The organism is Arthrobacter sp. alpha11c, assembly GCF_054149985.1.
This window is the reverse complement of record NZ_CP196747.1, coordinates 4,285,483-4,398,076: the sequence shown is the minus strand read 5'-3', so window position 1 is coordinate 4,398,076 and position 112,594 is coordinate 4,285,483. Positions and strand designations below refer to the sequence as shown.

Annotated in this window: 108 protein-coding genes, 3 pseudogenes and 1 riboswitch (2 of these 112 running past the window's edge); of the genes and pseudogenes, 53 read left to right on the top strand and 58 right to left on the bottom strand. The window is 62.0% G+C overall.

Annotation, left to right across the window (positions count from 1 at the left end; genetic code table 11):
- The 4 genes from ACTAQJ_RS20495 to ACTAQJ_RS20480 all read left to right on the top strand — a co-directional run.
- Nucleotides 1-849: the 3' portion of an SLC13 family permease gene (locus ACTAQJ_RS20495; RefSeq protein ID WP_498698955.1), read on the top strand. It extends 531 nt beyond the left edge of the window; 849 of the gene's 1,380 nt are visible here — the last part of the coding sequence; its start codon lies beyond the left edge, outside the window; it ends in the stop codon at nt 847-849.
- Between the two features lie 40 nt (nt 850-889).
- Nucleotides 890-2,131, top strand: a complete 1,242-nt coding sequence (locus ACTAQJ_RS20490; protein ID WP_498698953.1) for a CaiB/BaiF CoA transferase family protein — start codon at nt 890-892, stop codon at nt 2,129-2,131.
- Nucleotides 2,128-3,000 carry an enoyl-CoA hydratase/isomerase family protein gene (locus ACTAQJ_RS20485; protein WP_498698951.1) on the top strand — a complete coding sequence of 291 codons (873 nt, stop codon included), beginning with the start codon at nt 2,128-2,130 and terminating at the stop codon, nt 2,998-3,000. The genes ACTAQJ_RS20490 and ACTAQJ_RS20485 overlap by 4 nt, the downstream gene beginning before the upstream one ends.
- Before the next feature lie 87 nt (nt 3,001-3,087).
- Nucleotides 3,088-3,669: a dTMP kinase gene (locus ACTAQJ_RS20480; protein ID WP_498698948.1), complete on the top strand. Its 582-nt coding sequence runs from the start codon at nt 3,088-3,090 to the stop codon at nt 3,667-3,669.
- Between the two features lie 82 nt (nt 3,670-3,751).
- Here ACTAQJ_RS20480 and ACTAQJ_RS20475 read toward each other — a convergent pair whose 3' ends face one another.
- The gene (locus tag ACTAQJ_RS20475) at nt 3,752-4,486 is read right to left on the bottom strand and encodes an NUDIX hydrolase (protein WP_498698945.1); all 735 of its coding nucleotides are present in this window, start codon (nt 4,484-4,486) and stop codon (nt 3,752-3,754) included.
- 104 nt (nt 4,487-4,590) lie between these two features.
- Here ACTAQJ_RS20475 and ACTAQJ_RS20470 point away from each other — a divergent pair, with 104 nt between their 5' ends.
- The 4 genes from ACTAQJ_RS20470 to ggt all read left to right on the top strand — a co-directional run bounded on the left by ACTAQJ_RS20470 (nt 4,591) and on the right by ggt (nt 9,817).
- Entirely contained in the window at nt 4,591-5,610 is a 1,020-nt protein-coding gene (locus ACTAQJ_RS20470) for an SPFH domain-containing protein (protein WP_498698943.1), read from the top strand.
- 9 nt (nt 5,611-5,619) lie between these two features.
- Nucleotides 5,620-6,522: a diacylglycerol kinase catalytic domain-containing protein gene (locus ACTAQJ_RS20465; RefSeq protein ID WP_498698940.1), complete on the top strand. Its 903-nt coding sequence runs from the start codon at nt 5,620-5,622 to the stop codon at nt 6,520-6,522.
- 137 nt (nt 6,523-6,659) lie between these two features.
- Nucleotides 6,660-7,748: a type I restriction endonuclease gene (locus ACTAQJ_RS20460; protein ID WP_498698938.1), complete on the top strand. Its 1,089-nt coding sequence runs from the start codon at nt 6,660-6,662 to the stop codon at nt 7,746-7,748.
- A gap of 227 nt (nt 7,749-7,975) precedes the next feature.
- Nucleotides 7,976-9,817 carry a gamma-glutamyltransferase gene (ggt, locus tag ACTAQJ_RS20455; protein ID WP_498698936.1) on the top strand — a complete coding sequence of 614 codons (1,842 nt, stop codon included), beginning with the start codon at nt 7,976-7,978 and terminating at the stop codon, nt 9,815-9,817.
- An 8-nt stretch (nt 9,818-9,825) separates the two neighbouring features.
- On the opposite strand, the gene ACTAQJ_RS20450 is transcribed toward ggt, so the two are convergent.
- From ACTAQJ_RS20450 to ACTAQJ_RS20380, 15 genes are all read right to left on the bottom strand, one after another.
- On the bottom strand, nt 9,826-10,425 hold the full coding sequence (locus tag ACTAQJ_RS20450; RefSeq protein ID WP_498698934.1) for an NUDIX hydrolase: 600 nt from the start codon (nt 10,423-10,425) through the stop codon (nt 9,826-9,828).
- Complete coding sequence (locus ACTAQJ_RS20445; protein WP_477513858.1) at nt 10,422-10,607, bottom strand: hypothetical protein; 186 nt, start codon at nt 10,605-10,607, stop codon at nt 10,422-10,424. The genes ACTAQJ_RS20450 and ACTAQJ_RS20445 overlap by 4 nt, the downstream gene beginning before the upstream one ends.
- A gap of 28 nt (nt 10,608-10,635) precedes the next feature.
- Nucleotides 10,636-11,325, bottom strand: a complete 690-nt coding sequence (locus tag ACTAQJ_RS20440) for a hypothetical protein (RefSeq protein ID WP_498698931.1) — start codon at nt 11,323-11,325, stop codon at nt 10,636-10,638.
- The gene (locus ACTAQJ_RS20435; RefSeq protein WP_498698929.1) at nt 11,326-12,075 is read right to left on the bottom strand and encodes a hypothetical protein; all 750 of its coding nucleotides are present in this window, start codon (nt 12,073-12,075) and stop codon (nt 11,326-11,328) included.
- Nucleotides 12,072-12,782, bottom strand: a complete 711-nt coding sequence (locus ACTAQJ_RS20430) for an ABC transporter ATP-binding protein (RefSeq protein ID WP_498698928.1) — start codon at nt 12,780-12,782, stop codon at nt 12,072-12,074. Before ACTAQJ_RS20430 ends, ACTAQJ_RS20435 begins: the two co-directional genes overlap by 4 nt.
- The gene (gene mpaP, locus ACTAQJ_RS20425; RefSeq protein WP_498698926.1) at nt 12,779-14,446 is read right to left on the bottom strand and encodes a daptide biosynthesis intramembrane metalloprotease; all 1,668 of its coding nucleotides are present in this window, start codon (nt 14,444-14,446) and stop codon (nt 12,779-12,781) included. Before mpaP ends, ACTAQJ_RS20430 begins: the two co-directional genes overlap by 4 nt.
- A gap of 11 nt (nt 14,447-14,457) precedes the next feature.
- Nucleotides 14,458-15,690 (bottom strand): YcaO-like family protein, encoded by a 1,233-nt coding sequence (locus ACTAQJ_RS20420; RefSeq protein WP_498698924.1) that lies wholly within the window; start codon nt 15,688-15,690, stop codon nt 14,458-14,460.
- Entirely contained in the window at nt 15,687-16,505 is an 819-nt protein-coding gene (gene mpaM, locus ACTAQJ_RS20415) for a daptide-type RiPP biosynthesis methyltransferase (protein WP_477513864.1), read from the bottom strand. The genes ACTAQJ_RS20420 and mpaM overlap by 4 nt, the downstream gene beginning before the upstream one ends.
- An 82-nt stretch (nt 16,506-16,587) precedes the next feature.
- Nucleotides 16,588-16,725 (bottom strand): daptide-type RiPP, encoded by a 138-nt coding sequence (locus ACTAQJ_RS20410; protein WP_431116703.1) that lies wholly within the window; start codon nt 16,723-16,725, stop codon nt 16,588-16,590.
- A 60-nt stretch (nt 16,726-16,785) separates the two neighbouring features.
- On the bottom strand, nt 16,786-16,911 hold the full coding sequence (locus ACTAQJ_RS20405) for a daptide-type RiPP (protein WP_263422335.1): 126 nt from the start codon (nt 16,909-16,911) through the stop codon (nt 16,786-16,788).
- A gap of 48 nt (nt 16,912-16,959) precedes the next feature.
- Complete coding sequence (locus ACTAQJ_RS20400) at nt 16,960-17,103, bottom strand: daptide-type RiPP (RefSeq protein ID WP_477513865.1); 144 nt, start codon at nt 17,101-17,103, stop codon at nt 16,960-16,962.
- 4 nt (nt 17,104-17,107) lie between these two features.
- On the bottom strand, nt 17,108-18,322 hold the full coding sequence (gene mpaC / locus ACTAQJ_RS20395; RefSeq protein ID WP_498698921.1) for a daptide-type RiPP biosynthesis dehydogenase: 1,215 nt from the start codon (nt 18,320-18,322) through the stop codon (nt 17,108-17,110).
- Nucleotides 18,319-19,599: a daptide-type RiPP biosynthesis aminotransferase gene (gene mpaD, locus ACTAQJ_RS20390; protein ID WP_498698919.1), complete on the bottom strand. Its 1,281-nt coding sequence runs from the start codon at nt 19,597-19,599 to the stop codon at nt 18,319-18,321. Before mpaD ends, mpaC begins: the two co-directional genes overlap by 4 nt.
- Nucleotides 19,596-20,597: a daptide biosynthesis RiPP recognition protein gene (mpaB, locus tag ACTAQJ_RS20385; protein WP_498698918.1), complete on the bottom strand. Its 1,002-nt coding sequence runs from the start codon at nt 20,595-20,597 to the stop codon at nt 19,596-19,598. The genes mpaD and mpaB overlap by 4 nt, the downstream gene beginning before the upstream one ends.
- A 161-nt stretch (nt 20,598-20,758) precedes the next feature.
- Complete coding sequence (locus ACTAQJ_RS20380; protein ID WP_498698915.1) at nt 20,759-21,274, bottom strand: hypothetical protein; 516 nt, start codon at nt 21,272-21,274, stop codon at nt 20,759-20,761.
- A gap of 112 nt (nt 21,275-21,386) precedes the next feature.
- On the opposite strand from ACTAQJ_RS20380, the gene ACTAQJ_RS20375 reads away from it, so the two are divergent.
- Both ACTAQJ_RS20375 and ACTAQJ_RS20370 read left to right on the top strand, forming a co-directional pair.
- Complete coding sequence (locus ACTAQJ_RS20375) at nt 21,387-21,794, top strand: hypothetical protein (protein ID WP_498698913.1); 408 nt, start codon at nt 21,387-21,389, stop codon at nt 21,792-21,794.
- Nucleotides 21,795-21,933: 139 nt separating this feature from the next.
- Nucleotides 21,934-22,119, top strand: coding sequence for a hypothetical protein (locus ACTAQJ_RS20370; protein WP_431116710.1), 186 nt, complete (start codon nt 21,934-21,936; stop codon nt 22,117-22,119).
- Between the two features lie 90 nt (nt 22,120-22,209).
- Here the strand turns inward: ACTAQJ_RS20370 and ACTAQJ_RS20365 are convergent, their stop codons facing one another.
- From ACTAQJ_RS20365 to ACTAQJ_RS20310, 12 genes are all read right to left on the bottom strand, one after another.
- Nucleotides 22,210-23,202 carry an Abi family protein gene (locus ACTAQJ_RS20365; protein ID WP_431116711.1) on the bottom strand — a complete coding sequence of 331 codons (993 nt, stop codon included), beginning with the start codon at nt 23,200-23,202 and terminating at the stop codon, nt 22,210-22,212.
- Between the two features lie 67 nt (nt 23,203-23,269).
- Complete coding sequence (locus ACTAQJ_RS20360; protein ID WP_498698910.1) at nt 23,270-24,496, bottom strand: Gfo/Idh/MocA family protein; 1,227 nt, start codon at nt 24,494-24,496, stop codon at nt 23,270-23,272.
- Nucleotides 24,497-24,544: 48 nt separating this feature from the next.
- Nucleotides 24,545-25,294 (bottom strand): ThuA domain-containing protein, encoded by a 750-nt coding sequence (locus tag ACTAQJ_RS20355; protein ID WP_498698909.1) that lies wholly within the window; start codon nt 25,292-25,294, stop codon nt 24,545-24,547.
- A gap of 1 nt (nt 25,295) precedes the next feature.
- A complete protein-coding gene (locus ACTAQJ_RS20350; RefSeq protein WP_498698907.1) occupies nt 25,296-26,399 on the bottom strand; it encodes a Gfo/Idh/MocA family protein in 1,104 nt (367 codons plus the stop codon).
- Between the two features lie 45 nt (nt 26,400-26,444).
- Nucleotides 26,445-27,347, bottom strand: a complete 903-nt coding sequence (locus tag ACTAQJ_RS20345; RefSeq protein ID WP_498698906.1) for a carbohydrate ABC transporter permease — start codon at nt 27,345-27,347, stop codon at nt 26,445-26,447.
- Nucleotides 27,344-28,273, bottom strand: a complete 930-nt coding sequence (locus ACTAQJ_RS20340; protein ID WP_498698904.1) for a carbohydrate ABC transporter permease — start codon at nt 28,271-28,273, stop codon at nt 27,344-27,346. The genes ACTAQJ_RS20345 and ACTAQJ_RS20340 overlap by 4 nt, the downstream gene beginning before the upstream one ends.
- A 2-nt stretch (nt 28,274-28,275) precedes the next feature.
- Nucleotides 28,276-29,598 (bottom strand): ABC transporter substrate-binding protein, encoded by a 1,323-nt coding sequence (locus ACTAQJ_RS20335; RefSeq protein ID WP_498698901.1) that lies wholly within the window; start codon nt 29,596-29,598, stop codon nt 28,276-28,278.
- A gap of 199 nt (nt 29,599-29,797) precedes the next feature.
- On the bottom strand, nt 29,798-30,793 hold the full coding sequence (locus ACTAQJ_RS20330) for a LacI family DNA-binding transcriptional regulator (RefSeq protein WP_498698899.1): 996 nt from the start codon (nt 30,791-30,793) through the stop codon (nt 29,798-29,800).
- A 173-nt stretch (nt 30,794-30,966) separates the two neighbouring features.
- Complete coding sequence (locus tag ACTAQJ_RS20325) at nt 30,967-32,427, bottom strand: hypothetical protein (RefSeq protein WP_498698896.1); 1,461 nt, start codon at nt 32,425-32,427, stop codon at nt 30,967-30,969.
- The gene (locus ACTAQJ_RS20320; RefSeq protein WP_498698893.1) at nt 32,420-33,391 is read right to left on the bottom strand and encodes a hypothetical protein; all 972 of its coding nucleotides are present in this window, start codon (nt 33,389-33,391) and stop codon (nt 32,420-32,422) included. The genes ACTAQJ_RS20325 and ACTAQJ_RS20320 overlap by 8 nt, the downstream gene beginning before the upstream one ends.
- 401 nt (nt 33,392-33,792) lie before the next feature.
- A complete protein-coding gene (locus tag ACTAQJ_RS20315; RefSeq protein WP_498698892.1) occupies nt 33,793-33,954 on the bottom strand; it encodes a hypothetical protein in 162 nt (53 codons plus the stop codon).
- A 3-nt stretch (nt 33,955-33,957) separates the two neighbouring features.
- Nucleotides 33,958-35,484 carry a deaminase gene (locus ACTAQJ_RS20310; RefSeq protein ID WP_498698888.1) on the bottom strand — a complete coding sequence of 509 codons (1,527 nt, stop codon included), beginning with the start codon at nt 35,482-35,484 and terminating at the stop codon, nt 33,958-33,960.
- A 467-nt stretch (nt 35,485-35,951) separates the two neighbouring features.
- Between ACTAQJ_RS20310 and ACTAQJ_RS20305 the strand changes: the two genes are divergently transcribed.
- Both ACTAQJ_RS20305 and ACTAQJ_RS20300 read left to right on the top strand, forming a co-directional pair.
- Complete coding sequence (locus ACTAQJ_RS20305; protein ID WP_498698886.1) at nt 35,952-36,980, top strand: helix-turn-helix domain-containing protein; 1,029 nt, start codon at nt 35,952-35,954, stop codon at nt 36,978-36,980.
- On the top strand, nt 36,977-38,128 hold the full coding sequence (locus ACTAQJ_RS20300; RefSeq protein WP_498698884.1) for a hypothetical protein: 1,152 nt from the start codon (nt 36,977-36,979) through the stop codon (nt 38,126-38,128). Before ACTAQJ_RS20305 ends, ACTAQJ_RS20300 begins: the two co-directional genes overlap by 4 nt.
- Here ACTAQJ_RS20300 and ACTAQJ_RS20295 read toward each other — a convergent pair.
- Nucleotides 38,125-38,658 (bottom strand): hypothetical protein, encoded by a 534-nt coding sequence (locus ACTAQJ_RS20295; protein WP_498698882.1) that lies wholly within the window; start codon nt 38,656-38,658, stop codon nt 38,125-38,127. The genes ACTAQJ_RS20300 and ACTAQJ_RS20295 overlap by 4 nt on opposite strands.
- Before the next feature lie 645 nt (nt 38,659-39,303).
- Nucleotides 39,304-40,473 carry a hypothetical protein gene (locus ACTAQJ_RS20290; protein ID WP_498698880.1) on the bottom strand — a complete coding sequence of 390 codons (1,170 nt, stop codon included), beginning with the start codon at nt 40,471-40,473 and terminating at the stop codon, nt 39,304-39,306.
- A 329-nt stretch (nt 40,474-40,802) separates the two neighbouring features.
- Between ACTAQJ_RS20290 and ACTAQJ_RS20285 the strand changes: the two genes are divergently transcribed.
- The 11 genes and pseudogenes from ACTAQJ_RS20285 to ACTAQJ_RS20235 all read left to right on the top strand — a co-directional run bounded on the left by ACTAQJ_RS20285 (nt 40,803) and on the right by ACTAQJ_RS20235 (nt 52,370).
- The gene (locus ACTAQJ_RS20285) at nt 40,803-41,606 is read left to right on the top strand and encodes a hydroxypyruvate isomerase family protein (protein WP_498698878.1); all 804 of its coding nucleotides are present in this window, start codon (nt 40,803-40,805) and stop codon (nt 41,604-41,606) included.
- Nucleotides 41,607-41,690: 84 nt separating this feature from the next.
- Nucleotides 41,691-42,569 (top strand): 2-hydroxy-3-oxopropionate reductase, encoded by an 879-nt coding sequence (locus tag ACTAQJ_RS20280; RefSeq protein WP_498698876.1) that lies wholly within the window; start codon nt 41,691-41,693, stop codon nt 42,567-42,569.
- Between the two features lie 134 nt (nt 42,570-42,703).
- Nucleotides 42,704-44,479 (top strand): glyoxylate carboligase, encoded by a 1,776-nt coding sequence (gcl, locus tag ACTAQJ_RS20275; protein ID WP_498698873.1) that lies wholly within the window; start codon nt 42,704-42,706, stop codon nt 44,477-44,479.
- Between the two features lie 19 nt (nt 44,480-44,498).
- Nucleotides 44,499-45,668, top strand: a complete 1,170-nt coding sequence (locus ACTAQJ_RS20270) for a glycerate kinase (RefSeq protein WP_498698871.1) — start codon at nt 44,499-44,501, stop codon at nt 45,666-45,668.
- Nucleotides 45,661-47,011 (top strand): annotated as a pseudogene (allB, locus tag ACTAQJ_RS20265) (allantoinase AllB). Before ACTAQJ_RS20270 ends, allB begins: the two are co-directional and overlap by 8 nt.
- An 11-nt stretch (nt 47,012-47,022) precedes the next feature.
- Entirely contained in the window at nt 47,023-47,757 is a 735-nt protein-coding gene (locus ACTAQJ_RS20260) for a winged helix-turn-helix domain-containing protein (protein ID WP_498698869.1), read from the top strand.
- Between the two features lie 81 nt (nt 47,758-47,838).
- Entirely contained in the window at nt 47,839-48,309 is a 471-nt protein-coding gene (gene bcp, locus ACTAQJ_RS20255) for a thioredoxin-dependent thiol peroxidase (RefSeq protein ID WP_498698867.1), read from the top strand.
- Nucleotides 48,310-48,487: 178 nt separating this feature from the next.
- Nucleotides 48,488-49,656 (top strand): annotated as a pseudogene (locus tag ACTAQJ_RS20250) (PP2C family protein-serine/threonine phosphatase).
- An 18-nt stretch (nt 49,657-49,674) separates the two neighbouring features.
- On the top strand, nt 49,675-51,636 hold the full coding sequence (locus ACTAQJ_RS20245; RefSeq protein ID WP_498698865.1) for a glycosyltransferase family 2 protein: 1,962 nt from the start codon (nt 49,675-49,677) through the stop codon (nt 51,634-51,636).
- Nucleotides 51,626-51,958, top strand: a complete 333-nt coding sequence (locus ACTAQJ_RS20240; protein ID WP_224089065.1) for an STAS domain-containing protein — start codon at nt 51,626-51,628, stop codon at nt 51,956-51,958. The genes ACTAQJ_RS20245 and ACTAQJ_RS20240 overlap by 11 nt, the downstream gene beginning before the upstream one ends.
- Entirely contained in the window at nt 51,951-52,370 is a 420-nt protein-coding gene (locus tag ACTAQJ_RS20235; RefSeq protein ID WP_498698863.1) for an ATP-binding protein, read from the top strand. The genes ACTAQJ_RS20240 and ACTAQJ_RS20235 overlap by 8 nt, the downstream gene beginning before the upstream one ends.
- A gap of 161 nt (nt 52,371-52,531) precedes the next feature.
- On the opposite strand, the gene ACTAQJ_RS20230 is transcribed toward ACTAQJ_RS20235, so the two are convergent.
- Entirely contained in the window at nt 52,532-53,626 is a 1,095-nt protein-coding gene (locus tag ACTAQJ_RS20230; RefSeq protein ID WP_498698861.1) for a pyridoxal-phosphate-dependent aminotransferase family protein, read from the bottom strand.
- A 153-nt stretch (nt 53,627-53,779) separates the two neighbouring features.
- Between ACTAQJ_RS20230 and ACTAQJ_RS20225 the strand changes: the two genes are divergently transcribed.
- The 6 genes from ACTAQJ_RS20225 (at nt 53,780) to purM (ending at nt 58,964) form a co-directional block, all read left to right on the top strand.
- A complete protein-coding gene (locus tag ACTAQJ_RS20225) occupies nt 53,780-54,610 on the top strand; it encodes a phosphatase PAP2 family protein (RefSeq protein ID WP_498698860.1) in 831 nt (276 codons plus the stop codon).
- Nucleotides 54,611-54,766: 156 nt separating this feature from the next.
- A complete protein-coding gene (uraD, locus tag ACTAQJ_RS20220; protein WP_498698858.1) occupies nt 54,767-55,276 on the top strand; it encodes a 2-oxo-4-hydroxy-4-carboxy-5-ureidoimidazoline decarboxylase in 510 nt (169 codons plus the stop codon).
- On the top strand, nt 55,273-55,614 hold the full coding sequence (gene uraH, locus ACTAQJ_RS20215; protein WP_431116739.1) for a hydroxyisourate hydrolase: 342 nt from the start codon (nt 55,273-55,275) through the stop codon (nt 55,612-55,614). Before uraD ends, uraH begins: the two co-directional genes overlap by 4 nt.
- 90 nt (nt 55,615-55,704) lie before the next feature.
- Nucleotides 55,705-56,049 (top strand): hypothetical protein, encoded by a 345-nt coding sequence (locus tag ACTAQJ_RS20210; RefSeq protein ID WP_498698856.1) that lies wholly within the window; start codon nt 55,705-55,707, stop codon nt 56,047-56,049.
- Nucleotides 56,050-56,184: 135 nt separating this feature from the next.
- Nucleotides 56,185-57,810 (top strand): amidophosphoribosyltransferase, encoded by a 1,626-nt coding sequence (purF, locus tag ACTAQJ_RS20205; RefSeq protein ID WP_431116741.1) that lies wholly within the window; start codon nt 56,185-56,187, stop codon nt 57,808-57,810.
- The gene (gene purM, locus ACTAQJ_RS20200) at nt 57,807-58,964 is read left to right on the top strand and encodes a phosphoribosylformylglycinamidine cyclo-ligase (RefSeq protein ID WP_224089090.1); all 1,158 of its coding nucleotides are present in this window, start codon (nt 57,807-57,809) and stop codon (nt 58,962-58,964) included. Before purF ends, purM begins: the two co-directional genes overlap by 4 nt.
- 74 nt (nt 58,965-59,038) lie before the next feature.
- Here purM and ACTAQJ_RS20195 read toward each other — a convergent pair whose 3' ends face one another.
- The 3 genes from ACTAQJ_RS20195 to ACTAQJ_RS20185 form a co-directional block, all read right to left on the bottom strand.
- Complete coding sequence (locus ACTAQJ_RS20195) at nt 59,039-59,809, bottom strand: VOC family protein (RefSeq protein ID WP_498698854.1); 771 nt, start codon at nt 59,807-59,809, stop codon at nt 59,039-59,041.
- Complete coding sequence (locus ACTAQJ_RS20190; protein ID WP_498698852.1) at nt 59,806-60,588, bottom strand: VOC family protein; 783 nt, start codon at nt 60,586-60,588, stop codon at nt 59,806-59,808. Before ACTAQJ_RS20190 ends, ACTAQJ_RS20195 begins: the two co-directional genes overlap by 4 nt.
- A gap of 304 nt (nt 60,589-60,892) precedes the next feature.
- A complete protein-coding gene (locus ACTAQJ_RS20185; RefSeq protein WP_024818182.1) occupies nt 60,893-61,117 on the bottom strand; it encodes a DUF3073 domain-containing protein in 225 nt (74 codons plus the stop codon).
- A gap of 243 nt (nt 61,118-61,360) precedes the next feature.
- Here ACTAQJ_RS20185 and ACTAQJ_RS20180 point away from each other — a divergent pair, with 243 nt between their 5' ends.
- Nucleotides 61,361-62,272, top strand: coding sequence for a septum formation family protein (locus tag ACTAQJ_RS20180; protein WP_498698850.1), 912 nt, complete (start codon nt 61,361-61,363; stop codon nt 62,270-62,272).
- A gap of 9 nt (nt 62,273-62,281) precedes the next feature.
- On the opposite strand, the gene clpB is transcribed toward ACTAQJ_RS20180, so the two are convergent.
- Nucleotides 62,282-64,939 carry an ATP-dependent chaperone ClpB gene (gene clpB, locus ACTAQJ_RS20175; protein WP_431116745.1) on the bottom strand — a complete coding sequence of 886 codons (2,658 nt, stop codon included), beginning with the start codon at nt 64,937-64,939 and terminating at the stop codon, nt 62,282-62,284.
- A 204-nt stretch (nt 64,940-65,143) separates the two neighbouring features.
- Here clpB and ACTAQJ_RS20170 point away from each other — a divergent pair, with 204 nt between their 5' ends.
- A complete protein-coding gene (locus ACTAQJ_RS20170) occupies nt 65,144-65,479 on the top strand; it encodes a YciI family protein (protein ID WP_498698846.1) in 336 nt (111 codons plus the stop codon).
- A gap of 24 nt (nt 65,480-65,503) precedes the next feature.
- On the opposite strand, the gene ACTAQJ_RS20165 is transcribed toward ACTAQJ_RS20170, so the two are convergent.
- The 5 genes from ACTAQJ_RS20165 to ACTAQJ_RS20145 all read right to left on the bottom strand — a co-directional run bounded on the left by ACTAQJ_RS20165 (nt 65,504) and on the right by ACTAQJ_RS20145 (nt 68,809).
- On the bottom strand, nt 65,504-66,583 hold the full coding sequence (locus ACTAQJ_RS20165) for a sulfate/molybdate ABC transporter ATP-binding protein (RefSeq protein WP_498698844.1): 1,080 nt from the start codon (nt 66,581-66,583) through the stop codon (nt 65,504-65,506).
- Nucleotides 66,580-67,389: an ABC transporter permease gene (locus tag ACTAQJ_RS20160; protein ID WP_498698841.1), complete on the bottom strand. Its 810-nt coding sequence runs from the start codon at nt 67,387-67,389 to the stop codon at nt 66,580-66,582. The genes ACTAQJ_RS20165 and ACTAQJ_RS20160 overlap by 4 nt, the downstream gene beginning before the upstream one ends.
- An 8-nt stretch (nt 67,390-67,397) precedes the next feature.
- Complete coding sequence (gene modA / locus ACTAQJ_RS20155; RefSeq protein WP_498698839.1) at nt 67,398-68,186, bottom strand: molybdate ABC transporter substrate-binding protein; 789 nt, start codon at nt 68,184-68,186, stop codon at nt 67,398-67,400.
- Nucleotides 68,183-68,593: a TOBE domain-containing protein gene (locus ACTAQJ_RS20150; protein WP_498698837.1), complete on the bottom strand. Its 411-nt coding sequence runs from the start codon at nt 68,591-68,593 to the stop codon at nt 68,183-68,185. The genes modA and ACTAQJ_RS20150 overlap by 4 nt, the downstream gene beginning before the upstream one ends.
- A gap of 69 nt (nt 68,594-68,662) precedes the next feature.
- A complete protein-coding gene (locus tag ACTAQJ_RS20145; RefSeq protein WP_498698835.1) occupies nt 68,663-68,809 on the bottom strand; it encodes a hypothetical protein in 147 nt (48 codons plus the stop codon).
- Between the two features lie 72 nt (nt 68,810-68,881).
- Here ACTAQJ_RS20145 and ACTAQJ_RS20140 point away from each other — a divergent pair, with 72 nt between their 5' ends.
- From ACTAQJ_RS20140 to ACTAQJ_RS20130, 3 genes are all read left to right on the top strand, one after another.
- Nucleotides 68,882-70,216, top strand: a complete 1,335-nt coding sequence (locus tag ACTAQJ_RS20140; RefSeq protein WP_498698832.1) for an FAD-binding oxidoreductase — start codon at nt 68,882-68,884, stop codon at nt 70,214-70,216.
- 132 nt (nt 70,217-70,348) lie between these two features.
- Entirely contained in the window at nt 70,349-71,218 is an 870-nt protein-coding gene (locus tag ACTAQJ_RS20135) for a DUF4031 domain-containing protein (RefSeq protein WP_498698830.1), read from the top strand.
- The gene (locus ACTAQJ_RS20130) at nt 71,215-71,979 is read left to right on the top strand and encodes a 2-phosphosulfolactate phosphatase (protein WP_431116753.1); all 765 of its coding nucleotides are present in this window, start codon (nt 71,215-71,217) and stop codon (nt 71,977-71,979) included. The genes ACTAQJ_RS20135 and ACTAQJ_RS20130 overlap by 4 nt, the downstream gene beginning before the upstream one ends.
- 71 nt (nt 71,980-72,050) lie before the next feature.
- Here the strand turns inward: ACTAQJ_RS20130 and ACTAQJ_RS20125 are convergent, their stop codons facing one another.
- From ACTAQJ_RS20125 to ACTAQJ_RS20115, 3 genes are all read right to left on the bottom strand, one after another.
- Entirely contained in the window at nt 72,051-72,452 is a 402-nt protein-coding gene (locus ACTAQJ_RS20125; RefSeq protein WP_216926600.1) for a YccF domain-containing protein, read from the bottom strand.
- An 87-nt stretch (nt 72,453-72,539) separates the two neighbouring features.
- Nucleotides 72,540-72,989, bottom strand: a complete 450-nt coding sequence (locus ACTAQJ_RS20120; RefSeq protein ID WP_216926601.1) for an SRPBCC family protein — start codon at nt 72,987-72,989, stop codon at nt 72,540-72,542.
- 291 nt (nt 72,990-73,280) lie between these two features.
- On the bottom strand, nt 73,281-73,877 hold the full coding sequence (locus ACTAQJ_RS20115; RefSeq protein WP_431120318.1) for a phosphoribosylanthranilate isomerase: 597 nt from the start codon (nt 73,875-73,877) through the stop codon (nt 73,281-73,283).
- 97 nt (nt 73,878-73,974) lie between these two features.
- Here ACTAQJ_RS20115 and ACTAQJ_RS20110 point away from each other — a divergent pair, with 97 nt between their 5' ends.
- The 5 genes from ACTAQJ_RS20110 (at nt 73,975) to ACTAQJ_RS20090 (ending at nt 77,213) form a co-directional block, all read left to right on the top strand.
- Nucleotides 73,975-74,622, top strand: coding sequence for a HutD/Ves family protein (locus ACTAQJ_RS20110; protein WP_498698828.1), 648 nt, complete (start codon nt 73,975-73,977; stop codon nt 74,620-74,622).
- Nucleotides 74,623-74,679: 57 nt separating this feature from the next.
- Nucleotides 74,680-74,745: riboswitch (guanidine-III (ykkC-III) riboswitch) on the top strand.
- Between the two features lie 9 nt (nt 74,746-74,754).
- A complete protein-coding gene (locus tag ACTAQJ_RS20105) occupies nt 74,755-75,069 on the top strand; it encodes a DMT family transporter (protein WP_431116755.1) in 315 nt (104 codons plus the stop codon).
- A gap of 2 nt (nt 75,070-75,071) precedes the next feature.
- The gene (locus ACTAQJ_RS20100; RefSeq protein WP_498698826.1) at nt 75,072-75,458 is read left to right on the top strand and encodes a DMT family transporter; all 387 of its coding nucleotides are present in this window, start codon (nt 75,072-75,074) and stop codon (nt 75,456-75,458) included.
- A gap of 87 nt (nt 75,459-75,545) precedes the next feature.
- Nucleotides 75,546-76,553, top strand: a complete 1,008-nt coding sequence (locus ACTAQJ_RS20095) for an aldo/keto reductase (RefSeq protein ID WP_498698824.1) — start codon at nt 75,546-75,548, stop codon at nt 76,551-76,553.
- 9 nt (nt 76,554-76,562) lie between these two features.
- Nucleotides 76,563-77,213: an MBL fold metallo-hydrolase gene (locus ACTAQJ_RS20090; RefSeq protein ID WP_498698821.1), complete on the top strand. Its 651-nt coding sequence runs from the start codon at nt 76,563-76,565 to the stop codon at nt 77,211-77,213.
- 14 nt (nt 77,214-77,227) lie between these two features.
- Here ACTAQJ_RS20090 and ACTAQJ_RS20085 read toward each other — a convergent pair whose 3' ends face one another.
- Nucleotides 77,228-78,979 (bottom strand): DEAD/DEAH box helicase, encoded by a 1,752-nt coding sequence (locus tag ACTAQJ_RS20085; protein WP_498698818.1) that lies wholly within the window; start codon nt 78,977-78,979, stop codon nt 77,228-77,230.
- Nucleotides 78,980-79,268: 289 nt separating this feature from the next.
- On the bottom strand, nt 79,269-80,669 hold the full coding sequence (locus tag ACTAQJ_RS20080; RefSeq protein WP_498698816.1) for an MFS transporter: 1,401 nt from the start codon (nt 80,667-80,669) through the stop codon (nt 79,269-79,271).
- Nucleotides 80,670-80,737: 68 nt separating this feature from the next.
- On the opposite strand from ACTAQJ_RS20080, the gene soxR reads away from it, so the two are divergent.
- Nucleotides 80,738-81,199 carry a redox-sensitive transcriptional activator SoxR gene (gene soxR, locus ACTAQJ_RS20075; protein ID WP_498698814.1) on the top strand — a complete coding sequence of 154 codons (462 nt, stop codon included), beginning with the start codon at nt 80,738-80,740 and terminating at the stop codon, nt 81,197-81,199.
- Between the two features lie 5 nt (nt 81,200-81,204).
- Here soxR and ACTAQJ_RS20070 read toward each other — a convergent pair whose 3' ends face one another.
- Nucleotides 81,205-83,202 (bottom strand): FG-GAP-like repeat-containing protein, encoded by a 1,998-nt coding sequence (locus tag ACTAQJ_RS20070; RefSeq protein WP_498698812.1) that lies wholly within the window; start codon nt 83,200-83,202, stop codon nt 81,205-81,207.
- Between the two features lie 143 nt (nt 83,203-83,345).
- Between ACTAQJ_RS20070 and ACTAQJ_RS20065 the strand changes: the two genes are divergently transcribed.
- Nucleotides 83,346-84,110, top strand: a complete 765-nt coding sequence (locus tag ACTAQJ_RS20065) for an SAM-dependent methyltransferase (protein WP_498698809.1) — start codon at nt 83,346-83,348, stop codon at nt 84,108-84,110.
- Nucleotides 84,111-84,169: 59 nt separating this feature from the next.
- Here ACTAQJ_RS20065 and ACTAQJ_RS20060 read toward each other — a convergent pair whose 3' ends face one another.
- Nucleotides 84,170-85,207 carry an Lrp/AsnC family transcriptional regulator gene (locus tag ACTAQJ_RS20060; RefSeq protein ID WP_498698805.1) on the bottom strand — a complete coding sequence of 346 codons (1,038 nt, stop codon included), beginning with the start codon at nt 85,205-85,207 and terminating at the stop codon, nt 84,170-84,172.
- A 139-nt stretch (nt 85,208-85,346) separates the two neighbouring features.
- On the opposite strand from ACTAQJ_RS20060, the gene ACTAQJ_RS20055 reads away from it, so the two are divergent.
- Nucleotides 85,347-86,564: a M20 metallopeptidase family protein gene (locus tag ACTAQJ_RS20055; RefSeq protein WP_498698803.1), complete on the top strand. Its 1,218-nt coding sequence runs from the start codon at nt 85,347-85,349 to the stop codon at nt 86,562-86,564.
- Nucleotides 86,565-86,595: 31 nt separating this feature from the next.
- Nucleotides 86,596-87,888: an MFS transporter gene (locus tag ACTAQJ_RS20050; protein ID WP_431116766.1), complete on the top strand. Its 1,293-nt coding sequence runs from the start codon at nt 86,596-86,598 to the stop codon at nt 87,886-87,888.
- A 122-nt stretch (nt 87,889-88,010) separates the two neighbouring features.
- Here ACTAQJ_RS20050 and ACTAQJ_RS20045 read toward each other — a convergent pair whose 3' ends face one another.
- A complete protein-coding gene (locus tag ACTAQJ_RS20045; RefSeq protein ID WP_498698801.1) occupies nt 88,011-89,318 on the bottom strand; it encodes an MFS transporter in 1,308 nt (435 codons plus the stop codon).
- Between the two features lie 136 nt (nt 89,319-89,454).
- On the opposite strand from ACTAQJ_RS20045, the gene ACTAQJ_RS20040 reads away from it, so the two are divergent.
- From ACTAQJ_RS20040 to ACTAQJ_RS20025, 4 genes are all read left to right on the top strand, one after another.
- The gene (locus tag ACTAQJ_RS20040; protein ID WP_498698799.1) at nt 89,455-89,901 is read left to right on the top strand and encodes a hypothetical protein; all 447 of its coding nucleotides are present in this window, start codon (nt 89,455-89,457) and stop codon (nt 89,899-89,901) included.
- Between the two features lie 70 nt (nt 89,902-89,971).
- Nucleotides 89,972-90,877 carry a tRNA (guanosine(46)-N7)-methyltransferase TrmB gene (gene trmB, locus ACTAQJ_RS20035; RefSeq protein WP_498698796.1) on the top strand — a complete coding sequence of 302 codons (906 nt, stop codon included), beginning with the start codon at nt 89,972-89,974 and terminating at the stop codon, nt 90,875-90,877.
- 21 nt (nt 90,878-90,898) lie between these two features.
- On the top strand, nt 90,899-91,291 hold the full coding sequence (locus tag ACTAQJ_RS20030; RefSeq protein WP_431116769.1) for a hypothetical protein: 393 nt from the start codon (nt 90,899-90,901) through the stop codon (nt 91,289-91,291).
- On the top strand, nt 91,292-91,774 hold the full coding sequence (locus ACTAQJ_RS20025) for a type II toxin-antitoxin system RatA family toxin (protein WP_498698793.1): 483 nt from the start codon (nt 91,292-91,294) through the stop codon (nt 91,772-91,774).
- 3 nt (nt 91,775-91,777) lie between these two features.
- On the opposite strand, the gene ACTAQJ_RS20020 is transcribed toward ACTAQJ_RS20025, so the two are convergent.
- Both ACTAQJ_RS20020 and ACTAQJ_RS20015 read right to left on the bottom strand, forming a co-directional pair.
- The gene (locus ACTAQJ_RS20020) at nt 91,778-92,452 is read right to left on the bottom strand and encodes an anti-sigma factor family protein (RefSeq protein WP_498698791.1); all 675 of its coding nucleotides are present in this window, start codon (nt 92,450-92,452) and stop codon (nt 91,778-91,780) included.
- Nucleotides 92,449-92,946, bottom strand: a complete 498-nt coding sequence (locus tag ACTAQJ_RS20015) for a sigma-70 family RNA polymerase sigma factor (RefSeq protein ID WP_498698789.1) — start codon at nt 92,944-92,946, stop codon at nt 92,449-92,451. The genes ACTAQJ_RS20020 and ACTAQJ_RS20015 overlap by 4 nt, the downstream gene beginning before the upstream one ends.
- A 151-nt stretch (nt 92,947-93,097) precedes the next feature.
- On the opposite strand from ACTAQJ_RS20015, the gene ACTAQJ_RS20010 reads away from it, so the two are divergent.
- Nucleotides 93,098-93,634, top strand: a complete 537-nt coding sequence (locus ACTAQJ_RS20010; RefSeq protein ID WP_498698786.1) for a COG4315 family predicted lipoprotein — start codon at nt 93,098-93,100, stop codon at nt 93,632-93,634.
- A 92-nt stretch (nt 93,635-93,726) separates the two neighbouring features.
- Here the strand turns inward: ACTAQJ_RS20010 and ACTAQJ_RS20005 are convergent.
- Both ACTAQJ_RS20005 and ACTAQJ_RS20000 read right to left on the bottom strand, forming a co-directional pair.
- Nucleotides 93,727-94,666, bottom strand: a pseudogene (locus ACTAQJ_RS20005) (type IV toxin-antitoxin system AbiEi family antitoxin domain-containing protein).
- A 272-nt stretch (nt 94,667-94,938) separates the two neighbouring features.
- Nucleotides 94,939-95,787 (bottom strand): DMP19 family protein, encoded by an 849-nt coding sequence (locus ACTAQJ_RS20000; RefSeq protein ID WP_498698785.1) that lies wholly within the window; start codon nt 95,785-95,787, stop codon nt 94,939-94,941.
- Nucleotides 95,788-95,952: 165 nt separating this feature from the next.
- On the opposite strand from ACTAQJ_RS20000, the gene ACTAQJ_RS19995 reads away from it, so the two are divergent.
- Nucleotides 95,953-99,393, top strand: a complete 3,441-nt coding sequence (locus tag ACTAQJ_RS19995) for a DEAD/DEAH box helicase (RefSeq protein WP_498698783.1) — start codon at nt 95,953-95,955, stop codon at nt 99,391-99,393.
- 9 nt (nt 99,394-99,402) lie between these two features.
- Here the strand turns inward: ACTAQJ_RS19995 and ACTAQJ_RS19990 are convergent, their stop codons facing one another.
- The gene (locus ACTAQJ_RS19990; protein ID WP_498698780.1) at nt 99,403-100,581 is read right to left on the bottom strand and encodes an MFS transporter; all 1,179 of its coding nucleotides are present in this window, start codon (nt 100,579-100,581) and stop codon (nt 99,403-99,405) included.
- Nucleotides 100,578-101,243, bottom strand: coding sequence for a GntR family transcriptional regulator (locus ACTAQJ_RS19985; RefSeq protein ID WP_498698778.1), 666 nt, complete (start codon nt 101,241-101,243; stop codon nt 100,578-100,580). Before ACTAQJ_RS19985 ends, ACTAQJ_RS19990 begins: the two co-directional genes overlap by 4 nt.
- Before the next feature lie 289 nt (nt 101,244-101,532).
- On the opposite strand from ACTAQJ_RS19985, the gene ACTAQJ_RS19980 reads away from it, so the two are divergent.
- Together ACTAQJ_RS19980 and ACTAQJ_RS19975 are read left to right on the top strand one after the other, a co-directional pair.
- Nucleotides 101,533-102,894, top strand: a complete 1,362-nt coding sequence (locus tag ACTAQJ_RS19980; protein ID WP_498698777.1) for a glycoside hydrolase — start codon at nt 101,533-101,535, stop codon at nt 102,892-102,894.
- Nucleotides 102,895-103,528: 634 nt separating this feature from the next.
- The gene (locus ACTAQJ_RS19975; RefSeq protein WP_498702232.1) at nt 103,529-105,055 is read left to right on the top strand and encodes a discoidin domain-containing protein; all 1,527 of its coding nucleotides are present in this window, start codon (nt 103,529-103,531) and stop codon (nt 105,053-105,055) included.
- 148 nt (nt 105,056-105,203) lie between these two features.
- Here ACTAQJ_RS19975 and ACTAQJ_RS19970 read toward each other — a convergent pair whose 3' ends face one another.
- The 4 genes from ACTAQJ_RS19970 to ACTAQJ_RS19955 form a co-directional block, all read right to left on the bottom strand.
- Nucleotides 105,204-106,004 (bottom strand): GNAT family N-acetyltransferase, encoded by an 801-nt coding sequence (locus ACTAQJ_RS19970; protein ID WP_498698775.1) that lies wholly within the window; start codon nt 106,002-106,004, stop codon nt 105,204-105,206.
- 83 nt (nt 106,005-106,087) lie between these two features.
- Nucleotides 106,088-107,986 (bottom strand): DUF2264 domain-containing protein, encoded by a 1,899-nt coding sequence (locus ACTAQJ_RS19965; RefSeq protein ID WP_498698774.1) that lies wholly within the window; start codon nt 107,984-107,986, stop codon nt 106,088-106,090.
- Nucleotides 107,986-109,137, bottom strand: a complete 1,152-nt coding sequence (locus ACTAQJ_RS19960) for a LacI family DNA-binding transcriptional regulator (protein ID WP_498698770.1) — start codon at nt 109,135-109,137, stop codon at nt 107,986-107,988. Before ACTAQJ_RS19960 ends, ACTAQJ_RS19965 begins: the two co-directional genes overlap by 1 nt.
- Nucleotides 109,130-111,088: a heparinase II/III family protein gene (locus tag ACTAQJ_RS19955; RefSeq protein WP_498698768.1), complete on the bottom strand. Its 1,959-nt coding sequence runs from the start codon at nt 111,086-111,088 to the stop codon at nt 109,130-109,132. The genes ACTAQJ_RS19960 and ACTAQJ_RS19955 overlap by 8 nt, the downstream gene beginning before the upstream one ends.
- Before the next feature lie 163 nt (nt 111,089-111,251).
- Here ACTAQJ_RS19955 and ACTAQJ_RS19950 point away from each other — a divergent pair, with 163 nt between their 5' ends.
- Nucleotides 111,252-112,265, top strand: coding sequence for a hydroxyacid dehydrogenase (locus ACTAQJ_RS19950; protein ID WP_498698764.1), 1,014 nt, complete (start codon nt 111,252-111,254; stop codon nt 112,263-112,265).
- Nucleotides 112,266-112,324: 59 nt separating this feature from the next.
- A protein-coding gene (locus ACTAQJ_RS19945) for an ABC transporter substrate-binding protein (RefSeq protein ID WP_498698762.1) crosses the window boundary here: on the top strand, nt 112,325-112,594 show its 5' portion. Its footprint extends 1,011 nt past the window's final position; 270 of the gene's 1,281 nt are visible here — the first part of the coding sequence; the start codon lies at nt 112,325-112,327; its stop codon lies off the right edge, out of view.

Sequence of the window (112,594 nt, the reverse complement as noted above, 5' to 3'; positions counted from 1 at the left end):
GCCCTGGGAACCAATCTCCTGCTGCTGGCCGCCGCCTATGTCATGTTTGGTGGATTCAAGCTACTCAACACGCGTACCGCTGACGGTTTCGGCACCCAGCTGCCATCCTTCAGCGCAAGCCGCCCGACGCCGTCGCACCCCTTTGAGCGCGAAGGCAACATTGCGCGCGGCAAGCAAGCAGCCGTCCAGGTCCTTGACCCGGCATCGGCGCCGGAGGTACCGGCGTCGGCCTCAAAGCTCAACCGCAACCAAATCATCACGGTGCTGTGCATGGCCGGGCTGGTTCTTACCGTCATCCTCATGTCGGTCCTGGGCTCAAATCCGGACATCGGCATTCTCTGCTTCGCCTTCGCCTCAGTCCTCACCCTCTGCGATCCGCAATCCGGAAAATCGGCTGTCGCGAAGATCGACTGGTCCACCGTGTTGCTGGTGGGCGGGATCATCACGTTCGTCGGAGTGCTTCAGACCATGGGAGCCGTTGCAATGCTCGGCGAAGCAGCGGGCGCCGTCGGGACTCCCCTGCTGGCCGCGCTGGTGATCTGCGGGATCGGCGGACTCATCTCCGCGTTCGCCTCCACCACCGGAATGCTCGCGGCGCTGGTGCCGCTGGCACTGCCACTCGTGGCCTCCGGGGACATTGCCGGGTGGGCTGTCATCGCCGCGTTGGGCGTGTGTTCCTCGATCGTTGACGTCTCACCGTTCTCGACCGTCGGCGCCACCTTCGTAGCCACGGTCGATGCAGACGAGCGGCCCCGCATCACCAGGCTCCTCACCCGCTGGGGCTTGTCCATGGTGGTGGTCGGACCCCTCCTGCTGGTCGGTGCACTGGTGGTTCCGTCCAGCCTCTAGCTTCCTTTGCACACTCTTCTACGCACGAAAGGTGCCCACCATGCTCAAACCACTCCGCGGAATCACCGTGGTCGATCTCAGCCGAGCCCTCGCGGGACCCTACTGCACTGCACTCCTGGCCGATATGGGTGCCCGGATCATCAAGGTAGAAAGCATCAATGGGGGCGATACCGCCCGCCAATGGCCGCCGTTCCAGGATGGCCACAGCCTCTACTTCGATTCTGTGAACCGGAACAAATCCTCTGTATGTGTCGATTTCTACTCGGCCGAGGGACGCGACATCCTCTCCACGCTGATAGCCGAAGCCGACGTCCTGGTGGAGAACTTCAAACCCGGCACCCTGCAGAAGATGGGATTCTCCTCGTCAAGATTGGACGAACTCAATCCCGAACTCGTCGTCGGATCCGTCACCGGGTTCGGCAATACTGGACCCCTTAAGGACCACGCCGGACTGGATCAGGTCATCCAAGGAATGTCCGGGTTGATGTCGGTCACGGGATCAGGCCCCGGCGAGACGTACCGCGTGGGGATACCGATCGTGGATATCACCTCGGGAATGGTGTGCGCGTTTGGGATCCTCGCAGCGCTGCTCGGAGCCCGCAACGGTGAGAACGCCAGCAGGGTGTCCACTTCGCTTTTGGAAACCGCGCTGAACCTGTCTGCTTTTCAGGGACAGAAGGCGCTCAGCCTCGGCGAAGCACCCACACCGCAGGGAAACAACCATCCCGTCATCGCCCCCTACGGCAAGTTCGCCACTGCCACCGAACCCATCAACATCGCAGTGGGCAGCGACAAACAATGGAAGGCATTCTGCGGCCTGTTAGGCATTCCCTTGGCAATAGAGGATCCCCGCTTCATCACCGGGGCGGACCGCTCGGCCAACAGGCAACTGCTTACCGAACTCATCGAAGCTGCCTTGGCAGTCAAACCGGCAGCCGAATGGGTGCCGTTGATCAGCCAGGCTGGGATCCCCTGCGGCCCCATCTACAACTACACACAGGCTCTGGCCTCCGAGCAGGTTGCCGCTCTGGGTCTTGTCCAGCACAGCCAGCGGCGGGATGGCTCTGAACTTCCACTCCTACGCGGGCCTCTGAGCCTGGACGGCGAGGCCAGCGAAATCCTGTCGCCCCCGCCGCTTCTCGGCGAACACACCATCGAAGTACTCATGGAACTGGGAATGACCCACGACGACGTCACCCGGCTTGAGCGCGAGGGGCGCATTCTGTGCGGGCCGGCATCGGTTTCGGTTTCGGTTTCGGCACAGATTGGAGGCCAGCGATGAGCACAGTTTCGCAGGCGTTTCGTGTTTCCCGTGATTCCACAGAGGGCCCTGAGGGCCTCGTGGGCCTCGTGGACCGCATGGCGGTTTCGGTGGCTGATGGCATTGCCACCGTGGAAATCTGCAACCCCGCGCAGCGCAATGCCCTCACCAAGGCCATGTGCCTGGAAATCCAGGAGCTGATGCCCAGGCTCGACGCCGATCCCGATATTGCCGTGGTGGCTCTACGCGGTGCGGGCGACACTTTCTGCGCAGGGGCTTCCATCAGCGAGCTTTCGTCCGTGCTGTTGGATCCCCAGCCGGACGGTTCGGTGGTTGACCACCTCAGCTTGGCCGATCACGCCATTGCATCTCTTTCCAAACCCACAGTGGCCTTGGTTGACGGCGCTTGCATGGGCGGAGGGTGGCAAATCGCCTCTGCCTGCGACTTCATCATCGCCAACGAACGTTCCGTCTTCGGGTTGACCCCGGCCAAGATCGGCATCATCTACCCACGCCCAGGGATTGAACGGCTGGTCCGGCTGGTGGGGCACGCCAACGCCAAATACGTCCTCCTTACCGGGCAAACATTTAGCGCAACGCAAGCCCAAGCGCTGGGTTTGGTGGCCGACGTCGTTCCTTCTGCGTCCTTTGAACAACAGTGCGAGGCGCTTCTTGGTTCCCTGCGGAGCCGCTCGCGTTTCTCGGTGCATTCCATGAAGCGGTTGGTGGACCTGGAAGCTGCGGATGCTTCGGATGCCGGGCAGCCTGACATCGATCAGGAATGGGCTGCGGCCTGGTCCGCGATGCCCAATAGTCCTGACATGGAGATCGGCATCAGCGCGTTCCTGAACCGCGAGCAACCCCGGTTTACGTGGCGGCCTCTGGGGTGAACGGGCCCTGCCCAAGACGTGATCTATGCCTCAACCAGGGACAAGGCCGGCCTTTCCTCCGTTGAACTAGAGACGACGGGAGGCCCCATGCTCATTGTTCTGACAGGAATAGACGGTTCAGGAAAGACGACGGCGGCCCGCGCCTTGGTGGATTCGGCCCGCGCTGAGGGGCGGAACGCGCTGCTCCTCAGCAACCACGCTGCACGGCGACGGATGTCGCTCATTTCCGACCGATTCGGGTGGAAGTTGCCGCCACGCGGTGCCGATTTTGTAGAGACGTGCATCCGCGTGGGCAACGTCCTTGTTTCACATGCGCGAGCCCGGAGTTTCAGCGGCCTGGTGGTCATGGACAGGCATCTGTACTGCCAGCTTGCGCTGCGCCGCGCTGCTGGATTGAGCCGGGGCCGGTTGCTCCCCTGGCTGCTGGAAAAGCTCCCCGATCCGGACCTCATAGTGCACTTGGACGTTGACCCGCGCCGTGCTCATGGACGGGTCATGGCGCGGGGCGCCGACCACGAAGATCTGTCTGAGCTGGAAGCTTTCCGGGCCGCCTACCGCTCCCTCCCCGAGTTCGCCGACTTCCTCGGGGTAGACGCCAACGGAACACCCGACAACGTGTTCGCCGAGTTGAACCAGGTCATCGCCGCGAAGGAGTGCGTCCGGGTTTGAACCCAACTGGCTGGCAGTAGAGGTTGTTCTGAACGCTGGGAACAACCACTACTGCCAGTTACTTTGAATCTCGGGCTGGCGGTTAGTCGCGTGGGCGCATCAGGGGCGGGTTCAGGACCGCCCGCGTGGGCTGGCCCGGCGTCGGGCGTGCTTCCGGGACGAGCCGGAACAGCGCAGCCGGGCGGCCGGCGTCGCCCGTTGTCATGCGCCCAGTATCCTCGAGGAAGCCGGGGGTTCCTGTCGCTTTTCGATGGAAGTTGCGCGGGTCCAGGCGGGTTCCCCACACGGCTTCGTACACCGCCCGGAGCTGGGCGATAGTGAATTCCTCGCCGCAGAAGGCTGCGGCCAAGGGTGAGTATTCAAGCTTGGACTTGGCGCGTTCCAAGGCGTCGTCGAGGATTCTCGCGTGGTCGAACGCCAGCTGGACGCTGCCGTCCAGAACCTGGTTCACGGGGTACCAGCCAGCCTGCTCCGCATCGCTGCCCGCCGCGAGAACGGGAAAGTCCGGCGCCAGCAGCAGGTGGGCAACGGTGAGGACGTCTCCCCGGGGGTCGCGCCCCTTCGGGCCGTAGCTCCCCAATTGCTCAAGATGGCCCGGGAGATGTTCGACGCCGGTCTCCTCCGCGAGCTCCCGGCTCGCCGCCTCGAGCAGTTCTTCGCCGGCGAGGACGAAACCGCCCGGCAGGGCGAGCTTGCCTCGAAACGGCTCGATCAGGCGGGTAATGAGCAGGACATTCAGCCCGCCGTCGCGAACAGTTAGGGCAACGACGTCGACGGTCACCGGAAAGCGCGCGGGCGCCGCTTGGGATTCAGGCATGAAGCAATCGTAGAGACTTATCGTCACCTTGACAATAATCCTAGGTCAGCCGTAGTGTTTGGTTATCGTCAAATTGACGATAACCAAACGAAAAGGAGAGCATCATGGCCATCATCAAGCGCTACCCCTGGATCAACCACTTCCTTGGGAGCCCCACTGGCTACGTCGTGCACCTGCAGAAGGGCACAGTGAAGCACCAGGGAGTAGGACAGGCATTCTGGTTCCGGCCTGCGAACTCCGTACTGAGCGAAGTTCCCGTTGACGATCAGGAACTGCCCACGCTGTTCCACGCCATCACCCGCGACCACCAAGACGTGAGCGTGCAGGCCAATGTGACCTACCGCTTCATCGATCCTGTCGCCGTTTCCACGCGCCTCGACTTCGGCCTTCAAACAGTAGGATCCGCACCGGCAACGGGCCGGGAGCAAGTGTCCACGATCATCGGCCAGCTCTGCCAGAGCCACGCGATCGACCAAATCGCCGCCACCACGCTCGCCGAAGCACTCGAACGCGGAGTCAGCCAACTACGGCTGGTCCTCACCGATGCGTTGCGGGCCGACGCCAGGCTTCAGTCCACGGGCATCGAAATCCTCGGTGTCCAGGTCCTCGCGGTGCGGCCCGAGTCCGACGTCGAACGCGCTTTGCAGACCCCGGTGCGTGAACAGCTCCAGGCCGAAGCGGACCGGGCCGTGTACGAGAGGCGGGCAGTCGCCGTCGAGCGTGAACGTACGATTTCCGAAAACGAGATGGCGAGCCAGATCGAACTCGCCGTACGACGTAAAAACCTGGTGGCACAGGAAGGTGCCAACGCACGGCGGAGTGCCGAAGAGAAAGCGGCCGCGGGACTCATCGAGGCCCAAGGCTCCGCGGAACGAAAGGGAATTGGGGCCGCCGCTGAAGCCAACCAGATCCGCTTGGTAGGTGAAGCAGCCGCAGCCCGGGAAGCTGCCACCATGGAGGTTTACCGCGGGATGGAGCAGGCTACCCTGCTTGCCCTCGCACTCAAGGACGCAGCCGGATCCCTTCCGAACATCGGGAATCTGACCATCACTCCGGACCTGCTGAGCGGAGCGCTGGCAGGGTTGTTCAAGGAACCAGCCGCAACCAGCGAAATCACCAAGTAAGGACTCGCTATGCCAACCCCGAGAATCGTCTTCGTCCACCGGCGGACTGAACTCCAGGAACTCCTGGACCGGCATGCCACCCGTGGGCAGGCAGAGTTCTTCCTGCGCACCCGGGGCCGCAGCATGCAGGATGTTCAGGACCGGCACGATCGCCTCACCGCCGCCCTCGCGACGGTTCGGGCGGCAGTTCCTTCCGAATGGCGGCAGGCCGAAGTGGAGCGCGCTGACCTGAGCCGGTTCCTCCTCACAGCCGAGGACGTCATTGCCGTGGTGGGCCAGGACGGTTTGGTGGCGAACGTGGCAAAGTACCTGAACGGGCAGCCGGTCATCGGTATCGATCCTGAGCCCGGCGCCAATCCCGGCATCCTTGTCCGGCACACCCCGGCGGCCGCAGCTACGTTGCTGGGTTCGGGAGATATTGCACGGCTTCACTGCCAGAACCTCACCACTGTGACAGCAACGCTCGACGACGGCCAGCAGCTTTCGGCGCTGAACGAAGTTTTCATCGGGCACGCCTCGCACCAATCAGCGAAGTACTCCATTACTGCGCCGAGTTTCACGAACCCCGGCGGACAGACTGAGCGGCACTCGTCGTCGGGCCTTATCGTTTCCACGGGCACCGGCGCTACCGGATGGTGCGCCTCGATTGCCTTGGAACGGGGCGGACGGGCACTGCCCGCACCCACAGACCCCCGGCTTGCCTGGTTCGTTCGCGAGGCATGGCCATCCCCCGTCACCGGTGCCTCGCTGACTGAAGGTCTGCTCGAAGCGGGCGAGGCCCTGCGGATCACGGTGGCCTCCGACCAGTTGGTGGTGTTCGGCGATGGCATGGAGGATGATCGGCTGACCGCCTCGTGGGGGCAGGAAATCACCGTTCAACTGGGGCAACGGCCCTTGCGGCTGGTTGTCTGATTCTTAAGCTGGCAAGGGAACCGTTAGGCCGGACATGATGATTTGAATGCCCAGCCTCGGACGACTATCCCTTCTGATTAATGCCAGCACTCGCTACTGTGGGCTCACTAATCGTTCCTTAGACCATGGGGGTCAAATTGGAGTTTGCAGAACGACTTGCGGCGCTGGCAGCAAAGGTTCGCCAACAGCGCGGGGTTATAGAGACGGAAGAGGCAACGAAAAACGCCTTCGTCATGCCATTCATCTCGTCAATTCTGGGCTATGACGTCTTCAACCCATTGGAGGTTGTTCCGGAGTTCACGGCAGACGTCGGTGTAAAGAAGGGCGAGAAGATTGACTATGCCATCGTGAAGGATGGCGAAATTCAGATCCTCATTGAGTGCAAGAAGTCGATCGAACCGGTAAAGATCGAACACGCATCCCAGCTCTTCCGCTACTTCGCGGTAACCAACGCGAGAATTGCAATTCTCACCAACGGCGAAACCTATCAGTTTTTCACTGACCTCGATGCACCCAACCGTATGGACGCTAAGCCGTTCCTGGTCCTGGACTTAAACGATATTGACGAGACTCTCCTCCCGGAACTCCAAAAGCTTTCCAAAGACGTTTTCGACCTTGATTCCATCATTGGGGCAGCGAGTGAACTGAAGTACATCGGAGAGCTCAAGAGGACACTAGCCGCACAGCTCCGTGAGCCGGAGGACGAATGGGTCAAGTTCCTCACTACTCGCGTCTACACAGGACCGTATACGCAGCGTGTTCGCGAGCAATTCACCATGCTGGTGGGGAAAGCAACAAAGCAATTCCTGAACGATCAAGTCAACGAGAGACTAAAGAAAGCTCTCGGCGCCCAAGCCTACACAGCAAACGATGAGGTCGCTGCTGCTGCTGTCTCCAGCAAGCCGATCGCTGAGGCGGACCTTGTAGAAGCCGACGCCATTGAGACGACACTCGAAGAAATTGAGGGTTACCAAATCGTGCGGGCCATTGTGTGCAGCGAAGTGAAACCCACGCGGGTGGTGCAACGGGATGCTAAGTCATATTTCGCCGTTCTCCTCGACGACAACAATCGCAAACCGATCGCTCGGCTTCACTTCAATCGAAGCCAGAAGTACCTCGGGCTCTTCGATGCGAACAAAGAGGAAACGCGCGTACCGATTAGCTCGCTGGAGGAGATCTACGACCACGCCGACGCACTCCGCGGGAGCGTGAAGAGCTACCTCTGAATTTCCACTGCAAAGGGACCGGCTGGAAGGGGCCCGGTTAAAGAAAATCAGCCCGAGCCGTGAGGCGAGCGGGCTGATCATGATAAGTAACAATACCACCGGGCTCCTTGGCCCTTCCTTACCCTTTTCACGCCCAGAATTACAACCGTTGAATCTCCCCAAAGCCCCGGAGTAGGGTGGCCGGACCGTCCAACCACATCATCGTCTGGGAAAATACTGGGAGAACCATGACACATGTGAGACGCCAACTGGCTGCGGTCACCGCAGCCCTGGCCCTGAGCGTGACTAGCGGAGCGGTGGCCAGTCCTGCCTTCGCCGATCCTCGCGAAACCGATAAGAACCCTACTGCCACGGGGTACGGCGGCGCCGTAAGCACCGTGGATCCGGAAGCTTCAGCAGCCGCCATCGAAGTCCTTCGCAAAGGTGGTAACGCAGCCGACGCCGCTGTCGCTGCGGCCGCCACCCTTGGCGTAACAGAACCGTACAGCGCCGGCATTGGAGGCGGCGGCTATTTCGTGTTCTACGACGCCAAGACAAAGAAAGTCAGCACGATTGATGGCCGCGAAACAGCGCCGGCAGCCATGCCGAACGATGCGTTCATCGATCCCGCCACCGGCAAGCCCTATCTCTTTACGACTAAGAGGCCCGAACTGCCAACCAGCGGCGTCTCCGTCGGCGTCCCGGGGACCCCGGCCACGTGGGAACGCGCACTTGAGCGTTGGGGAACTTTGAACTTGGGCGAGGCCTTCAAGCCCGCCATCAAGGTAGCCAACCGCGGCTTCGTGGTGGACGAGACATTCCGAAACCAAACCCTGGACAACAAGTTCCGTTTCAACACGTTCACCTCCACGCAGGACCTTTTCCTTCCCGGTGGTGACGCTCCCGCCGTCGGGAGTATCTTCAAGAACCCCGAGCTTGCCGAGACGTACCGCCTGCTGGCGAAGCAAGGCACCAGTGCTTTCTACACGGGTCCGCTGGCAGAAGAGATCGTGTCCGCAGTAAAGGCACCGCCGAAATCGGGTGAAACTGATCTGCCCGTTCCAACCGGGTTCATGACCACCGACGATTTAGCTGCGTACGAAGCCATCAACCAGGATCCGACACACGTGAACTACCGCGGCTATGACGTCTTTGGAATGGCGCCATCCAGCAGCGGCGGCACCACGGTTGGCGAGTCGCTGAACATTCTTGAAAACTTCGATCTGAAGGACATGCAGCCGGTGGACGCGCTGCACCACTACTTCGAGGCCAGTTCGCTGGCGTTCGCCGACCGCGGCGCCTATGTGGGAGATCCGAAATTCGTTGACGTTCCCACCGATGTCCTCACCGACGAGGTTTTCGGCAAGGAACGCGCTTGCGAGATCAATCCGACGGCGGCAGCTGAGAAGCCGGTCGACCCGGGTGACATCACAACGTACGACGGCGCGTGCCCGGCAGGGGCCGCACCGCTCGCCGATGAGACGGACACCGAGAACATTTCCACCACCAACCTGACGGTCGCCGACAAATGGGGCAACGTGGTGGAGTACACCCTGACCATTGAGCAGACGGGTGGATCCGGGATCGTCGTCCCAGGCCGCGGATTCCTCTTGAACAATGAGTTGACTGACTTCAGCGCCGAATATAAGGCGACTGATCCCAACAGGATCCAGCCAGGCAAGCGTCCCCGTTCTTCGATGTCCCCGACCATCATCTTGGAAGACGGTAATCCGTTCCTGGCCCTCGGCTCCCCGGGCGGATCCACCATCATCACCACCGTGTTGCAGACCATCCTGAACCGCGTTGATCTGGGAATGGATATCTCCGAGGCCATCGCCGCTCCCCGGGCTGCTCCTCGAAACGGTCTCACCGTCAGTTCCGAGCCGGCTTTCATTGATGCTTACGGTCCCGCGCTGGAATCGTTGGGCCACGATCTGGTCCCGGCCGGTGATGCCTTCACCTCGGCAGCCGAAATAGGTGCGGCCACTGCGATTGAGTTCGGCGACGGCGGAAAGCTCACGGCAGCGGCTGAGCCGACTCGTCGTGGAGGTGGATCGGCAATGGTTTTGAAACCAAGCAGCGGGCCGTGATCGATGTACTAGCCCGGAAACAGGCCTCGGACTGTTTGCTGCAATTTCTCCAACGCCGTGGTCTGTTGGGTGCTGGCAGCGAACTTCATGAGTCCGCGGCAGGCGAGTCCCGCGTCCGTCAGCTCACCGCTCAGCAGGAAGTCCATCAGTTCATCGCTTGGCAATAGCCGTACGAAGCCCGCCTCGGAAGGGTCCCACGATGGGTCGCTTCCGAGGCGGGCTTCTGCTGCAATGATCAAATGCTTCCGCCGGGACGAGTTGGCGGACCACCATTCGGATCCTGCGTAGTAGACGGCTGACGACTCGTAACCTGTTTCCTCGGCCAACTCGCGCTGGCCGCCATCTACGGGAGCTTCGTTCTCATTCAGGTATCCCCCGGGCAGTTCCAGCAAGGTCTTTCCTGGGCCAACGCGGAACTGCTCAAACAGCACCACATCTGTTCCGCCCTCCGTGAAGGCGAGAACCGCTGCGGAGTCGGGGCCCGCGATGACGTCCCAGGTTGAAACTGAGCCGTCAGCCTCCAAGTACGTGTCCTGATTGATGGTGACAAAGCCTTTGTACGCACGCGTAGTCCAGAGTTTTCGCCACAATTCGTCCGAATTGTTCACTCTTGGCGGTTGGTCTTGAGTTCCCGACAGAATCTCCACAACATCACCAACGAAGCGGCCGCGATGATGATTCCGGAAATGAGGGACCACACAGATTCGCTGCCGCTTGAGAGGAAAATGTAGGTGGCGTAACAGGCCATGACGAGGGCGAGAAGCAGCCAAACCATCGGTTTACGATTCACAATGAGTTCCTTGATTGAGTGGTAGATGTCAGGCCAAGTCACGCTTGGAGAACACGGCGCAGGCTGCCCCCAAGATGATTAACAGCCAAGCAGCGGCCCCGAAGAAAGACTCCGACGCCGGTATGTGGACTGCCACTTGATTCGCCCAGTTGGCAGCTTGGAATGGGAATAGGTACGTCTCGGCATTGCCCAGGGACAGGATCTGCGGCACGACCAAACTGAGAGGAACCGCGAAGAGGCTCACAAGGTGGTTGCGAACGAGGGAACCAATCGCGAATCCCCAAGTGGATCCCATCGCTGCCATTCCAGCGAAGGCCAGCACAATGTGCGGGCTGAGCTGCCGTCCTTCGGCGGCTATTCCCCCGGCAAGACCGAAGCACATGCCAACCATCGCGCCGCCCAGGCTTGCTGCGAGAGCGGTTGTCAGAGCTCGGGCAATGAATGCGGGGTTCCGTTGGAACAGCAGTACCCTGCGCGTAAGGCACCCAGCCCGGAAATCCGCGGTGAAGGAACAAGAGCCCATCACGCCCGCACCTGTGAGCATGAGCGATAAGCCTGCCCCTCGAAGAACTTCGTCAAAGCCCGGAGGGGCCATGGTGGATTCGACGCTGGCGGTCACCAGGAGCGTAGCCAGTAGTCCGATCACCAGCAAGGAGGCAACCGCTGAACCCTTCCACAACCACGGGCGGCGAAGATCTGCAAGAAGTGCGGACACCATTTAGAACTCCTTTCTCTTGAGCACCACGACAGCGCCAACGCTGGCTGCGAGGAGCCACGCCAGCGAGACCAGGAACGCTGGACCTGGTGAAAGAAGGCCCTCAAAAGGAAGAGAGGCAATGCCTGCCAACGCGCCGGAGGGCAGCCAACGCCCTATTTCCGGATCGTTTGCCAAGATGGGCAGTTCGACGGCGAGCGGAATAAGCATGGTGACGATCGTCGTCGCGTAGTAGTGCCGAATGATCCAGCCGAGCGAGCAACCCCACAGGGAACCAATAGCGGACGCGACCACGACGCCGGGCAGGGCTTCCCAAGACCCTGGGGTGAGGAGGTCCGCGCGCATTTCTAATGGCAGGGTGAAGGCTACGCTGGCTCCCCAAACCACAATCCCCGCCGTCAGAGTGGCGATCCCGACCACCAAGGCTGCGGCGTACTTGACCGCAACAAGGTGCATTGGCCCGCTCATCACCACGCTGCGTCGGAGGGTCCCGTAGTAGGACTCCCGTGTGACCAGGTAGCTCCCGGCAAAGGTGGCCACGATCGCAATAGTGGTGGCCAAAGCCCAAAATGCTTGAATGTTGTCCGCCGTGGAAAGCTGATCTGCATTGTCCGGCCAGCCGAGCAAGTTGGCCACGAACCAGGGCACCAAGGCGCTGAAAGCGATGATGCCCAAAATGGAATATCCGCTGAAGTACCTCAGTAGTTCTGCCCGTAGTCCACCGGCCCAGTTGGAGTTCGAATGGACCGTCACTGGGCACCCTCCAGGATCTTGAAATACGCAGATTCTAGGCTTCCGCCGCCGAGAGCCTTCGCTTCCTTGAGGGTCCCGTGGAACAATGTTCGTTGCTTCAGAATGACGACGTCGTGGGCAATTTGTTCGAGCTCCATCAGCTGGTGGCTTGAGACCAGGGCACTCCCGCCGGACTCCGCGAACCCGCGCAGAAAGCCGCGCAGCCACTGGATGCCTTCCGGGTCCAGGCCGTTCGCGGGCTCGTCCAGGACAAGCAGGTCAGGGCTTCCGATGATGGCAGATGCAATCCCCAGCCGCTGTTTCATCCCCAGCGAGTAGTCCCGGACTTTCCTGTCCGCGTGAGCCTTAAGATCCACGATTGCCAGGACCCGCTCAACGTTTTCCCGGCTCACGCCTGCTGCCAACTGGTAGATCTGAAGATGACGGCGGCCCGTCAACCCAGGCTCTACCTCCATCCCGTCCAAGTTCACTCCAACGCGAGTGGCAGGCCTCCTTAGTGAGCGATAGGCGGTCCCGAAGACGGTTGCGCGGCCCGACGTCGCCTCCACCAAACCTGTCAGCCCTCCAAGTGCCGTACTCTTTCCGGCACCGTTGGGACCGATCAATCCCACAACCCGCCCGGCAGGAACATCGAACGTCAGTTCCTCGACGGTCCATCGTTTGCCCCTTCTCTTGCTGAAACCTTCGAAGCTGGCGTGGATTGTCATGAGTGCCCTCTCGTGGAGTCGTCGCGTTCGGGTTGACCAGGCCATAGCGGGGAATGTGAAACGGCTTGCCAGAGCCACTCCCCCAAAGTTGTTTGGCCTCCGCTGGTTACTTCCGCCCGTCCCGAAGCAGGGAGGGATGTGCTTTCTTCCACCTGAGCTACGTACGCCAACACGGGCAGGGTGGTGCCTGCGAGCGCTAAAGGAACCATGGTGTCCACAGGTGCAGTGGATGACGACGGCGGGTGCTCCCCAATCGTGGCGCGGCCCAGGTTTTCGTGAATGACCATTCCCTGTGACTGCAAGGTGACGCTGTCGCCCGGTTCCAGCGCGCCATCGCTGGCTCCGTTGGGCGTCACGATGAGCAACTGGTCATTCATGTAGGTGTAGCCCGCTACGGTTACCCGATTCACTGGGATCACGGCGAGAAGAACTCCGATAGCAAGAGAGCCTGCGAGCATGAAAAGGACACGCCTCCACAGTGGGCTTCCATTCTCCGCAGCCGCGCGGAAAAACTGAACCACGCTCCTTAACGCCACCACTATGAGCAGGCAGAGGATGGCAAACACCACGATGTGCCCTATGTATCCGAGCTGCAGGAAGATCGGCACGACGCGTTGGAAGCCAATCATCATGAAGCCGACGCCCGCGATGAAGCTCGCCAATCCAAACCATGGAAGCAAACCATTGCCGCGAAAGGTGGCCCGCGCTCCAAGAATCCGGGAGCCAACGACGTCGGCCAGTGCCTTTACGGATTTCTGGCGAAGGTGCGGGATGTCCACAGCGGACATCAAGGCAACGTAGCCGTCCAGCTTGATGAACGGGAAGAGATTCAAAATGGCGACGCCCCAACAAATGACGCCATAGAGCAGGGCCGCATCCTTCACCGAGGATGCCGGAAGGAAAGTCTGCACCGCCAACGCGCTGGCCCCTAGGCCAAGGTGCACCAGCGGTCCAGCGAGCGCGATCACCACTCGCTGCTTACGTGAGCTCAACCGCCAGCCATCGGTTATGTCGCAGAAGAAGGCCGGAGATAGGTAGAACAGCATGATGCCAATCCGCCGCGGCGTGCCGCCAAAGTAGCTGAGGGCCATTCCGTGGCCGAGTTCATGCAGCAACGTGGAGGCAAACATCGCGCCAGCGATGTAGAGATACACCCCAAGTGGCAGCGGCGTCGCCAAGACCCGCCAAATGTTCGGGCCAGCCGTCAAGGCGCCCAGCATGCCGCCAATGAGAAGCAAGGCAAGTGGCAGCGCAGCGATTGGCCGCGCAAAGGCAGCGACCACAGGGCGGAACCGCAGCAGGAGCGGCGCCGGATTGAATAAGGTGAACTGCACCGTCAGGGGTGCCCGGAACTGAACGCGCCGGTCCCTCGGCGGGGGTGCACCGCCGTCGAAGATGCCAGTGTGCGCCAGCTGCCGAACGATCCCCATGACGTCGGCAGCCGTCCACGGCAACCCCAAAAGGTGGGCAACCTGGGCGGGGTTTCGCTCACCATCAACTGCTCTGAGGACGGCGGCCACATCTGCTGAAACCCGGGCTTTTGGAACACTGTTTGTGGCAACAATCCAGGGGCCGCCGTCCACTAACGGTTGATCAATGGAGGTCGATGGCGCCAACTGGACCGGCCACTGAACGGGTGTCCGGGTCTTGGGCGATCCGAGCATGGCGAGCTTTCTCATATCAGCGGGTGCGGTGTTAGGGACATACCGGAGGGGTCACAGACCGAACCGGACGGCATCCGGACCAGTCCTTTGGTTTCATCCATCGTCAGCGGAACAGCACCGGGACAAATCGCCTTGCCCGTTACCCACCCGAGCTCCTGAATTGCCGCTGGGAGGCGGTGCGTGAGGCTGACCCAGTGTGATCGAATGTCTCGCCCCGCCAAAAACTTCACCAGGACGTCGACGTTCGGAATGGGTTTGACAAGCGGAAAGTGGGCAGGCCTGAAGGTTCGAACCCACAAAAGTAATTCAGCCAGAGCTTGCCCGGTGGTCCAGAACTCGGCGCGGGATTCGTCGTCGATCACTTCCGCTGACGGAGCTGCTGATGGCGTCCGTGACAAGAAGAGTTCGCGAATCTGCAAGCCTTCCTGCAGGGCTCCCTTCAGAGCGGCGACGGGGTCACCTGCCGCCTTGAGCCCAACGGCGCCGAAGTGCCCGTGGTCAGTGGGACCAGTGATGATGCAGACCGCAACATGCAAGGGACTTCCACCCTGAGGGATGAAGGCCAGTGTTGGGGCGATGTCAGCTTTGCGTGCAGCTTCCAGAAGCAGAAGTAAACCCCTGGTGCCTGGGGCGTGGAGCACATCTGCCGGCATCGACCCAGCCACGAACTCGCGGAGTGGAACCCTATGGCGCCAGGCAGAAAGGAAGGCATCCCGTTCTATGACTTCACCGATGCCAGATGCTCGCGCGAAGTGTTCTGACGGACCGGACGCTGCGCCATTCGGCGATGGATCAAAGAACCCGTTCCATGGATCCGGATGCGTGGATCCACCAGCGGCGTAGTCCACCACAGGAGCCGGTACGTGTGATTCCTGGCCTGTCAGCAAGTCCGTTGCCCGGTACCACGGGAAGTCGAAGGCGAGGGCGGAGGCGCGTCCCAAGCCCGCGCTAACAAAATCGATGCGCTTGTCGATTGCGTCCCTCGCAGCAAGAAGGTGTTCAGCGTCCGCTGCCATGGGCGCCAAGGCGAAACGCTCTACGGCCTCACCTGCGCCCCGCGTCATGGAGGATCGCTTCTTCACGTCAAAAGCTCCAACAGCGGTCGCGAACCCTTCCCCGTCAGGCCTCCCATTAGCGAGGGAGGCCACCGTTCGCCAGAGCCCTACATCGTTGGGCAGATAGACCGTCGCCGAGGACACCAGACCCAGCGAAGGATCAAGGGTAAGTACTGGATCGATGCTCATCTGCCACACACCCAGAGCTCGACATCATCCAAGCCGGGCACCTGCGTGGCGATGCGGACGGGCCGACGCTCGAGGATGGTGAGGCCTTCTGCCAGCACTTCTTCCTCGATGAGGCTGTTACTGACGAACGCGATATCGCTTGAATACGCGGACGATCGGTACGTGCCGCCTTCATCGAAGCCAACGTGGATCATGGTTACGTGCCGGGCCCCGTTGACCGGATCACGGCTTTCCACGGTGATAAGGAATGCGTCCTCCCCCAGCGCCGAAACTGTCGTTCCGCCGTCGTGTCCTTCCGATCCCTGGTGGCTGTCGGCGTTCAGTACCGTCAACAGGAAGCGTCCGTCGGGCATCAAGCAATCACGGACGCGGCGGAACAACTCCCTCCTGTCTTGGGGGTCCAGGAGCGTGATGGAACTGGCGCCGAGAACGACGCAACCGAAGCCGCCGTCGATCTCAAATCGGGACATGTCCGCCTCGAGCAATTCCACCGGCACTTCGCGGGGATTAAAGGCTTTGGTGCGGATCCTTTCCGCGAGCATCGCGAGCATTTCCGGCGAGGAGTCGACGGCGGTTAGAGGACGTCCCAAGGCAAGGAGCGGCCGGGTGATCCGGCCTGATCCCGCAGCCAATTCCAGAATGGGCCCGGTGGTTTTACGTGTCGCAGCCAGGATCTCGGGAAGTTCGGTCAGATCGTCCGCAGTGATCTGATCGTAAAGACGGGAGCCGGCGACGCTGTACAGATCCTCGGGAGGATCCAGGTGGCCAAGGACGCGCAGGATGGCATCAGCAGATTTGTCGGGCGGGATATTCATCAGCTCGTGTTCTCCGGGAGTTGGTAGGAGTCGGGGATCCACGCGGGCGGCGGCGAAGCGTCGCGCCACCCGCGTGCACCAGCTAGGTGGCGGCGATTCCGATGACGATGCCGGCGATGATGATGACGTCACCAACGCGCATGTACCACGGGGTATCGTCCGGGGTGTCGAGGTTCTCCAGTTCTTCGATGGTCAGCTGAAGGTTCGAGTTTGCGATCATTGCGTACTCCTTTCTCTTGTAGTTCGTGCTGTTGTTCGGCCTGTCCGTTTCCCGGACGGGTTAGGTGATGCTGACGGCGATAATGCCGATGGCAACTCCCTGGGACACTCCGATGAACCAGTTGTTGAAGTCCGGGGTGTCCAGCGATTCGATCTCCTGGATGGAGATGTTGAGCTGTTTCTGCATTTGCGTTCACCTCCCTTCGCTGCAAGTTGGAAGGCCTGCTCGGGCTCGTCAGGTGATGCTGACGGCGATCCCGATCAATGCGAGGCCAACGGTGATGCCGTGGATGCGTTCGCTCCAGTCGTCAGGGACGTCGATGCTTTCCAGTTCCTGGATGTTGAGGTCCAAAGTCCTGGGTGCAAGAGTGCTGCTCATGTACTCACCCCCTTTCCCTTACCGCTCGTAGCTCGCCCACTGGGCCTGGCAAGATTTGTTGTTCCAGCGCTGCCTTGGAGAGGACGTACTGGACCTGCACGCCGTCAAGGCCCCGCAGCATCGGCAGCCCGCCACCCCAGTTCCGGAGAGCGGCGGCGGTGGTCTTCATCAACGCCTGTTCGCTAATGGCGTCCAGGCGCGCGATGCCCCACCGCCACATCAATTGGTTGATGCCCTTGGCAGGGTTGGGATCCAGTGAAGGATCCGCATCCGTAACCACTGACCAGAGCTTCAGGAGTCGACTACGGTCACCCCAGGCTGCGGTTCCGTTGGCGATCTCCTCCCAGATGGGACTGATCACCGAGGCTGTGGCGGTCATCTTTCTCGCCCCAGTGATATAGGCGAGTTCGTTGGCGACATACCAGTGCTTCGCTCCGTAGGGGTCCCGAGCTACCAGGGCCCAACCCGTGTGCGTCTCCAGGCTGAGGTGAGCCGCCATCAGTCTCAGCTCGGGCCCGTCCTCACGGGTCACTCGATTGCCGAGCCTGACGATCCGCGCCAAGAGTGAGTAACCGTCGTCGTCGAAAATGTTGGAGTTGCTGCCAATCAGGGTCCCCGCCACCCGGAGGAACGCCTCAAGCAGCCCTTCGAAAAGCAGCTGCGTAGGCAGGGAGGCGAGGTTGCCGGCGTCGAGTACTGCCACGTCACCTGACAGGTGACGTGAGGCGATCAAACGACGCCCGACGGCGGTGTCCAGGCACGCTACAGCGCTGACTTCGGCGCCGGTCCCCACGGTTGACGGCAGGAGGACGGTTCGGGGACGCTCATTTGGATAAGCGACCGGAGGCAGAACGATCAGACCCGAACGCTTGGCGTGACGTTCGACGAAGATCGTGAGGCTCGGGTCCGCCGTGAACAATGCCGCCAGTTTTACGGCATCCATCACCGAACCTCCGCCATGGCCCACAACGGTCTGAAGCCCTTGTTTGCGAATGAAGCCGCCTACAAGCCTGAGGGTCTCGACTGTGACCGGGCCAGCTTTTAGGTCTAACGTTGGCGCTCCCTTTAAGTCGCCGACCAAGAGGGCATCCCTCTGTCCTGCGAGTGCATTGTCCACCACGATTCCGGTCCGGCCGCGGGTAAGTCCGCCAATGTATTTGGGTGCCATCCCTGGGTCGAGGACGACGCAACGCGTGTTCCACGCGCGGTCCGCGATCATGCGAAAACTCCGTCGCGTTCTGCCTTTGCCAGCCCGTGGACGATGGCCGCGTGCAGTTCCTCGAAGTTCACCTGTGTAAAGGTCAGTGCGGGCAGGAGTTGGATCCGGCCTGGCCCAGGCTGCACGATGGCTCCGGCTTGATGAATCCGCCGCGCGACGGCAAGGACACCGTTCGGAGAAAGGGGTGATCCACTCTTGGCTCGCAGCAGGATGCCCCTCATACAGCTGCGTCCTGAGGACTCGCCGACCCCTGGAACGCCCTGGAGTTTGGCAATGAGCGTGTTTACACCCTCCGAGACCCGCTGAGTCAAAGTAGCGTGATCCAGCCTTTTCATCTCGGAGATCGTGGTGAGAATGGCAGCGCAGGTTGCTGGTGTTCCGGCTTGGGTTTCGCCGTGGACGAAAACCGCCTCGTTCTTATCGAAGAGCTGGGTTACGCGCTGGCCGATTAGGAGGGCGGCGCATGCAATGGTGCCGTTGGTCAGTCCCTTGGAAGTAACAATGACGTCCGGGGCTTCCCGCCACTCATCTGAAGCAAACCACCCTTTAATACGGCCGAATCCTGTGGCGACTTCATCAGCCACAACAAGGAACCCATGCTCCTCCCGGTGCTTGAGGAGCGCGGTCACGAAACCGTCCGGTACGGCGACCGCACCCGAACCAAGGACGGGCTCGATGATGAACGCCGCAATGCGATGCCCCTCCCTTTGCATGAGATGGGCCAGCTCAGCGCCGCCGTCGTCGAACCGCACATGCCGGATGTTGCGCCTGTCCACGCCATAGACGGCTTGGCCGAGCTCGTCGCCGCTGAGTGCCTGGCTTCCGTACGTGAGCCCGTGGTAGCTCCCGCTTAACCCGACGACGAGCTTGCGTTCGGGTTGTTTGTCCAGGACAAAGTAGTGACGGGCGAGCTTCATGACGGCGTCGTTGGCGGCACCTCCGGAGGTGGAGAAGAGGACGCGCTCGAATTGATGCTTGGGCAATTCAAGGAGGGCTTTCGAGGCCTCGATTGCCTTACTATGCGCGCTCCGGAAGAGCGGGAGGTAGGACGCTTTTTCGAGTTCTTTGGTTATTGACTCCGCAACCCGTGCGTTGCCGTAGCCGAGGTTCGCGTTCCATAGGCCGCTCCTCGCGCAGAGCCGTCGTCGTCCGTCTTCAAAGGTGACGTGGACGCCCTGGGCACTGACCGCTGTGTAGCTTGCTGTTTCGAAATCGTGCTGGCTTACCAGGGGGACCCAGAGCGGGAGCTGGGTCCGGGGTTTTAGGGGTGCGGTCATCGGTTTGTGCCGATGAGGTCAATGCCGAGCTGTTCGAATTGATTCAGGACTGCCGTCACGGATCCTGTGGCTACGGCCTCTGAGACGTTGAGGGCTGGCGCTATCACCGTGGCAGCAGCGCTGATATCCCGGAAGTTGGAGATGGCTTCGATGATGGTGGCGGCATCAACCCCAATCTTGAAGACGCGACCTGACTTGGTGTCCAGCAACGTGTACTCCCCTGCCCTTTGGACAATGAAAGGAGCGAAAGCCGAGGCGACCCCCGATGCTGCGCCGAAGAGGCTGACTCCGAAGCCCACAAACCTGGTGGTCTCGCGGGCTTCACGGGGGATGAACTTCCATGCATCCAATGCGGCAAGGTAGCGCGGAATCCACGGGTTGGCGGTGAGGGCCTCCACGTCCACGTTGCAGTTAGCCATGGCTGCTCCGGGACCCAGCGACTTTGCGTGCAGGTCTTCAATCGCATCGCCGACCCGGCCAATCTCCGCTCCATAGGGGCCTCTGAGAATCCTTCCGTCCGACGTGATGTGAAGTCTTGCCAAGGAGATACTCTGTTCTGTCGCTGCGAGCAAGGCCCGATCGGACAGAACAGCATTCGCTTCAGTCAGCTGCCGGACGAAATGTCCTGAACGCCGGGCTTCTTCAGCATCGTCAAAGAAGGCATGCCAGTCCTCGCTGGTGGTCATCCTGACCACTGTTACGCCCACCAGATTGACGAAAGGAATGGCCACGTAGTCCTGGATTTCCAGGCTGAGTGTGCCGTCTACCAGGAGTTCTTCGCCGGCGGCGTCGAACGAGCCGGACACTGTTGTGATGGCTTCGTCGTCCTTGTCCCCATTGAGAGCAAGGATGACCGAGCCCTCAGTGACCAGCGTCTTCGCGTAGTCGATGTGCTCGGGATTCTCCACGAAAATGACATGGCCTGCGATGCGCCCTGGCATGCCGGTAATCCACTGATCCACTGCTGCGGCAATGGTCTGCTGCTGACTTAACGTCAATTCCCCAACCCCCCAATAGTTCCTTCGTTCTTGAGACGAAGCTATGGGCCGGAGTGGGTGCCATGGTGGAGGAAATTGAAACTAGGTGGTGGAAAGCCCCAAAGATAGGTGCTGCGTGGCGCTATCTAGGTGGTGGGGAAAGGTGGTCTAGGTGGTGGGAATCATTGCCCGATCATGTCGAGGCAACCGCCGTCCATGATGCTTCCACCTGGGGCGATGTCCACCGCGCCGTCGAGCGAAACGTATCCATAGACGCAACCACCGCTTGGCGCTGCGGCTCCGAATCTGACGCCGCTGCCCGTGTCGTCTGTTTGAATCTCGTTCTTGTTCAGGCCTACGGATTCCAGGGCTTGACTTACCTTTGGTGGATTCGCTTTCATCCCCAGTGACGTAAGGGCCGCGCGCGCCGGCTCGATGTATCCCTCCAGCAGCATCTTCACCTCCGGGGATAAGGATTTTCGCTGGCGATAGGTCTCGTTCGCGGCCATCGCTGCGTCACCGTCGTAGAACGCGCAGTTCCCGTCCGGCATGGGCTCAGTGCCGGCGCTGGGGCAGGCTGCTGTGGGAGGGGGAGAGGTCGACTCACTTCGGACTGTTGCTGGCGCCCCGCAGCCCGCCACGGCGAGAGCTGACACCGCAGTTAGTGTGAGCCCGACGGACCATCTTGTTTTCCCCATCCAAGGACCCTACTGGATGGGCTACAGCAGGCATAGGCAATTTAGCTATCGATTTGATATTCTTGCCTTTGCCCTTCACACGCGTATCGAAGAATCTTTGGGGGAACCTACGATGAACGCGAACTCAGCCATGCGGATCCGGAGCTACTGGGTGGGGCTAGCCGTCTCTTATGGGCTGGCCCTTACTGTTGCGACCGTGGCTGATTGGCCATGGCCCTTGGTTGTTCTGGGCGTATTCATTCTGTTCATCGTCTTGCAGGGACTCCACTATGGTCAGATCGGCCGCAAGGTCCATCGGGAGCCAGCCTCAGACGCGCCAGCGATTAGCCTTCTCGCCTCCGCATTCACGGCTGCGGCGATCCTCATTCACGGAACGTCCATAGCAATCTGGGCCGGGCCCCTCCTGGGTGGGGTCACCGCCGTCGTCATGTATTTGGTCTTGGCTAAGTATGGCCGGTTTTACAGTCCGTCTTCTGTGGGCACGGATCGGCCTTCGGAGCAGCCAATTCGTGACGCGTAGTCGCGAATCATCTAGACGAACCTACTTCCAAGCAGGATGGAACTGAGAATGAAGATTTTGTCTCTATTCGGAGCAACGCTGTTCTTACTTAGCGCACACATGCCCCATCACGGTTGAAGCGCCGTGGTAGCGTCCTTCCATGAAAGTGACCCCGCGTATGCTTCGCACTCTCATCGTTTTCCTTGCAGGTTTCGTTCCGTTCGCTGTCTTCTGGCCACTGTATGGAGCGGTAGCTGGCTTCTGGATCGGACTGAGTGTGACGATCGTGGCCCTTGTCCTTGACCGATACGTCTGGAGTAACCGGAAAGAGCGGTACGACGGCTAGCCGTGGACACCACTGCCCCAGGGGATTGTGTGGCGTCCACTGCTTGGTGATCCGTTGGCTTGGCGGACGTCCTCGTTGTGGCTAGGGCGATCAAGCCTGCCAGAGTTCCAAGGCGGCCCATCCTCTGGGCATGCCCATTGATTCTTCAGTCAGGCCACCCACTTGGGGAAAGGTTCCCACCAGATCCACAAGGCGTTCGGCCCAATCCCCGTCCGCATCGACGACTCTGAGCAAGTACGCCATTACAGCCAGGGCGTTGTACAGCCCAAATACTTGCTTCGAGGATTTCTCATCCAGAAGGTGATCAAGAAGCGGAACTTGCCCTTTACCGGGTCGTTTTGGGGCCGTTACCAGCTTTCGATTGAAGATACGCGCATGGTGAGCGGCCACATTCCTGACATAATTCAGAGTCGCAATCCAGCTGCTCATAACGCGTTTAGAAGGGGCACCATACGCCGAGGCAATCTCGGTAGCTATCGAACTCACGAAGCCCCCATACAAGCGGCTGAGGTGCCCCAACTCCATAATTTCGGTGACGGCCCAAATCGGCATGCGACCGTCGTAGTTGTCACGAAAATGGGCGACGAACGCCTCGTCAGAAGCGTTCTGGCGTTCTCGCATGCGAGCGATCCAAAGCGCGTGCTTGCTAGGGCCGGCCTGCCCTGTGCACTCGTCGACTGGCGGAGTCGTAAAGGCACTGACGAAAGTGGCCGACTCAAGATGAGCAAATGCAGAACGGCAACCCAATGTATAGCCAATTTGCATGCGGAGAGACACCTCAATCCTCTCGATTCCGTCAAGAATCAACATCCGCAGTCGACGATCAAAGTCGATGATTGCCGCAGCGCCCGCGAGCGAGGTGCCGTCACGATAGTTGTTGAGAACGCGGAATCGCCTGCGACCAGTCTGATCAAAGTAGAACTCAGAATTCCGGAAGGGGTAGAGGTATCCGGACAGGCGGTAGTAGCCGATGGAGCGAAGAAGCTGGACTCCGCTCCCATCAGCAGGAATCGCAACACCCCGCGAAGCGAGCTTCTGGACTTGCTCCTCTATCGAAAGCCACTGCTTTGTATAGTCAGCCACGAATCCCCCAGTTAAAGAAAATCAGCCCGAGCCGTGAGGCGAGCGGGCTGATCGTGATGAAAAAACTCTAGCACGAAATAATCGTGCCCAAGGGCCGTCCCGATGACGCATCCGTCGAGGCCCAAGAGCGCCCTGAAACCGCCGTCACCGTGCTCCTGTTTCGGGCGGACTCTTCGACGGCGGTCAGCACCCGTTGGATTTGGAGCCCGTCAGCGAACGACGGCGACGGCGGCTCGCCCGCGCTGACGGCCAACAGGAAGTCCCGAATCTGGTGCGTGAACGTGTGCTCCCAGCCGATGATGTGGCCCTGTGGCCACCACGCTTCAAGGTACGGGTGTTCGGGCTCGTTGACCAGAATGCGGCGGAAGCCCTGCTCCCGCACAGGGACCGTAGCATCAAGGAAGTTCAGCTCATTAAGGTCTTCCAGGTTGAACGTGAGTGCACCTGCTGTGCCGTAGACCTCGATCTGGAGGCTGTTCTTCTGGCCAGTTGCAACCCTGGACGCTTCGACCGAGGCGCCCATGTCTCCGGTGAGCCAGAAGGTTGCCCACGCGGCATCATCCACCGTGACGTCCTCCAACCCTTTCGGACCTGGGCGCTGTGTCACGAAGGTTCGCAACACACCCGAGGCCTCAAGCACGGTTTGCCCAGTCAGGAACTGGATTTGGTCGATAGCGTGGGAGGCGATATCGCCCAAGGCCCCGGAGCCAGCGGTTTCCTTCCGGAGCCGCCAACTCATGGGAGCCTCGGCATCCGAGAGCCAGTCCTGTAAATAAGCAGCCCTAATGTGGCGGATGGTGCCCAGGCGGCCTTCCGCGATCAACTCGCGTGCCAGTGCAAGAGCCGGGACGCGCCGGTAATTGAACCCGATCATCGACTGCACACCGCGGGTCTGCGCCGAAGCAGCCGCTTCCGCCATTAACTCGGCCTCCGCCAACGTGTTGGCTAACGGCTTCTCCACGAGCACGTGCTTGCCGGCCTCAAGCGCGGCGATGGCAATTTCAGCGTGCATCCAACCCGGCGCGCAGATATCGACGATGTGGACGTCATCCCGTTCGATCACGGCACGCCAATCCGTGGCGGACTCGGCCCAGCCGTACTTTGCTGCGGCTTCCGCGACGGCATCGGTGTCCCGGCCAACGAGGACTTTCTGCTCGAAGGCCGGGACGTCGAAGAAGCTGGCCACGTTCCGCCACGCATTCGAATGGGCCTTCCCCATAAAGGCGTAGCCGATGGCGGCGACGCCCAGCGGACTGGATGAAGGGGTGCCGGACGGGTGTGCGGGGGTGGTCATGGTGCTCCTGGACGTTGCGGTGGATTGGATGGGGGTGCGCGATAGGGCCTAGTCTTTTTCGAACCATCCCCGCGCAGGGCTCGAGACCTCCGGTGCCTCACGGAAGCGACCCGGCTGAGCTACCCAGCCAACCCCGTTGGCGATGACCTTCTGGATCTGCGGCTGGTGGTACACCGGGTATTCCTGGTCGCCTGGGCTGAAATAGAAAATCCGGCCCTTGCCCCGGGAGAACGTCACGCCGGAGCGGAACACCTCGCCGCCTTCAAAGGAGCTGATGAAGATCAGGTCATCGGGTTCGGGGATGTCGAACAGTTCGCCGTACATTTCCTGCTGCGGGATCACGATCGGGCTTTCAATGCCAGCTGCGATCGGGTGCGAAGGCTTGACCGTCCACACGAGCTCGCGTTCGCCCTCGTTGCGCCACTTCAGTGAGCAGGTGGTCCCCAACAGCCGAGTGAAGATCTTGGCGAAGTGCCCGGAGTGTAGAACCACCAAGCCCAAGCCACCGAGCACATGCCGCTGCACGCGCTCAACTACCTCATCGCTGACTTCCTGGTGCGCAATGTGCCCCCACCACAGCAACACATCGGTCTGTTCAAGGACTTCCTCGGAGAGACCGTGCTCCGGATCAGCCAGGGTGGCCGTTGAGATTTCGGAGTCCGGGTAGAAACCACGGAGGCCGGCGGCGATGGCGCCGTGGATTCCTTTCGGGTACATCTCCCCGATGGTTGCAGGCTCGTTTCGTGCCTCGTGAACCGCTTCGTTCCAGACAACGATCTTGAGTTTAGAATCAGACATTTCAGAGCACCACTTCACGTTGTTCGAGGGCGGATTTGTAGCAAGCATCGAGTATCAGGGCACGGCTCAGGGCAAGTGAGCCGTCATGGCTTCCCCAGACGGTTTCGCCACCGCGAACGGCGGCAATGAAATCGTCGACGACGGCCTGGTGGGCTCGCCCGGGTTCAGCCACCACTTCGAAGTCGGCATTCTCGCCGTCCTTCTCAGTGAAGACGTGGACGTCCGCAACCGGGTTCTCGGAGGCGCCGACCGAGCGCAAGTCCGCACCGCCGTCGGTCCCGTAAACGGTGAAGTCCATCAGGTCCCTCTCGTCGCGGTAGGTTGCCCATCCCGCCTCCAGGATCAAAGTACCGCCGCCTTCCAGCCGGATGAACGCCGATGCGAAGTCTTCCACTTCAAACTTATGACTGGAGTTCGACGCCGTATAGCGGGCGTTGCCGCCAAGGCCGCGCGGCCCTAGTTCCGAGTGGGTCGATGCCGAGACCGACACGACCTTCGGTTCCCCCAGCAGATGAAGGGAGTAGTCCAAGACGTGGACGCCGATGTCAGCCAGCGGACCACCGCCAGCGAGCTCAGGATTGGTAAACCAGCTGCCCAGCATCGGAATCCCCTGGCGACGGAGCCACGACGCTTTGGCGTAGTACGGACGTCCCAGCGTGCCGGCGTCGATCACTTCCTTGAGCGCCTGGATATCGCCGCGGCGGCGGTGGTTGAACGCAACGTCCAGGACGCGTCCCGCCTTCCGGGCGGCGTCCACCATCGCTTGGCCTTCGACGGCGTTGCGTGCGATCGGCTTCTCGCTCAGCACATGCAGTCCCCGCCCAAGCGAAGCAATCGCGATGGGCGCGTGCAGGAAGGTGGGCACGGCGATGCTGACGGCGTCGAGGGCCTCAAGCTCGATCATGTCCTCCCAGCGGGCGAACACGTGAGGAATGCTGTACTCCTCCTTCAGCTGGGCAAGAAGGTCTTCTTCCATACCCGCGACGGCCACAATTTCGACGCCGTCGATGTTGCTGTACGCCTTGAGGTGCTGCTGGCCGGCCCAACCGATGCCCACAACTCCCACCTTGAGGGTTGCGGACGGGACCTGCTGCTGAATGCTCACGTTGTTCCTGTTCTTTCTGGGGTTTCTAGGTTCGGGTTGAAAGGGCTAGCCTTTGACGGCACCGGCCGTCATTCCGGACACGATGCGCTTCTGGCACAGAAGCACCAGGATGACGAGCGGGACGGTGATGATCACCGACGCCGCGCTGATGGTGCCGAGGGGTTGGTCGAACTCGCTCGTGCCGCTGAAGAACGCAATCGCCACGGGGACGGGACGGGATTCCGGCGAGGTGGTCAGCGTGACAGCCAAGAGAAATTCGTTCCAGACCGAGATGAACACCAGGATCGCCGTCGTCGCGAGGCCGGGGACGGCCAGGGGAAGGATGACTTTCCGGAAGGCGACAAACGGTGTGGCGCCGTCCATGTACGCGGATTCCTCAAGCTCACGCGGGATCTCCTTGAAGAACGACGTCAGTGTGTAGATCGCCAGCGGCAACGCGAACGTCAGCTTCGGGATGATGAGGCCAAGGAGGGTGTCGTACAGCCCGATTTCGCGCCAGATGGAGAACATCGGAGCCGCGATGGCGATGGCCGGGAACGTGGTGACCGAGAGGATCAGCGTCAGGATCATCGCCTTGCGGCGCATCTTCAGCCGTGCCAGCGCATAGGCGGCAAAGGACGCGAAGACCAGCGCCACCGTTGTAGTGACGACGGCGATAATCACCGAGTTGCGCAAGGCCAGGAGGAACTCGGGGTTCTGGAATACGACCAGATAGTTCTCGAGTGTCGGCTGGCTCGGGAAGAGCTCACCTTGGGACAGGCTTGCACCCTTCTTAAGGGAGGTGTTCACCAGCCAGTAGAACGGGATGAGCGAGAAGCCCATCACGGCCACCACGAACACCCAAACCATCGGATGCAGCTTCGCTTCCCCACGCAACCGACGACGCTTCGGCGCCTTGGCGCGAGTGGCGAGTTCCGCCGTCGGGCGTTCTGCAGTCAGCGTGCTCATTGTTCCTCCTTCGCGACGTCGCGGATGTTGCCGCCGGCGAAGCGGACGTAGATAACGGAGACCACCATGACGGTGAGGAAGGTCAGGATGGACAGCGCCGAGCCTTCGCCCACCAGCCGGTTTTCGCGCAATTGCGTGTAGGCCAGCATGGACATGGATTCGGTGCCGTTGGCGCCGCGGGTGAGGACGAACGGCAGGTCGAAGACGCGGAGGGCGTCCATGGTGCGGAAGATCGCGGCGAGGACGATTGCCGGCCGCAGGAGAGGCAGGGTGATGTTGACCAAGGTCTGCCATTTGCTGGCGCCGTCGAGTTCGGCGGCCTCGTACGTTTCGGCGGAGATGACCTGCAGGCCGGCCAGGATGATCAGCGCGGCGAAGGGAGTGGTCTTCCAGACGTCGGCCATGACGATCACGGCCATCGCGTAGCCGTGCTCACCGAGCCAGACGACCTCGCCGCCCGGCAGTCCCAGCGTGGAGAGGACGTTGGTGACCAGGCCCATGTTGGGCTGGAACATGGTCTGCCAGGTGATGGCGCTGACCACGGTGATGATCGCGTACGGCAGCAGAACCACGGTGCGCAGGACTGCGCGGCCCCTGAACGCGAGGTTGAGCAGCAACGCCATGGCCGTACCGAGGATGAGCTCCAGGCTGACCGACAGGCCAGCGAAGAGGAATGTCTGGCCGAACGCAGCCCACCACTCTTGGCTTGCGAGGGCGTTGATGTAGTTTTCCAGGCCGACAAAGCGGGACAGGCCGGCGGTGCGGACGCTGTACTGGTTCAGCGAGAGCCAGATCGCGTAGCCGATGGGGACCGCCGCAACCAGCGCCATGATGATCAGCGACGGCGCGGTCATGCGGAACGCGAGCTTCCGCTCCGCCCGGTCGCGGCCGCTGACGCGGCTTGGCGAGATTGTTCTGGTGGCCATATCTAGAAGCTCGCCTTGGCGGTGGTGATTTCTTCGGCCATCTTCTGCACAGCTTCCTCGGTGGAGGCGGTGCCGGAGAGGACTGCGTAGACGTTCTTGTAGATCGCCTGGCTGATCTGCGGGTACACCGGGGAGATCGGGCGCGGCTTGGCACCCTTCACGGAGGCGAGGAGTTCCGTAGCGAACGGCATCTTCTGCAGCACGGCCGGGTCCGAGTAGGCAGCCTCGTTCACCGGGGCCTGTGAGTAGTCCATGGCCACGTGCTTCTGCCAGTCCGGGGTGGTGGCGAAGTCGATGAACGCGACAGCCCCGGCCTGGTTGGTGGATTGGGCCGATATCGCCAGGTTCCAGCCGCCCAGGACGCCAGAGGCCTTGCCGCCTTCCCATGCCGGCAGCGGCGCGACCGCGAAGCTGGAAGCCAGAGGTGTCGCGTTGAGCAGCCGATACACGTGTGGCCAGTTGCGCTGGTATCCGAAGTCGCCGGACTCGTAGGCGAGGCGGGCCGGGTCTTCGTTGTAGGTGAGGACGGCGCGGTCCGCTGAGCCGTCTTTGAGGCCCTTACTCATGAACTCGAGGACTTCGCGGGTCTCTGGGGAGTCGATCTTGACGTTGCCTTGGTCATCGAGGACTTCGCCGCCTGCGCTGTAGAGCATTTCGAGGAAGTTCACCGTGAGGCCCTCGTACTGCTTGCCCTGGTAGACGAAGCCGTTGCCGGGAGCCTTGGCGGCTTCCGCGTAGAGCTGCTGCCAGGTCTCGGGCTTGGCTACCTTGTCCTTCTGGTAGTAGATCAAGCCGGCGTTGGTGAAGAACGGCGAGCCCCAGTACTTGTCCTCATACTTGGTGGTTTCCACAGTGGAGGGAATGAGCCTATCCTTGTTGGCTTCCACCAGCTTGGTCTGGTCCAGCAGCCAGCCCTGAGAGGCGAACTCGGAGGTCCAGATGACGTCCGTGATGAAGATGTCGCATTCGGTGGACTTGCCTTCGAGCCGCTGCACGATCTGCGTGCGGGCCTCATCTGTGGTGGCGCCGATCTCCGTGTACTTGGCCGTGACCTTCCCGTTCGCCTTGGTAAATGCCTCCGCCGTGCCCTTGTAGATACCGCTCGCGTCCTTGACGCCGCAGATGTTCACGGCACCGCTGGCATTAGCGCCCGACGCCGGATCGGCAGCTGCCGCTTGCTCGGCACCTTGAGGTGCGGCTCCCCCGCCGCACGCGGTAAGGAGAAGGGCTGCTGCTGCGATGGCGGCTGGTGCCAGGGCTTTTCGATTGCGGGGCGTTGCTTGGTTCTGACTCTGGAGCGGGGAAGCAGGTCGGTTCAAGTCCACAAGTGGCTCCTTTGGTGTCTGTGGGCGGTCGGGTTCAGAGCGCGATTTGGCTGTCCCGCGTCCTGAGGTTGGCTTCTTTGCCGGTGGTTCTCTTGATCTGTGGAATCGATTCCAAATGTGCTCAAAAGAATCGGCCTTGCGGCCGTGGAATCGATTCCAAAGTAGTGTGACAGGGACCACTAAGGGCTGTCAACCCTCTTTATTTGGTGGAGTCGCGGATGACGAGTTCGTGCGGGAGGAAGGTTCTTCCCTTGCGATGAGAGCCCTCGATGGTCATTCGTTCCAGAAGTTCAGCAAAGGCGACGCGGCCCATTTCATATGCCGGCTGCCTTACGGTGGTGAGCTCCGGGACGCACATTTCTGCCTGGGCTGAGTCATCGAAACCTGCCACGGCGATGTCGTCGGGTACCCTGAGTCCGGCATCGGTGAGCTCACGAACGCAGCCTGCCGCGACTACGTCGGTGCCGCAGAAGATCGCATCCGGAAGGTCTTTGGTCTCCAACAGCTTCTTCGTGAGATTTCGGCCGGCATGGAACCCGAAGTTTCCTTCGCCGAGCAGAGTCTGATCCTGCTCCAAGCCCGCTTCCGTGAGAGCTTGGCGGAAGCCTTCCTCACGCAGCCGGCCTGAGCGGGCTCCTCTGTGGGCGATCATGGCCAGCTTCTTGGCACCCGTATCGATCAGGTGTTTGGTGATGTCGTAGGCGGCTTGGCGGTCATCGATGGATACCCCGAACGCTGACTCGGCGTCGACGATTTCACAGACCTGGACGACGCTCAATTGCTCGGCAACAGTGTTGACGTCTTCGTCCGGCATGGTTGGCGAGAAGATCACCAGGCCATCCACGGATCCGTTGCGGAGCATGTCCACGAGTTGCTGTTCCCGGTCGAGGTCTCCGTCGGTGGCTGCGATGAGGCTGACGTAGCCGGAGTCCGCGGCAGCGTCACCGACACCGCGAAAGACTTCGCTGATCACGAGGGAATCCAGGTTCTTGGCCAAGGCGAGGACACGCATGGTCCGGTCTCTTCGGAGATCCCTTGCCGAGGCGAGAGGGCGATAGCTCAGCTCCTTGATTGCGGCGCTGACCTTCTCCTTGGCCGACTCACTAACGGCCGAGCTCCCGTTCAAAACGCGCGACACCGTCCCCACAGACACACCCGCCGTTTTGGCGACGTCCTGAACTGTCGGCCGAGCCATTCGTTTGTCCTTCCGCGGATGGCGCCTGCCGCCATACTTTTGCCATACCCACCGGCGCTCATCAGCTTAGCCGGAGTATGGAAACCGACCAGGCCTGACGGACAGTGGCAGTTCGACCGCTGGCGCGGTCGCCGAAAGCGAATCAGGTCCGTGTCGAGTTCTGAGCGTAAGAACTAGTCGAGAAAATACGCGTTGATCTTTTCGTTGGAGTCTAAAATTTCGTCTGCAGGCACATCTAGCCCTCGTGCAAGTTCGACCGATCCAATGAGCGCGACCTCCATGTCCGGTGAGAAGGCTCGTTCGAGCAAGCCGAGATAGTCAGACATCCCTTGGTCCAGTTTGTCTATGAGCTCTTGGTACTCGCTGGTGAGCTGACCGTCGCGCATGCGCTGCTCGCTGAGATAGCGTTCGATCAGCTCGGTCTCCCGCTTCGAAAGGGACGATTCTGCCGCCTTGTACATTAATGTGCCGACCGTATTGCCGATAACCGCGCCGAGTACTGGAACTGGGATGAGCGCCTGGCCAGCAAAAGAGGACAGTGCACTTACCGCGGCTTCCAGGGCGACTATCTCGGAGTTCTCGATGAACTTTAGCTGGTCGATCTCTCCAGAGCGGAGCCTGTTCGCTTGGTCGGCGATACCGAAGGCGGCGGTGACAATTGAGCTTGCGACAGCAGATGACGTGGCGGTGAAATTCGTCAGTGTGTAGATGCTGAGACCTCGCACTCCGCCTTTGACGAAGCTGAAGCCGGATTCTCCTGCAATGTCGAACCAGTCTTGCTCGCTGAACTCTTTGAAACGCTTGCCCTCCCTACGCTTGGCGACCAGGGCAAGCACGAAAGCTGTACCGCCCTCAACAACGGCAGCTGCAAGCGTGGCTCTCGTTCCTTGTTGCAGCTTTGGCAGGCTCTCTTGAGATGCGTTATCCCGAAGTGACTGGTCGGTGAAAAGGAGAGAAGTTTCCTCGGCCGCCATGGTCGACCCGTAAACGCCCCTCTGTACCTCGTGGTACTGGAGGGTCGACGGTTCGAGCGCTTCGATTCCGATCGATCCTTCTTGGAAGAACGCGTCAATTCGTTGCCAGTCCCGTAAGGAGGGTCCGTCGTTGCTGCGCGACAGGAGCTTTCCCGCTTCTTCAGTCGGCATGGAGTACAGCTGCTTGATCACCTCGAAGTGGTCAGCGGGGATCTGGTACTTCCCGCCGTTCCGAACGAAGTCGGGATACTTCCGGAGGTGCTCAGCAATTGCTCCCAGAGAAAAGCGGCCACCTGCTGCGACGAACTTTTGCTGGATCTCTACTCCGTTGCGAATGAGGTCCACGGGTCCGTTGTCGTTTACCCATTGGTAAACCGGCACCTGGCCGAGGATCTGTTGCCGGGCGTTGGAGATTCCCACCTCCGCGATTTCCGCGATGAAACCGTGCATGCCGTGCTGTCCGCCGCGATTGGCGGTGACCACCTCAAGGTCAATCTTTCTAATAGCTTCGTCGATGCTATTGAGTGCGTTCAGGAGGTTTTCGTCTTGCCGGCCGAATGAGCTCAGTAACTCGTCAACGCGGAGTTGATTGAGGTAGTTCACCCATGAAGCTACCGCCTGTTCCTGGTTACTCCTTACCAACTTTGGTATGTCATTCATCAGGTGCATCCTGGTCGATGCGCCTAGAAAGCAGCGCTGCACACGACTTCGTGTTGTTCACGAGGACGCCGAGTCTCTGCTGCTGGGAATCGGAGAGCGCCCGGAAGTCAGCGCCAAAATACGGCACTGCTTCGCCGTAGCATTTCGCCAGCTCTAAGCGAAGCATCGTTGTCTTCTGAAGGAGGTCGTCGATCTTTGCATCAGCGCGCTTTACCGACGCGGAGTTCCGCTTCACAACAGCAAGCGCCTCCTGCTTTGCCGCCAGATTGTCGAACTTTTTCTTTGCGAACAGTGCGATTGACGCTAGGAGGGTGGCTCCTGCGACGGTCCATCCGACGGGGCCGGCCAGCGCCAGTATTGCGCCGCCTGCCGCGGTACCCCCGCCTCCGGCAGCCAGCGCGCCGCCTCCAAGCCATGCAAGAGCGGCGTTGCTCGCTGCAGCTCCGGAGAGCGCGGAGATTGCGGTACCAGTTGAGGCAGTGCCGAAAGTGGTGGCGACCCACATTGCAGCCGTCGGCGCCACGCTGGCGACAGCTGCTCCCGCGGCAAACCCGGCGCCGGCGCTGGCAGCAGACTGCTGCGCAGCTTCCAGGTCCTTCCGGGCGAACTCTTCCGCGTCCAGGAATTCTGCCTTGTAGTCGCCGATCTCACCGAACGTGGTCTCGAACGACTTCGGGGTGTTGGTGATGCTGTTCACCAGCAGCTCAACGAACTCGATCAGGTCCGCTGACCGTTCGCGCTGGCGCAGGAGTGAAAGCCCCTTGTCGCTCATTGCAGCGAACGCAGCATTGTACTCCGCTATGGTCTCCTCGTAAGCGTCCGGCGCCTTAACCGCCATTTTGTCGACTGTGACTTTTGCAGCTCCCTTGACGCTTCCAACCTGCTCGATTAGCTGCGTCGACGCAGTTCGAAGTACCTTGCCTATTCCGTCTATGGCTTTGTTCACGTCGACGTGTTCAGTCATCGTCATCCCCCACCTCGATTGCGTTTCGCTTGCGAGAAAGACTATCGACTGCCGCTGACAAAATGGGCGTTCAGGCCTCCCAGCAGTGCGCGGGTCGCCAGCGTAGGTTCGATGTCATGGACGAGAACGAACAACTATGGCACCCGAGACTTCTGAGGTGATTCGCAGCAGCACGTGCGTGGGAACCGCGAATTGCTGCGCCGGAAAAAGTCGCGGCGGGCAATTCACTCTCTGGCGACGACAAGGGACTGCTCACTGCTCCCGTCCGGAGCGCCGCATGGGCAGGCCGAGTCTCAGCTGTCGACCACCTGGCACTCATGGCCGATCTGGCCTTGGCCAAGTGGCCGATAAGAAAACTTCACGTTGCGAAGCGGTGTGCCCCAGGAAATTCGGCAGCCCAGTCAGGAGTCGTCGCGGGAGCGCTGGGGTTCGATGACATCCCGCTGTTCCCAGCACGGAGATTGGCTTACTTCAAGGGAGGCGGCCTGGACGACTTCTTGAAGCCAGTCAAGTTCGGCAAGGCGGTCTACTAGTTGCCATTCACCATTAGCGATCACTGACATCTGCTACTCCCTAGAACTTGGCTCGGATATTGAAGAGTCCATTGAGGAACGGATGCTCAAGTGTACGTCCCTTTCACGCTTTGCTGCCCCAGCCAACGGATCGTGTCCCGCCAGTCTCATGCGAACCTGATTCCCCCGACCGAAATCAAATGACCCATCATGCTGCTTATCCCGATTAATCGACTTGAATAAGTGCGGGAAAGCAGACCAGGAAGCTCCCCAGAAAGGCGTGACCTCCATGACGCCAGACTGCACGAGAGAATCGCGGTACATCTCCATCGCCATCGATTTGGGGTACGGGTCTATGTAAACAACGCGAACAATACCGCTGGCAATAATGAGCCGCATACACATGTGGCAGGGAAAAGTCGTCGAATACAGGGTCGCACCTTGGATTGAGACAGTGGACCGCGCTGCTTGCGTGATGGCAGACATCTCTGCATGTGCTACGCGGCCGAACTCGATGAGCGACGTAAGGCGAAGCCGCTTTAGGCCGGCGCTATCCGCTTCCGTTATTGCCTTGTACTGCTCATCTAAACTCCCGCTGAGGAGGTCTTCTGAGAGTAGCTTGTTGGAGGCGAGGAATGCCACAAATTCCTTAATGGCACGAATGCTCATGCGCTTATTAAAGTCGTGTCCTACAATAAAATCACGACGATCATTGGGATCTTCCACCCAATAGTTTCCCCCACCAGCCTTAGGAACTTCATTGGTTCCGGTAACTAGAATGTCACCCTCAGGCGTAGCGATCGCCGCCCCTACCTGACGTCCTGCATCAGCAGACCGGAAGGCCGTTGCATATGCATGGAAGATTGCCTGCTCATCGCGGGTAGGCGTGAGGAAAGCCTTACCGAAAAGCAGTCCAATGAGCCGTTCAATTTCTCGCTCAACGTTTCCGTCTAAATTAAGGAAATAGTCGGCCAGTGAGAACGTCTCCCTAACATGCTGGCCAAGCCGATTCTCACCGTCGTTCTGGTCCCGGGCTATGAGGCCCGATGCAAGGGCTTCGATATTATTGGCCCAAGGCAGTTCATCGTGCAGGTCGCTTCGTAGCTTGTCCGCCCGCGACTGTTCATTTTGTTGGGCCCCAATTAGCACAAAGCGGCCACCATAGACATGTCGGAGAAGTTCAACTTCGGCTTCATGTTTAAGTGTCCGAAGAATCCATGCGTGGCGCGAGCTGTGATCGTCCTTGAAAGAAGCCTGTTTCCGCAAAGACGCTATTTTGGCAACAGCCAAAGCGGCGAGCGCATCACCGCTGTTGTAATGCTCTCGCAGCCGGTCGCCGGCATTCATCAGGCTTTCCGCATAACAGGATCCATCGTAGGCAGGAGTAGAGTCTCCTGGGGTTGCTTCTCTTGTCAGGAGTGTGCTCATGCGAACCATGGTGCTCGTGTAGTCGAACTGCCTGAGTTCGCGTTGCAGATGGGGGAAAAGCCCATCGAGGTCAGTTCCTATAGGCGCAACAATGCCGATCACTATCTCGAAGTCAGCTTCGTTGCCTTCATTTTTTAGCCTGTCAGTAATCATCGTTCCGCCCCCTGCTCATCTGATACGACCATATATCAGCTATCAGGCCATCTTGATGCGTCATTGACACCTGGTCTTGTAGACCGCCCCCGCTGCACACGAGAATACGAGGAGTCGAACGCTTCCTTCCAGACCTTTGGAAAGCTTACTAGCAAGTGCGGCCTAGGCCCCGTCACCATTCATCAATGTAGGCGAACACTACGGTGTGGGATGACTCGCAATAGCGCCCCTGGGCGACGTGATGAATGCCTCGGGGTAGGCCCGCCCCTGTCCATAAACATAGGCACATTCCGGAGAGTCAGGCTTAGGGACGAGTCGAAACCTGCTGGTGAAGCAGTAGGCACGGAGGACGCGACGCGTAATCCTCGCCAAAGCTTCCAAGAGCGCATCTTGCTCGTCATATCACCGAATAGCAGCGGGCGGGCCTCCTGCTTGGAATATTCCGTGCATGCGGGTATTCTGAATGCATGACCCAGTCATTGCCCCCAGCATCGGCCCTACTTGAGACTCTTCGGCTTTCCCGAGGTCTCACACAAACCGAACTTGCCCTTGCCACAGGGTTGGCGCAAGCGACGTTGTCCAAAGTTGAGTCCGGAGTGATGGACCTCGACGAGGAACGATGGGAACGAATCGCAGTCGCACTGAAGGTCCCTGTCATTGCCTTTACTGAAGCTTCAACAGCTCTGCAACCGGACAGGATTTTTCACCGCAAACGCCGCGGTACCCCCAAGAGTGCAGTTCGGCGCATCGGCGCGGACCTAGCGCTGACGAGGCAGCGCATCGATCGACTTATGGCCGCTCCGCCCACAATCCTGAATCGGCATGACTTAGATGATGGGTTCGTTACACCTCAGGAGATTGCACACCAAGTACGGTCTGAACTGGGCGCCGGGACTGAACCTATCTCTGATCTTGCGGGCCTGCTCGAGGGGGCAGGTGTCAGACTCCTGCGATGGCCTCTGGACTCACTCCAGGTAGACGCGATTGCAGCATGGCCCGAGGAAACTGCTCCCCTTATCCTCCTCGGAGAACATGCTGGCGCCGAGCGTCTGAGGTTTACGATGGCGCACGAACTCGGTCACGCGGTCTTGCATGACGGCGAAGCCACTGAACAGCAGGAGCGCGAAGCTGACACGTTTGCCGCCGAGTTCCTCCTGCCCGCGGTACGACTTCGCCAAGAGTGGCCAAATCCGCCACATTTAGAGGACCTCTTACCCCTCAAGCGCCGCTGGGGTATTTCGCTTTCCGCATTAATTCGTCGAGCTCGCGATTGCGACATCCTCGACGAAAATGCCTATCGTCACTGGAACATCGTTCTGAGCACTTCGGGCATGCACCGTAGGGAACCAGATCCGCTTCCACCGGAGCAACCATGGCTCGTATCAAATACCATCCAGGCAGAACTTGCCAAGGGCGAGTCCCTTGAAAAACTCGCAGAACGCACTCATATGTCAATTGACGAATTCTCGTCCGTCTTTCTGGAGAAGTCCGCATGAATCAGTTCTCGGTCATCAACAATCCTCGGATCGCAAGTTCCGCCGCAACGACCATCGACCGCGCAGTAGAAAGTGGGCAAGCCAAACGCCTCCTCTCTCGCCGACAATTCCATGTGTGTGGTGACAATGTTCTCCACACCCTTCCATACATTGACAACGCGGGGGGTGGCGTATTCCTTACAGGACAGTTCGCTGCAAAGAGAATGAATGCTCTGCGCAGGTATCACCCGACGATTCCAATGATCGCGGAGCCCATGTCGATGACTCATCACGTCGCAGTTCCGGAGCAGCCGTTCCTCCTGCCTCCGGACAATCTATTTCATCGAGGAGATCTCGCTGGTGCGCTCGATGAGCAGAGGTCGATGGGAAGTGATCTCGCAATCACACCGACCGGTCAGATTGCTTCCGGCGACTCTGCATCCCTAAAAGCCGCCCTCTTCGCGGCGAACGAGCTCGACAGGGAAGATACCCTTCTCGCGCTGCCCTTGGCGGCTAACTGGCTGAGTGACGAATCAGCTACGAAGCAGGTTATCAAGGCCATTGATCGCAGTCGGCACCCTGTAGCGCTGACCTTTGTTGACCAAACCAACCCACTGGGGAGCGTGAAGAGGATGCGTGCCTATCGCCGACTGATCCACGAGACGACCGGAACGGTGCTCGCCTATCGGGTCGATTTGTTCGGACTCGACGCACTCACGGGCGGTGCGATCGCATCAGCCATTGGGGCCTATCCGGCAGCCAGGCGGCTCAACCCGGTTGGCAAGCGGGGTTCTTCGGCGGATCCCGAGGACATGTCCCCGCACATGCTGATCGGCGACATTTTGAGGTTCACACGCTCCACCCATATGCGACGGCATTGGTTCGCTGAGGCGCCCGCCATGCGTTGCTATTGCATGGTCTGCCGTGGCGGCGTTATAGACCGCCTGTACGGTGAAGAACAGGACCGGGCTATCGGTCACCACCACAATGTCTTGGAGATAGGGCGGTTGTTCTCGGCGCTCGGCAACCTCCCCCTCGAAAAAATGAGAGAAGCCTGGGAGAAATTGGTTGGGGGCGCAATTGACGCCTATCCACAACTCGAAAGCCATATCGGGGCTCCTATACCGATTCCCAAAGATCTTTCGGTATGGGCAGAGCCCGTCACTTAATCGAGGGCAGTATCAGAAGTAAGGAACTGTTCGTAAACAAGCTCGGCGAGACGCCACCGCGCAGCCGTCCATCGCCTGGGCCGATAAACAGAAGGTTCAAGAAGACGCGTAGCGTCTTCTCCAGCAATGACCCCTAGCCCGTAGTGAGCCGCCTCGGTTAGCAGGAGCGTTGGATCATTCGGGACGGGGCATGCCACACGCACTGTGCGCGGTGCGTAACCCACCCAGCGATGGGCCAGGTCAGAGCCTCGCTTCCAGTCCTTCGCCCGCGCCTCGATCTCCACCAATTCAACAGGGACACCTAGCTTTCGCTGGGCCCAGGCCGAACCGTCGGGATCACGAATCAGCACAGCCAGGGAGGATGCCCGGTCGTGCGACAAGGCCTTCAAAAAGCGTGGTGGGACCGGGGCGAGATCATCGCCGGGAAGAGCCAACAATGCGGCTAGCGTCCTCTCGTCGGTGACTGCGCCCAACCCCTTCGCCGTACGTGTCTTGTGTTCAAGCTCGTCAACTAGGTAGGTAACGGTCAAGGGGCATCCGTTGAACGTCCCACTATGACGGAAAATACTGGTTCCCGACCTAGCTGCCCCAGCTAGGGACAGGTCTATCGCTTCAAATAGTAGAGACATCACGATCCTTCCGCTGACGAATACAGTTCAAGCGCCGCATCCCAGAAAGGATGCTTGACCCGCCGAAACCTTATGGGTTGGGTCTGCGAGCTGCGTTCCGTACGTTCCAAGAGATTAACTCTCTCTAGGGTCCGGATCACGCGAAAAATAGCTGTCTGACCAAGTGATAGTTCTCGCTGAAGCGTGCTGCAATCCGTGTCGTCCTTCCCGCTTCCTATAGCCGAGGCCACACGAAGCATGTGGATGTTGTTGAAAAGCAGTTTCGACCACTCATCGGGGCGCAATCCATCTGACACGATATCAGTGTAATTCAGAATTCGCTTTACGAATAACAACCTCCACAGACCTGCCTCTTTTCAGATCTCGGCCTTCAGAGGCCTCCGCTGCTCACAGCCGTGACCGTTGCAAGCCGACAACAACACATTTGGCGTGTAGAAGCCGGGGCACCTCAGCAGATGAACCAGCGCGACGGACCTTGATCAGGGCTGGCGGTTCGAGCTTCTTGGCCAAGTGCGTCGTAGGCCGATGCCCAGGGCAAGCTAAGGCTCACCAGTCCCGCGCGTCCTCTACTCCCGACAAAAGGGCCAGCCGCTCGGCCGCGAGGGAACGACCCAACTCCAATTCAGACTCAGCCATGACCTTGTCGAGCGCAGCGAACAATTCCTCGCGCTCCTCGGTCTCAATGAATGGGGACCGTCCGTCGAAGCGGTTGAAGGCGCTAGCGTAATCACGCCCAACGTCCTCCAATCTTCCCAAGGTGGACTCGTCAGACTCGGCCGAGAGCGCTGCGAGAACCTCGCTTCGTGTTTTCTTGAATTGCGCCACAGCTTTCTTGAATCGACCAGAACTAATATGCTCGCGTCCGTCCCAGTCGCGAAGCGGGTTCTCAAGATTCTCTTGCACCCATTCGGGCTTGCGTGCCTTGGTGATGCTGACGCTTGTGCCGTTAGCCGCCTCAGACCGCCACCGACTCCGCATCGCAGAGGCGTACTCATGAGGGACGTTGACTAGGTAGAGGTACTCGAGGTTGGGAACTTCGGTAGGAAGCAAGCAGTCGGCCTTCGTCATGCCGAACAGGTCGGAGATGAAGAGGTCCTGGAGCCCGCCGAGCCTGTTAAGCATGCCAGCGTTTGTGACCTGTCCGAGGTTGCCCCCGAGAGTCAGTCTCTTCAGGTTGGGAAAGGTGGACGCTATACGAAGATAGTCCACTTCGGACAACCCGGTTGCCTTTAGGCTGCGCACATCATTTTGAACGGGTGCTCCGTCGGCGAGGGCATGCTCCAGGTCCGCGGGGGTCATATCAAGTTCCCCGGGTTCGTTCCAATCAAGCTCACCCCTGTCCCAAGCGCGTTGCCGGGCCAGCTGATAACCAACTCTCCAACTGCTGGTGTAGCTATTCGACGGTTGGTCGTGAATCAGCGGCAGACTGCCAAGGACGCGAAAGCTTCGAGGCAGCACCCAGTCGCAATTGACGTAGGACAATCGGCCATTCCACGAATTGTGTGTCAGTACGAGCGGCTCAATGACTCCCAAGTCATCCGTTGATGATGGCTCCGGACCTGACCAATCTAGGTCAAGGACACCAGCCTTTTTCCAACCAGGATCGATACTCGTGATTTGGGCCGCCACCCACTCCCCGAGGAGATCGGTCGGTCCAACGACGATGTCTCCGACGCTCAGCGGACGTGGCGGGACGGCTGAAGTTGTATCTGACACGATGGCAATCCTACGGACCACCAAGTCACACAGGAAGTAAGCGAAGTCAGCGCTTGCCCTTCCCAGATCGTTGGCCCAAGCCAGCAGAGTTACTTTGCACGACTGGAACGAAGAGTCGGGCCCAATGTGGCTCACAGCCAAGATAGCCACTCCTTGGTATCTCCGAACCCCGCCTCCCCACCCACCCCCTTGACTCCCACCCCCACCTTCCCTAAACTTTTCATAAAGCAGAATCTAAATTCCACAAAGCGGAAACTGAGGCCAAGCACCAAGGCAGCAGCCAAGCACCCCGGCAGATAGATCAAAGCCCCTCCTCGGAAGGACCTACGATGACGTACACAGTGAACTGCTCCATCCTCCTGACGGAGCTGCCCTTGCTCGAGCGCCCCGCCGCCGCGAAGGCAGCCGGTTTTGACGCCGTCGAGTTCTGGTGGCCCTTCGCCACGTCGGTTCCCACCGACAAAGAGACAACCGAGTTCGAGAACGCCATCAAGGAGGCCGGCGTTCAGCTCACGGGTCTGAACTTCAACGCCGGCAACATGCCCGGCGGCGACCGCGGCCTGGTTTCCTGGAAGGGACGTTGCTCCGAGTTCAAGGACAACATCGACGTCGTAGCCGGCATCGGTGAGCGCCTCGGCTGCAAGGCCTTCAACGCCCTCTACGGCAACCGCATCGAGGGCGAATCCCCCGAGAAGCAGGACGCCATCGGTGCCGAAAACCTCGCAACCGCAGCAGCCGGCGTCGCGCGTATCGGCGGAACTGTCCTACTCGAACCGGTCAGCGGCGCACCCAAGTACCCGCTCCTCACCGCTGAAGACGCACTCAAGGTCATCGCCCGCGTCAAGGCAGAATCCGGCGCACAGAACATCAAGCTCCTCGCCGACTTCTACCACCTGGCAGTCAACGGCGACGACGTCGAATCCGTCATCGAGAACCACGCCAAGGACTTCGGCCACATCCAGATCGCCGACAACCCCGGCCGCGGCGCTCCCGGAACCGGCACCCTCCCCCTCGGCGAATGGATCGCCCGCAGCCGCGAACTCGGCTACGACGGCTACATCGGCCTCGAGTACAAGGAACCGCAGGAATCGGCGTTCAGCTGGGCCATCCGCCAGCGCGCCAACGCCAACTAGCGAACGACGGCGGCACCCGCCAAAGCGGCTGACTCGCCATCCAGCACACCTGAGCTAAAACAGACTTTCAGAAAGAGAACCACAATGAGCAACGTTGCAGTCATCGGACTCGGAATCATGGGCCTCCCCATGGCCATCAACCTCGTCAAGGCCGGCCACACGGTCACCGGTTTCAACCGCAGCCAGGACAAGATCGACAAGCTCGTCTCCGAGGGCGGCCAGGGTGCCACGAGCATCGCGGACGCAGTCAAGGACGCCGACGTCGTCATCACCATGGTGCCGGACTCCCCCGATGTTGAGGGTGTTGTCAGCGGCAAGGATGGCGTCTTCGCCAACGCGAAGAATGGCGCGCTCTGGATCGATGCATCCAGCATCCGCCCAGACGTCGCAGCCCGACTTGCAGCAGACGCCAAAGAAGCAGGCATCCGCCCCCTCGACGCTCCCGTATCCGGCGGCGAACAGGGCGCCATCGACGCCGTCCTGTCCATCATGGTCGGCGGCGAAGCTGCAGACTTCGAGGCAGCACAGGACGTCCTCAACGCAGTGGGCAAGACCATCGTCCACGTCGGCCCGTCCGGCTCCGGCCAGACCGTCAAGGCAGCCAACCAGCTGATCGTGGCCGTCAACATCCAGGTCCTCGGCGAGGCCATCGCCTTCCTCGAGGCCTACGGCGTAGACACCGACGCAGCACTGAAGGTCCTCGGCGGCGGCTTGGCCGGCTCCAAGGTCCTCGAGCAGAAGGGTCAGAAGATGCTCGACCGCAACTTCGACCCCGGCTTCCGCCTGGCCCTCCACCACAAGGACCTCGGCATCGTCACCTCCGCAGCCCGCGAAGCCAACGTCGCTGTCCCGCTCGGCGCAGTCGTCGCCCAGCTCGTCGCCGCAACCGTCAACCAGGGCGACGGCGGCCTCGACCACTCGGGCCTCTTCAAGCAGGTTCTCCAGCTCAGCGGCCGCAGTTAACCTCAGCCGCCCAAGAAGCAACAAGAAACACAAAGCCGGGAACCCACCGTCGTATATAAACGACGGCGGCTCCCTCACCACACCCAAAAACACCACAGACTTCGCCCGTAAGGGCAAAAAACAAGGAGTACACCATGGCTAAGATGCGCACCGTTGATGCGGCAGTCGCCATCCTGGAAAAGGAAGGCGCCACCGAGGCTTTCGGCCTGCCAGGCGCAGCGATCAACCCCTTCTATTCCGCAATGCGTGCCCACGGCGGCATCCGCCACACGCTGGCCCGCCACGTTGAAGGCGCCAGCCACATGGCCGACGGTTACAGCCGCGCAGCTGACGGCAACATCGGCATCTGCATCGGCACGTCGGGCCCCGCAGGCACGGACATGATCACTGGCCTGTACGCAGCCCAGGCCGACTCGATCCCCATGCTCTGCATCACCGGTCAGGCACCCGTTGCCAAGCTGCACAAGGAAGACTTCCAGGCCGTGGACATCGAGTCCATCGCCAAGCCGTTGACCAAGTTCGCCATGACCATCCTGGAACCGGGTCAGGTTCCCGGCGCGTTCCAGAAGGCTTTCCAGCTGATGCGCTCGGGTCGCCCGGGCCCGGTTCTGCTGGACCTGCCCATCGACGTTCAGATGGCCGAGATCGAATTCGACATCGACACCTACGAGCCCCTGCCGGTGGAGAAGCCCAAGGCTTCCCGCAAGCAGCTGGAGAAGGCACTGGATCTGCTGACCGCCGCCAAGCACCCGCTGATCGTTGCCGGTGGCGGCATCATCAACGCCGGCGCTTCAGCTCAGCTGGTTGAGCTGGCCGAGATCCTTAACGTTCCCGTGATCCCCACGCTGATGGGCTGGGGCGCCATCCCGGACGACCACCAGCTGATGGCCGGCATGGTTGGCCTGCAGACCTCTCACCGCTACGGCAACGAGACGTTCTTGCAGAGCGACTTCGTCATCGGCATCGGCAACCGCTGGGCAAACCGCCACACCGGCGGCCTGGACACCTACACGGCCGGCCGTAAGTTCGTGCACATCGACATTGAGCCGACGCAGATCGGTCGCGTTTTCTCCCCGGACTTGGGCATTGCGTCCGACGCCGGTGCGGCGCTGGACGGTCTGCTGGAACTGGCACGCGAGCGCCAGGCAGCTAAGACCCTGCCCGACTACTCGGGTTGGGTTGCCGAATGCCAGGAGCGCAAGGGTTCCCTGCACCGCAAGACCAACTTCGACAACGTGCCCATCAAGCCGCAGCGCGTGTACCAGGAGATGAACAAGGCCTTCGGCCGCGACACCACCTACGTGTCCACCATTGGCCTGTCGCAGATCGCCGGTGCACAGATGCTGCATGTGTTCGGTGCCCGCAAGTGGATCAACGCAGGCCAGGCTGGCCCGCTGGGCTGGACCGCTCCCGCTGCTCTGGGCGTTGTTCGTGGAACCCCGGAGGCCACCGTTGTTGCTCTGTCCGGCGACTACGACTTCCAGTTCATGATCGAGGAACTGGCTGTGGGCGCACAGTTCAATCTGCCGTACATCCACGTTGTGGTGAACAACAGCTACCTGGGCCTGATCCGTCAGTCGCAGCGCGGCTTCAACATGGAACAGAACGTTTCCCTGGCGTTCGAGAACATCAACTCCCCAGAGACCAACGGCTACGGCGTGGACCACATCAAGGTTGCCGAAGGCCTGGGCTGCAAGGCCATCCGTGTTGAGGACCCGAACGACCTGCCTTCCGCTTTCGACAAGGCCAAGGCTTTGATGGGCGAGTTCAAGGTTCCCGTGGTTGTTGAAGTGATCCTGGAAAAGATCACCAACATCTCCATGGGCGTTGAGATCAACGGCGTGAACGAGTTCGAAGAGTTGGCAGAAACCGCGGCGGATGCTCCCACCGCGATCCTGACCAAGGCTTAAGGAAAAAGGAGGCACCGGAATGCGTGTTGTCATCGCCCCGGATAAATTCAAGGGCTCGCTGTCCGCGCCCGACGTCGCCATGCATCTCGCAACAGGACTCTTGGCGGGGTTCGGCTCGAAAGGCTTTGAAGCAACACGCATTCCGGTGGCCGACGGTGGCGAAGGAACCATCGACGCCGCCATCGGCTCCGGCTTCACCCGCCGGACCACCACCGTCACCGGCCCGCTGGGCGAACCGGTAAGGGCAGACTTCGCAGTGCGGGACCAGGAAGCAGTCATCGAAATGGCGGCTGCTTCCGGCCTCGCCCTCCTCCCGGACGGCCCCACTTCCCAGACGGCCAAAACGGCAACCAGCATCGGCACGGGCGAACTCATCCGGGCCGCGCTGGACCTCGGCTGCCGCAAGATCATCCTGGGTGTGGGCGGCAGCGCCAACACCGACGCCGGCGCGGGAGTCCTTCAGGGTCTCGGCGCCGTTTTCCTGGACAAGGACGGCAACGAACTGCCCGGCGGCGGCGCGGCCCTCGCGGGAATAGACAGCATCGACTTCTCCAACTTCGACGTCCGCGTCGAGGCCACAGAGTTCGTGTTGGCGTCCGACGTCGACAATCCCCTTTTAGGGACAAGCGGAGCCCCAGCCATCTTCGGTCGGCAGAAGGGTGCGACGCCGGACGACGTCACCTCGCTCGACGCGGCACTGAGCCACTTCGTCGACGTGCTCGCGGCAACCACCGGCCAGCACGCCAAGTACGCCGCCAAGGCAGAAGGCGCCGGAGCAGCAGGTGGCGTTGGCTACATTGCCATCGCGGCACTGAAGGCTGAGCGGCGGCCGGGTATCGACGTCGTGCTTGAATTCACTGACCTTGAACAGAGACTGAAGGGCGCCGATCTGGTGATCACCGGAGAAGGCAGCCTGGACGAGCAAAGTCTGCTCGGCAAGACCCCCATGGGCGTCTCGCGCGCAGCACAGAAGGCCGGGGTCCCCGTGATCGCAGTCTGCGGCCGGAGTACCCTGAGCCGGGAACAACTCACGGATGCCGGCTTCCACACGGTCCACGCTTTGACCGACATGGAAGCTGATGTCCAGAAATGTATCGCTGAAGCCGGTCCGTTGCTTGAACAATTAGGTAAGCACATAGGCGTGTATCTGGCGGAACGGACCGAAAACAAGGAGTACCTCAATGTCTGAAGCAATCGGCGCCTATGACCTCGTTATCCGGGGCCAGCGCATCCTGACCACCGCCGGCCTCGCAGCGCGCGAAGTTGGCATCCGCGATGGCATCATCGTCGCCATCGAACCGCTGGGCAACGGCCTGACGGGCAACGAGGTCATCGAACTCGCAGACGACGAAACCCTCATCCCCGGCCTGGTGGACACGCACGTCCACGTCAGACGAGCCCGGCCGCACCGAATGGGAAGGCTTCGCCTCCGCCACGCGCGCCGCAGCTGCCGGTGGCGTGACCACCATCATCGACATGCCGCTGAACAGCATCCCGCCCACCACCAGCGTGGACGGCCTGGAGCAGAAGCGCGTCGTGGCCAAGGACCAGGCGTTCGTGGATGTCGGATTCTGGGGCGGTGCCATCCCTGGCAACAAGAGCGACCTCCGCCCGCTGCACGACGAAGGCGTGTTCGGCTTCAAGTGCTTCCTCCTGCACTCCGGCGTGGACGAATTCCCGCACTTGGACGCGGATGAGATGGAAGAGGACATGGCTGAGCTCAAGTCCTTCGACTCCCTCATGATCGTGCACGCCGAGGACTCCCACGCGATCGACCGCGCCCCGCACCCCGGCGGTGACCACTACGAGACCTTCCTCGCGTCCCGCCCCCGCGGCGCCGAGAACAAGGCAATCGCCGAGGTCATCGAACGCGCCCGCTGGACCGGCGTCCGCGCCCACATCCTGCACCTCTCCTCCTCCGACGCGCTGCCGATGATCGCCTCAGCAAAGCGCGACGGCGTCAACCTCACCGTTGAGACGTGCCCGCACTACCTGACGCTCATGGCCGAAGAAATCCCCGACGGCGCCACGGCCTACAAGTGCTGCCCGCCCATCCGTGAGGCCTCCAACCGCGAGCTCCTCTGGAAGGGCCTGCAGGACGGCACCATCGACTGCATCGTCTCGGACCACTCCCCCTCCACACTGGATCTGAAGGACCTGGAAAACGGCGACTTCGCAGTAGCCTGGGGCGGCGTTTCCTCGCTCCAGCTGGGCCTGTCCCTGATCTGGACCGAAGCCCGCCACCGCGGCATCCCGCTGGAACAGGTCGTGTCCTGGATGGCCGAGAAGCCCGCTGCCTTGGCCCGCCTGCACAACAAGGGCCAGCTCGCCCTGGGCTACGACGCCGACTTCTCCATCTTCGCGCCGGACGAGGCCTTCGTTGTGGACGTCACCAAGCTCAAGCACAAGAACCCGATCACGCCGTACGACGGCCGTCCACTCGCTGGCGTCGTCCGCAAGACCTACCTGCGCGGCACCCCGATCGACGGCCAGAACCCCGGCGGCAAGCTGCTCCGCCGCGGCAACGTTTAGGGTCCACCGCCATGGCAGTCAGCGCCTACGGACCGCCGCCTTTCCGTGATGCCGCAGCGCGGGCCATGGGCCGGCGACCGGGAGTGAGCGCGCGGGGACTCGCGCTCTGGGTCAACCCGGCCGAGGGCGACGAGATGGATCCAGCAGTCTGGGAACGGGCAGCACGCCTTGTGCTGGCCCGGGCCATGAAACTTGCCCCGGAGGCGGAAGTCCGCATCTGGCCCGCCATCGGGGCAGAACACTCCGGCGTCGGCGATACTTCCTGGGGCGGCACTCCGCAGGAAGCCGCCGACGCCGGTACCCACCCTTCCCTGTCCCTCGCCGAGGCTCTGGGAGACGGACCAGCTCTCGCGGACGGACAGGACCGCGACGCCGAAAGTGGCGGCAGCACCGCCGTCGAGCCCGTCATGTTGGCCGGGCGTCGTAGTCAACTTGCAATCGACCTCGCCGCTGAAGTAGTGCTGCTCGACGGCGAGCCGGTTGCCTTTACTGGCATGGAATACAAGCTGTTGCGCTACCTCGTGGTGAACTGCTCGCGCGCCATCAGTCGTGAAGAATTGCAACGCTTCCTGGAGTCATTTGACCTCCCCGGCGCGGCATTTCGCTCCATTGACGTTTATGTTGGAAGGGTGCGGCGGAAGCTCGGAAGCGCCCGCCACACTGTCGCCACCGTCCGTGGTGGTGGCTACCAGTTCGTGCCAGGGCCTTATGCCACAGTGCGCGGACCTGCGGAATACAGCATCTGACTTCGCTGTTCTGTCTTTAGACAATCCGTTTTCTTGAATGACCAATGCCGGCTGCGTGCCGGTGAAACGCAAAGGATCGCCATGACCCAGAAACTCCTCGTCGGAACGCAAGCACCTGACTTCGCGCTGCTCGACGCCGACGGCACCAAGGTCTCGCTGTCCGATTACCGCGGACGCAACGTCATTGTGTACTTCTACCCCAAAGCAGCCACCCCCGGCTGCACCACCGAGGCCTGCGATTTCCGCGACAACCTCGCAAGCCTGCAGGGCAACGGCTACGACGTCATCGGGATCTCCCCTGACGGCCCCGAGGCCCTCGCCAAGTTCACTGGTGAATTTGCGCTGACCTTCCCGCTGCTCTCCGATGAGGACCACTCCGTGGCCCTCGCCTACGGCGCCTGGGGCGAGAAGCTGGTTGACGGCGAGATTGTCGAAGGCCTGGTCCGCTCCACTGTTGTGCTCGACGGCGAAGGCACCGTCAAGCTCACCCAGTACCAGGTCAGCGCCCAAGGCCACGTCCAGGCCCTGAAGGAAGAGTTGTTGGGCGTCTAACCCTCTCTCACATCCTGCGGCTTTGAGACCATCCTTCTCTCACATCCTGCCGGTTTAAGGGAATTCCTCTCGCACATAACTGCACAATTTTTGTAACGCCCGCTCACTATTGTGAGCGGGCGTTACACGTCTCTTTACTAAACGTGACAAAAGGCCCGCGGCAGTAGTTAATGGAGCCATGGTCTCAACCGCGTCCCCTCGCCATGCTGTAGTCGTAGAAGATGACGCCGATATCCGTGGCCTCCTCGTTTTGGTCCTTGAGCAGCTCGACTTTGTGGTGACGGAAGCGCCCGACGGTCTTTCCGGCGTCGAGGCCGTCCGTAACACCAACGCCGAACTGGTGACGCTGGACATCAACCTCCCGGATATCGACGGCATGGAAGTTTGCCGGCGCCTTCGGGAATTCTCCGATGCCTACATCATGATGCTCACGGCCCGTGCCGACGAGATAGACCGGCTTACCGGGTTGGACACCGGCGCGGACGATTACATCAACAAACCGTTCAGCCCCAAGGAACTGCAGGCCCGCATCCGGGCACTGTTCCGCAGGGCGAGGACGCCCGCACACCCGCCGAGGACACACGCCAGACGGACGAACTGGCCCGCGCTGCGGTTGTGCAGACGAGCCTCCTCCCGCAGGAAACTGTCCGGCTGAAGGATTACGACGTCGCTGGTGCCTTCCGCCCATCGCGCAGCGTAGGTGGGGACTTCTACGACTGGTACCAGACCAGTGATGGCATGCACCTGACGTTCGCCGACGCCATGGGCAAGGGCATGGGCGCGGCCTTAATAGCTGCCACCGTCCGCGCCGTGATGCGGTCTGTGGCGGACACCCCGGCAATTGCTGACGCTTTCGAGTCCGCCAGCGCCACCCTGACCTCCGATCTGGACCAGTCCGGGTCCTTCGTGACCATGTTCCATGCGCGCTTGGAAAGTGCCTCGGGCAAGCTCAGCTATATCGACGCCGGTCATGGACTTGGCCTGCACGTCCCGGCCGAGGGGGCGGCACGCAGGTTGGTTTCCGCCGGGCCACCTGTCGGGATCCTGGAAGAACAGCAATGGCCGGCCGCGGAACTGCAGCTGGAGCCGGGCGATTCACTGGTGATCGTCAGCGACGGTGTGCTCGACGCACACGATTCCCTGGAAGAGTTCGTGAGGAACGTAGAGAAGGCGGCGCGCAGCGGGGGCACCTCGGACGAAGTCTGCGCTGCCCTGCTCGAGCTGGCACCGGCGGACACAGCGGAAGATGACGTGACCGCCGTCGTGGTTCACCGACGCCGTGAGGTTGGCGGGGATGTTGGGCTGGAAGGCAACCACAGCGGAGTTGCCCAGACCATCCGGTACTAGCCACGAAAAGGGGGGAACGTGACGCGATTCTGGACTCGGCTTTGTGTTGTCCTAACGGTCATTCTGGGCGTGAATTATGTGGCGTGGCGCTGGCTGGCTTCGCTGAACTGGGAAGCGTGGTGGATCGCTGTTCCGTTGGTTATTGCCGAGACCTACAGCCTCATTGACGTCATGCTTTTCGGCCTGACGGTCTGGAACCTGAAGATTCGGAAGCCACCGCCCGCGGCGCCGGATACCGCGACGGTGGACGTTTTCATCACCACGTACAACGAGCCGCTGGACTTGGTGATGACCACGGCCCTCGCCGCTAAGGACATCCGCTGGCCGCACAGTACCTGGATTCTGGACGACGGCGACCGCCCTGAGATGCGCGAGCTCGCGGAGTCCAACGGGATCGGCTACGTGACCCGCGGCGCCGACTGGACACCGGACATGCCGCGGCACGCCAAGGCCGGCAACCTGAATAACGCGCTCATGATTACGTCGGGCGAGTATCTGTTGATTCTCGACGCCGATCAGATCCCCGAGCCGGACATCCTGGACAAGACGCTGGGTTACTTCAACGATGACCGCGTGGCGTTGGTCCAGACGCCCCAGTACTTCATCAACGTTCCCGCAAACGATCCCCTCGGCAGCCAGGCTCCCCTCTTCTACGGCCCTATCCAGCAGGGCAAGGACGGCTGGAACGCGGCGTTCTTCTGCGGCTCCAATGCGATCCTGCGCAGGGAATCCTTGATGCAGCTTGGTTTGGTGGGCTACGTCAAGGCCACGGAGAAGAGTGTGCGCCGCGCCCTCGCTGCCTCCCGTTCCGCTATCAAGAAGGCCAGGCGTTCGGCGGAGGCGGAGAACCCGCTGGTGGAGCAAATGCTCAACGAGGTGGAAGCCGCCACCGAAAGCGCCCAACAGGAGCTCGAAGCCGGGGCATCCCTGAGCGAGATCACGTACCGTGTACGCCGCAAAGTGGACGACGCCGTTCGCACGCTCGTGGCGGCCGACTTCTCGGCGCTCCAATCCGACCTCGAAGAAATCGCCGCCATGGAACTTGCCCACGTCGGCGAGTCTGGCGTCACGACAGTGGCGACTGACGCCGTCGACCGCATGTCCGGACGCGACTGGTCACCGCTGGGCGCCCTCGAGTCCGTTCATGCAGTCCTGGACGCCATCTCCGTGGAACGAACCGACGAAGCCCAGCCGATCATGCCGCTGGCCACGATTTCCGTGACCGAGGACATGGCAACCGCGATGCGCCTGCACGCCCTCGGCTGGAAGAGCGTGTACCACCACGAAGTCCTCGCCAACGGGCTGGCTCCCGAAGACATCGCGACCATGCTGACCCAACGCCTTCGCTGGGCCCAAGGCACCATGCAGGTCCTCCTGCGAGAGAACCCGCTGGTCCAACCCCGCCTCGCGTGGGGTCAGCGGCTCATGTACTTCTCCACCATGTGGAGCTACCTGAGCGGCTATGCGGCCGTGGTGTACTTTGCGGCGCCCATCATCTACCTGACGCTCGGCATCCTCCCCGTCAGCAGCCTGAGCTTTGAGTTCTTCTCCCGTTTCATCCCGTTCATGGTGGTAAACCAGATGCTGTTTGTTATCGCCGGGCACGGGATTCCCACCTGGCGCGGGCAGCAGTACAGCCTCGCGCTGTTCCCCACCTGGATCAAGGCCTGCACGACGGCGGCCCGTAACGTCTGGTTCGGCCGTCCCCTCGGGTTCGCCGTCACCCCCAAAGCCAGGCAGAGTGGCGGCCCCAGCTGGAGCCTGATTCGTCCGCAGATCATCGTTGCTGTGTTGCTTGCCGTGGCCTTGGTTGTTGGGCTTGCGCGGCTTCTTTCTGGCCTGTCGGAGCCCCTCGGAACCCTGGTGAATGTAGCGTGGGTAACTTACGATCTGGTGGTCCTCAGCGTGCTGGTCAAGGCTGTTTTGTACAAGGGATTTGTTCCTGAAGTCTCCGAAGAGAGGAATGCTGATGCAGTTTAGCTACGAGGTCAAAGACTCCTACGCGGAGGTGAAGAGCGTTGGCCGGTTGAACATGGTGGCCGCTCCGAAGCTGCGAGAACTAGTGGCCGAGGTTGTGGCGGGTGGATCCAGCCGCGTTGTGGTGAACCTTGCAGAAACCGACTTCATGGATTCCTCAGGCCTCGGAGCCCTCATCGGTTGCCTCAAAGCGGCCCGCCAGGCAGGCGGCGATTTGCGGATCTCGGGCGTGCAGCCGCAAGTCAAGATGGTCCTGGAACTGACCAACATGGACCGTGTCCTCACCGCGTACTCCTCAGCCGAGGAGGCGTTCGGAAATGACTGAGGTCATCGCACGCAGGGGATTCCGCGGTCTGTCCAACGAAGAAGCCATCGAGGCCATCCACGGTGAGCTTGATGCCCTGTGGGACGATGCCTCCTTCGTCCCGGACATGGACCGCATGACCTTCACCACCGCCGTCATCGAGGCAGCCGCCAACATCGTCCAACACGCCCTTCCCGTGGCCGAGAAGCCCGTGGAGATCGGTGTGGACATCAGCGTCCGGCCCAGCCGCCTTCAGGCGCGCGTCAGTGCCTACAACGCCCGCGAACCCTTCGCCGAAGACATGCAACCCAACATGCCCGACGAGGACGCCGAATCCGGACGAGGCCTGGCGCTCATCGAGGCCCTGGTGACAACCGTGACCTTCGAACGCCAAGACGGCACCAACACCTGGATCCTGACCCGCGAAACCTGACCTTCTCTCACACCCCGACCGACCGGAAGTGAAAGAACATCGGCCCAAACCGGTCACGATGTGAGAGAACATCCCGCCAAAAACCCTTGGGATGTGAGAGAAGATCCGCCAGAAACGGGCAGGATGTGAGAGAACGTCCGAAAGTGCGGAGGTTCACTCACTTACGCCTTGTCGATGGCTTCTTTCAGTGCGCCCAGCACCAAGGTCACCGACGCGCTGTTCGCGTTCGGCCCCATCATCCCGATGCGCCAGACCGTATCCGCGAACTCGCCCACCCCGGAACCGATCTCCATACTGAAGTTCTTCAGAAGGTAAGCGCGGACGGCGGCCGAGTTGACGCCGTCGGGCACTTTCACGGTGGTGAGGCTCGGCAGCCGGGCGCCTTCAGCGGCGAACAGCTCAAGTCCCATCTCCTGCAGTCCGCTCTGCAACGCAGTGCCGGCAGCGCCGTGCCGGGCTTGGACGACGTCGAGCCCCTCGGCGAGGATGCGGTCGAGCGCGGCTTCCAAGCCGGCGATCATGGTGACCGGCGCCGTGTGGTGGTACGTGCGGGCACCGCTGGCAGCGCCGACGTAGCCGCCGAGCAGGCCGATATCCAGGTACCAGGAGCGCGGATCCTTGACGCGCCGCTCGAACGCGTGGTCAGACACGGTGAATGGCGAAAGTCCCGGCGGAACACCCAGGCACTTTTGAGTCCCGGCATATCCGACGTCGATCCCCCAGTCGTCTGCCAAAAGCTCCAGTCCGCCAATGGACGTCACGGCGTCGGTGATCAGCAAGGCGTCACCCTTCCCTGCGCCCAGCGCAGCGACGTCAGAGAGGACGCCGACGGAGGTTTCGGCGTGGACGGCGGCAATCACCTTGGGATTCGGATGGGCCGAGAGCACGCGGTCAGCGTCCACCGGCTGGCCCCACTCGTGGTCGACCCGAACGACAGTTGCCCCGCACCGCCGGGCGACCTCACACATGCGCGCCCCAAAAAGTCCGTTGACAGCGATCACTGCCACGTCGCCGTCGGACACGGTGTTCACGAAAGCGGCCTCCATGCCGCCCGAGCCTGTGGCACTTAACGGGAGCGTTCGCGCATTCGAAGTACCCCAGACCGCCCGCAGACCCTCGCACGTGTGGTCCAAGCGTTCAATGAAGACGGGATCCAAATGCCCGAGCACCGGGTAGGCCAGCGCGGCCATGGCCTCGGGGTAGCAGTTGCTCGGGCCGGGACCGAACAGGAACCTGGACGTCAGTATGTCTGGCATGTGCGAACTCCTTCAGCTGGTTCTCGTCATTCTGCCCCAGCGTGCGGTGCGGGGCGAGCCTCATCAGCTGCCCCCAAGCCCAAACTGCTAAGGTTACTCACCAATACGGAGGCCGCCACAGTGACGGACAGCCGCCACGGTGAGGGGACAAGGGTGACGACTGAAGGAAAAGAGCAGCCGGAGCAGGGCGTCCGCGGCGAGGTAACCCAAGACCGCTTCGTCGCGGGGCAGGATCTCACAAGGTGGAACACCCGGGTTGGCCGCGTCCTGGCGCGAGCTGCACAGCGGATCACCACACTTCTGGGCCCGTATGCAGCGCTGATCATCACGTTGGCCGTTGGACTTGTCATAGCCGTGTCCCTCGCAGTGGCTTTCGGCGAGGTCTACGAGTCGGTCACGGAAGCCGACGGGGTCGCGGGCCTTGACCACCCGGTCCTTGACGCCGCCAAAACCGTTCGCTCCCCTGCACTGGACCTTGCTATCACGGCCTACACGAACGTTGGCGGCACGGTTGGCATGCCCATCATCGCGGTGGGGATCATGATCGCCTTGGCCACGAAGCGCCGCTCTTGGACGCCTGTCATCCTGATGCTGACAGCAGGCCTGGGCTCATTACTGATGACGATTCTGGGGAAGCCGATGTTTGGCCGCACCCGCCCTGACCTCGCGGACGCCATTCCGCCGTACGAGCACTCGCCGTCGTTCCCCAGCGGCCACTCCCTGAATTCCATCGTGATTGCAGGAATCGTGGCTTACTTGATCATTCTTCGCCTCAAAACGGCCAAGGCCAGAATCATCACCGTCGTCCTGGCATCAGCGTTTGCCGCAACCATGGGCTTGAGCCGCGTCTACCTCGGGCACCACTGGCTCACTGATGTCCTGGCCGCGTGGACTCTTGGCATAGCCTGGCTTGCCTTGGTTATTACGGCGCACCGCCTGTACCTCACCGTGAGAACGCGGCGCTCCAACGCGGTACTCTCTTGACACCAGGCCAAGTGCTCGGCTTAACTATTTACGTATGCTGAAATAACAGTTCCATGATGCGGAAGCACTGAGAAGCAAGCTTCCTCCTGCTGGAAAGCGGGAGTTCCGCATAGCCGACACCATGGATGCCAGCATTTGCACGAGGATGACACAAGCATGGAGCTTGCAGTATTCAACAGTGTTGACCGGGACGAGGCCATCAGGACCCTGACCCCTTGCCTGGACATCAGCCGCTGGGTTGAGGACGTCGCAGACGCCCGACCCTTCACGAGCGTCGACGAACTGCTGGGGCAGGCCCGCCAAGCCGCCGAGCCGTTCACGCCGGAAGAGGTGGAGTCCGCACTCGCCCACCACCCCCGGATCGGCGAACGGCCCAAGGCCCAAACCACCGAAGCGGCCATGTCCCGTTCGGAACAGTCCGGAGTGGACCCCAGCGACGACGGCACGGCCGCCGCCCTCGCCGAGGGAAACCGCGCCTACGAAGAGAAGTTCGGCAGGGTCTTTCTGATCCGCGCAGCAGGACGCAGCGCCCAGGAGATCCTGAGTTCCCTTCAGGAGCGCCTCACCCACACCCCCGAAGAAGAAGACGCAATCGTGGCTGGCCAGCTGCGGGAGATCGCATTGCTGCGTCTCTCAGGCGTGATCAGCGAAGGAGAAAATGCATGAGTGTTTCACAGGTAACCACGCACATCCTGGATACCGGTTCCGGTCGCCCGGCGGCGGGAGTCGCCGTCGTACTCTACGTCCGCGAAGGCGATAACTGGACTCTGATCGCGAAGGGCGAGACCGACGCCGACGGCCGCATCAAGGACCTCGGTCCGGAGCGGATTCCCGGCGGCGCCTACCGTCTGAACTTCGCCACCGGCGCCTACTACGAGGGCCTTGGCACGGAAACGTTCTTCCCCGAAGTGGACTTAAACTTCACGGTTTCGGATGCCGGTGAGCACTATCACGTGCCGCTGCTGCTGAGCCCGTTCGCGTTTTCGACGTACCGCGGCAGCTGACTCCGCCGAACTTATGTGCAGCTGATGCCCCTCCGGAGCAATCCGAGGGGCATTATCTGTACGCAAACCCGGAACGGTAGGCTGGAAGGCATGGCTTCTGAGGACCCCAACGCCCAATCCGGAAATGGCACTGCCCGCCGCGAAATTACAGTTCGCCGCGCACCCAAGTTTGTTCCGTTCATGATTCTCGGTGCCATTGTGGGTGCAATCGCCGCCGCCTTCATCGCGTACGGCCGTCCCGCGGACCCCGCCTTCGACGCCAGCACCGTCTTCGGCTTCTTCCTGGTGGCCTGCGTTTCCGGGGGCGTCATCCTGTTCTCGATCCTCGCCCTGGTTCTGGACCGGATCAGCGTCAAGCGGTCCAAGCGTGCCGTAGTGGAGGCCGTCCCGGATTCGGTTCCGGATGAGGGTCCAGAGCACGACGGCGGCCGCTAAGTAGCGCAGTCCAAGCACCTCTTTGCGGGGGTGCCGTTGTGAGACACACCGCATTTTGGCCGAATAGGCCGTGTTCATGGGGTCACAAAGCCGGAGCGGGAACTTACCACGGCCACAACATGAGACAATCGACCAGTGGCACGTGGCGACGGAAAACTTTCTCATGATCTTCTCCCCGGCGAAAAAGGCCCTCAGGACGCTTGTGGCGTCTTTGGGGTCTGGGCTCCCGGTGAAGAAGTAGCAAAACTCACCTATTACGGGCTGTATGCGCTGCAGCACCGCGGACAAGAGTCGGCTGGTATTGCTACCAGTGACGGCAAGCGCATCAACGTCTATAAAGACATGGGCCTTGTGTCCCAGGTCTTCGATGAGACGACCCTGAACACCCTCACCGGACACCTGGCCGTTGGCCACTGCCGGTACTCCACCACTGGTGCAAGCCACTGGGCCAATGCGCAGCCCACCTTGGGCGCAACCGCGACCGGCACGGTTGCCTTGGCCCACAACGGCAACCTGACCAACACTGCTGAACTCCGGGAAATGATCCTCGAGCGCAACGATGGCCAGTTGACCGGTGAAATGAAGCAGGGCAACACCTCTGACACCGCTTTGGTGACCGCACTCCTTGAGGGCGAAGAGGGCAAAACCCTGGAGCAGACCGCTCTGGAGCTGCTGCCCAAGATCAAGGGTGGCTTCTGCTTCGTCTTCATGGATGAAGGGACCCTCTACGCCGCCCGCGATACCTACGGCATCCGGCCGCTGTGTCTGGGCCGCCTTGAGCGTGGCTGGGTTGTTGCTTCCGAGCAAGCTGGCCTGGCCACCGTTGGTGCGAGCTTCATCCGTGAGATCGAGCCCGGCGAGTTCATTGCCATCGACGAGGACGGCGTCCGCTCCCAGCGTTTTGCCGAGGCAACGCCCGCTGGCTGTGTCTTCGAATACGTTTACCTTGCCCGCCCGGATGCTGCCATTGCCGGCCGCTCCGTGTACGAAGCCCGCGTTGAAATGGGCCGCCAGTTGGCCCGCGAAAACACCCACGAGGCCGACATCGTCATTCCGGTCCCTGAATCGGGCACGCCAGCCGCAGTTGGTTACGCCGAGCAGTCCGGTATCCCCTTCGCCCATGGCTTCGTCAAGAACGCCTACGTGGGGCGCACCTTCATCCAGCCGTCGCAGACCCTGCGCCAGTTGGGTATCCGCCTCAAGCTCAACGCCTTGGAATCAGTCATCCGCGGAAAGCGTGTTGTTGTGGTGGATGACTCGATTGTCCGTGGCAACACGCAACGCGCCATCGTTCGGATGCTCCGCGAAGCAGGTGCCGCTGCTGTCCACGTGAAGATCTCCTCTCCCCCGGTTCAGTGGCCGTGCTTCTACGGCATCGACTTCGCCTCCCGCGCAGAGCTGATTGCCAACGGCGCCACCATCGAGGAAATCTCCCAGGCAATCGGTGCCGACTCGCTGGCCTACATCTCCGAAGACGGCATGATCGGCGCAACCCAGCAGCCGCGTGAGCGCCTCTGCACGGCCTGCTTCACCGGCCAGTACCCGATTGAGCTGCCGCACGCGGACAAGCTGGGCAAGAACCTGCTGGAGCGCACGGACCTGGGCGGATTGCCCCCTGCTGCGGAGTCCCCCGATGACACCGAGGATCCGGCCGAGAAGCCCGGAGCCACGGGCTGCGATCCGGGCCCGGATGCTGAATTCGAGAACCTGCTGACCGACGCTGATCGTTTGACCGACGCCGACAAGAAAGAGTCTGTATGACCTCCGCAACCCCCGCCGCTGGAAGCACCCCGAATTCAACAGGCATCACCTACGCCTCCGCGGGTGTCGACGTCGAAGCGGGAGACCGCGCAGTCGAGCTCATGAAGGACGCCGTGAAGGCGACCCACAACACCTCGGTGATTGGCGGCGTCGGCGGTTTCGCAGGCCTGTACGACGTCTCGAAGCTGCTCACCTACAAGAAGCCGTTGCTGGCCACGTCCACTGACGGCGTGGGAACCAAGGTTGCTATCGCGCAGGCCATGGATATCCACGACACCATCGGTTTCGACCTCGTGGGCATGGTTGTGGATGACATCGTGGTGGTCGGCGCTGAGCCGCTCTACATGACGGACTACATCGCTTGCGGCAAGGTTGTCCCGGAGCGCATCGCGGACATCGTCCGTGGTATCGCAGCTGCTTGCTCCGTTGCCGGCACCGCCCTGGTTGGCGGCGAAACCGCTGAGCACCCGGGCTTGCTGGGTGAGCACGAGTACGACGTCGCCGGTGCCGCTACCGGTGTTGTCGAAGCCGACGCCTTGCTGGGTCCAGACCGCGTCCGCGCCGGTGACGTGGTGATCGGCATGGCATCCTCGGGCCTGCACTCCAACGGCTACTCGTTGGTCCGCCGCGTCATCAACCACGCCGGTTGGGCCTTGGACCGCCAGGTTTCCGAACTCGGCCGCACGCTTGGCGAAGAGCTCCTGGAGCCGACGCGCGTTTACGCAGCCGACTGCCTGGACCTCGCCCGCACGTTCCCGGTCTCAGCCGGCGCGGCCGTCCACGGCTTCAGCCACGTCACCGGTGGTGGCCTCGCTGCCAACCTGGCGCGTGTCCTCCCGCAGGGCCTGGTTGCCACGGTTGACCGCAACACGTGGGAACTGCCGGCTATCTTCAAGCTGGTTTCCGAGCTTGGCAACGTGCCCCTCGCCGATCTTGAGCGCACGCTGAACCTCGGCGTAGGCATGGTGGCGATCGTGTCCCCGGAGGCCGCTGACGCCGCCGTGGCACGCCTGAATGAGCGCGGCCTGCCGTCCTGGATCATGGGCACAGTTACTGCAGATTCTGACTCGATCGACAAGACCGGCCCGGACTACGTCCAGGGTGCCAAGGGTGTCGACGGCGGTGCCGTACGTTTGGTGAACGCCTACGCTTAGGCGCGTTTTCTCTTAGTGAAAGAGCGGCCGGACAGTTGATCTCAACTGCCCGGCCGCTCTTTCGTTTTTGCCGTTCAGATCTGGATCAAGCTCAGAACGCCGCCCTGCGGATCCCGGATGGTTGCCAAAGATCCTGCTTCTGGCCGTTCTTCCGGTTCCACGAGCACCACTCCACCTGCGGCCATGGCAGCTTCAGCGGCTTTTCGGAGGTCCGCCACACCGAAATAGATCTGCCAAGCGGCTTCTTCGCCCTCTTCGGCAGGGACAATCCCTGCCACCTCCTCGCCTTTGACCATCAGCGTGCTGTAACTGCCGCCGTCGTCCTGTGGATATTCGGTGACTTCATGTCCGAAAAGCTGCTGGAAAAACGCAATGGCTGCCTGCGGTTCCGGAGTCAGCAGCTCAGCCCAAGCCAAGGCACCGGCCTGATTGAACAGATGGCTTCCAATGTGGGTACCCGCTTGCCAGATCCCGGTGGTCCCGCCGCCGGGCGCCTCGATGAACGCCAGGACGCCTGTATCGGCCACCTGCTCCGGACCAAACGCGAGCTTCCCACCAGCATGGGCGGCGTCTTCCGCTATCTCCTCAGCGTCCGTTGCAGCGAGGTAGATGTTCCATTGGCCACGTTTGCCCGCGGCCTCCTGCATGGGGTTCTGCGGAGCGATGACCGCCACCAGGTCCTTGCCGATAAAGGCCTGCGCGTAGCTGCGGCCGTCAGGTGTGGGCAGGTCAGTGAACGTCCAGTCGAACAGCTTGCCGTAAAATTCCTTGGCTGCGGAAACGTCCGGGGTCTGCAGATCGGCCCAGCAGGGTTCACCACTTGAATAATGGGTCCGGGAAGTCATGCGGCAAGTCCTGTCATGATGCTGAATGCGGCGCCGGCGGGGTCCATGAGTACTGCCATTCGCCCGATGCCTGGGACATCGAAAGCCGGAGCGATCACGTGAGCTCCAAGCTCAACAGCCCGCTCCACTCCGGCATCCACGTCCTCGACGCCGAAGTACGTCATCCAGAAAGGCGAAAGTCCTTCAATCGGCAGCTTGAGGGCACCGGCAATCCGCCTTCCCTCCACCAGCAGGCTGGTGTACTCCTGAAGATCTCCTGCGGGTGTGGTTTCGCTGCTGCACCCCGTGACGGCCTCGTAGAACTTCACGGCTCTGGGAACGTCGTCTGTCTGTAGTTCATTCCATATCATGGTGCCTGGCTCGTTGACCAAGCCGGATCCGGGATGGGTACCAGCTTCCCAGAAGCCGATCTGCGCCCCCGTGGGATCTATGGCGAAGAACATTCGTCCGCTGCCGTTCGGCACGTCGTCAGGCTCGAACAAGATGGATCCGCCTGCCGCCACAGCCCGTTCTGCCGCGTCATCCGCGGAGTCTACGGCAATGTAGTTGGCCCAATAGGATGGCATTCCCTCCGGGGCGTCCGGCATTTGCTGCATCATGCCGGCAACGTTCCGACCGTGGAGTTTCGCCATGTAGTACGTCATGCCGTTACCGGCGTCCAAGGGATCCAGCTCCCAGCCAAAGAGCTCAGTGTAGAACTTCCGGGAAACTTCGACGTCAGTGGAGGACAGGTCCACCCAACATGGAGTCCCCTGCTTGTAACTCTCGACCACCGGCATGCCGTTCCCTTTCCTAGCAACGCGGGGTCACTTGTGGCCCATGTTGAGGCCTGGAATGGGCATTAAGTGACCCCGCGTTGGAGTCCATGGGGACTACGCTATGGCGCTTCCACTGCTTGCGCCAGACGTGCGCCTGATTACCCTGGCGGGTCATGATACGAAGAAAGGCCCCCAGGGTACGCCAATGAATGGCGTGCCCTGCGGGCCTCTTTCAGAGATATTCGGCATCCGGAGATGCGCGACGACCTTAATGTACGACGGCGGTACGCAACTCAGTGCCAGAGGCACCGATTGTTTGCGACAGCTATCCGATACGGCGGGTGTCTACCTCGTCGTCATCGTCTTCCGCGTACTTGTCCTCATAAGCCGAGTAGTCCGGCTCCGGGGGATCTTCGGGGAAGTGGCTCTTTACACGACTGGATGGGCCCGTGAGCTCACGCTCAAGTGCCGAGTAGTCAGTGTTCGGGGAGTAGTACTTGATGTCCCGAGCCTGCTTGGTAGCTTTTGCCTTTTGACGGCCGCGCCCCATGGCGTGACCCCCTTTTGTACTTGGACCGGAGGTGGTCACCTTGGCTATCGGTGAGGCCCCGGAATGTTTGGTCAATTTGTCGTATGTCTAGATTACATGCTTTCGGGGGTGCCTGCGCGCCACCCTGGACCTGCGGCGGGTACAACTGCAGCCCAAACCGCTCCCCACCACCTCCAATACACCAAAAAATTGGGTAGAGTCTGCCTCAATGCGGCTCCAGAGCAGGAAGGCAGACTCCGGGATATGAGCGAGGACAACACCCCACCACGTGATGATTCACCGCGCGACAAAGGCGAGGCCGAGGTGCCAGCTGCGCCCAAGGTACCGCCCACGCCGCCGCAGGCTCCCGGAGCCCAGCCACCGCGCGCCCCCGGAGAGCAGCCGAAGCAACCTTCGGGAACACAGCCCGAAGCTTCAGGCCTGCAGCCCGACCCTGCGCCGGATCTTGACCCCGATTTCGTACCTAATCCCAGCGACCAGCCTGATCCTGCGCTGCCCGCTGACTCAGGCCAACCAGAGCACTCAGGCCAGCGAGAATACCCTGGCCAGCCACAGTATCCGGCCCAGCCGCAGTATCCGGCCCAGCCAGGGGATCCCAACCAGCCAGGCGATCCTCGTCAGCAGCCCCAACCCGCCCCGCACGGGGACCCTGTGAAACGTCAGCGGCTTGTCATCGGCGGAATTGTGGTGGGCGTCCTGGTGCTCATCGGCGTCGTGATCTGGGTGCTGTTGAACCTGTTGGGCACCCGGCCGCAGGCTGTGGTCACTACTCCGAGCCCCACGGTCAGCCTTGGCCCACTTCCGCGGGATACCGAAGCCAAGGATTTCCAGGTGGGCGATTGCTTTGCCGACTTCGATCCCAATGCTCCCAAGGCCAGGGCCGTGCCCTGTGACACGGAGCATTCAGCCCAACTGGGCGCCGTCCACATATACCCAGCGGATGATTCCTTTCCCGGCACGAACGCGCTGAAGGACAAGGGCCGTGAGGTCTGCGGCGCAGTAAAGCTGAATCACGAGGCGGCCGATAAGTACGTGCTGCTTCAGCAGAACGTTTACCCGAGCACCACCAGTTGGGACCGGGGCGACCGCCGCGTTGATTGCTTCATCGTCGTGGATTCGGGCAACACCATCAAGGAAGACCTCCTCAATAAGTAACCCGCCTGACTACTTCTTCCGAACCAGTAGCCCCGTGCCCACGGACGGGCCGCCGTCGGGACCTGTCAGCGACTCAAATCCCTCGATGGTGAGTTCGTCAACATCGGCCGCAGTATCCACCAAGACGGTATCGCCGTCGGTGATCTCGCCGGCAAGGATCTCCTTGGCCAGGCGGTCTCCGATCTCGCGCTGGACGAGGCGTCGCAGTGGTCGCGCGCCGTACGCGGAGTCATAGCCGGACATCGCGAGCCAGGCGCGGGCTCCGTCGGTCACTTCCAGGGTCAAGCGGCGGTCCCGCAGACGCTTGGTGAGTTCGGCAACGTGGAGCTCCACGATCCGGGCAAGCTCCTCCACGGAGAGGGGGTCGAACAGAACGATCTCGTCCAAACGGTTCAGGAACTCCGGCTTGAACGAGGCCTGAACCACCGCCATGACGGCATCACGCTTGGCTTTGGCATCCAGCGACGGGTCCACAAGGAACTGGCTGCCGGAGTTGGACGTCAGTACCAGGATCGTATTGCGGAAGTCCACCGTCCGTCCTTGACCGTCTGTGAGGCGGCCATCATCCAGAACCTGCAGGAGGATGTCGAACACCTCTGGGTGGGCCTTTTCCACCTCGTCCAGCAGCACAACAGAGTAAGGGCGACGACGGACGGCTTCTGTCAGCTGACCGCCTTCTTCGTAGCCGACGTATCCCGGAGGGGCGCCGACCAAACGTGCTACAGAGTGCTTCTCGCCGTACTCGGACATGTCGATCCGAATCATGGCGCGTTCGTCGTCAAAGAGGAAGTCGGCCAGGGCCTTTGCCAGCTCGGTCTTGCCGACGCCAGTGGGGCCAAGGAACAGGAACGAGCCCGTGGGACGGTTGGGGTCGCTAATGCCCGCCCGCGCACGGCGGACGGCGTCCGAAACTGCCTGCACAGCCTTGGTTTGGCCGATCAGGCGCTTGCCGAGTTCTTCCTCCATGTGCAGCAGCTTTTGGGATTCACCCTGCAGCATGCGCCCAGCCGGGATGCCCGTCCACGCGGAAATGACCTCGGCAATGTCGTCTGCTGTCACATCCTCTGCGACCATGAGTTCGGGCTTTGCGTCGCCCCGGGCAGACTCCTCCTCGGCAGCCGCGTTGAGCTCACGTTCGAGGGCAGGCAGCTCGCCATAAAGTATTCGCGATGCCGACTCGAGGTCGCCTTCGCGCTGGTACTTTTCGGCGGCTGACCGCAGTTCGTCGATCTTCGCTTTAAGGTCACCCACCCGGTTGAGTCCGGCCTTCTCGGCTTCCCAACGGGCGTTGAGGGCCCGGAGTGCTTCCTTCTTGTCCGCCATGTCAGCGCGAAGCGCAGCGAGACGCTCGACCGATGCAGGATCGGTTTCGCCCTGAAGCGCCAGTTCCTCCATGGTCAGGCGGTCGACGGACCGGCGAAGCTGATCAATCTCCTCCGGCGCTGAGTCAATCTCCATCCGAAGCCGTGACGCGGCCTCATCCACGAGGTCGATGGCTTTGTCCGGGAGCTGACGGCCCGAGATGTAGCGGTTGGACAGGGTTGCTGCTGCCACCAAGGCGGAGTCGGCAATTGCCACCTTGTGGTGGGCCTCGTACCGTTCCTTGAGTCCGCGCAGAATGCCAATGGTGTCCTCTACGCTTGGCTCGCCCACGTAGACCTGCTGGAAGCGACGTTCCAAGGCAGGGTCCTTCTCGATGTTTTCGCGGTACTCATCCAAGGTGGTGGCACCAATGAGGCGCAGCTCGCCGCGGGCCAGCATCGGCTTGAGCATGTTGCCCGCGTCCATGGCGCTCTCACCTGTGGCGCCGGCGCCAACAACGGTGTGGATTTCATCGATGAACGTGACGATCTGGCCGTTGGAGTTCTTGATCTCCTCCAGAACTGCCTTGAGCCGCTCCTCGAATTCGCCGCGGTATTTGGCTCCGGCCACCATGGAGGCCATGTCCAAGGCGATGAGGGTCTTGCCGCGGAGGCTCTCCGGGACGTCGCCGGCAACCATGCGTTGCGCGAGGCCCTCGACGACGGCAGTCTTACCAACGCCAGGCTCACCAATCAGCACGGGGTTGTTCTTGGTTCGCCGACTCAGGACCTGAACCACGCGACGGATCTCGCTGTCCCGGCCAATGACCGGATCCAGCTTTCCTGAGCGTGCAATAGCAGTGAGGTCCGTGCCGAACTTCTCCAGGGCCTGGAATGTATTTTCAGGATCCGGCGAGTTGACCTTTCGATCGCCCCGGACCCCCGGCAGGGCGGCAAGCAGCGCTTCGTGGGACGCACCGGCGTCGCGCAATAACTTTCCGACCGAGTCACTGCCGGCCGAAAGCCCCAACAGCAGGTGCTCCGTGGAGACAAAGGAGTCGCCGAGTTTGTCGGCCTCGTTCTGGGCAGCCTGGATGGCCTGCATGGACTGCCGGGAGAGCTGGGCCTGCTGGACCGAGCTGCCCGAAGAGGACGGCAGGGACTTGATAGCCGAACTGGCCTGAACGCTCACGGCATCCGGATCAGCACCCGTGGCGCGCAGGAGAGCAACAGCGACACCCTCACGCTGGTCCATGAGGGCCTTCAGCAGGTGTGCTGGCTCCAACTGTGGGTTACCCGCTGTGGAGGCGTTCATGGCGGCCGCAGAAAGGGCCTCCTGGCTTTTGGTGGTGAATTTGACGTCCAAAGAGAGCTCCCTTTCTGGAGTAAGACCAATACTTTCAAAGTTGAGTCTACTACGCTCAACTTTGCTTTGTGGCCCATGTGTTCCATGTTTGCCGACGGCGAAACAGCTGTCCAGACGAAACCATGGCTATGTGAACAACAGAGGTCTACGATCAGGCAGTGACCGGGCGGATTCACCGCCGAATGACCGCGAAAGGGACACGACATGACTAAGTACGTGGCGCTTTACACTGCTCCCCAGTCCGCCGAATCCGCAATGGAAGATGCCTCCCCCGAGTCAGCAGCCGAAGGCATGAAGGTCTGGATGGACTGGGCCAACAAGGCCGGCGACGGGATCATCGATCTTGGCACGCCACTGGGCGGGGGTAAGGAAGTGGCAAACTCACGTGTCTCCGACACCAACACAGGCGTAGCGGGGTACACCATCCTCCAGGCCGAAAACATGGACGCAGCCCTTGCACTCCTGGAGGGCCATCCGCACCTGATGATGCCTGGTGCCAGCATCCAGGTCTACGAAGCCCTGGACATTCCCGGCATGTAACCGCTCAACCAAGCGGGGTGGGCCTCACGCCGGGTAGATGGATACAAGGGCCGACTTCACGACGAACCGCACATCCATGCCCGGTGCCAGGCCCAGATCGGCAGAGGCTGCAGGAGTGATATCGGCGGATAACGTACTGCGCTCCCCCAAGCCCGGTCCGCCTGCCCTGACCCGAATCTGGTCGCCGTGCGGCTCCAAATCACGGATGGTAACGGGAAAGGAGTTGCGCGGGCTTCCGTGCACTTCACCAAGGAAAACGGAAACGGCCGACGGCGGAAAGGCCGCCACGCCTGCCTGGCCGGGCGCGGGTGACCACTCAGGATCGTGCTGTCCGGCGAAAAGCCGGCCATCCGGCGTCGTGATTCCCTGCTCCGTGATGATTCCGCTGACGAGGTTGAGTCCCGCAAGTCCGGCCGCGAAGTGGCTTCGGGGGCGTTCGAGGACCTGGCGGGTTGGGCCTTCCTCGGAGATGCGCCCGTTCTCTAAGACGATGACGCGATCGGCGAGAATGTAGGCGTCAAGGACGTCGTGGGTGACGATGATGGCGTTGCGTCCGGCCAGGACCCGTTTGAGGACGCGACGCAGCAGCGGTGCTGCATGGATATCCAGGGCTGACATTGGCTCGTCCAGGAGGAGTAGTTCAGGCTCGGCAGCAAGGGCCCGTGCCACGGCAACGCGTTGGGCCTGGCCGCCGGACAACTGCGCGGGTTTGCGGAATTCGAGGTGAAGAGCGTCCACTTCGGTCAGCCAATGGCGGGCGCTTTCGCGGGCAGCGGCTTTCGACGCGCCCGTACTGCGGGGTCCGAACGCCACATTGTCCAGTACGTTCAGGTGCGGAAACAGCAGCGCCTCCTGAGCGAGCAGTGCGGTGCCGCGAAGGTGCGGTGCGCTCCACTGGTGAGTGCCGCCGTCGAGGTTAAAAAGCTGCCGGTCCCCGATCCGGGCCAAACCGGAATCCGGCCTTAGCAGCCCGGAAATCACACCCAGCAACGTTGACTTGCCCGCACCGTTTGGACCGAGGATGGCCACCGTTTCGCCCTCCCCGAGGACGAGGGACATCTCGAAGCCCCTCGCCTTTAGAGTTGCCTGCAACTCGAAACTCAAGGCTGTACCTCCACAGAGACGCGGCGACCATAACTCAGCCCAACAACCGCCACGGCCACCGCCACCAGCACCAACGAGAGCGCGACGGCGGCGTCGGCGTCGGTCTCGCGCTGCAGGTAGATTTCCAGCGGCAAGGTCCGGGTCACGCCCTGCAAGCTGCCAGCGAACGTCAAAGTGGCACCGAACTCGCCGAGGCTTCGGGCAAAGGACAGCACGGCGCCCGACGCGACCCCCGGCAGGACCAGCGGAACGGTAACGCGGCGCAGAACCGTGGTCGGCCGGGCGCCGAGGGTAGCCGCCACGGCCTCATACTTGCTACCGGCAGTGCGCAAAGCGCCTTCCAGACTGACCACAAGGAATGGCAGGGCAACGAACGTCTGGGCCAGCACTACGGCTGTAGTGGAAAACGCGATCTGGATTCCGGCCACTTCAAGCGATTTCCCCAACAGCCCTTGCCGCCCGAACGTGTACAGCAGGGCGATACCTCCGACGACGGGCGGCAACACCAGCGGCAACAGCACGAACGATCGCAGCAGCCTCTGCCCGGGAAACTCCCCTCGGGCCAGGACGAGGGCCAACGGCACACCAAGCACGATGCACAACAGGGTGCTTGCTGCTGACGTTCTCAGGCTGAGGCCCAGCGCATCGAGGGAGGACTCAGAAGTGATGAGAGGAAGGAACTGGGACCAGTTCACGCGCACCAGCATCGCGAGCAGGGGAAGTACCACCAATAATCCGCCCACAGTGGCGATCACATAGATCCACCGCGGGATGCCGTGATAGCCGGAGGCGCGTGTACGATTCATGCCCGATCCTATGAGGGGCCGAAGCCAGCGTCGCTGAGGACCTTCTGGCCTTCGCTGCCGGTGACCATGGCAATGAAGGCACGGGCGAGCTCCGTGTTCTTGCTGGTGCCCACTGTGGCAATCGGATACGTATTGACGGCCTTGCCGGACTCCGGGAACGGAATCCCCTTGACCTTGTTCCCGGCACCCTTGATGTCCGTGACATAAACCAGTCCCGCGTCCGCTTCCTGCGAAACGACCTTGCCGAGCACGTCGCTGACTGACGACTCTTCGCTGACCGGGCTCAAGGTTGTCCCCGAGGCCTTCTCGATGGTCTCCGTGGCCGCACCGCAAGGAACCTGGCTGGCGCACACCACAACTTTGACGCCTGGCTTGGACAGATCCGCGAAGGACGAGATCGACGCCGGGTTGCTGGGCGGGACGGCGATCTCCAGTACGTTCGTGGCAAAGTTTTTGGCAGTTCCGACAACGAGCTTCGCGTCAGCCAGTTTCGCCATGTTCTTGTTGTCCGCGGAGGCAAACACATCCGCGGGGGCACCCTGGGTAATCTGCGTTGCCAAGTCTGCGGAACCGGCGAAGCTGAGGTTCACTTTGGTGCCGGGGTTTTTGGATTCGAAGTCCTGGGCCAGTTGGGTGAACGTTGCTTTGAGGGACGCCGCAGCGAAGATTGTGATCGTGCCACTCGGCTGATTCCCGGTTGCAGCTGGGCCTGTGGTGTTGGAAGCACAGCCCGCCATGCCGGCCGCCAGAGCTGCCGCAACCAAGAGCGCGGTGACGTTGGTGCGGATGTTCGTCATACGATGCTCTTTCCGTGCGGCGTTTCGATGATGACGGTAGTGGCCTTCACTACCGCTGTAGCCACTGACCCGAGTTCCAAGCCCAACTCGCGCACGGCTTCGCTGCTCATCAGCGACACCACGCGGAACGGCCCACATTGGAGCTCCACCTGTGCCATGACCTTGTCTGCGGTAATGCCCGTGACCAGACCGACGAAGCGGTTCCGGGCTGAACTGCCTGTGCGGGCGGGATCGTCCGGAAGGTGGGACTGATCGCGGGCAACCTTGGCGAGTTCCAGCCCGTCCACGGCGAGTCGTCCTGCTGCGTCCTTCCGGGCAGTGAGGGTTCCATTCTCGGTCCAACGCCTCACAGTGTCGTCGCTGACACCAAGGAAGCGGGCTGCTTCAGAAATCCGTATTTGCGGCATCTTTTGATTCTAGATCCGTATATGCGGTTCGCGCAGTTTGATTCGTTCGCAAACGAAAAATGACAATTTTCAGTGTGGCAGGCCGCGGCGCCGAATAGCCTGCCTGGTGCGCCTCTTTCCGTCCGAGGCAACCGCAAGCGCCGGTGCGCCGCGCTCGTAGAGGTGCGGGCCGCCGTCGTCCGCTCCGAGAAGCAGCCGAAAGGGATCCGTAAGCAATACCCATGGCTCCTTGGCAGGCGCAGCCGTACCCTGATCTAGGGAGAGAGTCTCGACGCGGAGGAGCGTCCCATGGAATGGATTCGTCCGGATAACCAGGACTATGAGCAAGCCCGAAAAGTCTTCAATGCGATGATCGACCGTCGCCCGGCCGTGATCGCCAAATGTTCAAATCCCGACGAAGTGGCTGAGGCCCTCAAGTACGCCCGCATCCACAACCTGGACGTTGCGGTGCGTTCGGGTGGGCACTCAGTGGCGGGCATGTCCACCAACGACGATGGACTGGTGGTTGACGTCCGTCCCATGAAATCCATCAGCGTGAACCCTGAAATGAAGACTGTCAAAGCCGGGGCAGGGCTCACCTGGGGCGAATTCGACCGAGCCACCCAGCAACATGGTTTGGCTGTCACAGGCGGCCGTGCCTCCACCACGGGCGTCTCCGGTTTTACCTTGGGCGGTGGCTCGGGCTGGCTGGAACGGGCCTACGGCTTCGCTTGCGACAACCTGCTCTCCGTGGATCTGGTCACCGCGTCCGGCGAACAGGTGACGGCGAGCCCTGGCGAAAACCCGGAATTGTTCTGGGCCCTGCACGGGGGTGGTGGCAACTTCGGTGTGGCCACCTCCTTCACTTTTCAACTCCACGATCTTGGACCTACGGTCATGGCCGGTCTCATGTTGTTCCCTGGCGAAGCGGCCACGGACGTGTCGCGGGCTTTCCGCGGGCTTGCCCTTGAGGCTCCAGACACCGTGGGCACGGCACTTGTGTACCTGACTGCTCCGCCGGAGGAGTTCGTCCCGAAGGACATGGTTGGCAAACTCGCTATCGGGATGGCCTATTTGTATGCAGGCGACGTGGAAGCCGGCGAGGAGCATGCCAAACCATTCAAGGAACTCGGCCCCTCTGTGGACCTGGTTGCGCCCATGGAATACGCCGACTTCCAGTGCATGATCGATGACCCTCCGGACCACTACAACTATTGGAGCGCCGACTATCACAACGAACTCAACGACGACGCACTGGACCTACTGGTCGAGTCGGCGCACAGGCTTCCCGGGGTTCAATCGCAGCAGTTGATAGCTCGTTGGGGCGGAGCCGTGGGAGGGCCTGCCGCTGCGAACACACCATTGCAGCACCGTGGCGCGGCCTGGGTCAGCCATCCCTTCGGCTTGTCCGAGACTCGAGAGGGCGGGCAGGAGGCCAAGGCCTGGGTGAAGCAGTTCCGAAAGGACATTGCCCCGCACACCACCGGCGGAGTCTGGCTGAACTTCATTGGTGACGAAGGCCAAGACCGCATCATGGCAGCATACGGAGAGCAGAACTACAGGCGCCTGTCCTTGGTCAAGCGCGACTTCGATCCCGATAACGTGTTCAGGGGCAACCAGAACATCTTGCCGGCCGAGCACTGAGATTCCTTATGCTCCTTCCCAGTTGCTGTGAACCACGCAGGCAGTGAAGCCTGTGTTTCCGGGGCGGACGCTCGGCGGTAGCCGCTCCGATGACCGGTAACTGGGAAGGATCGTTTGGCTTACACTTTGGCAATGGCCGTATATGTCGATCCGCCCCTGTGGCCCGCCCACGGCACCGTGTTTTCACATCTGGTATCGGACAAGTCCTTGGACGAGCTTCACGCTTTCGCCGCGGCGGCCGGAGTCCCCGAAAGGGCGTTCGACGGCGACCACTACGACGTTCCTGAACGCCGCTACAACGATCTCGTCGCGGCGGGTGCCATTCCCGTGGAGGCAAGGGTGCTGGTGCGGAAACTCATCGCGAGCGGCCTTCGCATTCCAGCGCGTGAACGCAGCAAAGCCCTCACCGTCCCGTTGATGGAGCGCTGGAACAGCACCTACCCCGGGCACGAGGAACTCGGCTTGGAACTCCTGGAAAGGTGGGGGGACGACAGCCGTAAGTACCACAGCCGGACCCACTTGCTCGCCGTCCTCGAAGCCCTGGACATTTTGACGGAGCCCGCCCTCCCCGCCCGCACAGTCACACTGGCCGCCTGGTTCCACGACGCCGTCTATGAAGGTGTCGCAGGGCAGGACGAGGAAGAGTCCGCGCTTCTTGCGGAGGACCGATTGACTGCTGCGCGGCTTGCCCCGGACGACGTCGCCGAGGTCGCCCGACTGGTCCGGCTCACAGCCGAACACAATCCCAAACCCGGCGACCATGCCGGAGCCCTCCTCTGCGACGCCGATCTCTCAGTACTCGGAGGCGACGAACAGTCCTACGCTCGCTACCTGGGCGCCGTCCGGGAAGACTACGCCCACGTCAGCGACGACGACTTCGCCAAGGGGCGTGCCGCCGTCGTGCGTCATCTGCTGTCACTGGACCCTCTCTTCCATGGCGAACGGGCCAAGGCGCTCTGGCTCGACGCAGCCCGCCGCAACCTCACGGCCGAACTCGCATGAGCGAAGCCGGAGCGCCCCAGCGGCAGTTGCCGTACTCGGTCCGGTTCGAATGGGGTCTCGACGGCGCCCGCGCCATAGTGCCTCGGGCGGACCTTGCCGTGGTGGTTGACGTTCTATCGTTCACCACCTGCGTGAGCGTCGCCGTGGATCGGGGAGCGGCCGTATTTCCCTACCCGATGCGGGATGCTGCGGCGAGTGAGTTCGCCGCTCATCATCAGGCTGCGCTGGCCGGACCGCGTGGCGGGGAAGGGTTGAGTTTGTCGCCGTCGAGCCTGCGTCATGCGCCCCACCTGGAGCGTGTGGTCCTGCCATCGCCCAACGGCTCGACGCTGAGCCATGAGCTCGCCAACTCAGCACGGCAAGTAGTGGCCGTGTGCCTGCGCAACGCCGCAGCGACCGCCGACTGGGTCCATGCCACGTTGCCTCCTGATGCGGTAATTTCTGTGATCGCCGCAGGTGAGAAGTGGACCAATGGCTCGTTGCGGCCAGCATTGGAGGACGAGCTTGGAGCAGGAGCGTTCATCGCCGGTTTAGCAGGATCTGGGCGCCGCAATTTCTCGCCTGAAGCCGGGTCTGCGGCCGCGGCCTTCGACGCCGCCGAGCCCAAGCTGGCCTCGGTGCTGCGCGGCTGCTCCAGCGGGCGGGAACTAATCGACTCAGGCTTCACTGAAGACGTGGCAATCGCCGCCGAGTTGGATGGCAGCACGGTGGTTGCTTTGCTGACGGATGGGGCTTTTCAGGGCGCCGGTCCCACCGATTAGACGACTCGCTGCAGGCCAGACGGTAGGAATCGTCTGCCCTGCAGCGAGTCGTCTAAATGGAGCGGATCAGCTCAGCGATAGGTGCTGACGAACGGCTGGTTGGTCGGCACAATCTGCTTGCCGAGAGGCATGAGCGACACAGGGATCAGTTTCAGGTTGGCGATGGCAAGCGGGATACCGATGATGGTGATGGCCATGGCGAAAGCAGTGACCACGTGGCCGATCGCAATCCAGATACCCGCCACCAACAGCCAAATCACGTTGCCCAGAAGTGCGAAGACACCCGTTCCGCCGGGCTTCTCCACCACCATCCGGCCAAACGGCCACAAGCAATAAGCGCCGATCCGGAACGAAGCGATGCCCCAAGGAATGGTCACAATGAGCACGCAGCAGATAATGCCTGCTGCGAAATAGCCCAAGGCCAACCAGAAACCACCGAAGACCAGCCAAATGATGTTGAGCAGCGTTTTCATAGTCTCAATTCTCCCTTGCCGGACCGACATTAAGCCTAAGGGTCTGCCCTGAATCGGCCCTGACTTTGATGACGTATCAGGGGCGATTTAGTCCAGCAACGCGTCCAGCTTGTCGAACGAGGTGCCCCAGCCGTCCCGTGTCATTTCCACCCATTCTTCCGATGCGAAGGGGCCCTGGGTGAGATGCATCCGGGTACGTCCGTTGAGGTCTTCGAATTCGAGGTGCATTTCCTCGTACTCATGATCTGCGTCGGGAGCAGCCTTTGCCCTTGCTACGAGGAGCGCGGGTGCATCCAGCTCCGTGATGACAGCTTCGATGGGCGCTTCCTGCTCACCCTCATCGTCCGTCCATGCCATGACCACTTGCCAGATTCCGCCCACGCGGGGCTCCACGATGATCTTGTCGCGGGGAGCATCCACTTCCACGGGACCGAACCACTTGGTGAGCTGATCGGGGTCCATCCAGGCGTCAAAGATCCGCTCACGCGGGGCGTCGAACTCGCGGATCATGGTCAGGGTGTGCTGTTCCGTGCTCATTGCTTGGGCTCCTCGTGTGGTCCGTTAGCTTGGTCCCGTGCTTGGTTCCGTGTTTGGTTCCGGGTGTAAGTCCAGTGGCGTGTTCCAGTGAATCGTGTCGTCGTGAGCGAGTCTAGGGTGTGCCAGCCTAAGTCCAACGTTCTCTCACATCATCACCCGAATTCCCCAACGTTCTCTCACATCATGAACGGTTCGCGGGTGTCCGGCCGGCAGGACGTGAGAGAACGTCAGGCCAAAAGCCGCAGGACGTGATAGAGGAACGGCCGAAAAGCGGCAGGATGTGCGAGAACGTCAGGCCTTTGCAGCTTTCACGAACGCGCGGATCTTCGCCAGGTCCTTGACTCCCCGGGACGACTCCACACCTGAGGAAACGTCCACGCCCCAGGCATCCGCCGCAGCGGCAGCGAAGGCAACGTTGCCGGGTTCGAGACCGCCTGCGAGCAACCACTCCCGGTCACCCAGTCCCTTGGCCCGCACTGACGCATAGTCCCAGGACTCTCCAGAACCCGGCACGGCTGCATCGATCAAGAGCAGATCCTCGCCCAGATCACTGAACTCGTCCGGCGCGGCACCCATGGTGACGGCCCGGATGAGCCGCATCCCGGCGTCGTGCACTGTTTTGACGTCCTCGGCAGTCCGGGTGCCGTGCAGCTGAACCCAGGTGAGACCTGCGGCGCGCGCAACAGAAACGGCGTCGGAGGCAGGCTCATGCCGGAAAACAGCCACAGCATGAACACCTGCGGGCACCAGCGGCAGCAGGATACGCACCTGGTCAGGACTGACTTCACGTGGGCTGGACGTCAGCACGAAGCCGACGGCGTCCGCCCCGGCGTCCACGGCGGAGCGCACGGATTCGGGCGTGCTCAAGCCGCACACTTTGACGAACATTCCTGTGCCTCCAGCCATATTCCCAACGTTTTCCACATATGACGTTAGCAAGCCGCAATGCCAACGCAGAAGCTGTGTCCACCACTAGGCTGGTCGGATGGAGATTATCCGCTTTGCCGACATCCACCCCGAACCGTGGCGCAACGGAGGGGGGGTGACTCGCGAACTCGCCAGCCACCCGAAGGTCGCCTCGGCCCAGGACGGTGCATGGGATTGGCGCGTCAGCATCGCCGACGTCTCCAAGGCTGGGGACTTCTCCAATTTTCCGGGCATGGAACGGGTCATCACCATCATTGACGGTGAGTTGCTGCTGCTGACCGTCGACGGCGAAGAGCACCCGCTGGAGAAGTATCGTCCGTTCCGTTTCTCCGGCGAGGCAGCATCGTCAGCCACGCTACCCACCGGGGATATCCGCGACCTCAACGTCATCGCTCGCGCCAGCGCGTTCAAGGGGTACACGTCCATCGTCGAGATCTCCAAGAAACGCGCACACCCCGTGTTCGAGGGCCAGTTGGCCGTGCTCCTGGAAGGCAAGGCGACGGTCGCGCCTGGCGCGGATCCGGAGGAAGGCGCCGATGTGGAGGAAGAAGCCGACGGCGGCACGCCGGCTCCCAGCGCCGCCGAACCGATTGAGCTGCACCGCTACGACGCCGTGGTGGGCTCGGATACGCGGAGCCCCGAGATCTCGGGCCGGGGTTTTGTTGCCGTGATCTCCATCGACAAAGTGGACCCCGCAAACGCCTGAGCTGGTGACTTTGGCCACCAGAAGTGGCCATGGTCTGCAGGAGTTGCTAGCCTGAAACGAAGGTTCCGCTCTGGAACCTCCGGACGACGGTTCAGTACCCGGCACGCGACAAGACTGGCCAAAGGATCTGTCATGTCGTGGTTAATTCTCATTCTCTCCGGAGCGCTCGAGGCCGTTTGGGCTGCTGCCCTTCACCGCTCAAAGGGCTTCCGCAAGCCCGTCCCCACAGTCGTTTTCCTGATAAGTGTCATCGCCAGTACCGGCGGCCTCGCGATCGCCATGCAATCCATTCCTACTGGTACGGCGTACGCGGTGTGGGTGGGTGTCGGCGTCGTCCTGACGTCGGCTTACGCCATGGTCACCAAGGTGGAACGCGCGACGACGGCCCGGCTGCTGTTGCTCGCAGGTATCGGCGCTTGTGTGGTTGGCCTGAAGGTGGTGGCGTAGCCATGGCTGCAACAACCACCACAACCCTGAACTCTGCGAAGAACGGCGTCTTCTGGCTGGTTCTCCTTGCTTCAGCCGTCCTCGAAGCCGTGTGGGCCACTGCTCTGGGACTCTCCAACGGCTTCACCCAACTGGCGCCCACCGTGGTATTCGCGGTGACGGCGACATTGAGCATGCTCGGACTTGGGATCGCGGTGAAGCGGATCCCGTTGGGCACCGCTTACGCAGTATGGGTGGGAATCGGCGCGGCGCTGACTGTTGGCTGGGCCATGATCACGGGTGTGGAATCCGCGAGTCCGCTGAAGCTGATCTTTATCGCCGGAATCGTGGGCTGTGCTGCCGGTTTGAAGGCGTTGCCGTCCGATAAACCCGTATCCAAGGCCGAGTAGCCAGCCTCATGTAGGAATACCCATCGCGATCACGGAGTTCACGCCCACAAAGGGCACTTCGAATACCAACACGCATGGGAGAAGTTCATGACTGCAGTTCAACTCGGCGATGGCCTTACTGTTAGCCCCCTCGGCTTTGGCGGCATGGCCCTGACACCGGTCTATGGGGGAATCGACCCCGATGAAGCCCTGCAAACCCTGAGGCATGCGGTGGATGCGGGAATCACCTTCATCGACACCGCGGATGTTTACGGCGCCGGAAGCAACGAGGAGTTGGTGGGCAGGCTCCTGAAGGGGCGGCGTGACGAGATCCAGTTGGCAACAAAATTCGGGATAGAGGGCAACGCCGCGAACGGGTACACGGGAGTTCGCGGCGATGCGCCCTACGTCAGGCACGCGGCAGAAGCTAGCCTCCGCCGTCTGGACACTGACGTGATTGACCTCTACTACCTGCACCGCCGTGACCTCCGCGTTCCGATAGTGGAAACCGTGGAGGCCATCGCGGAGCTGGTCCGTGAGGGCAAGGTTCGGCACCTGGGACTGTCTGAGGTGACAGCCGAGGAGCTCCGGCAGGCCAACGCCGTCCATCCCATTGCCGCGGTCCAGAGTGAATGGTCAATCTGGAGCAGGGATGTTGAGCAAAACGTTGTTCCTGCAGCAAAGGAACTCGGTGTCGGCTTTGTGCCTTATTCGCCGCTCGGCCGCGGGTTCCTCACGGGAACCATTAGCGCGAGCGACTTGGGCGAAAACGACTTCCGCCACAAGATTCCCCGCTTTGGTGGCGGGGCCCTCGATGCAAACCAGGCCGTAGTGGCCGCAGTTCGCGAGGTAGCCGATGACCTGGGTGCAACTCCAGCCCAGGTAGCACTGGCTTGGCTGTTCGCCCAAGGCAAGCGCCTTGGGCTGCCGGTGGTTCCCATCCCCGGTACGCGCAAAACGCACCGCATTGACGAGAACCTTGGCGCGCTTTCCCTGCAACTGGGTACAGCGCAACTTGAGGTGCTCGACCAAGCCGCGGACGCCGTCGTGGGTTCACGTTCTGCCGATCCCAACTGGGTGTCGCAGGGCCGCGAAGCCAACACGACCACTGCATAGACTGAGCCGATGGATTCGCTTATTCACTCATCGCGTGACGTCACCATCCGGAGCATCTCGGTCAGCGAGATGAACAACAATGTGTATCTGCTGACCTCGAAAGCCACAGGCGTGCAGCTGTTGATCGACGCCGCCGACGACCTTCCAGCCATTCAGCAACTCCTGAAGGACAGCGAAACGGATACTTCCGAGGTGCCGAAGCTCGTCCGAATCGCTACCACCCACCAGCATTGGGACCACATCCGCGCCTTGGGTGAGCTGGTTTCAGCTACCGGCGCCAGCACTTCTGCGGGAGCGGACGACGCCGATGCGCTGCCGGTTCCGGTAGATGTCCGGCTTGGTCACGGCGACGTCGAGCGGTTCGGCGACTTCGAGATCACGGCGATCCACCTGCGTGGACACACCCCTGGCTCGATCGCTTTCGTTTACCAGGATCCGGATGGGCCTGCCCACATTTTCAGTGGGGACTCGTTGTTTCCCGGAGGCGTCGGCAATACACAGGGCGATCCTTCACGTTTCACTTCACTGTTGAACGACGTGAAAGAGCGGCTGTTCGACGCCTACCCGGACGAGACCGTGGTGCATCCGGGCCATGGATTGCCCACGACCCTCGGAGCCGAGCGGCCACACCTTGAGGAGTGGCGCGCCCGCGGCTGGTGAGGCATGCGGAGGTATTAGCGGCCGCGACGCTCGTTCGAAGCCGGTGCCGATGCACGGCGCGGGCCACTGCGTGCCGGACGACCAGCACCGGAGCCACCGCGGCCGGAGTTGCCGGATGCACCCGAGCCCGAACCGTAGGATCCGCCGGACGCAGCGCCCGTTGCGGAAGACCAAACAGCCTTGTTTCCGCCAGTACGGGTGCTCGTGGTGGATGCGGTGCGCGGAGCCGAGGCTGAGCGCTGGCCACCGGTAGCAGCACGCTGGCCTGAAGCGGGACGACCACTACGACCGCCCTGACCCTGCGAGCCGGGAACGTCGTTGCGGTGCGTGGCACCAGCCTTGCCGCGACCGCGTGAGCTGCGGGCGACGTCGTCGTTCATTGCTGCGCGACGATCGGCGCGGTTGATGTCGGTGCGAACCGGCTCAGCTGCCACCTTGCCGCGTCCGCCGCGACCGCCACGGCCACCCGTGGTGGGTGCAGCCTGGCCGCCGGTTCGGCGTGCGCGCTTGCGCTGGGCATTGGCGCCGGTGGAGGTTCCGCCACCCTGCGGTGCTTTCGCCGCGAGGAGCGCTGCACGGGTGCGGGGATCAACCTTGTCCGCGATGTCGCCCACGAGCTCGGCGACCAGCGGCGAGTTGGCAGTGACGCGCTCGAACGATACGTCCACGCCGGCTGCCTTCATGAGCTTCTTGACGTCGCTCTGCTGCTCCGGGAGCGTCAACGTGACAACGGTGCCATCGGAACCGGCACGGGCCGTGCGGCCTGAGCGGTGCAGGTACGCCTTGTGCTCTGTGGGCGGGTCAACGTGGATGACGAGTTCGACGTCGTCAACGTGCACGCCGCGGGCTGCGACGTCGGTGGCCACCAGGACGCGGACGTCACCGTTGGAGAACTCGGCCAAGTTGCGGTCGCGGGCGTTCTGCGACAGGTTGCCGTGAAGGTCGACGGCGGGGATGCCGGCGTCCGTCAGGGTCTTGGCAAGCTTGCGGGCGTGGTGCTTGGTCCGCATGAAGAGGACGCGGCGGCCAGCGCCGGAGGCCAGTTCGACGATGAGCTGCTTCTTGACGGTCTGATCGTTGACTACCAGGACGTGGTGTTCCATGGTGGTGACGGCAGCCTGCGGGTCATCCACGGAGTGCGTCAGCGGGTTGGAGAGGTAACGGTTGACCAGCTTGTCAACACCGTTGTCCAACGTCGCGGAGAAGAGCAGGCGCTGACCCTGGGTGGGGGTCATGTCCATGAGCTTCTTGACTACCGGGAGGAAGCCGAGGTCAGCCATGTGGTCGGCCTCGTCCAAGACGGTGACCTCAACGGCTTCGAGGGTCAGGATGCGCTGGCGGATCAGGTCTTCAAGGCGGCCCGGGCAGGCGATGACGATGTCGACGCCGGCGCGCAGCGCCTTTTCCTGGCGTGCCTGGGAGATGCCGCCGTAGATCACCGTGGTGTTCAGGCCCATGGCCTTGGCCAACGGCTCGATGGTGGCGTTGATCTGGGTTGCGAGTTCACGCGTCGGAGCAAGGACGAGGCCCATGGGGCGGCCCGGCTTGCGGAAGTGCTTGGCTTCACGCTCGGCCAAGCGGGCCACGAGCGGGATGGCGAAAGCGATGGTCTTGCCGGAGCCGGTGCGGCCTCGACCCAGGACGTCGCGGCCTGCGAGCGTATCCGGGAGGGTCTTCACCTGGATGGGGAATGCCTCTTCGATGCCATCTGCGGCGAGGGAATCAGCAATAGCCTTGGGCGTGCCAAGGGCAGCAAAAGTAGTCATGTACTTATGTCTTTCGGGCGGTGTCCAGTTGCGGACATCGGCCCCCGACGCCGGTTGGGCCAGGGGTTCGCCGAGGAAAAGTCAGGTGGTCTACCGGTTCGCTGCTGGAGCGTTGGCCGGGACCAAATGGAAGCGTTCATCGACGCAGGATGTGCCTCTCACATGAAAAATGCCCCGTCACGTAGCCTGCTGGGCCACCTGCTTCAGGGCGTCACCGCACATCAAGTGTTCCCAGTCTAGCAGTGTTCGGCGTCCGGTCCTGCATCGGGCTGGTCCAGCCTGCGTTGCGCTACTGATGGAGCGAGGGCTCAGGCTGGGTTTCCCGCGTTGTGGAGGCCCCCGCCCGGGTGGCGACCCGTGGGGCTATGACGACCCCGACGGCGGCGATCACAGCCGTCAGTGCGAAGACCCCCGCAAACGGGTTCGTCGTCGTAAATGCTGCGAAGACGAGTCCCGTGGCGGCGAGGGCCAGGGCGCCGCCCAAGGAGTCGGAGATGGACATCGCTGCGCTGTTGAAGCCCTGGTTATCCTCACTGGACAGCGCCAACGTCATCACCGAGAGCCGCGGATACATGAGCCCCATACCACCGCCGGCAAGGATCCAGCCTCCGATGGCAATGGCCGCCGGCAGCGCCAATGCCGCTGTCACCAACGCCAGCACTATGGCCACCAGCACCAGCGCAGCACCAATTTTCACGGCGAGGTCATCGGCCAACTTGGAACCCAACCGGCCCTGCAGAGCGGATGCTCCTGCCCATGCGAGCGCTGCGCCGGTCAGCGTGAGCCCGGCAAACGTCGGCGTAAAGGCGTACTGTTCGGTCAGCAGGTACGGCAGGTAGACCTCCGCGCCGAAAAACGCTGCGGATGCCAAACCGCGGGTGAGGATCACGCTGGGAAGGCCTCGGCGGGCGACCAGTGTTCCGCGCGGGACCAACGGCCGTACCGCCACAACAGCAAGGACAAGCGCGACGACGGCAATCACCCCGCCCACGCCCGGCACCTCTGCTGACAGGTTCAGCGCGAGGACGGTCAGGGCAGCCAGCGCCGCCCAACCCATGCGGCCGAAGGCCCAGGGCACGCGCTGGGTATCTTCTTCGGAATCGGGAGCCATCCCCCGCACGGCCGGCACCACCATCAGCAGCGCTGGAACAACCAGCCCTACCACGCCCAGGAACACCCAGTGCCAACTGCTGAGCTGTGCCACGATACCCGCCGCGAACGGGCCCACGAGTGAAGGGATCACCCAGGAAGCGGCAAACGCGGCAAAGATTTTGGGATGCAGAGCAGGCGGGTAGACCCGTGCCACGAGCACGTACAACGCAACGGTCATGGCACCGCCGCCGAGTCCCTGCACGAGCCGTCCGAGCACCAGGACTTCCATGCTCCCGGCTGTTCCTGCAATCAGCAGGCCCACAACGAAAAGTGCCACCGATGCGTACAGCGGCGCCGCCGGACCCCGACGATCGGACCAGTTACCCGCTCCCACCATGCCCATCACGCCAGTCGCCAAGGGGCCTGCGAAGGCCAGCGCATAAAGGGTGGCTCCGTCCAGGTCCCGGCTGACGAGCGGCATGATGGTGGTTACCGCCAGGGACTCGAAGGCGCTGAGGAAAACGAGCGCACAAGCACCAACGGTGGCCAGCAGGTATGGACGGCGAAGTATCCCGGCCGTTGAGGTATCAGAGGTCATGGACGTTACCCTAGAACCTCAACTAATGTTGAGGTCAATCCACCACGCCCACCACCGGAGGACCAGCCATGCCACAGGTTCCAGGCAGCGCCCACCGGCCCCTGAGCATCGGTGAGCTTTCCGAGCGCAGCGGAGTATCGCCGTCGGCCCTTCACTTCTACGAACGCAATGGGCTCATCACGGCTGAACGCACGGCCGGCAACCAGCGGCGGTACCGGCGCGAAACGCTGCGTCGGGTGGCATTCATCAAAACATCGCAAAGAGTTGGCCTTCCTCTGAAGGACATCCGTGAGGCGCTGGACTCCCTGCCGGACGGGCGGACGCCCACCAAACGGGACTGGACACGGTTATCGTCGCGGTGGCGCAAGGAACTCGACGAACGGATTGCTGCCCTGCAACACCTGCGGAACGATCTGGATGGCTGCATCGGCTGTGGTTGCCTGAGCCTGAAATCGTGCACGCTTCAGAACCCTGCCGACGAACTGGGGGCCACCGGCGCAGGAGCGCAACGCTGGAACCAGCCCGGATAATCCCTTTAGATGATCGCCGTCATGACATTCCATCCCACCCCCACCTGTACTCGCGGCGAATATCCCCCGAAGTCCTGCCCTGGGTAGAGCCAGAGAGTGCCACTGGCGTCGCGGGCAAGGATGTCCGGCACGTCGTCGCTGTCGAAGTCGCCCGGGGTGACGATTGCCGACATAACGTTCCACTCGATGCCAACCAGCAAGGGTGGGTACCAGCCACCTGAGCCGTCGGGTTCGTAGAGAAACAGGGTGCCCCAGGTGTCGCGGGCAAGGATGTCGCGCCCCGGATAGCGGAGGTTCCCAGGGCCCATGATGGCTGTCATCATGTTCCAGTTCGTACCCACCTTCGATCTCGGAAGCCACCCACCCGAGCCGTTCCCCGGATACAGCCAGAGGTCACCTGCACTATCCCGGGCAAGGACATCGGCTTTGCCATCATCATCAAAATCGCCCGGGGCCACGACGGCGGTCATCGCGTTCCAGCCGACGCCGACTTTGGAGCGGGGCAGCCAATCAGAATTGCCGTCACCCGGATACAGCCACAAATCACCGGCCTCGTCGCGGGCCAGGACATCCGGTTTGGTGTCTCCATCAAAGTCGCCAGCCGCCATCAACAGGTTCATGATGTTCCACCCGGAACCAACCTGTGAGCGGGGCAGCCAGCCTTTGTTGCCGTTTCCCGGGTACAGCCACAGGGCGCCGGCTGAGTCGCGGGCGAGAACGTCCGTAGCGCCGTCGGAGTTGTAGTCCTTCCACACGTTCTCCGGCCCTGCCGTGGTGATAGCCAAGAGGTAATCGCCCTGGTTGCCCGGAACGACGTACCCCTTGGAGCCGTCCGGGAGCATGGCGAACTGGCGGGGAAGCAGCCCATCTTCCAACAGGATGACGCCTGCTGGTTTGAGCGTCGGCAGGCTGAGCACGTTGATGTCGTGGCCCAGCACATAGAGCCGCCCACCGTCCGGACTGACTTGGACCGTGAGGGATCCCATGTTCATGACCGGGCCCTCACCGAGGCTGACCCGCGTCAGTGAATTCCCCTGCAGATCGACTTCAGCCACGTGATTATCATTGGGAATCTGGTCCACGACGAACGCCCGCGACCCATCTGGAGTGAAGCTTGGCGCCGTGGCCACGGCTTGGGTTACCACTTCCCCGATGACGGTATCCGTGGTGACGCTTGCGATGGCGATCCCGCCTTCGAGCTTGGGGTAGTACAGTTTGGATCCGTCCGGGGTCATGGACCCCCCGGTTGACGTCCCGCCGAGCGGAATAGTGCTGGTCACGGTGTTTGTAGACGTCTCGATGGCGGAGACCGATTGGTCCAGGAGATTCAGTGCGAAGACCTTGGCCCCATCCGGCGTCACAAGAATCTGCGTTGGCTCGCGACCAACGGGAATCGAGGAAACCACGGATGCCGCCGCCACATCGATGACCGCAACCGATCCCGGCGTCGAACCCGTGTCCGCAGGGGTCCCGTACACGGCCGCGTAAACGCTGGATGCGTCAGGAGTAAATGCGAGGCTGAAGACCGGGCCGTCCACGGGTATGTCCGCGACCGTGATGGCCGCGGTGTCCACGACGGTGAGGAAATGTTCCTGGAACTCGCTTGTTGCCAGGTAAACCTTGGCGCCGTCCGGGCTGACCTCCATAGCCGTAACATCCCGAACATCGATGCTCGCAGTCACGGTGTCGGTGGCAACATCGATCGAGGTGAACGCCCCGGATGCGGACACTGTGAACAGCTTGCTGCCGTCAGGGCTCGCCTCAACAAAGTGTGGGCTGGGAACATCGATCCTGGAAGGCGTCCCGAAAGTCGCCATGGGCGCGGCGATGGTAGGTGCGCTGATGGTTGGTGCGGTGGCTCCCGCGACGGCGTCGGGCTTTAGCGGTTTGGCTTGGGCTGGTAACCCTGAAGCCATGAGTGCGAAGGCCGCTGCGAATGCGACAAAGGCAGCACGCGCAGTGAACGTAGGCGTCCGGAACATCATGAATCCCCCCGGTTTCATGCGCCACTGACTTGTGTCCGGCGCTTGGATCAAACGCTAGTCACCATCGAATGGAAAAACCAGATCATTTTGTTCGTATGTGTGGTTTGCCGAATCAGCAACAGGCGTTGCCTTTAGTAGCCAGCTCACGGCACGCTTGGCTTATGGCTGAACACACTCACGACGGCGGCACTCCCCACGCCACGGACGGCACCTCTGGCAGCACTTCCGGCAGCGCCCACCAGGACACCCATCAGGACACTGACCACAGCGGGCCGAGGCATGGCGGGCTCAATGTCCACGAGGACGCCGACAACGCCGCTGACATGTGGGACGGCATGTACAAGGAGCGTCCAAAGGTTTGGAGCGGAAATCCGAATCCTCAACTGGTCGCCGAAGTGGCCGGCCTCCGTGCGGGAACGGCCTTGGACCTTGGCTGCGGCGAGGGTGCAGACGCCATCTGGCTCGCCGGGCAGGGTTGGACGGTCACTGGAATGGATGTGTCCACCGTCGCGCTTGAGCGTGCGGCAGCCCATGCAACGGAATCCGGCCACGCTGACCGGATTACGTGGCAGCAGCAGGACCTTGCCGAATGGAAGCCGGAACCCATCTTTGACCTCGTGTCAGCACAGTTCCTCCACAGCCCCCTCCTGCCGTGGCGCGACTCCGTAACTTCCGCGGCAGCGGCAGTGGCGCCGGGCGGGACGTTGCTGGTGGTCGGACATCACCCTCATGGGCTCGCTCCATGGAGCCACCATCGTGAAACGGGCATGTTTTTCTCGCCGGAACAGTTGGCCGGGGCGCTCCGCCTGGATCGCGAGCCGTGGTTCGTCAACGTCCTGACTTCGCGGGAACGGACAGTCACCGGTCCAGAGGGCGGGACGGCTACTGTTTTGGACACGGTCCTCAGGGTCACGAAGCACCCCTGATACAGGCGGGAAACGGCACACAGGCCAGACCCGCCGTCGTCGTGAGCCCGGGCAAAAACTTACGCTGTTTCCGGCAGCAGTTCCCCATACGGTGCCACCACGGTTCCTGTGGCTGTTGAATCCGGGTTCAGCATCCAGCCAACCCGTTTGGCCGTATTCAACATGACCACGCTCTCCACGAGCTCGATGCCCGGGATCCGCTGCTGGATGGCGAGTTCCATTTCCATGATCTCGGCCAGCGAGCGCAGCCACATGATCATGGTGAAGTTGGTGCGGCCTGTGGTGGACGCGGAGAACCTGACATTCCGGACAGAACGGAGTTCCGTAGCGGCGGCCTCGTGCTGGCCCGCCGGAACGTTCGCAAACCACTGGACGGTGACGGGAAAACCGGAGAATTTCTGGGCGATCTCGCAGCGGAAGGACAGCATTCTGCTGTTCAGCACCCGCCCCAGCTGGCGTTGCACCGTGGCGGGATGCCGCCCCAAAGCCCGGGCTATCTCAGCAGCAGAAGCACGGCCGTCACGGGATAGGAACGGGATGAGGGCCAGATGGCTCTCGGGTAAAGGCACCACGATGGCGTCGGGAGCGGACGGGTTGGCCGATTCGGGCCCCGCCATCGCCCGAAGCGCTTGCTGCTCACCCTTGGTGAGCACATTCAGCCGCCACGCATAGCCGCTGGTATGGATGCGCGTGCAGAGCGACGTGTGGTACTTGGTGAGCCCACGGATTTCCTTGAGCCGCGGCAGCAGGCTGGTGCTGAACTGATCGAGGTCCTGGGTGATGACGGTGAGCGTGAGGTCGCGGTTACTGGCGGCTTCTTCCACGGTTATGACCTCAGGGAGCTCTGCGAGCGCAGCGACAACGTCCGGCCGGAGGTCCATGTCGCAGTCGATGTCCACCATGGCAAGGCACATGTTCTTCGGGTCGCCCATGAGATGCGCCGTAGTCCAGGCCGCACCCGCGGCTTTCAGGCGATCCCACCGCGCGGCCAGTGTTGTGGCGTGGACGCCCAGGACCTCGCCGGCATCGGACCAGCTGATGCGGGGAGAAATCTGCAGGGCATTGACGAGGCGTAGATCCTCTTCGCTGAGTTCCATGCGTACATTCTCTCAACTCTGCATGAATCCTGCGTTTCTGGAGCTTCTCTGCATTTTTATAGATGTTTTCAGGATTGTGAGTTAAGTCACCACAGAATTGCAGGAGGAACCCCGTAGCCAAGCGAGACCAGGAGTACATATGACCATCGCCGCCGACGCCAAGGAACTGCAGGACGACATCGTCCGCCTCCGCCACGACCTCCACCGCGAACCGGAGATCGGCCTGCAACTCCCCCGTACCCAGGAAAAAGTGCTGAAGGCACTCGACGGACTCCCGTACGAGATCACCCTGGGCAAGGACACGACGTCGGTCACCGCGGTTCTGCGCGGTGGCGCCACCTACGCGTCGGCCGAGAAGCCAGTGGTGTTGCTCCGCGCAGACATGGACGGCCTTCCAGTCCAGGAAACCACTGGAGTGGACTACACGTCCCGCGTAGATGGAGCGATGCACGCCTGTGGCCACGACCTCCATACGTCCATGCTCGCCGGAGCCGCGACCCTGCTGGCTGAGCGTCGCGACACACTGGCCGGCGACGTCGTCCTCATGTTCCAACCCGGCGAGGAAGGCTTCGACGGCGCCAGCTACATGATCAACGAAGGTGTCCTGGACGCTGCCGGCCGACGGGCAGATACGGCCTATGGCATGCACGTCTTCTCCTCGCTGGAACCGCACGGCCAGTTCGTCACCAAGAATGGCGTGATGCTCAGTTCTTCGGACGGGCTCGTGGTAACCGTGCTTGGCGCCGGCGGGCACGGCTCTGCACCCCATTCAGCCAAGGACCCTGTGACAGCAGCAGCCGAAATGGTTACCGCCCTTCAGGTGATGGTGACCCGCCAGTTCAACATGTTCGATCCCGTTGTCCTCACCGTTGGTGTGCTGCACGCAGGAACCAAGCGGAACGTGATCCCAGAGACCGCCCGCATCGAAGCCACCATCAGGACCTTCTCTGAAGAGTCACGGCAGAAGATGATGGATGTAGTACCCAAGCTGCTCCAAGGCATCGCTGCAGCCCACGGCCTGGAGGTTGATGTGGACTACCAGCAGGAATACCCTCTCACCATCAACGATGAGGACGAAACGAACACGGCGGAGAAAGTGATCGCCGGCATGTTCGGCGAGTCACGGCTGACCCGGATGGCAACTCCCTTGAGTGGTTCCGAGGACTTCTCCCGGGTCCTGGCCGAGGTTCCGGGAACATTCATAGGGCTCAGTGCCGTCGCCCCCGGTACCGACCACGCGACGTCGCCCTTCAACCACTCGCCGTACGCGACGTTCGACGACGGCGTCCTCACCGACGGCGCTGCCCTGTACGCAGAACTCGCCGTGTCCCGCATCGCGGCCCTCGCCGCCAACTAGCTCCCAGCCCCATCCCACCTTGGAGAAACACATGACCGCCACCGTTGGAACGTCCACCGAAGTCAAGGTCCACAAGTCCCACCTGCGAACACTCGTCGGAACCGGCATCGGCAACGCCGTTGAATGGTACGACTGGGCCATCTACGCCACGTTCTCGCCGTTCATCGCGAGTGCTTTGTTCAGCCAGGCTGACCCTACATCCGCCGTGCTGTCCACCCTGGCGATCTTCGCCGTCGGGTTTGTTGCCCGGCCGTTTGGCGGTTTCGTGTTCGGCTGGATCGGCGACCGCATCGGCCGGAAGACCTCCATGACGGTAGCGGTTGCCCTCGGCGCTCTCGGCAGCCTCCTCATCGGCATCGCCCCAACGTTCCAGGCTGTTGGCGCATTCGCATCTGTGATGCTCCTGCTCGCCCGGCTGATTCAGGGCCTCGCCCACGGTGGTGAGCTGCCGTCGTCGCAGACGTACCTGTCCGAGATGGCACCCAAGGAAAAGCGCGGTTTCTGGGCGACGCTTATCTACACGTCCGGCACCGCCGGCATTCTGGCCGGAACACTGCTCGGCGCGATCCTCACTGCTGTCCTGTCCAAGGACGACATGGGCGCCTGGGGTTGGCGTATTCCGTTCCTCATCGGTGGCGCGCTGGGCATCTACGCGCTGTTCATGCGGGCCAAGATGAAGGAAACACACGCATTCGAGGCTGAGACGCCCAAGGAAAAGCGCCTGCCGATGTGGCCGCAGATCGTGAAGTACCGCAAGCAGGCCCTGCAGGTTATCGGCCTGACCGTTGGCCTCACGGTGGTCTACTACATCTGGGGTGTCGTGGCGCCGAGCTACGCAGCCACCACCCTGAAGATGGACCGCGGCGCAGCCCTGTGGGCCGGCGTGATCGCCAATGTTGTGTTCATCGCCGCGCTCCCGTTCTGGGGCAAGCTGTCTGACCGCATTGGCCGCAAGCCTGTGCTGATCGGCTCGTCCATCGGTGCCATGGTCATGCACTTCCCCATGACGTGGCTGCTGAAGGATTCGCCGTGGCAGCTGACCGTGTCCATGTCCGTGATGCTGTTCTTCATCGCTGGTAGCGCGTCGATTGTCCCGGCCGTCTACGCTGAGCTGTTCCCGACGCACATCCGCACGGTTGGCGTCGGCGTCCCGTACTCGATCTGCGTAGCGGCCTTCGGTGGCACGGCCCCTTACCTGCAGACCTGGCTGGGCAGCATCGGCCAGGGCTACCTGTTCAACGTGTACGCAGTGATCCTGCTGGTGATCGGCATCGCGTTCGCCTTCTCGATCCCGGAGACCAAGGGCAAGGACCTGACGGTCTAGGTTCCTGTTGTGAGGCCCGTTCTGCGCCCCTCCCGAAATAGGGCCCACGCCGCCCGGGTTCCCTGGCCGAGCTTGCGAGGTTAGGGAGGCGGTGGGGATGCAGAGCGGGCCTCACAACTCATTTAAACGAACTTGTTGCGGCCCGCTCTGTAGCCGAAGAACGCAGCCAGCGCTCCGACCACCAGGAACAGGATGCCTGCGGCAGTGAATCCACCCGTGGCTTGGTGCAGTTGTCCCACGAGCAAAGTTCCCACCGAGCCCACTCCGTAGCCAACACCCTGCATCATTCCCGACAGGTGCGCGGCAGTGTGGGAATCGCGGGTGCGGACCATGATCATCGTGAGGGCAACCGCCGTGAGGGAGCCCTGTCCCAGTCCCAGCAGTCCGGTCCAGATCCAGATCAGCTCAGTGGGTCCGAAGATGCTGAGGGCGAAGCCACCGCCGGTCATCAGGGCCACCACGGTGTTGATCACCCTCTGATCCTTGAACCGCGTGGCCAGGGCAGGGGCGAAGAGTGAACCGAGCATCTGAAGCACGATCGACACCGACACAATCAGGCCAGCCGTCCCGCCCTCGATGCCCCGGTCCCTCAGGATCGGCGCCAACCACGCAAACACACTGAACGACATCATGGCCTGCAGCACCATGAACAGCGTGACCTGCCAGGCAACCGCCGATCGCCAAACGTTCACGCCGCCACGGACCGCCTGGTGCTTTACCGATGGCTGGCGGATGGCCAGCGGCAGGAACAGCAAAAGCACGACGCCGGCAGGCACGGCCCAGGACCACAGCGCCGAAGTCCAGTGGCTGGTTGCCGTAAACACCGGATACGTGAACCCGGCACCCAGGGCGGCTGACGCGCAGATTGCCGTGGTGTAAAGGCCGCCCATGAGCCCGAGCCGGTGCGGGAAGTCCCTTTTGACCACGCCGGGGAGGAGTACATTGCAGAGCGCGATCGCTGCTCCGCAGGCTGCCGTTCCTGCCAGAAGCATGGGCAGGTGGCCCACTCCTGGGATTTCGCTTGGACGCACCAGAAGCCCTGCTGTGAGCACCACCATGGCGCCCAGCAAGACCCTTTCCGCGCCGAAACGGCGGGCAAGGACCGGGGCAAAGGGAGCGAAAATGCCCAGCAATGTCACGGGAACGGTGGTCAGGACCACCACAGCCCAGCCCGGCAACCCGGCGTCGGACGTTATTTCCGGAAGGACAGCCGAGAAGCTCGAAAAGACCGTCCGCAGGTTCAAGCCGATCAGGACGAGGCAAATGCCAAGGTAGATCAGGCCCCTCTTGGAGCGCAGCTGCGTAGGCGGTGCGGGTGGGACGTCGTCGATCTCGGCATCCACGGCGATTTCAGGCCGAAGGGCCTGGTGGCGGATTGGGTCTGCTTGGCCGCTTGTATCTGCGACGCCGGGCCTGTTCGAGGAGGTCACACGTCCTATTCTGTCAGCCGTGTCAGGTCTGCTGCCCATGGGTGTGATGTGACCGCGATTTGAGGGCCGGCGACGTTGTCCACATACGCCGAATTACCTATGCCTGTGCGGCATCGGCGTCCATAGCGTTGAGGGCATGAACCAAACTTCTTTGCCTTCGCCTGCGTCGTCGAACCCGGACAGGGCGGATGCGTCGATCGGATATGTTCTCGTCCCGCCTAAGCAGCCGCCTGGACTCAACCCAGGAATTGGCAGCCTCGTCTTTGCCGTTGCTGCGCTCTTATACCCGGCCTTCACCTTGATGCCCGCATTATGGGCAGCGCTTTTCACCCGATCACCCTCTGGGGCGGGACCTTACGATTGGATTGCCCCGACCGTATTGTGGAGCCTTCCGGCCATGTGCGGCCTCGTTTCCCTGGTACTCGGCACGGTATCGGTGGCGCTGGCTCGACGACCCACGCCAACGGGGCGGCGCACCAAGGCGTGGTTCACAGGAACTGCCGGTCTGGGCGTTCTCGGGCTGGACGTTGCAATTGTTGCTGCCTGGATTTTCACCACGGGTCGCATCATGACCCTGTTTTGACGCCGGAGCACGGATCCAGCCTCGTCTGAGCCAGCCATCTGCCCGCCGGAACCAAAGTATTCTGGAAAGGATGAGTGAAACCCCAGATTCCCCGCGACCAGTAACGCCCGGCAGCCAGGCTTCTTTTGGAACCTACGGTGGCCGTCCGGTCAGTTTCGTGCGCCGCGGCACCCGTTTGCAGGGCCGGAGGCAGGCCGCGTGGGAGGAGCATGCCGAGCGGTGGGCCGTTCAGGTTCCACGTCACGTCGCCAACACTTCGGTGCACCCCGATTACATGTTTGATGCCGAGGCCGTCTTTGGGCGCAAAGCTCCGCTGATCGTCGAGATCGGCTCGGGTTTGGGCGACGCCGTAGTCCATGCGGCCGAACAGAATCCGGACAAGGACTTTTTGGCCGTCGAGGTTTACACGCCGGGGCTGGCCAACACCATCATCAAGATCAACAGCCGTGGCCTGACCAACGTTCGGGTGGTGGAAGCCAATGCGCCCGAGGTTTTGGAGTCGATGCTTCCCGCTGGTTCGGTCAGTGAACTCTGGGTGTTCTTCCCGGATCCATGGCACAAGGCACGCCATCACAAGCGCCGCCTCATCCAGCCGGCTTTCGCCTCCGTGGCTGCCAAGGCACTGGAAAAGGGTGGCTACTGGCGCATTGCCACCGACTGGTCCAACTACGCTGTGCACGTCCGCGAGGTCCTGGCAGGCTCAACTGAGTTTGAGAACATGCACGAAGGCGAGCGCAGTGGCGAGGAGAGCCCGCTGACGCAAGTGTGGCAATCCGGCGTCGAGTCTGTTGTGGGAGGGGCGCCCGTGCGGGAGGGCCGGGCACCTGTCAGTACTGAGCACACTGGTCCGAACGAGGGCGTGGACGAGGAAGGCGGCTGGGCTCCCAGGTTCGAGGGCCGTATCCGCACGAGCTTTGAAAACAAAGCCCACGAGGCCGGGCGTATGATCTTCGACCTCACGTATCGCAAGATCTAGTGCACGGACTTTGGGGGAATTATGAGCTATCAGCCACCGGTTGAGTACTACCAGCAGCAGCAGCGGTCCAGGACACCCGGGTTGGGTGCCGGCATCACAAGCATCGTCGCGGCAGTGCTTTCCCCCGTCGCCGCGGTGGTCAGCATTCCGCTGGGTGTCGCGGCCGTTGCTTCGGCGATGAGCCGCTACAACCCGGGCAACGACGTCTGGTGGTTCAGTGCGCTTATTCTGGCGCTGGTTGCGGTGGTTCTTGCCATTGTCTCCGTCGTCAGTGGGCTGATCGCCGTATTCCGGGCTGGGCGCATGAACGCCGGCCGCATTACGGGGATCATCGGTCTGGCGATCATGGCGGTCAACGTTTTTGGTGTTGCCTTCATGGTGCTCCTGGTACTCGGTTCAGGGCAGGGGTCCTGAATGCCACAGGTCCGCGCCGAACGATTTATCCGGCTGGATGCCGAAACTGCCTTCGCCCTCTCGCAGAGCACTGGTGAGTTCAGGCTCAAATGGGATCCGTTTATTTCTGCGCAAAGCTTCGTGGACGGAGCCAAAGGAGCGGGCAAAGGAGTTCGTACACGAACCGTCTCCAGGATGGGGCTGAAGATGGTCAGCGAGTACGTCTCCTACACCCCGCCCCGCAATGTAGGAATGACCATGGTGTCCGGGCCGTGGTTCTTCGAGAACTTCGGCGGTGGCTGGCGGTTCACCCCCGACGACGGCGGCACCCGAGCGGTCTGGAAGTACACCTTTTCCTGCCGCCCGGCTTGGCTCAAGCCCGTGGCCGAGAGAATCGGAAGCTGGTTGTTGGGCCGCGAGATCGAACGCCGGATCGAAGCTTTTGCCCGGGCCTGCGAGGACCCGGCCCTCGTTACAGAGCTGCGCGCAGACCTACAGCGCTGAAATCTACGGTACCGATATTGAGGCCACTGTCTTTTCGGCCTCATCCCGGAGCTCCACTCCGGCGATGCCGCCAAGCTGCACGGGCGTGGCGCCAGTGATCTTGATGCGACCGCTCGGGGTCGCCGTCCAGCCGCAGGTGCGCTCTTCGGCCCCGTCACGGCCCTTCACCCAGAGGTAGAGCGTTCCTTCGAGCGGCATGCTCTTGCCCTCGACCTCAAGCTCCGTGCCCCAGGTCTTCTTGACCATGCCTACTGTCAGCTGCAGCCCTGTTTCGGACTGCACCGAGTAGCTGGCATCGGGTTTTGGTGGTTGGTTCAGCAGCGGGCCCGCAAGGAAGCCAAGTGCCAGGCATGCCGCGGCAACTGCCCCCACGAAAGCCGCCCACCGCCGTCGTGATTTCTTCCTCCGTGCCGCAAGGTCAACCAGGATCTTCTGTGGCAATGCTTCCCGGCTCGGTTCCAAGGGTGAGAGGGCACCGGCTGCGCCCGTCACGGTGAGTGCGACGGCGTCGGAGGCAGGAACGGCGTCAAGCAGCGCGGGGAGGCTTTCCAACTCCTCTAGTTCCCCGCGGCACGCAGCACATCCCGGGAGGTGTTCCTCAAAAGAGCGAGCCTCCTCGGGGTCGAGCCCGCCCAGCAGGTAGGCGCCCAGCAATTGGTGGACGGGGTTGCCGTTCATCGTTCCACCCCCATTTCATCAAGGATCGTTCGGAGGGCTTTCACAGCATAGAAAGCCCGGGATTTCACAGTGCCGGCAGGGATGTTCAGCTGCAGTGCTGCCTCGCTGACGGTGAAACGCTGGTAGTGCAGGGCCACAAGGACCTCTCGATGTTCGTGGCTGAGCCGCAGGAGCGCCTCTTCCATGAGGACGCGGTTCAAGAGTTCATCAACACGTTCCGTCGCGACATGGTCTGGAAGGTCGTGCTCGCCTGCCTCGACGGGACGCCTCTGAGCCTTCCGGTAGTTGTCGATGATGACGTTGCGGGCGGTCCGGAAAAGGTAACTGCGCAGGCTGCCCGTAATCTGCGGGGCGTGCTGCCACACCTTGAGGATGGTTTCCTGCACGACGTCGTCGGCCTGGTTCGTGTCCGAAGTGCAGCTGAGTACAAAGCGTTTCAGGGCCGTGCCGTGATCGCGGTAGATTGCCGCCACCACGTCCTCGTCCAACGGCATAGCCACCTCCTTCGCCTTGTTTCCTGCTGCCCTACCTGCATACGACGCCACGGGCAGCGAAAAGGTTCAGCTCCTTGAACCATTCTTCCCCCGCTGGCGTCGTAGGGGTTAGCGCCGACCCATCCCGGCCGGCCCGTCAAAGGAGCTAAACATGAGAAATAGACTCAGCGTTGGACTCGGCGCAGTGGTTTTCGCCGTGGCTCTTGCCGGTTGCGCCGGAAGCCCCGGGACAAGCACCACGTCCTCTGCCGCGCCCACCGCCGCCACTTCCTCGACGGCACCTAGCACCGCAACGCAAACCTCCAGTCCGGCCGCGGCGGGTCCAGAGATGAAGGTTGCATCATCCAGCGCCGGGCAGATCGTGGTGGACAGCAAGGGCATGAGCCTGTACTTCTTCACCAAGGACGTCAAGGACTCAGGAACCAGCGCATGCACCGGCGCCTGCCTGACGGCGTGGCCAGTGTTCACGACGACGTCGGACAAGCCAACCGTTGAAGGCGTCACCGGCACCGTGGGAACCATAGCGACCCCTGACGGGAAGAAGCAGGTCACCCTCAATGGCATGCCGCTGTACTACTACGCCAAGGACAAGGCTCCGGGCGATGTCACCGGCCAGGGCGTCCAAAGCGTCTGGTACCTGGTCAGCCCGAGTGGGGAAATGATCAAGGGGGCCGCAGCGGGTTACTAAAGCGTGACACCGAGATCGCGGGAAGCCTGCCATATCGCCGAAACGTTCCGTGCGTACGGGCAGGGTTCCCACGAACTCGCGCTCAGACCGCATCACCGGAGCGCCCGAAGGATGCGTTCCTTGAAGGCCCGCTCTTGAAACAGGTCCTTCCACTCGATGCGGATAAACCGCCAACCGTCCTCGACGAGTGCCTTTTCCCCGTCGTTCTTGAAAAATGACCTCATCTGTCGGATTGAAGTCGAAGTATTTGGTACGACCGTCAAACTCCAGAGCCAGTTTTTCCTCTTCCCAGGCGAAATCCATTCGATGGCGACCCAAACGGGACTGCACCTCGAATTGTGGCTGTGGGGGCCTGATGCTGAGCCTTTGCATCAACTCACGGGTCAGCGTCTCGCCGGCAGACTCGGAGCGGGGGTCTGCGTTGTCCAAAGCCTTGTGCAGCGTGCGGACACCCCGCTTCCCTGAGGAGGCCGCGGCCAAGGAAGTCAGTCTGTTTCTATCAGCACCTAGGCGCAGTCCATGATCCATAATCACCAGCGCCTTTGGATAGCCAAGCATCCTGGCACTGTCGCAGATGGTGCGTTCGAGTGCGGTCGCCCGCAAGCCCTGAACCTGCACGACATCGTCCTCAGTGAAGCTTTCTGTGTGTCCCCGAACATCCTTGCCCCAGCGGTCGGAGGATGGCCGGGCGGTGTGCAGGACGTGAACCCTTTCATCCACGCCCCACACGAACAAACCGTGGAGTCGAGCAGCCGACAAATGGCTGTAGACGAATCCGCCTGGTGACGTTGTCAGCGTCCCATGCGCATGTGCCAGGATCCTCTCCCTGGCCTGCCTCCTCGGACCCAGGGCATTCCACTTGCTGCCCCTGATGTAGCAGCCGTACCTCAAGCGGTGCAGCTCACCGGAGTCCACAAGTGCCTTGACCTTTCGACTGTTGAGGCCGAAGCGGAGTAACTCGTCGGTTCTCCACATGTACCCGCGCACAGGAAGCGGGTGGATGGTGCTTTCAAGCGATGATGTTGGATCCATGGCCTTAGCATGCCGACGAAGCATCCAGTCCTTATAGGGGTGCGCGACGCTATGTGGACATCCGAGTGCCGAGGCCCCGGGAACGATGCGAATACGCCGCAACTTTGCCCACGAACGCGCACATATCCAGCGAAGTCAGGAGAACGGCTGGGCTAAGTGGCGGCGTCCATCGCAGGGGTGCCAGCCAAGTCGCCCGAAAAGCGCGGGAACGCCGGAACGCTACGGCGATTGCGCAGGGTTCCGGCGATCTCCGCGGGTCTTAGGGGAGGGTCTTACGCGTCCGCGAGCTCGTCGGACTCTTCGAACTCCACCGCCGCGATGATTTCCTTGGTCTCCGGGTGGATCATGAAGGCTTCGTCGTCGTCCTCCACCATGATGTAGTCGCCGTGGTCGGTGGCGAAGTGCCAGGCGAGCGTCTTCACGCCGTCGTGCTCGTAGTTTGGGTCTCCCATGGTGATCTTCTGCAGCGCGTAGCCGGCCACATCGCACAGTTCCCGGATGATGACCTCGAACTCAGGAGCGTTTGCGAGGGCTTCTTCGTCTGCTTCGGCCTGGCGCTCGGCAAGGTCCGGAATCAGGGCAACGCGCTCAGCGATGTGTGCTTCAAGCTCCTCATCGGAAAGAAGCAACAACCCCGGCTGCTTCCTGAGGTAAGCGGCGTTGAGGTCGATGATGTCCTCTTCCTCCAGCAAGGCTTCGAACTCGCCGTCGAGCTCATCCAGGACAACAACGGCCGCGAGAGGCGTTTCGGATTCGTCCAGCTCGCCGTCGAGGTAGGCCTCGGCGTCGTCCTCACTCAACGCATCAAAGGCTGCTGCCGTGCGGTTGAACAGGTCAAGGTGCCGGGTGGCGCCGATGCCTTCCAAACCGGCACGCACGTAGGTGTCCACCTCGTCACGCTCCGGGGCGGTGAACACGTATTGGGCGAATCCACCGGCCAACGCCTGGGTCATGTAGAAATCAACAAAGTAGCTGTTGAGCGCAGCGGACGCGATTTCGTCGCTGTTGAGGAGCTCCGCGTACATCTGGTTCACGACGTTGACGTTGGAATCCACTACGTCTGCATTGCCCGCTTCGAAGCTGGTTTTGTTCAGGACGACGGGGTACTCGTTGGTAGTCATGGGAAATCCTCACTGCTGAAAGCTGGTGGTGCTCCGGACCCTTTCAACGTACGCGTGGGAGCGGCGCGGCAATCGAGGTAGAGGTTAACGGAGGGCGAAGTTTGGGAGCCGTTTTCTGCTGACTAAGATTGAGCAGATAACCTCCTGCCGAAAGTAGCCCGACGCATGCCGTCCCACACAGACGAAACCTGGGAACTGGCCATTCAGACTCCTGCCATTAACGACCGCTCCTTGGCGGCCGGATTGGCCTATGCCATGGGCAGCCGCGTGAGCGGAATTTCTTTCGATTCGGCCACCGGCCTCTTGCTTGGCAAGGTCCGCGGCACTGGGCCGCAACCATATTCGACGTCGGCCAAGCTGGTTCGCAAGCCCAGCGGCTGGAGCTGCACAGTGGGTATTTGCAGCTGCCCTGTCCGCAAGGATTGCAAGCATGTGGCCGCGTTGCTTTTCACCGCTGAAGACCACCCCACTATCCGCGCCCAGCTCCTGTCCCAGGCACCCGGGATCCAGACCTCGCGCCTTGGTTCCTCCGAGCAGGGCGGATCCGCGCGGCCGGCCTGGGAGCAAGCCCTCAACAGGCTGATCGCGAAGCCGGGCACTGCGCCGAGCACGGCCGGCATTCCGCTCGCCCTGCAGTTCGAGGTTGAAGAACCGGCCGCCCACTTCTCCTACACAGGCCGCCGCGACCCCATGCGCAGTGTCCGGCAACTCAAGGCGCGGCCCGTGATGATGGGCGCCAAGGGCAAATGGATCCGCGGGGACGTTTCCTGGAACAACCTCAGCTACGTCAGTTTCCGCCGGGAATTCAATGAGGCACACGTCGAGTGGCTTCAGACTTTCCTCGCTGCCCATGGTTCCAGTAATGGTCGCCAGCAACCGTCGGGCGCCATGTGGTTGAGCCTGAATGATTTCGCTGCCAAGAACCTCTGGACCCTGCTCGCCGACGCCACTAAAGCCGGCATTCCGCTCATTCACGCCGCTGGTAGCGAGCCTGTCCACGTCGAGACCCAACCGGCCGTCGTCGGACTCAGTTTGGCGCGCCTTGAAGCGCTGGGCGGCAAAGACGGGAAGCAAACGCCCGACGGCGGCCTGCAGCTTGCGCCGTCGGTGACGGTAGGCGGCGAGCAGATTGATGCCGGAACCGTGGGCTTCATAGGCAAGCCCGCGTACGGGATCTTCTTCACGCATTCCGGCGCCGAAGCCCTGCCCGGGGTGCCGCAGCAGAACAATCTGATTACGCTCGCGCCGATTGAGGGCGGTATCAGTGATGAACTGCTCGAGTTTGTGACCGAGGGCGAGACGCTTCTGATTCCGGCCGAAGACGAGAGCCGGTTCCTGACCTCGTTCTACCCGAAGCTGCGGCAGTCTACTCCCGTCAAGGCCGCGGATGAATCCGTGGAACTGCCAACTCTGGCGGTCCCCACGCTCTCCCTGCTCGCCAATTACGGCACCGATCACAAGGTCCGGCTGCACTGGGAGTGGCACTACAAGTCCGGCACGTTGGTCACCGCGCAGCCCTTGTGGCGGCACCCGGATGATCGTGGCTACCGCGATGACATTGAGGAAGCCCGGATCCTGGATTCGATCGGCAGGCCGTGGGACGTGGTTCCGGCGTTGGCGGAATCAGCTACCGGCGGCTGGGGCGCTCCGCGGCTCGCGGCCTCGGCTGAGCTTTCCGGGCTGGACACGCTGGCTTTCACTGAGGAGATCCTGCCGGCGCTCAAGGACCTGCCGGACGTCGTGGTCGAAACCTCTGGCGACATCGCTGATTACCGCGAAGCCGCCGAGGCTCCCGTTGTCTCCATCTCCACGAAGGAAACGGCTAGCGGCGACTGGTTCGATCTCGGCATCGTCATCACCCTCGAAGGCGAACCGGTCTCGTTCGCCGCCGTGTTCTCGGCTCTCGCTGCCGGAATGAGCCGCATGCTGTTGCCCAGCGGCGCCTACTTCTCCCTGGACCTGCCTGAGCTGCACCAACTGCGCGCACTGATCGACGAAGCCAGGTCCCTGCAGGACAACCCGGACAACAAGGACGGCACCCTGCAGATCAGCCGTTTCCAGGCCGGGCTCTGGGATGAGCTCGCCCAGCTGGGGATCGTTGACGAGCAGGCGGCCGCATGGCGAGAGGCAGTGGGCGGACTGCTCGACGACGGCGTGACCGGGCTGCCGCTGCCTGCAGGCCTTAACGCTGAGCTGCGTCCGTATCAGCTTGAAGGTTTCAACTGGCTCAGCTTCCTGTTCAAGCACAGCCTGGGTGGCGTGCTGGCCGATGACATGGGCCTGGGTAAGACTGTGCAGGCGATCGCTCTGATCTGTGCGGCCAAGGAGTTGGCTGCTGCAGCTGCTACGGCTGATTCCTCAACGCGCGCTCCTTTCTTGGTGGTGGCCCCCACCAGCGTGGTGAGCAACTGGGCCGCGGAAGCGCAACGCTTCGCGCCCGGGCTTGTGGTACGGACCGTTGGTGAAACCTTTGCCAAGAGCGGGCTGTCACCTGTCGACGCGTTGGCGGGCGCCGACGTCGTTATTACGTCCTATGCGCTGTTCCGCATTGATTACGATGCCTACGCATCGTTCCAGTGGGCCGGCCTGATGCTGGACGAGGCGCAGTTCGTGAAGAACCACCAATCCAAGGCATACCAGTGCGCGCGCAAGCTGCCGGCCCGTTTCAAACTGGCCATCACGGGCACTCCGCTGGAGAACAACCTCATGGAGTTCTGGGCGCTGACGTCGATCGTGGCGCCTGGCCTGTTCCCGAGTCCCAAGCGGTTCGCGGAGAACTACCAGAAGCCGGTGGAGAAGAACGGCGACTCGGCGCAGCTGGCCAAGCTCCGGCGTCGCGTTCGTCCGCTGATGATGCGCCGCACCAAAGAGCAGGTCATCAAGGACCTGCCGCCAAAGCAGGAACAGGTCCTGGAAGTGGTGCTCAACCCGCGGCACCAGAAGGTTTACCAGACGCACCTGCAGCGCGAACGCCAGAAGATCCTGGGCCTGATCGACGACGTCAACAAGAACCGTTTCACGATCTTCCAGTCCTTGACGTTGCTCCGCCAGCTGAGTTTGGATGCGTCGTTGGTGGATTCGTCGTTGTCAGGGGTGCGCTCGTCGAAGCTCGATGTGCTGTTTGAGCAGCTTGAGGACCTCATTTCCGAGGGACACAGGGCTCTGATCTTCAGCCAGTTCACGGGATTCCTGGGCAAGGTGCGTGAGCGTTTGGATGCCGAGGGCGTGGAATACTGCTACCTCGACGGCAGCACCAGGAACCGCGGCGACGTGGTGAGCGAGTTCAAGAACGGCGCCGCTCCGGTGTTCCTGATTTCGCTGAAGGCCGGTGGCTTCGGGCTCAATCTCACTGAGGCGGATTACGTGTTCCTGCTGGACCCGTGGTGGAACCCGGCGTCAGAGGCACAGGCCGTGGACCGTACCCACCGCATCGGACAGGCCCGCAACGTCATGGTCTACCGGCTGGTTGCGAAGGACACCATCGAAGAGAAGGTCATGGCGCTGAAGGCCAAGAAGTCGCAGCTGTTCGCGGATGTGATGGAAGGCGATGCGCTGGCTGGTGGCTCGTTGACGGCGGATGACCTGGCGGCGCTGTTCGCCGAGTAGTCGCCCAGGTCAGTCGTCCAGCCGCACCCCTCGCAGCAACAGCATCGTTCCGCCAACGGCCACTGCGGAAGCCAGGAACACGCCCGCCGCGCCAAGCCCTACAGCTACAACGCCGATCACGCTGGGCAGGACCACTTGGCCAACCCTGTTTCCGGCCAACCTCAAGGCCAGCGCACGTCCGCGTTGGCCTTCGGGCGCCTGGGCTGACAGCCAGGACATGGTCAGTGGCTGGCCGATTCCCAGGCCGAGGCCAAGGAACGCCATGACGACGAAGAGCAACCACATGGGCATCGGAATAGCCGCGACTGCCAGTGCCACAGTAGAAACCGCAAGGCTCAAGACCAGCAGCCTCATCCGTCCCAGCTTCCGGGACATGCTGCCAAGCCCCAGCCGGGAAACCATGGACAACACCGCGCGGACAGTCAGCATCAGACCAACCGTTGCCGCACTCAGGCCCCGTTCAGCGCCAAGGGCTGGCAAATAGACGACGGTAAGGTCCACCACTGCCAGAACGGTGGCGCTGGTGGACAACGCCCGAACCACGCCAGGGGTTTTGAGCAGTGCCATGGCGCCGCCCTTGGCACCAGCGGATCCCTTGGACATACGCCTTCTCCGGCTGACCTTCGACGAGACCACAAAAGTAGTCACGAAGAGCACCAAGCTCATGGCCGTTGCGAGAAGGAAGATCGCGTTCGTATCCGGTCGGACTGAGGCGCCGCCCACCAAGGAAATCGCCAACGGTCCAAGTGCCTGGCCCAACGATGCGGCGAACGTCAGATATCCGAAGGCGGAGTCCAACCGCGCCGACTCTGCATTGTTCGCGACCACCGCCTGCTGCCCCACCACACAAGCGAGCTGCCCGGCGCCAAGAAGCGCTGTTCCAGCCACCAGCGCGGGAACTGTCGTTCCGAAGAACAACAGAAAAGCAGAACATCCCAGCACGACGGCGGACCCGATCGCCATGAGCCGACGCTCACCAAGGCGGTCCACCAGTCCGCCGATCGGCAGCGCGAGGAGAAGCGGGAAGACTGCGTAACTGGCAGCGAGAAGACCGAGGGCAAACCCCGGGACATCGAGTTCCAAGGCCCTATAGCTGGTTGCTGGCCGCACCAGGAAGGTGACGGCCTGGATGAGGGCCGAGTGGATCAGAAGTGCAATGGACGAACGTCGCCCCAGTTCGCCAATCATTCGCTCACGAGGCCAGCTCCGGAAATGGCGCGCAGCGTCTCATCCCGGGCTGCGATGACGTGGTCAAACGCGATTTTCGCTGCCGTGTCTGGTTTCTTCGAGGCGATGGCTTCCACCAGTACTCGATGATCGGCAAGAGCCTGTTCCCTGCGGTCAGGGGAGTTGTTGGTGAAATGCCGGTAGCGCTCAACCTGGCTTGAGATCTGGTCGTGGAAGCGTTGAGCCCACGAGTTCCCGGCGATAGCTGCGATGGTAGCGTGCAAGGTCACGCCATACCTCATAGCTTCATCAGCGAATCCCACCATGGCTGCATTTCGTTCGAGGATCCCCTGTAACTTCTCGATGTCGTCCACTGTCGCCTTGGCACACGCTTCGCGGGCCATCAACGATTCCAGGGCAGCCCTCACATCGTACAGCTCGGAAATTGCCGTCTCATCCAGCAACGGAACCACTACTCCCCCGGTAGCTTGCTGCTCCAGGAGGCTCTCGGAAATCAGGCGCCGGATAGCTTCCCTCAGCGGAGTGCGGCTCACTTGTAGGGCAGTGGCCATCGCCGGCTCGTAGATGCGCTCGCCTGGTTTGAGCTCCAGGCTGAGGATGCGACGTTTGAGCTCGTTATAAACGAGATGCGCACCTGTGTTCCGTGGTTGTGGATCTGCCATGCCGCTGCCTCAGCTCGAAGTGTGTGTACTTGTATTCATCTATACAGATGGTGGGAATCGTTCGCAAGGCCAGAAGCAACGCGGGGTCACTTTTGGCCCCTTCCGCGGCGAAACATGGGCCACAAGTGACCCCGCGTTGCTTGAATGCAGGTGACCACTTCTGACCAACCGCGATCGAGCCTGTTCGAGTGCCTTGTTGCCACTTCAAGAGCCTCATAGTGTCGGCTTGCCCGGCGTTCCCGGAAGCCGGGCCAATCACCCGAGACAACCCCGACGATGAGGTCCACCCATGGCGTTTACCGCGCGAAGAATCCGAAGGCCAGTGGCTGTGCTGGCGGCAGCTGTCACTGCCGCAGCGAGCCTTGCACTCATGCCCGCAACAGCACCGAAAGCAACAGCCGACGATGCAACAGCCGTAACCATCACCCCAAACCCCGCTAGCCGGGGCAAAGCCTTTGAAGGGTGGGGAACCAGTCTGGTGTGGTTCGCGAATGCGACGGCGGGTTACTCCCCCGAGCTGCGTGAGGAGCTGTACCAGAAGGTCTTCGGTGAGGAGGGCCTTAACCTCAACATCGCCCGTTACAACGTGGGCGGCGGCAACGCCTCGGACGTAGCCAACTATCTCAACGATGGCAGCGCTGTGGAGGGATGGTGGAATCCGGTCACTGACACGCAGGCCGGCCAGGCGCCGTCGAACCTTTACAACCCCGACGGGACAGTCGACCAAACCCAAGCCAACAAGCTCGCGTTCCTGAACCAGTGGAACCCGGATGACCCCGCGTCGTACAACCCCGACGCCGACCAGAACCAACGGTGGTGGGTGGAGCGCCTCGCCGCCGACCAACAAATCACCCACTGGGAGGCCTTCAGCAACTCCCCGCCCTGGTTCATGACCAAGAGCGGCTACGTATCCGGCCAGGTCAACACCAGCAAGGGCGAAAACCTGTTGCCCGAAGCTGAAGGTAAGTTCGCCGCCTACATGAGGCACGCCGTCGAACTTCTCGAAAAGGGCAGCGGTATCAAGGTAGACACCATTGATCCGTTCAACGAGCCGAACTCCGGCTACTGGGGCACGGACATCAACGCCGCAACCGGCAAACCGCCCACGACGTACACGCAAAAGCAGGAGGGTGCGCTGATCTACCCTGCCGCCCAGGATCGCGTCACCAAACTCCTGGCCGCCGAGCTGGAGAAGGGCGGTACGGATGCCGTCATCTCCGCGATGGACGAGACGGATCCCACCAAGTTCATGACCAACTGGAACGGCTACAGCCAAGAGGCCAAGGACGCGGTGGGGCAACTTCAATGTCCACACCTACGGGACCAACGACCGCCGCCGGGTCCGCGACCTCGCCAACTCCACGGACAAGCCGCTGTGGATGAGCGAAGTGGGCGGGTTCTGGACGGGCAACCCGGCCCTCGGCGACTCCACCAGCGGTTGGGACCGCTCCAACATCACGAACGGCCTGGGCATAGCGGGGCGCATGGTCAACGACCTCCGCGAACTCGAACCGGACGCCTGGGTCTTCTGGCAGCCCGTGGAGGACACGTACAAACAAGAGAAGGCGGACAAGGGTTGGGGTTCCATCTACGTCGACTTCGACTGCAACTACGAGGGCCGGGAGGGCTTCTCCAACCGCCGGCTCAATGACGGGGCCACTCAGGAACAAGCCAAGTGCAAGGTCCTGACCAACCAGAAGTACAACACCACCCGCAACTTCACGCACTACATCCGCCCTGGCGACTTCCTCATCCAGAACGACAATGCCAAGACCGCCAGCGCCCTCCGAGCGGACGGCAACGGTGCCAACCTTGTTCACTTCAATGACACCCCGACGCCGGAAAAGGTCACCATCGATCTGAGCCGCTTCGGCAGCATCGCGCCGGGAGCAAAGGTGACGCCTGTGGTCACTACCAAGTCCCCGCTGGACGACATCGAAAAGAACGCGCTCGTAGAAGGTGCGCCTGTCGCGATCGACACCGCAGCCAAGTCCGCCACGCTTGAGGTTCCTGCCGCATCGGTGGTGACGTTCGTCGTCGACGGCGTGAGTGGAGTTTCGGACGACGCCGCGCCGGTGCAGGACGGCCATAGCTATCACCTCACGGGCGAGGCAAGCGGCAAGTACCTGACGGCTCGTGCGGACGGAGCTGCGTCGATCGAGGAACTGGGCGCCGACGCTGCGGGCGTGGCTCCGCAGATCTGGACGTTCAACGCAGTGAACGCTGAGGACGAGTTTGCGAATGATCGCCGTTGGGTTCTTACGAACAAGGATGGCCTGGTGCTGATGGGCAATGGTGGTGTGCTGAATGGGAGCCAGTCGGGCGCCGCATCTCTTGCTTCCCTCACCTTGGAGCAAGCCAAGGCGACTCCTTCTGCACAGTGGATAGTGACCACGGAAAACGGCAAGCAGTGGTCACTTGTGAACGCTGGCGCAGCAATTGCCCTGCAGGTTTCGGGCAATCAGACAGCGGTTGGAACGTCTGTGGCATTGGCCTCTTCCTCAGGAACCACAGCTACAGCAACTGGAAACCCGCACCAGTCCTGGGCCTTCACGGACATCGCGCACTTGAAACTTCTGGGCACCCAGCCCGTGGAGCTCAGCACGCTCACCGGCGTCGCACCTGTCCTCCCCAGCACGGTGACTCCGCTGTACAAGGCTGGCCCGGGTAAGCCGCTCGCCGTCACGTGGTCCGATGTAGATCCAGCGGTGTGGCAGAAGGAAGGAAAGGTTGTACTCCGCGGTTCGGGTGTTGATCCCTATGGCCAGACGTTCAGTGATGCTCTTTTGACGGTGACCGTGGGGCAGTACGTAGCAACGGATCCGGCGTCTGTGACTGTTGGTATCGGCTCCACTTTGGCCTCGGTACAAGCCGCCGCACCGGCCACGGTCCCCGGGCAGATCGCTGACGGTCCTGCCCGCAATCCCCTGCCCGTGGCGTGGGACTGGTCTTCGTTGGATGCCTCAGCGCTGCAGTCAGTTGGTTCAGTGACCGTGGCGGGTAAAGCCGGCTCCCTGTCCGCGACCCTCACCGTCGTGGTGGTGGACCGTGTTCCGAGCAGCAACATCTGCAAGGACGACCCCACCACGGCAGCAACCGCCAGCTACACAGAAGGCTCCTACATCGCCAAGAACACCTGCGACGCCAATGCCTCGACGCGCTGGTCCAACTGGGTGAGCGGTGGCCGCAATGGCGACAGCCTGAGCTACGCGTTCAGCCGCGACTACACCGTTTCCTCTGTGGCCGTGACGTCTGCCGAAAAGGCGGCGCAGAGCCTCAAGATCCAGTACCAGGACGCTGCTGGCATGTGGAAGGATACGTCGGCGGGAACCATCACGGGACTCTCGACGACGGCGCCGGTGACCGTCCGCTTCGACCCCGTGACCACACGTGGGATCAGGGTTTCGTTCGTGACAACGGGTTCATACACGAAGGTGGCCGAGGTGGCCATCGCTGGGTCGCGTTTGGCTGATGCCGGGCTCGCGGACCTTGGCCGACTCCTTGTGAACCAAGCCTCGGTAGTCGGATTCACTCCGGCAACCACCGACTACCGGGTGTTGTCGACGTCGGCGACTCCCGCCGTCGTCGGCTACCCGCTGGACACGAACGCCAAGGTGACCGTCCAGCAGCCCACAGCTGACAACCCGACGGCGGTGGTCACCGTGACGGCGCCCGACGGGACAACGAAGGAGTACCGCGTGACTGTCTCTACCGGCAAGGATGCCTGCAAGAACAGTGGATGGAAGACGAGTCCATCGCCGGTGTTCGGTGACCAGGGGCAGTGCGTGACCTACTTCGCCGAGCGGAAGTAGGGTCCCTGAGCTAGCAGAGGCCCCTCGGGATTTGAGGCCTGAGGGGCCTTGCTCGTGCCTTGCATTATGAAAAACGAACACTTGCAGGGCGCTAATTGTTATTTGTGCTCTTAAATAGCAATAAGCACGTAGGAGTTAGGCGGATTCCTCAGCCACGCGCCCAGCGGTACGGGCTGGTCGTCGAGACCTTGAGCAGTCCGGAGCGCTCCAGAATTGGGCGCGAGAATTCGGTGGAGTCGCTGTGGATGAGCGTCTTACCCTTGGCGAGCGCGGACTGGGCACGGCGTGCTGTCAGCGCTCGGTAAATCCCGCGGCCGCGCCATTCTTCGCGGGTCGCACCGCCCCAAATCCCGGCAAAGTCGGTGCCGGGGACGGGTTCCAACCGGCCGGCGCTGACGATCTGCCCGTCAGCTTCCGCGACCCACAACTCCATGCTCTCGTCCAGAGAGAGCCGGCGCAGCAGGGCGTCAGCCATCTCATCTGAAACCGGCTCGCCGAACACTTCGTCCTGCATGGCGCTCATCGCCCGGACGTCGGCCTCGTCCGTCACTTGCCGCAGCGTCACGCCGTCGGGAAGTGGAATGTCGACGCTCAACGCCCGGGCTTCGCCGATCATGATCGATTCCGGCGGATCCGGGGTGAAGCCGTTGTCCAGCAATGCCTCGTGTAATCCGGGAGCATGATCGTGGCCACGGGTTTTCCATTCGACCTTGGTGATTTCAGGTTTTCGTTCGAAGTAGGTGAGAGCTTCGGCAACAAGGCCTCGGATACTTGCTTCGTCCTTGCCGCCGAGATCCCGGTACGTGATGAACCCGCGTCCGCCAAGGAACGTCGCCAGATTGAGGGGGCCATGCTTAGTGACCTCTAATGCGCTGGGAGTCTCCGCATCGGTACGAAGCTGCTGATCATAGGCGGCGAGGAGCCGGGCCTTCGTCTCGACTTGAGTCATTCCGCGAGCCTACTGCAACCTGGCGAGTCGCCCGGTTCGATGGCTAGCTGCGCACCATGCCGGGCGCAACGTCGAGTGGGCGGCTACGCGTCGAAATGGGCGAGCCGCTCGAGGGATATGGACGTGCCGTCGGTGAACTCGAACCGGCGACCGCCCTCGGCAACGTACGTGACACCGTCATCCTCCCAAGCACCTCCCTCACCGGCGAGAATCACGACGGCGGCGTAGTCGCCGTCGTGCGCGGTGCCCGAGGTTCCCACCCACGGAATGGTGAGTTCCGAACCCATCGGGTGCGCGCCGGAGCGAACGAACGTGCCGGAAGCATCCAACGTGAAGCCAAACCCAGGAACCGCCCGCACAGAACTCACTACGGAAGACGCAGCATCCACCGGCCACCCGCCGATCCGCAGCGAAGCCCCCGAACCAGAAGCACCCCGCACGCGAACCAGCCGAAGCTCCGCAGCCCCGTGCGTCGCCGAAACTACCGTGACGTGCGGCCCTGGAGTCGCAGTTCCGGCCACCCCGCTGCCGTGGTCCGGGCCGGCGTCGGGATCGGGTTCGATCCAATGGGCAGTGAACCGGGAAGCGCCCACCTGGACTCCGCCCTCGGAAAACGAACCAACGTACTCAAACCCGGTCCGATGCGTCAGCCGGCCCGAGGAATCAACGAACGTCACCGCGTTGTCCACGGACTCGGCGGAGAGGTCGGGGAACGTGTGCGTCGAGTAACCGATCCGGGCATACAGAGGACTGTCCGCAACCAAAGCCCCAACCACAGCGTGATCGGTCGCGTGGTTCCGGATCCGAACCACCCCGTCGGAAACAGTTCCGTCCACTTGCCAGCCGGGGGCGGCAATGATGCGCTGGGTGTCGGAAACCTCAACAGGCAAGGGAGCTTCTACCGCAGTCCACGCAGGGTGATCAGCCGGAAGCGCCAACCCGAGCATCCCCTTCGCAGCCCAGTACGGCGATCCGGCGCCGGAGTACGCCTGCTTCATCCCCGCAAACTCGCCGTGCCAGCCGATGGACAAGAGCCCATCTTCAGTGATGGACCCGTGCCGGGCAAAGTAGTCAAGCATTCCTGACGCTGCCCGGCGCGCCAACCCCGGCTGCAGACGCGTGTGCCCGGACAACTCCCCCGCCCAGAACGGCGCCGCGGCTGCGAACCGGTAAATCAAACTTCGGCCTTGAATCAAAGGAGCCCCATTGGAGCCCACCAGGTAAGAAGCGTCATCCAGGAAATCAGCCAGCCGGTCGCCGTCGAGCTTCTTGCGTGCGGAAACCCGGGGATCGGAAGGTGCCATCAGAGCCCACAGCTGCGGGTACACCTGGAAAGCCCAGCCGACGTAGTGGTCGTATGCGCGCTCCGGTCCATCAGCAAACCAGCCGCCGCCACGGTAGAGCGAGTCGTGGACGGCGAGTCCGGCGTCGATGTCTTCGTCCGAGTATCGCCCGCCAACAGAAGCCAGGAACGTCTCCACCACAATCTGGAACCACACCCAGTTGATGGGCGGATAGTCCTCGCCGATCACGGTCTCGAACCAGGCGATCAGCTGCTCCTGCACGCGCTGCGGGAGCTTGTCCCACAGCACGTCGCGGGTCAGTGCCAGGCCAACCGCCAACGACGCCGCTTCTACCTTCGCCTGCCCCAGCTCACCTGGCGTCGGCCAGCGGTCGGGATTCGCGGGGTTGGTTCCGGCGTCGAGCCCCTCGGCGTACCACTCGGCGATCCAGCCGGTGTTGGCAGGATCCCCGGCAATTCGGAACGAAGCCAGCAGGAAGGTCCGGGCGAAGGCTTCCAGGGAATCACTGCGCGGGCCGTAGCGGCTATTGGCGCCCGGAAGGTGAATGTTGGCGTGGTCCTCAGTCCCAAACCGGTGGGCCGAGCGCAGCAAGTAATCCGCATAAGCGCACCAGTGATCGCGGGCCAAGCCGGTAAAAGGGGACAATGCAAAGTCCAGTGGAGGCAGCACAAGAGCCATCAGAGCGAATCCTCCAGCAGGACATCAGTCCGGACGCGCGGAGCACCCACGGACGATTCCCGCACGATCAGTTCGGGGTTCAGGTCAATTCGATGCACTGGGCGCATCCTTCCTTCGGCCAGGCGGGCAGCCATGAGCTGCACAGCAACCTTGCCGACGTAGCTTTTGGGGGGCCGCACCGCTGAGATCGCAGGCTCGGCAAGGTAGGCCACTTCGTCGTCGTATCCCACGATCGCCATGCTGCCGGGAACGTCCACGCCCCGATCCACGCAATGCTGCACGAACGCCACAGCTTGGGTATCCGAGTGCACCAACATGGCGGTGGTCCCCGAGGAACGGCAGAGCTCCAGGACTCGGTCAAAGTGTTTGGCGCGGTCGCCATTGTCCATCTTGGCCGAATCCTCCTGGATGGACTTGTCGAGCGGGATCTTCAGCGCGGCAAGGGCTTGCTTCCATCCGCGAACCACGTGCGGGCTGGTGGGACTGGTGGAATCCGTGAGGCAGCCGATCATCCTGTGCCCCTCCTGCCACAGATGCCGCACGGCCATACCGGCCCCGAAGGCATGATCGGTCGCCACCCATTCAAGGCGGTGGGCCGGGATCTCCGACGGTGCACGCCGCTCGGTCAGGATCACGGGGATGGGCAAAGCATTGAGCCAGCGCAGCAACTCCTTGCCTTGCTCGCCGCTCATGTCAGGCGCCACGATCAGCCCATCAATGTTCTGGGTGTCCAGCAGAGCCTGGACTTGGCGACGGTTATCGGCAGCATCGTAGGCTGAGCCGCGAACCAGAATCCGGAGGTTCTGCAGTTCAGCCTCGCCACGGGCACCGCTGATGACCTGGGGCCAGTAGTAGTCGAGTGAGGGAACCACCATGCCGATGGAATAGCTGTTGGCGGACGGCCTCCCCACTGCCGCGGAACGGTCCAGCGGGCTGGGTAGCGTGGCGCCGCCGTGCACGCGGGAAACGAGTCCTTCGTCGGCCAGGATGTTCACGTCGCGCCGGATGGTCAGTTCGCTGACACCGAGCTTCGAGGCGATGTCGCGGACCGTGATGGCACCGTGGGCGCGCAGTTCCTCCATCAACCGTTCCCGCCGTTGCAACGAAAACAGCGACTTACCGCCGCCCTCGGGACTTGTTTCGTTAGTCATTGATGGCCTCCACAGTGAGGGTGAATGCGCCGGAAGCGCGGGTTTCGGCGGGCATGCGGAACCGCAGTCGCGTTAGCTTTTCGCCCCAAAGGCCGCTGAGGAGCGGATCGTCGAGGTCCCATTCGTCCACGAGTACGACGGCGGTTGCCGGCTTCCAGCGGAGGTGTACTCCCCTGGTGGTTTCAACAGCCGGAATGCCGTCGGGCGTGACTGTCGCCGTCGCGTCATGACCCAAGCGAACGGTGCCGGCCACGAGGTAGGTGATGTCGACGTCGGGCGTTCCCTCCGCTGGCGCTGGCGGCAGGTTCCAACGGTCATCTATCACCACGGTTCCAAGTTCCCGGTTCAGCAAGGAGGTCCGGATCCACTGCTCGGCGTGGTCCAGGCCGTAGGCGGAGCCAAGGCCGAGTGCGAGTGCCGGCTCCTCGGGAGTGGGTTCTTGGAGAACTGTAGCGGCGAAGGACGAACCGGTCCCTTGCTCCAGGCCGAACGGCGCCGGAACGTTGTGCCAGGCACTTTGCATGGCGCGGATCTGATAGCGGTCGGGGCTGAACGTCTGCGCGGTGTAGGTGGGCTGGCCGGCATCGACCAGCAAGGGGACCCCGTCCACGGCAACCACCACAGATCCGACGTCGCGGTGGTTGTGGTGCTCGCCGTTATGCCCGCCCTTGGCCGCGAGTGTCAGCCCGTCTGTGGTGCCGGGAGTTTGCCGCGCAATCATGATCTGGACGGAAGGAAGGTACGTCCCCCAACCAGGTCGCAGCTGTGCGCGTTTTGAGGGCTCAAAACGCGCTGTGCTGCTACTTAGTCGGGCAAGGGAGGTGAGGACGCGGCCTAGTCCAGCCCACGGTTCGGGTTCGGGTTCGACGGCGGCAAAGGTTGCGGCGTGCTGGGCTGCTTCGGAGGCACCGAGTCGCACGGCCCAACGGTGCAGCATGTCCCACGGGAGGCCTGAGGGCGCGCGGGCAGGACCATCGGCGACATTCAGGAACCAACGATGACCCAGGTGCATGCGGTGTGGGAACGCGACGAGTTCGCGGATCACAGGCAGGTCCACGTTGAGCATTCCGTCGGTAGCTTGCTCCAGGACAGCGAGGCCTTCCAGGGCGCGCCCAGCCCCGTTCCACCAATAGGCGAAGCCTTCGTCAATGGCGCCGTCGGCAGGAATCGAGGCAAGGAAACGGTCAAGGCCTTCGATGCACCGGGCGACAGTTTGAGCCTGCACTTCCGGATCATCTACCAGCAACAGCGCGGCCACAATGATGTTCGAGTGGATCCAGGGATTCCAGTTGTGGACGTCCCCGTTAAGGCCCAGCCAATGCCAGTCAAGCCTGTCCAGGAAGGGGCGGATCACCCTTTCGTTGGCCTCCAGGCGGATGCGTTTCCGCAGCCCCGGAGCACGTTCATCCAGCTGCTCACCAAGCACCAGATCCAGCCACGCGAGCTGGGCAGCTACCTCACCGGCGCCCAGGTCCAGATAAGGGCGCCAGCGGTCAGGAACCACATCGCCAGTGCGGGTAAAAACATCGTCGTGGGCGGCCCAGCTCCACGAACTCTGCTCACAGAGGAGGTAGGCGCCGTCTATCACTTCATCAAGCCACCCGGCCTGGTCCGAGCCCTCCACCGCAGCCATCACGACGGCGCGCGTCAGCCGCCGCTGCCGGCTCGCCACGAGTTCTTCGTAGGCCGTCCGGTTGCCGTCGCGAAAATAGCGCGCGTAGTGGGACACGAGCGGTTGGGGCCAGGGAGTGCCCTTCTCCGTCTCTGCCTGGGTGCGCAGCTTCGTGAGCGGGCGTGCAGCAACGCGCTGCCATCCGGCGTCGGACGCTGGACGAACGGTGAGCCGATCGCGGCAGCCGCGAAGCGATTCAACCAGGGGCGCAGCCTCAGCCTGGGAGCCCCACGAAGTGAGCAATGGTTGCGCATGGACGGCGTCGGTGCCGATTGCCATAGGAATTCTTCTCTCATTTGTTCGAGTCTGAACGTTTAAGATCAAGCTCGATTGAGTTGAATGAACTGTCTTGTTCATGAGTATGTACTGATTATTAGATGTGATGCAACACATAAATAACCGGTCGAACAGGCCGGCTGAAATCCGAAGGGAGGATCCCTCAATGTCGCTCAAGCCCCAGGCAATGCTGGTCATGAATAGCGGAACCTTTGCTGATCAGTTCGATTCCACGCGACTGGAGCGGCTGGCTGGACTGGTCGATCTTGGTGACGAACCCTGGACAGATTCCTTGGACGCACCCGAACTTGCGGGCCGCTTGGAGGAGGTGGAAATCCTCCTCACCAGTTGGGGAGTGCCACAGCTCAACGCTGAGCGTTTGGAACGTATGCCCAAGCTCAGGGCAGTCTTCCACTGTGCAGGAACAGTGCGCAGCTTCGTCAGCGAGGAACTCTGGGATCGCGGCATCACCGTCACCAACGGCGCCGACGCCAACGCCATCCCGGTTGCGGAGTTCACCTTCGCCTCGATCGTCCTTGCAGGCAAAAAAGCCCACGTCCTGGCCAACGATGCCCGCACATTCCGGGAGGACTGGAGCTACATCAGCGAGCGTGGCGAGCTGGGCAATATCGGCCGCGTAGTGGGCGTGATCGGATTTTCACGCATCGGACGGTGGGTGGTCCAACTGGTCCAACAACTCCAGGATGTCACCTGCCTGGTGAGTGATCCGTACGCCGAGCCTTCGGAGGTGGCTGCAGCGGGAGGGAAACTGGTCACGCTTGAAGAACTCCTGCCGGTATCTGACGTGGTCACCATCCACGCACCCGCGCTCCCGGAAACCCGCCACATGATCAGCACGGCCCAGCTCACAGCCATGAAAGACCACTCGACGCTCATCAACACGGCACGCGGGTCACTGGTTGACACCGCAGCCCTCGAGAAGGAGTGCGCCACCGGTCGAATCACGGCTCTCCTTGACGTCACGGAACCCGAGCCGCTGCCGGCCGGATCCGCCCTGTACGACCTTCCCAACGTGATCATCACCCCGCACATCGCTGGTTCGCTCGGGACTGAAACCCGGCGGATGTCCGATGCCGCACTGGATGACCTTGAACGGTACCTCGCCGGCAAGGACCTCCTGGCCCAAGTAGTCCACGCGGACCTCGGCCTCAGCGCCTAGGCCCAAGCACAAAGAAGCCGCAATTGCGGCAGACTTAAACCCTTAGTAAGGAGAACGCAATGAAGCGCACAACCCTCGCCGCAATCGCCCTTGCGGTGACTGCAGGGCTCGGACTCACCGGCTGCGCCGGCGCTGCCGGTCCCGCCGAACCGCAGGCAGCCGAAGGCAAGACCAGGTTGACCATCTCGGTCTGGAACTACGAGGGCACCCCGGAGTTCAAGGCCCTGTTTGACGGCTATGAGGCCGCGCATCCCAACGTGGACATTGAACCCGTGGACATCCTGGCTGATGACTACCCCCAGAAAGTCACCACCATGCTTGCTGGTGGC

Bases quoted from the DNA above. Each gene is read 5' to 3' on its own strand.
- ACTAQJ_RS19980 (WP_498698777.1), top strand. From the start codon at position 101,533: ATGGCGTTTACCGCGCGAAGAATCCGAAGGCCAGTGGCTGTGCTGGCG.
- ACTAQJ_RS20280 (WP_498698876.1), top strand. From the start codon at position 41,691: ATGAGCAACGTTGCAGTCATCGGACTCGGAATCATGGGCCTCCCCATG.
- ACTAQJ_RS19975 (WP_498702232.1), top strand. From the start codon at position 103,529: ATGGGCAATGGTGGTGTGCTGAATGGGAGCCAGTCGGGCGCCGCATCT.
- ACTAQJ_RS20180 (WP_498698850.1), top strand. From the start codon at position 61,361: ATGAGCGAGGACAACACCCCACCACGTGATGATTCACCGCGCGACAAA.
- ACTAQJ_RS19955 (WP_498698768.1), bottom strand. From the start codon at position 111,088: ATGGCAATCGGCACCGACGCCGTCCATGCGCAACCATTGCTCACTTCG.
- ACTAQJ_RS19970 (WP_498698775.1), bottom strand. From the start codon at position 106,004: ATGACTCAAGTCGAGACGAAGGCCCGGCTCCTCGCCGCCTATGATCAG.
- ACTAQJ_RS20285 (WP_498698878.1), top strand. From the start codon at position 40,803: ATGACGTACACAGTGAACTGCTCCATCCTCCTGACGGAGCTGCCCTTG.
- ACTAQJ_RS20320 (WP_498698893.1), bottom strand. From the start codon at position 33,391: ATGACTGAACACGTCGACGTGAACAAAGCCATAGACGGAATAGGCAAG.
- ACTAQJ_RS20490 (WP_498698953.1), top strand. From the start codon at position 890: ATGCTCAAACCACTCCGCGGAATCACCGTGGTCGATCTCAGCCGAGCC.
- mpaP (WP_498698926.1), bottom strand. From the start codon at position 14,446: ATGCTCGGATCGCCCAAGACCCGGACACCCGTTCAGTGGCCGGTCCAG.
- ACTAQJ_RS20310 (WP_498698888.1), bottom strand. From the start codon at position 35,484: ATGATTACTGACAGGCTAAAAAATGAAGGCAACGAAGCTGACTTCGAG.
- ACTAQJ_RS20040 (WP_498698799.1), top strand. From the start codon at position 89,455: ATGAACCAAACTTCTTTGCCTTCGCCTGCGTCGTCGAACCCGGACAGG.
- ACTAQJ_RS20260 (WP_498698869.1), top strand. From the start codon at position 47,023: ATGGCAGTCAGCGCCTACGGACCGCCGCCTTTCCGTGATGCCGCAGCG.
- ACTAQJ_RS20405 (WP_263422335.1), bottom strand. From the start codon at position 16,911: ATGCAGAAACAGCTCAACATCTCCATCCAGGAGATCGAATCGCTGGAC.
- ACTAQJ_RS20060 (WP_498698805.1), bottom strand. From the start codon at position 85,207: ATGGAACTCAGCGAAGAGGATCTACGCCTCGTCAATGCCCTGCAGATT.
- ACTAQJ_RS20095 (WP_498698824.1), top strand. From the start codon at position 75,546: ATGACTGCAGTTCAACTCGGCGATGGCCTTACTGTTAGCCCCCTCGGC.
- ggt (WP_498698936.1), top strand. From the start codon at position 7,976: ATGACACATGTGAGACGCCAACTGGCTGCGGTCACCGCAGCCCTGGCC.
- ACTAQJ_RS20160 (WP_498698841.1), bottom strand. From the start codon at position 67,389: ATGAATCGTACACGCGCCTCCGGCTATCACGGCATCCCGCGGTGGATC.
- ACTAQJ_RS20475 (WP_498698945.1), bottom strand. From the start codon at position 4,486: ATGCCTGAATCCCAAGCGGCGCCCGCGCGCTTTCCGGTGACCGTCGAC.
- soxR (WP_498698814.1), top strand. From the start codon at position 80,738: ATGCCACAGGTTCCAGGCAGCGCCCACCGGCCCCTGAGCATCGGTGAG.
- ACTAQJ_RS20120 (WP_216926601.1), bottom strand. From the start codon at position 72,989: ATGAGCACGGAACAGCACACCCTGACCATGATCCGCGAGTTCGACGCC.
- ACTAQJ_RS20330 (WP_498698899.1), bottom strand. From the start codon at position 30,793: ATGGCTCGGCCGACAGTTCAGGACGTCGCCAAAACGGCGGGTGTGTCT.
- ACTAQJ_RS20025 (WP_498698793.1), top strand. From the start codon at position 91,292: ATGCCACAGGTCCGCGCCGAACGATTTATCCGGCTGGATGCCGAAACT.
- ACTAQJ_RS20440 (WP_498698931.1), bottom strand. From the start codon at position 11,325: ATGGTGTCCGCACTTCTTGCAGATCTTCGCCGCCCGTGGTTGTGGAAG.
- ACTAQJ_RS20305 (WP_498698886.1), top strand. From the start codon at position 35,952: ATGACCCAGTCATTGCCCCCAGCATCGGCCCTACTTGAGACTCTTCGG.
- ACTAQJ_RS20065 (WP_498698809.1), top strand. From the start codon at position 83,346: ATGGCTGAACACACTCACGACGGCGGCACTCCCCACGCCACGGACGGC.
- ACTAQJ_RS20430 (WP_498698928.1), bottom strand. From the start codon at position 12,782: ATGACAATCCACGCCAGCTTCGAAGGTTTCAGCAAGAGAAGGGGCAAA.
- ACTAQJ_RS20480 (WP_498698948.1), top strand. From the start codon at position 3,088: ATGCTCATTGTTCTGACAGGAATAGACGGTTCAGGAAAGACGACGGCG.
- trmB (WP_498698796.1), top strand. From the start codon at position 89,972: ATGAGTGAAACCCCAGATTCCCCGCGACCAGTAACGCCCGGCAGCCAG.
- ACTAQJ_RS20375 (WP_498698913.1), top strand. From the start codon at position 21,387: ATGAACGCGAACTCAGCCATGCGGATCCGGAGCTACTGGGTGGGGCTA.
- ACTAQJ_RS20325 (WP_498698896.1), bottom strand. From the start codon at position 32,427: ATGAATGACATACCAAAGTTGGTAAGGAGTAACCAGGAACAGGCGGTA.
- ACTAQJ_RS19990 (WP_498698780.1), bottom strand. From the start codon at position 100,581: ATGATTGGCGAACTGGGGCGACGTTCGTCCATTGCACTTCTGATCCAC.
- ACTAQJ_RS20015 (WP_498698789.1), bottom strand. From the start codon at position 92,946: ATGCCGTTGGACGAGGACGTGGTGGCGGCAATCTACCGCGATCACGGC.
- ACTAQJ_RS20230 (WP_498698861.1), bottom strand. From the start codon at position 53,626: ATGCCAGACATACTGACGTCCAGGTTCCTGTTCGGTCCCGGCCCGAGC.
- ACTAQJ_RS19995 (WP_498698783.1), top strand. From the start codon at position 95,953: ATGCCGTCCCACACAGACGAAACCTGGGAACTGGCCATTCAGACTCCT.
- uraH (WP_431116739.1), top strand. From the start codon at position 55,273: ATGAGTGTTTCACAGGTAACCACGCACATCCTGGATACCGGTTCCGGT.
- ACTAQJ_RS20090 (WP_498698821.1), top strand. From the start codon at position 76,563: ATGGATTCGCTTATTCACTCATCGCGTGACGTCACCATCCGGAGCATC.
- ACTAQJ_RS20400 (WP_477513865.1), bottom strand. From the start codon at position 17,103: ATGAGCAGCACTCTTGCACCCAGGACTTTGGACCTCAACATCCAGGAA.
- mpaM (WP_477513864.1), bottom strand. From the start codon at position 16,505: ATGAATATCCCGCCCGACAAATCTGCTGATGCCATCCTGCGCGTCCTT.
- ACTAQJ_RS20125 (WP_216926600.1), bottom strand. From the start codon at position 72,452: ATGAAAACGCTGCTCAACATCATTTGGCTGGTCTTCGGTGGTTTCTGG.
- ACTAQJ_RS20270 (WP_498698871.1), top strand. From the start codon at position 44,499: ATGCGTGTTGTCATCGCCCCGGATAAATTCAAGGGCTCGCTGTCCGCG.
- ACTAQJ_RS20100 (WP_498698826.1), top strand. From the start codon at position 75,072: ATGGCTGCAACAACCACCACAACCCTGAACTCTGCGAAGAACGGCGTC.
- ACTAQJ_RS20470 (WP_498698943.1), top strand. From the start codon at position 4,591: ATGGCCATCATCAAGCGCTACCCCTGGATCAACCACTTCCTTGGGAGC.
- purM (WP_224089090.1), top strand. From the start codon at position 57,807: ATGACCTCCGCAACCCCCGCCGCTGGAAGCACCCCGAATTCAACAGGC.
- ACTAQJ_RS20140 (WP_498698832.1), top strand. From the start codon at position 68,882: ATGGAATGGATTCGTCCGGATAACCAGGACTATGAGCAAGCCCGAAAA.
- ACTAQJ_RS20050 (WP_431116766.1), top strand. From the start codon at position 86,596: ATGACCGCCACCGTTGGAACGTCCACCGAAGTCAAGGTCCACAAGTCC.
- ACTAQJ_RS19965 (WP_498698774.1), bottom strand. From the start codon at position 107,986: ATGGCTCTTGTGCTGCCTCCACTGGACTTTGCATTGTCCCCTTTTACC.
- ACTAQJ_RS20300 (WP_498698884.1), top strand. From the start codon at position 36,977: ATGAATCAGTTCTCGGTCATCAACAATCCTCGGATCGCAAGTTCCGCC.
- ACTAQJ_RS20055 (WP_498698803.1), top strand. From the start codon at position 85,347: ATGACCATCGCCGCCGACGCCAAGGAACTGCAGGACGACATCGTCCGC.
- ACTAQJ_RS20115 (WP_431120318.1), bottom strand. From the start codon at position 73,877: ATGTTCGTCAAAGTGTGCGGCTTGAGCACGCCCGAATCCGTGCGCTCC.
- mpaC (WP_498698921.1), bottom strand. From the start codon at position 18,322: ATGATCGCGGACCGCGCGTGGAACACGCGTTGCGTCGTCCTCGACCCA.
- ACTAQJ_RS20070 (WP_498698812.1), bottom strand. From the start codon at position 83,202: ATGAAACCGGGGGGATTCATGATGTTCCGGACGCCTACGTTCACTGCG.
- ACTAQJ_RS20105 (WP_431116755.1), top strand. From the start codon at position 74,755: ATGTCGTGGTTAATTCTCATTCTCTCCGGAGCGCTCGAGGCCGTTTGG.
- ACTAQJ_RS20340 (WP_498698904.1), bottom strand. From the start codon at position 28,273: ATGGCCACCAGAACAATCTCGCCAAGCCGCGTCAGCGGCCGCGACCGG.
- ACTAQJ_RS20235 (WP_498698863.1), top strand. From the start codon at position 51,951: ATGACTGAGGTCATCGCACGCAGGGGATTCCGCGGTCTGTCCAACGAA.
- ACTAQJ_RS20170 (WP_498698846.1), top strand. From the start codon at position 65,144: ATGACTAAGTACGTGGCGCTTTACACTGCTCCCCAGTCCGCCGAATCC.
- ACTAQJ_RS20130 (WP_431116753.1), top strand. From the start codon at position 71,215: ATGAGCGAAGCCGGAGCGCCCCAGCGGCAGTTGCCGTACTCGGTCCGG.
- ACTAQJ_RS20110 (WP_498698828.1), top strand. From the start codon at position 73,975: ATGGAGATTATCCGCTTTGCCGACATCCACCCCGAACCGTGGCGCAAC.
- ACTAQJ_RS20240 (WP_224089065.1), top strand. From the start codon at position 51,626: ATGCAGTTTAGCTACGAGGTCAAAGACTCCTACGCGGAGGTGAAGAGC.
- ACTAQJ_RS20195 (WP_498698854.1), bottom strand. From the start codon at position 59,809: ATGACTTCCCGGACCCATTATTCAAGTGGTGAACCCTGCTGGGCCGAT.
- ACTAQJ_RS20485 (WP_498698951.1), top strand. From the start codon at position 2,128: ATGAGCACAGTTTCGCAGGCGTTTCGTGTTTCCCGTGATTCCACAGAG.
- ACTAQJ_RS20360 (WP_498698910.1), bottom strand. From the start codon at position 24,496: ATGACCACCCCCGCACACCCGTCCGGCACCCCTTCATCCAGTCCGCTG.
- ACTAQJ_RS20030 (WP_431116769.1), top strand. From the start codon at position 90,899: ATGAGCTATCAGCCACCGGTTGAGTACTACCAGCAGCAGCAGCGGTCC.
- ACTAQJ_RS20345 (WP_498698906.1), bottom strand. From the start codon at position 27,347: ATGAGCACGCTGACTGCAGAACGCCCGACGGCGGAACTCGCCACTCGC.
- ACTAQJ_RS20080 (WP_498698816.1), bottom strand. From the start codon at position 80,669: ATGACCTCTGATACCTCAACGGCCGGGATACTTCGCCGTCCATACCTG.
- ACTAQJ_RS20315 (WP_498698892.1), bottom strand. From the start codon at position 33,954: ATGTCAGTGATCGCTAATGGTGAATGGCAACTAGTAGACCGCCTTGCC.
- ACTAQJ_RS20465 (WP_498698940.1), top strand. From the start codon at position 5,620: ATGCCAACCCCGAGAATCGTCTTCGTCCACCGGCGGACTGAACTCCAG.
- ACTAQJ_RS20135 (WP_498698830.1), top strand. From the start codon at position 70,349: ATGGCCGTATATGTCGATCCGCCCCTGTGGCCCGCCCACGGCACCGTG.
- ACTAQJ_RS20410 (WP_431116703.1), bottom strand. From the start codon at position 16,725: ATGATCGCAAACTCGAACCTTCAGCTGACCATCGAAGAACTGGAGAAC.
- ACTAQJ_RS20190 (WP_498698852.1), bottom strand. From the start codon at position 60,588: ATGCCGGTGGTCGAGAGTTACAAGCAGGGGACTCCATGTTGGGTGGAC.
- ACTAQJ_RS20085 (WP_498698818.1), bottom strand. From the start codon at position 78,979: ATGACTACTTTTGCTGCCCTTGGCACGCCCAAGGCTATTGCTGATTCC.
- ACTAQJ_RS20210 (WP_498698856.1), top strand. From the start codon at position 55,705: ATGGCTTCTGAGGACCCCAACGCCCAATCCGGAAATGGCACTGCCCGC.
- modA (WP_498698839.1), bottom strand. From the start codon at position 68,186: ATGACGAACATCCGCACCAACGTCACCGCGCTCTTGGTTGCGGCAGCT.
- ACTAQJ_RS20420 (WP_498698924.1), bottom strand. From the start codon at position 15,690: ATGAGCATCGATCCAGTACTTACCCTTGATCCTTCGCTGGGTCTGGTG.
- uraD (WP_498698858.1), top strand. From the start codon at position 54,767: ATGGAGCTTGCAGTATTCAACAGTGTTGACCGGGACGAGGCCATCAGG.
- ACTAQJ_RS20185 (WP_024818182.1), bottom strand. From the start codon at position 61,117: ATGGGGCGCGGCCGTCAAAAGGCAAAAGCTACCAAGCAGGCTCGGGAC.
- ACTAQJ_RS20010 (WP_498698786.1), top strand. From the start codon at position 93,098: ATGAGAAATAGACTCAGCGTTGGACTCGGCGCAGTGGTTTTCGCCGTG.
- mpaD (WP_498698919.1), bottom strand. From the start codon at position 19,599: ATGACCGCACCCCTAAAACCCCGGACCCAGCTCCCGCTCTGGGTCCCC.
- ACTAQJ_RS20370 (WP_431116710.1), top strand. From the start codon at position 21,934: ATGAAAGTGACCCCGCGTATGCTTCGCACTCTCATCGTTTTCCTTGCA.
- ACTAQJ_RS20020 (WP_498698791.1), bottom strand. From the start codon at position 92,452: ATGAACGGCAACCCCGTCCACCAATTGCTGGGCGCCTACCTGCTGGGC.
- ACTAQJ_RS20150 (WP_498698837.1), bottom strand. From the start codon at position 68,593: ATGCCGCAAATACGGATTTCTGAAGCAGCCCGCTTCCTTGGTGTCAGC.
- gcl (WP_498698873.1), top strand. From the start codon at position 42,704: ATGGCTAAGATGCGCACCGTTGATGCGGCAGTCGCCATCCTGGAAAAG.
- ACTAQJ_RS19960 (WP_498698770.1), bottom strand. From the start codon at position 109,137: ATGACTAACGAAACAAGTCCCGAGGGCGGCGGTAAGTCGCTGTTTTCG.
- bcp (WP_498698867.1), top strand. From the start codon at position 47,839: ATGACCCAGAAACTCCTCGTCGGAACGCAAGCACCTGACTTCGCGCTG.
- ACTAQJ_RS20355 (WP_498698909.1), bottom strand. From the start codon at position 25,294: ATGTCTGATTCTAAACTCAAGATCGTTGTCTGGAACGAAGCGGTTCAC.
- ACTAQJ_RS19985 (WP_498698778.1), bottom strand. From the start codon at position 101,243: ATGGCAGATCCACAACCACGGAACACAGGTGCGCATCTCGTTTATAAC.
- ACTAQJ_RS19950 (WP_498698764.1), top strand. From the start codon at position 111,252: ATGTCGCTCAAGCCCCAGGCAATGCTGGTCATGAATAGCGGAACCTTT.
- ACTAQJ_RS20380 (WP_498698915.1), bottom strand. From the start codon at position 21,274: ATGGGGAAAACAAGATGGTCCGTCGGGCTCACACTAACTGCGGTGTCA.
- ACTAQJ_RS20000 (WP_498698785.1), bottom strand. From the start codon at position 95,787: ATGACTACCAACGAGTACCCCGTCGTCCTGAACAAAACCAGCTTCGAA.